Raw genomic sequence first — 82,210 nt, 5'->3', positions numbered from 1 at the left:
CTCCTCCGGTCCCTCCCCCGCCTTCTCCCCTGCCTTCTCCCCCGGGCCGGCGTCGGCGCCGACGGCCGTGGCCGGCGCCGCGGGCGGCGGGGCCCGTCGGCGGGCGGGCGAGCGGGGCGGGGGCTCCGGGTCCGCCGGGGGCGCGCTCGCCGAGCTGTCCCGCCGCCGGCCGCGCAAGACGGCCGCCGTCGCCGGGATCGTCGCCTTCGTCGTCTTCCTCTTCATCGGCATGGCCTGGCTGTCCTGACCGGGCCGCGCCCGCTCAGTACAGCCGGGGCGCCATGACGTGCGCGTCGGGGTCCCCCTCGACGACGAGGAGACAGCGGGGCACGCCCGGTCCCGGGGTGGCGCGCACGGTCGCCGGGGTCGGCGGGTCCGTCGGCAGCTCGATCGGCACGGCCACCGGACGGTCCCCGTCGGCCGGCGTGTGCCCGGTCTCCTTGCCGTCGACCAGCACCTCGACCACGGGCCGCATACCGGTCTCCACGGTCGCCGAGACCGAATGGCCCCGGTAGTCGATGTGAAAGTGGTGGCGTCGCCTCATGGGTCACCTCCGCGGCGGGCTCCGGACGCCGCCACCGGCGCCTGCGGACACCTCCGTCCCTCCAGCGTAGGGAGGGAGGGCCCGGCCCGCCCTCCGGACCGGCCGTCACCGCGTGACCAGGAGCCCCAGGCAGCCGATGCCGACCAGCACGGCGCAGACCGTCAGGTTGACCGCCCGGTACTCCAGGAAGACCGCCGCGAACTCGCGGATCGTGGCGCTCGGCCAGAAGTACGCGGCGGTCGGCGAGCCCACCACCTGACCGTCCACCCCCGCCTTCCGCGCCATGAGCGCGGCCCGGAAGGCATGGAAGTTGTTGGTGACGACCACACAGCCGGCGTCCGGCCGCTCCGCCTCCATCAGCTCTTTACTGAACAGCAGGTTCTCCTCCGTGGTGCGGGAGCGGTCCTCGCGGACGATCCGGTCCTCCGGGAAGCCCCGCTCCACCAGGTAGGCGGCCATGGCGTGCGACTCCGGCAGCTCCTCGTCCGGGCCCCGGCCGCCGGAGGTGACCAGCAGCGGCGGCCGGTCCCCGCCGCGCGCGGCCAGCCGCTCGTACACCTCCCGCCCCCGGTCGAGCCGGCTCGCGAGGAGCGGCGGCACCCGCCGGCCGCCGATCAGTCCGGAGCCCAGCACCACCACGAAGCCGGCGTCCCGGCGCAGCCGCATCCGGCCGTACAGGAACGCGTACCCCACGAAGCAGAGGAAGAGGAAGGAGACGTAGCCGAGGACGAGCAGCAGGGTGACGGAGACGATGCCGAGGACCCGGGAGCGGAGGAGGACCGCGACCGCGGTCAGCCCGAGCACCCCGAAGATGCCGAGGCCGGCGAGGAGCGACAGCAGATTGGCCGGACGTCTGCCCTCCTTGCGGACCATCTCGACGCCGTTGGCGCAGAGCAGCCCCGCGAGGACCACCGGGCCGAGACAGAGCACCAGCAGGAGCAGGACGAGGACCGTCTCCGTCAGACCGTGCGGCAGGTCGTCGACGGCCGAGAGCAGACCGAGGCCGAGGAAGGTGACGGCGAGACCGAGGTACACCGCGTTCCCGAAGCGGCGGCGGTCGCGCAGCACGCCGACCCCGAAGCAGAGGAGGAAGAGGGCGGACACCGCGAAAGCGATCATGGCGTCATCGTAGGCACCGGGCCGGGCGCCGGAGGGGACCCCGGACGAAGCTGTGGACAACTCTCCGGCGGCCGGACCGTCCCCACCCCTGGCGGGTGACAGCGGGCCGTCAGCGCTCCCGGGAGAGGGCGAACAGCCCCTTCCGCGCGCCCTCTTCGTACGCCTCCCGCAGCTCCGGGGCCTCCAGCAGCGCGCTCAGCGCCGCCTCGCTGCGGGACCGGGCCGCCGAGCAGTACCGCGCCGGCCGGTAGGAGGTGTCGAAGGCGGCCGTACGCAACAGGTCGACGGCGCCCAGGAGATGGGCCGCCCGGTCCGGACGGCCGTCCAGGAGGCGTATGCGGGCCAGGAGTTCGGCCGCGCAGGCGGCGCCGACCGCGGAGCCGAGCCGCAGATGCTCGCGCAGCGCCCGGCGGGCGTGCTCGGCGGCCCGGCCCCGTTCCCCGTCCCAGGCGAGGAGTTCGGCCCGGGCGTGGTCCGCCCAGGCGTCGGCGAAGAGGTCACGGCCCGCCCAGGTCCGCCGGCCCGCCCCGTCCAGCTCCAGCTGGTCCAGCGCCTCCTGCGCGGCCTCCGGGTCGGTGCGGCTGAAGCAGAGCGCCAGCGCCGCCCAGCACGCCTCCCGGGTCGGCCCGAAGTCGGGCACGTCCCCGATCTGCGCCAGCGCCTCCCGGAACTCGTCCGCCGCCGCCCGGGCGCGCCCCTGGTAGAGGGCGATGGAGCCGCGCAGATGGGCCAGCAGCCCCAGGCACCGCTCGTCCCCGTCCCGTACCGCGCTCGCCCACGCCTGCACGAGCAGCGGATCGGCGTCCTCGGGGCGGCCCGACTCCAGCTCCAGGAAGGCGGCGAGCCACAGCGCCCGGGCGGGCGGCGGGCCCGGGTGCAGCGCGAGGGCGTGCCGCAGCCGGGTCCGCCCCTCGGCGACCCGCCCGCAGGCCACCCACAGGAACCACAGCGAGACGGCGATCTCCAGGGCCGCGGCGGCCTCGTCGCCGGGCGCGGCCGCCGCCGTCGTCGGGTCCATGGCGGCGGCCAGGTCGGGGAGTTCGCGCAGCACCAGGTCGCGGGCGTCCAGCTGGCGTCCGCGCTGCCACCACTCGGCGGCCCGCCGGGCGACCTTCACGCACCACCTGCGGTGGTGCAGGACCACGATCCAGCGGTCGCCGCGGGCGGTGAGCCGGCGGGCGCCGACCGCCCGCATCGCGTGCGGCATCCAGTGGCGCGGCCCGCCGTCCTCCCCGTCGAACAGGTCGTCCACCGGCAGCAGGGCCCGGGGCGCCAGCCGGTCCAGGACGGTCCCGACGTCGACGGCGGCCAGCGCCCCGTACCCGCAGACCTCCTCCACCGCCCGCCGGTCGAAGGCGCCCTCGAAGACCGACAGCCGCTCCCACAGCAGTCGTTCGGCCGGGCCGGCGGCCGCGTATCCCTCCTCGGCGGCGGCGAGCTGGTCGGCTCCGACCTGCTCGCCCCACAGCACCTCGTACTCGGGCGGCTCTCCCGCCACTCGCCCCATGGTCTTCATCCCCCGTGTCCCCGTTTCCACGGATATGGCCAGGCCCGCCGAGCACCGTCACTGTGACGTTGGCCGAATTCATGGCCATCGAGCGCCGAGGCGGCTTGAATGCATATGCCCTGGTCCACATCCTGGGGTGCTCTCGGGGCCACGACCAAGGTTTTCCGGGGATCGGCCAAGGAGGAAAATGCGTACCGGGGAATCCGTCCTGGGAGAGGCGGATATGGCGCTGATCCACGCGCTCCAGATACTGCCGCGGGCGAGCTGGACCCAGCTGTCCGCCGTCCTCGGGGCCGGACCCGACACCCTCGCCCGCCGCTGGGAGCACCTCACCGCCGGCGGCTACGCCTGGACCTCGATGCTCATCGCCCGGCGCGGCGCGGAGGCCGCCCTGTACGCCTGGGTCGAGCTGGAGTGCACCGCCGGCACCACGGAGGCCACGGCGGTCGAGCTGTGCGGCGACCCCGGCACCCTCGGCGTCCACGCGGTGACCGGCGGCGCCGACCTGGTCCTGCTGCTGATCGCGCCGGACCTGCCCGCGCTCGACGCCTATGTCACCGGCCGGGTGCGCCGGCTGCCCGGGGTGCTCAGGGCCCGCACCCAGGTCGTCACCCGGATGCACAACCGCCCCTACCGTTCGCGGGTCGAGCAGCTCGGTCCCGCGCAGGCCCGGCTGCTCACGGAGGTCACCGCCCTGGAGCGGCGGGACGGGGCACGCGCGCGCGTGGCCCCCCAGGTGACGGAGCTGGACCGGCGGCTCGTCGCGGAGCTGGCCGGGGACGCCCGCCGGAGCGCCGCCGAGCTGGCCCGGCAGTGCGGCACCAGCGAGTCGACGGTACGGCGCAGGCTGGAGGTCCTGTCGGCGGGCGGCGCGCTGCACCACCACTGCCAGCCGGCGCCGCGGTTCTCCGGGCGCCCGGTGTGGGCGATGGTGACGGCGCAGGTGGCGCCGCTGGACGAGGCGTCGACGGTGGCGGCGCTGACCCGGGTGCGGCGCACCCAGGTGATCACCTCGGTGACCGGGCCGCACAACCTGGCGGTGGCGATGTGGCTGGGCTCGGTCGAGGAGCTGCACGAGATCACGGCGGGGCTGGTACGGGCCGCCCCGGCGCTGCGGATCACGGGGACGGCGGTCAGCCTGCGGACGTACAAGATCGGCGCGCAGGTGCTCGGCGCGGACGGGCGCCGGACGCACCACGTCAAGCCGGAGCCGTGACCCGGAGCCGGCCGGGGCTGCCCTGAGACCGGCCGGCGCCGCCCGAGGCCGTGGACCGGGGTGGGCGGGTCCGCCCGTCCCTTCCGGCCGGCCCGGCCGCGTGGTCTGCTGGGCGCATGGAGTTCGCCGTGTTCGTGACGCTGCCCGGGCTGGTCGTCCTGCTGACCGTCGTCGCCTTCGCCGACCAGTTCCTGCGCATGTCGGGGCGCGGGAAGCGCCGGGGCACGGTCTCCTCGACCGGCTTCGAGCAGCTGCACGCCGCCTTCTCGCCGGGGAAGCAGAGCGAGCTGAAGGAACGGCAGAGCGCCCTGCTGCTGCGGGACGACGAGGAGGACGGCGCGCCGCCGCGCCGGACCACGGTGGATCTGGCGGGCGGCCGTGCGGTGATCCGGCTCAGGCCGGACGCGACGCCTTGAGCGAGTACATCAGCGGGGTGCGGGGGCGGCCGGCCGGGAAGCGGTAGTAGCCGTCCTCGTGGCGCTCCAGGGCCGCGTAGCGGGGGAAGAGCGTGACGTCGTGCTCGTGCAGGAACTCGATGCGCAGCCCGGCCTTGGCGAGCGCGGTGACGACCTCGCCGACCGGGTGCACCCACTCGACGCTGAGGTTGTTGACCGTCGGCGCGTCGTAGTCGGTGTACGTACCGGGGGTGGTGTCGACCCACGGGTCGCGGACGAAGTAGTCGTGGACGACCGTGCCGCCCGTCTCGTCGTCGAAGGAGTCCGCGACGGGGTGGAACTCGGCGACGTACAGGAAGCCGCCGGGAGCGACGAGCGAGGCGGCGGTCTCCGCCCAGCGCTCGATGTCGGGCATCCAGCACAGCGCGCCGCCGCCGGTGTAGACGATGTCGTACGCCGGGTCGGGTACGGCCTCGGCGGCGTCGTACACGTCGGCGGTGACGAACGCGGCCCGGTCGGGGCCGAGGCCGAGGTCAGCGGCGAGCGCGCGGGCGGTCTCGACGGCCGGCTCGGAGAAGTCGAGGCCGACGACGTGGGCGGCGCCGTGCCGGGCCCAGGAGAGGGTGTCGAGGCCGAAGTGGCACTGCAGGTGCAGCAGGCTGCGGCCGGTGACGTCGCCGACCTCGGCGAGCTCGAAGTCGCGCAGGGCGTCCTTGCCGGCGCGGAAGGCGTCCAGGTCGTAGAACTCGCTGGCGGCGTGGATCGGCACGCGTTCGTCCCAGCGGGCACGGTTGGCCTCGTGCCAGTCGTCGGGGGTCGGTGAGTACATGCGGCGAGGTTAACGAGCTGGTCATCCGGGCGCGAACGGGTATTCGGTGCCCTCCCGGCGGGGCTCCGGGCCCGTCCCCGTACCGTGGGGGGCGTGTACCGGTTCCTGAGGACCCCCCGCTGGTGGGGGATCAATCTCTTCGTCCTGCTGGCCGTCCCCGTCTGCGTGTTCATGGGGACCTGGCAGCTGGGCAAGTTCGAGGATCGCGTCGACTCCCACCAGGAGGCGGAGCGGAAGCCCGACGCGAGCGCGCAGCGGGCCGCGCCACTGGCGGAGCTGCTGCCGGTGGACAAGGAGACCTCCGGGCGTGCCGCGGAGGCCAGCGGCCGGTACGGGGAGCAGTTCCTGGTGCCGGACCGGGAGCTGGACGGCAGGCCGGGCGCGTATGTGCTGACGCTGCTGCGGACGGACGAGGGGCGGTCGCTGCCGGTCGTCCGGGGCTGGCTCCCGGCGGGCGCGGAGGCGCCGGCGGCGCCGTCCGGCGAGGTCACGGTGGTGGGCGCGCTGCAGGCGTCGGAGAACCAGGGCACGAAGGGCGTGCGGACGGCGGGCGGGCTGCCGGAGGGGCAGCTCGGCATGATCAGCGCGGCTTCGCTGGTGAACGTGGTGCCGGACGACGTGTACGACGCGTGGATCACGCTCACCGACTCGCCGGCCGGTCTGACGCCGGTGCCGGCGGCCGCGGCGGCGGGCACGGGGCTGGACGCGAAGGCGTTCCAGAACCTCGGCTACACGGCGGAGTGGTTCGTCTTCGCCGGGTTCGTGGTCTTCATGTGGTTCCGGCTGCTGCGCCGGGACAGGGAGGCGGCCCGGGACGAGGAGCTGGGGCTGGCCGGGCCCTGACGGGCGCGGGGAAGACATGACGGAAGGGGCCGGGAGGTGTTCTCCCGGCCCCTTCCGCCGCTACTCAGTTCTTGAGCAGGCCCGTCCGGTAGACCGTGCCCGCGCAGGCGTCGGTGAGGACGGTGGTGACGGTCGGGTCGCCGGGTTCCGCGGTGTGGCTGACGGTGACGCTGCCCTTGCCGGGTTCGGCGCGCATGAGCTGGGTGCTGACGCCGGAGTCGGTGCCGGTGTCGGTGCCGGTGCCGGTCTCCGTGCCGCCGGTCTCGGTGCCGCTGCCCTCGGTGGGCGTGGGCGTCGGCTCGGTCGGGGTCGGCGTCGGCTCGGTCGGCGTGGGCGTCGGCTCGGTGGGCGTCGGGGTGGGCTCGGTGGGCGTCGGGGTGGGCGGCGGGATGCTCTCGCCGAGGGTGGGGCAGGTCTCGCTCGGCACCCAGGCGAACTTCACCTGGTATGAGCCGCCGGGCTTGAGCAGCACGGCGGCGGACTCCGCCGAGGGGTCGGGCAGGCCGGTCGCCGGGTCGCCGTTGGTGTGCCGGGTGACGGCGATCCGGTTGGGGTCGGCGGAGCCGATGGTGGCGACGCCGACCAGTCCGTCGCCGTCGACGACGCATGCCTCCGCGGAGGCGTTGACGATGGTGAAGCCGCCGTAGACGACGCCGGTGGCGTCGGGGCCGGTGTTGTACGCGCCCGCCGACTGGAGGGTGCCGCGGCCGCAGCTGGGCGCCGCGCCGGTGCCGGCGGCGGTGCCGGCGGCGGTGGGGGTGCCCTTGGGGCCGGAGTGGTCGCCGTTCTTGCCGGGGGAGTCCTTGGTGGGCTCCGTGGTGGGCGAGACCTTGACGGCGGGCGCCTTGGTGGTGGCCGGGCCCTCGGCCTCGGCGCCGGTGCCGCCCTGTGCCTGCTCGCCGTGGCCGGCGAGGGCCGGATGGGCGGTGGTGACGCCGGGGGATCCGGCGACGTGGACGAGGGCGGGGACGGCGGTGCCGATGAGGACCGCGGCGGCGGCGGCGCCGACGAGGGCCTGGCGCTTGCGGGCGCGGCGGGCGGGGACGGCGTGCCGCAGGTGGTCGAGGGCCTCGGTGGACGGTTCGAGGCCCGCGACGGCGCCGTGGAGCAGGCGCCGCAGCGCGAGCTCGTCCTCCCCGTCGTCCTCGCCGGGTCCGGGCTCGAAGTCCATCATCAGTCGTCCGCTCAGGTCGTCACGTCCGACGCGTCCCTGTTCGAAGGCGCGTCCGCTGCGTTCGTCGGGGTCGTGGCGCTCCTCGCCGGGCTCCTGGGGCTCCCGGCCGTTCTCCCGCTCCCTGCTCATGCCTTCGCCTCCATGACGACGCGGAGGGCGGCGATGCCCCGGGAACCGTACGCCTTCACCGAGCCGAGGGAGATGCCGAGCGTCTCGGCGACCTGGGCCTCCGTCATGTCGGCGAAGTACCGGAGGACGAGGACCTCGCGCTGGCGGCGCTGGAGGCCCTTCATCGCCTTGATGAGGGCGTCGCGCTCCAGCTGGTCGTACGCCCCCTCCTCGGCGCTGGCCATGTCGGGCATCGGCTTGGACAGCAGCTTGAGGCCGAGGATGCGGCGGCGCAGCGCGGACCGGGAGAGGTTGACCACGGTCTGGCGCAGGTAGGCGAGGGTCTTCTCGGGGTCGCGGACGCGCCGGCGGGCCGAGTGGACGCGGATGAACGCCTCCTGGACGACGTCCTCGCAGGAGGCGGTGTCGTCGAGGAGGAGGGCGGCGAGGCCGAGCAGCGACCGGTAGTGGGCGCGGTAGGTCTCGGTGAGGTGGTCGACGGTGGTGCCGGCACCGGTGGCGGCGTCGGCGGCCTTGCGGGGCGCGGGGATGCCGCTGACGCCGCCCGCGCGGGATTCGGTGGGCACGACGGTGGTCACCGGAGGCCCGTCGAGAGGGCGCCGACGTACGGGCGGGCGGGCCGCCGACCCGCGTGCGGGCGCGGGAACGCCACCGGGTCCCCGGAGGGGGAGCACGGCCGTGCGGACCCCGCGGAGCGGGGAGAGCGCGGGAATGTCGAGTACGTCTGCCACGCCTGTTGGACTCGTGTTCCCCCGCGATGGTTGTACGCGTACCCCGTCGTTCTCGGCGACGAGCAGATCGTCCTCATGCGTAACCGTTCTCCCCCTTTGCCCCGTTTCTTCGCATGCTCCGCGTCACGTTCGTGGGTGCACGCGGAGACGCGCCCCGCCCAACTACTAGTTGCAGCAAGGGGGAAGAGCATCGTCCGACACCACATCACCGCAGTTCAAGGGGGTTCCGCCGCCGAATTGCTCACAGGATGTTCACAGAACCCACGAAGTCACCGCAAGATACGACGACCGCGCCCGGCCGCCGGGAGGCGGCCGGGCGCGGTCGGTGGTGCGCCGGGGGCGGCGGGGTCAGCGCCCGGTGCCGCCGTAGACGACGGCCTCGTCCGAGTCGCTGTCCAGGCCGAAGGCGGAGTGGACGGCGGTCACGGCCTCGTTGACGTCGTCGGCGCGGGTGACGACCGAGATGCGGATCTCCGAGGTGGAGATGAGCTCGATGTTGACGCCCGCGTCGGACAGGGCGCGGAAGAAGTCCGCGGTCACGCCCGGGTTGGTCTTCATGCCGGCGCCGACGAGGGAGATCTTGCCGATCTGGTCGTCGTAGCGGAGCGAGTCGAAGCCGATCGCGCCCTTCGCCTTCTCCAGGGCGTCGATGGCCTTGCGGCCCTCGGCCTTGGGGAGGGTGAAGGAGATGTCGGTGAGACCGGTGGAGGCCGCCGACACGTTCTGCACGATCATGTCGATGTTGATCTCGGCGTCCGCGACAGCCCGGAAGATGGCCGCGGCCTCGCCCGGCTTGTCCGGCACGCCGACCACGGTGATCTTCGCCTCGGAGGTGTCGTGGGCGACACCGGAGATGATGGCCTGCTCCACCTTGTCCCCTGTCGGTTCGTTGCTGACCCACGTGCCCTGGAGTCCGGAGAAGGACGAGCGGACGTGGATCGGGATGTTGTAGCGGCGCGCGTACTCGACGCAGCGGTGCAGCAGCACCTTGGAGCCGGAGGCGGCGAGCTCCAGCATGTCCTCGAAGGAGATCCAGTCGATCTTCTTCGCCTTCTTCACCACGCGCGGGTCGGCGGTGAAGACGCCGTCGACGTCGGTGTAGATCTCGCAGACCTCGGCGTCGAGCGCGGCGGCGAGCGCCACGGCCGTGGTGTCCGAGCCGCCGCGGCCCAGCGTGGTGATGTCCTTCTTGTCCTGGGACACACCCTGGAAGCCGGCGACGATGGCGATGTTGCCCTCGTCGAGGGCGGTGCGGATCCGGCCCGGCGTGACATCGATGATGCGCGCTTTGTTGTGGACCGAGTCGGTGATGACACCCGCCTGGCTGCCGGTGAACGACTGGGCCTCGTGGCCCAGGTTTTTGATCGCCATCGCCAGCAGGGCCATGGAGATCCGCTCTCCGGCGGTCAGCAGCATGTCGAACTCGCGTCCGGCAGGCATGGGAGAAACCTGCTCGGCGAGATCGATCAGCTCGTCCGTCGTGTCGCCCATCGCGGAGACCACGACGACCACCTGGTGGCCGTTCTTCTTGGCTTCCACGATCCGCTTGGCGACGCGCTTGATGCCCTCGGCATCGGCAACGGAGGAGCCTCCGTACTTCTGCACGACAAGGCCCACGTGCGCTCCTCGCTCGGTCGGTGCCGCAGCCCGTGCTGCGGTCGGCTCAGTCTAACGAGCGCCCCGAAAACCCCGACCTGCTATCACATCCTGAGACGCGGTGCTCAGAGAATGATCAAAACGGCGAGCGGTCCGCTACTTCGCGGAAGGGCGGGCGCCCAGGCCCAGCGGCCCGGCGATCTCCTGGAGCATCACCCGGCCCGCCTCCTCCGCCAGGTCGTCCTCGGTGAGGTCCTCGTCCGTGTCCAGCCCGTCCAGGGCCGCCAGCGGCTGGTCGAGGCGGACGTGGGCGACCAGGGACTGGAGGGCGCGGAGGGTGGCCGAGGCGGTCGGGCCCCAGTTGGAGAAGTAGGAGAACTGCCACCACCACAGGGCCTCCGAGGTCCGGCCGGCCCGGTAGTGGGCGAGGCCGTGGCGGAGGTCCGCGACGATGTCGGCGAGGTTGTCCGAGATGCGGGCCGGGACCGGCGCCTTGCGGGGCTCGTACGGGTCGAAGACCTCGGAGAAGACGTCCACCGGCTCCAGCATGGCCGCGAACCGCTCCCGCAGCTCGTCCACGTCCGGCTCCGGGCCCGTGTCGGGCTCGTACCGCTCGTCCGGGAGGATGTCCTCGTGCGCGCCCAGCCGGCCGCCGGCCAGCAGCAGCTGGGAGATCTCCAGGAGCAGGAAGGGCACCGCGCTGTCCGGCTCGTCGCCCTTGGCGACCTCGGTCGTGGCGACGATGAAGCTCTCGACGGAGTCCGCGATCTGGACCGCGAAGTCGTCGGGACTCTGCGTGACGGAGTGCAGCGTGGGGTCAGACATCGAGGAGCCTCCCTGAGAGCTCACCGGCACCGGCCCGGTCCTCCCGCGCCCGGTCGTCATACATCTAGCAGCCTCCGCCCCTCGAAGGCACGGCCGAGCGTCACCTCGTCGGCGTACTCCAGGTCGCCGCCGACCGGCAGACCGCTGGCCAGCCGGGTGACCTTCAGCCCCATGGGCTTGATCATCCGGGCCAGGTACGTGGCGGTGGCCTCGCCCTCCAGGTTGGGGTCGGTCGCCAGGATCAGCTCGGTGACCTCCCCGTCCGCGAGACGGGCGAGCAGCTCCCGGATCCGCAGGTCGTCCGGGCCGACGCCCTCGATCGGGCTGATCGCGCCGCCGAGGACGTGGTACCGCCCCCGGAACTCGCGGGTCCGCTCGATCGCGACGACGTCCTTCGGCTCCTCGACCACGCAGATGACGGTCAGGTCCCGGCGCGGATCGCGGCAGATGTTGCACTGCTCCTGCTGTGCGACGTTCCCGCAGACCGCGCAGAACCGGACCTTCTCCTTGACCTCCAGGAGCGCGTGGGCCAGCCGGCGCACGTCCGTCGGCTCGGCCTGGAGGACGTGGAAGGCGATCCGCTGCGCGCTCTTGGGACCGACGCCGGGCAGCCTGCCCAGCTCGTCGATCAGGTCCTGGACCACGCCTTCGTACAACGGAACGCCCTTTCCGGGTGTGCTGCCTTGCCTTCTTACGGTAGTGGCTGGAAGTGCTCCCTAGAAGCCCAGGCCCGGCATTCCGCCGAGACCCTGCGCCAGCGGGCCCAGCTTCGTCTGCTGGAGCTGCTGCGCGTTGTCGTTCGCGGCCTGGACGGCGGCCACGACCAGGTCCGCCAGCGTCTCGGTGTCCTCCGGGTCGACCGCCTTCGGGTCGATGACCAGGGCGCGCAGCTCGCCGGAGCCGGTCACCGTGGCCTTCACCAGACCGCCGCCCGCCTGGCCCTCGACCTCGGTCGCGGCGAGCTCCTGCTGGGCGCGGGCGAGGTCCTGCTGCATCTTCTGCGCCTGCTGGAGGATCTGCTGCATGTTGGGCTGGCCGCCACCGGGGATCACGGTCACTCCTCGTGTCGAAAGGTCGGGTCGGTCCCGTCGGGTACCGGTGTTCCGAGCCTACGCGGTCGTGGACCGGCCTGCCGCGACAACTCTTTCGGGTGAGAAACTGCGGGCTCCTCTACCTGATCAACACCCTCTTGCGGGCGGAAATCCCGGGATTCCGGGCCCATCGCCCACCATTCGGCGGTAGGAAGGGCAGGCACCACGTGCACCGCACGTCACAGAAGGACACGAGCGACACGAACGCTGGGCTGAGCAGAGGAGTCCCCCGGTGAGCCACCAGCCGGAGATGCAGCCGCCGGGGCAGCCCGGGGAAGCCGTCGACAGAGATCTGACGGGGAAGCCCTTCCCCCTGGGCGACTGGGGCGAGCCCGCGGAACGCCTCGACGAGCTCTACCGGTGGGTGGAGTCCAACGCCCTGCGCACCGCCGAGTGGTACCTCTCGGACCGGGTCTGGAAGCGCCGCTGCGCCCGCGCGCTGCGGATCGGCACCGCGCTCGGCGTGATCGCCGGGGCCGCGCTGCCGCTGCTCGATCTGACCGGGGTCGCCCACGGCACGGCGGGCTGGGGCTACCTCTCGCTGCTGCTCGGCGCGGCCTGTCTGGCCTGCGACCGGTACTTCGGGCTGACGTCGGGCTGGATAAGGGACGTGGCGACGGCGCAGGCCGTGCAGCGGCGGCTCCAGGCGCTCCAGTTCGACTGGGCCTCGGAGAGCGTGCGGGAGGTCCTCGGCCCGACCGAGGGGACCGCCAGCGAGGCGGCCGAGCGGTGCCTGGGGGTGCTGCGCCGCTTCTCGGAGGACGTCACGGAGCTGGTGCGGGCGGAGACCGCGGACTGGATGGTCGAGTTCCGCTCGGGCCCGGCGCCGCTGGCGCTCCAGTCGGTCGGGGTCGTACCGGCCCGGCCGGAGACGGCGCACCCGTCGGGGCGGTTCCCGCTGCCGCCGGGCACCCGGCCGAACATGCCGCGCCAGCGGCCCCCGGAGGCCCGCTGAGGACCTCCGGACGGCCGGCGCGCGGCCTGGGCCGTGTCTTCCGGATCATGCCGGGCTCCGGCCCGATCCAGAGGACGCGGCCTAGCTCAGCATGATCATCGAGCCCTGGGCGAGGCTGCGGGTGGCCGCCGCGTGCAGCCCGAGCCAGACGTGCCGCTCCCGGGCGAAGGGTCCGTCGTCGTACGGGACCGGGGCGGCGGGCTCCTCCAGCTCGGTGGGCCGGGCGGGCGGGGCCGGGGCGGCCGGCGGGTTCGCCGGGTCGATGCCGAGGGCCGGGGCGACGAACTCCAGTTCCCGCAGCAGTCCGTACGAGGAGCCGAGCGGGCCGCCGCCCGCGAGCAGCTCGTCGCTGGAGAGCGGGACGGGGAAGTCGACCGGCACGTAGGCGCCCGCGTGGTCGTAGTGCCAGACCAGGTGGGACTGCTGGGCGGTCGCCTCGAACATCTCCAGGAGCTGCTCGTAGTCCCCGCCGAGCTCGCCGACCGGCTCGACCGGCAGCCCGCAGATCGCCAGCAGGTAGGCGCGGCGCAGGTAGTGCAGGGCCTCGTAGTCGAAGCCCGCGACCGGGGCGACGTCGCCGGAGAGGCCGGGCATGTAGGCGTACACGGGCACGGTCGGCAGGCCCGAGGCGCTCAGCACGGCGTCGTAGGCGGCCAGGTCTTCGGCGAAGGGGTTGTCGGGGCTGTGGCACAGCACGTCGACGAGGGGGACCAGCCACAGGTCACAGGCCAAGGGAGGCTCGCTCTCCGTCAGTTCCGGGGAGGGCCAGGGTAGTCGGCGGGGCCGACGACGCCCACCCGAGGAGGAACTGCCCCGGGAACACGGGGCTCAACCCGGCGGCGGGTCACCGGCTGAGCCGGGCCTCCAGGCGGTCGGCCCATTCCAGGGAGTGCGCGTTGTAGGCGCGGACGACGCCGACGGCGGCCTCGGCGTCGCCGCGGGTGACGGCGTCGATCAGCTCCACGTGCCCGGACCAGAGCCAGCCGTGGAGTTCGCGCTCGGCCCGCAGGTAGGGCACGGAGAAGACCCACGCCTGAACGCGGAGGCGGTGCAGGAAGTCGGCGATGGGCTCGTTGCGGGCGACGAGCCGGCCCAGCTCGTGCCAGTAGCGGAGGTCGTAGCCGATGAGGACGTCCAGGTCGCCGGCGCGGGCGGCGCGGGCGGCGGCCTCGCCCCGGCGGCGTATCGACACCAGGACGACGCCGATGCCGGCGTCCGGCTCGGGCAGCGGGGCGCGTTCGCGCGGGGTGTGGCGGCGGAAGATGCCGTCGACGACGAGCATCCGGGCCTCGACCATGGCCCGGTAGTCGGCCACCGAGAAGCGGTGGACGCGGAAGCCGCGGTGCTGGTCGGAGTCGAGCAGGCCCTGGGCGCAGAGCTCGACGAGCGCCTCGCGGACGGGGGTGGCGGAGACGCCGTACTGCTCCGCGATCTGCTTGACGGTGAACTCCTGGCCGGGCTGGAGACGCCCCGCGAGGACCTCGTCACGGAGCGCGTCCGCGATCTGCCGGCTGAGGGTGCTGCGGGTGATGGCGCTGTTCGCGGGCGTGCCGGGCATGCGGGTGGGGCCCCCTCCATGAGGTTCCGGAAGACTCTAGTCCAGACCTGGTCCCCGGGGAGGAGGCCCCTGTCACAGCCGCTGTCACGGCCCTCGCGGGCCCTCGTCACACGGGGTGACGTCAGACGGGTGCTCTCGTCGTCAGACCGTGTGCTCGTCGGCGACGGCGAGGGCCGCGTCCAGGGCCGCCAGGCCCTCCCTGACCTCGTCCTCGGAGACGTTGCAGGCGGGGACGGCGTGGGTGCGGTTCATGTTGACGAACGGCCACAGGCCGTTCTTCTTCGCCGCGGCGCCGAAGGCGGCCATCGGGGCGTTGGCCTCGCCGGCCGCGTTGTACGGGACGAGCGGCTCGCGCGTCTCCTTGTTCTTCACCAGGTCGAGCGCCCAGAAGACGCCCAGGCCGCGGACCTCGCCGACGGACGGGTGGCGCTCGGCGAGCTCGCGCAGGCCGGGGCCGAGGACCTTCTCACCGATCCGGGCGGCGTTCTCGACGACCTTCTCGTCCTCCATCACCTGGATGGTGGCGACGGCGGCGGCGCAGGCCAGCGGGTGTCCGGAGTAGGTGAGGCCGCCCGGGTAGGGGCGGGTCGCGAAGGTGGCGGCGATCTCCTCGCTGATGGCGACGCCGCCGAGCGGCACGTAGCCGGAGTTGACGCCCTTGGCGAAGGTCATCAGGTCGGGGACGACGTCGAAGTGCTCGGCGGCGAACCACTTTCCGGTGCGGCCGAAGCCGGCCATGACCTCGTCGAGGACGAAGACGATGCCGTACCTGTCGCAGATCTCGCGGACGCCGGCGAGGTAGCCGGGCGGCGGGGTCATGATGCCGGCGGTGCCGGGGACGGTCTCCAGGATGATCGCGGCGATGGTGCCGGGACCCTCGAAGGCGATGGTGTCCTCCAGGTGCGCGAGGGCGCGCTCGCACTCCTGCTGCTCCGTCTCGGCGTAGAACGGCGAGCGGTAGAGGAAGGGCGCCCAGAAGCGCACCACGCCGGCGGAGCCGGTGTCGGAGGCCCAGCGGCGCGGGTCGCCGGTGAGGTTGATCGCGGTGGAGGTGGCGCCGTGGTACGAGCGGAAGGCGGAGAGCACCTTGTGACGGCCGGTGTGCAGCCGGGCCATCCGGACGGCGTTCTCGACGGCCTCGGCGCCGCCGTTGGTGAAGAAGATCTTGTTCAGGTCGCCGGGGGTGCGCTCGGCGATGAGGCGTGCGGCCTCGGAGCGGACGTCGACGGCGAAGGCGGGCGCGAAGGTCGCGAGCTTCCCGGCCTGCTCCTGGATGGCGGCGACCACCTTGGGGTGCTGGTAGCCGATGTTCGTGTAGACGAGTCCGCTGGTGAAGTCGAGGTAGCGGTTGCCGTCGTAGTCCCAGAAGTACGACCCCTCCGCGCCGGCCACGGCGAGCGGGTCGATCAGGCCCTGGGCGGACCAGCTGTGGAAGACGTGGGCGCGGTCCGCGGCCTTGACGGCGGCGCCGGCCTGGGGGTCGGGCACGACATGAGGGGTCATGCCCCGAACTGTAAGGAACCGCAGGTGGGGCGGCCATCACCATCTTGTCCACCGAGAGCGCGCCGGACACGACACTGCGTTTATGCTGCGCGCCATGGAGAGGTCGGGGGGGGAGCGCCGCCACCAGGGGTTTCGGGTGGGGGATGGTCGTGAGCGCGGCCGGCGCGGTGGGGTGTTCGCTGGCCGGGGTGTCCGCGTATCCGCCGCTGGTGCCGGAGGTGGCGCTCGCGGGGGCGTCGATTCTCTGCGCGGCCGGGTGGGTGGTGGCCTCGTACCGGGTGCGGGGGAAGGGGCACCTGGACGCGCCGCCGCGCAAGGCCCGGCCGGACAGCAAGGTGCTGCCGTACCTCTTCGCCTTCGGCGTCCCGGTGTCCACCCTGGCCGCGTTCCTCCTGATCTTCACCCCGGGCAGCGCCCGGGGGCAGTGGGAGGAGCGGATGGAGACGGCGGGGTACGGGCAGTACACGGTGCCGGTGGTACGGCTGGCGGGGAAGCCCGAGTACGTGCCGGAGGGCGAGGACAACGACCCGTACTACCTGTCCGACGTCGTGGTGCGCGTGCCGTTCCGGGACGGGGCCCGCGAGGTCACCGTGAAGGGGTACTCCACCGCGCCCGAGCCGCCGGCGCCGGGCACGGAGCTGGAGGTGTACTACGCGCCGGGGGCGTCGGACGGGCCGGTGAGCGAGCACGACCGGGTCGACGGGGATTCGACGTTCCTGACCTGGATGACCGCGATCTTCGTCTGGCCGTGGGTGATCATCGCCGGGTGCTGCATGAAGTCGTACATGGAGGTCTCCGACCTCCGGCGGATACGGCGCTTCCACCCGGTGGTCCATCTGCCCGCCCTCGGCATCCTGCTGGCCGGGGTGGTGCTGCTGCTGCCGATGGCGCTGGAGTTCCCGGTGGCGGGGTACGACCGACTGCCCGCGTTCGTCGCCGCGTTCACGCCCGCGCTCGCCCTGACCTGGGTGGCCAAGGCGAGCTGGGGGCGCTGCTGAGACGGGCCTAGCAGTACAGGTTCGGGCCCGTCGGGACGCCGAGGATCTGGGTGAACTGCTGGTACTTGGTGACGCGGCTCTGGACCTGGGCGGGGTTGCCGCCGTTGCACTCCAGGCTGCCGTTGATGGCCCAGATGGTCTGGCCGAAGCCGGCGCCGTTGACCATGGCGTTGTGGGCGGTCATGGTGCCGGGGCCGTTCTGGGTGTTCCAGTACCAGAGGCCGGTCATCATGGCGACGTCCGGCTCGCGCTCGACCCGCCAGGGGTTGTTCAGGAGGTCGATGCCGAGGGCGTCGCCGGCGGCCTTGTAGTTGAAGTTCCAGGAGAGCTGGATGGGGCCGCGGCCGTAGTAGGCCGCCTGGCCGGCCGGGCAGCCGTAGGGCCGGCCCCAGTCGCAGTAGTGCGGGTAGTTGGCGGTGTTCTGCTCGACGATGTGGACGAGCCCGCCCGTCTCGTGGGAGACGTTGGCGAGGAAGGCCGCGGCCTCCTGCTTCTTGACGGTGTCGCTGCCGGTGCCGGCGAACGCCGGGTACTTCTTGGTGGCGGCGACCAGACCGGCGTACGTGTAGAAGGGGTTCCGGTTCGGGAACATCTGGTTGAACTGGGCCTCGGTGACCACGAATCCGGACGGGTCCGGGGTCCCGCCGCCGCCGTCGGTGCCGCAGACGCCCTCGTCGCGCCAGACGTCGGTGGTGCCGGGGCGCTCGTTCTGCGTCCACCACTTCGCGTACCAGTTGTGGCCGTTGTACGAGGCGGTCATGCCGCCCGTGTAGACCTGGGCCGAGCTCCAGGCGGTGACGCAGGCGGGGGCCGCGCCGGCGGTGGCGGGGAGCAGGACCGCGAGCCCGAACGCCGTACACAGGGCGGCGAGGAGGGCGAGGAGACGTCGTCGCATGCGCTGTCGTCCTTCCGGTGGGGGGAAGGCCAGCGAAGCGGGAATGGTCTGTACCTGTCAAGGTCTAGACCAGAACTCAAGACGGGCGGCGCCGGAAGGGGGAGCGGCCCCGGCCCGGAGAACCGGGTCGGGGCCGCCGTCGCGTGAACTCGCCCGCGACTAGAGGAGGTTGAAGTTCTTCATGTACGCGCCCATGTACGGCACCGGCGCCTTGAACGGCTTCGCCGCGTCGCCGGTGCCCGCGTAGCTGAGCACCTCGCCCGTCGTCTTCCGGGCCAGCAGGTCCACCTTGCCGTCCTGGTTGTCGTCGCCGAGCGACAGCAGACGGTCGTACGCGTTCCACCCGCCGCCGATCCGCGTGCGGGCCGCGAACGGCGCCTTGTAGTCACCCGTGCCCTTGTAGAGCCACAGGACGCCGGTCCTGTCGCGGGCGACGATGTCGGCCCTGCCGTCGCCGGTCAGGTCGCCCTGGCCCGCGAGCTGGTCGTACGCGTTCCACCCGCCGCCGACCCGCGTCCGGGTGGTGAGGCGGCCGTCCGGGTAGCTCAGGTAGCTCCACAGCACGCCGGCCGTGTCGCGGCCGATCAGGTCGGCCTGCCCGGCCCCGCCGAGGTTGCCGGGCGACAGGACCTCGGGGTAGACGTTCCAGCCCTTGCCGACGGTCTTCGCCGAATGCCAGGAGCCGTCGATCATGCCGACGAAGTCCAGACGGCCGTCCTTGTACAGGGTCCACCTGGCCTCGCCGTAACCGTCGTTGTCGTTGTCGACCGTGATGATGTCGGCCAGGTGCGACTGGTCGGCCGGGAGAGCCAGGTCGCTGGTGAGGTGCGGCCCGTCGTGCCGCCACTCCCACAGGTCGCGGGTCTGCTTGTGGACGCCGTACAGATGGAAGACGGGCGCCACCATCGGGTCCGCCTCCGGGGCGGCCACGGCGGAGCCCGCGCCGGTCGTGACCGCCACCGCGGCAACGGTGGCGGCGAGGGCCGCCCTCAGCCCGGGCACGCGTCGTTCGAACATGATCGAATTCCCCCCTGATGTGTTTCGTGTGCACCCTTCCGACCAGCGAAGGCCCCCCAGGGTTGTCCGGAACACGCGCTGTTCTTCTCCCCGGCCGTCAGATCATCAGCACGATCCGGCCCGGCCGGTGGCCCGCCTCCACGCGCCGGTGCGCCTCCGCCGCCTCCTCCAGCGGCAGCACGTCGGCCACCCGGGTCGCCAGACCGCCCGCGCCGAGCAGTTCGAGCAGCTCCTTCAGCCGCGCCGCGTCCGGGCGGCCGACCACCGCGTCCACCCGGATGTCCCGCTCGGCCACCGGCATCCGCTCCCCGGCGGCGGAGACGAAGACCCCGCCGTCCTTCACCACGGGCATCAGCGGATCGGCGATCAGCGCCGCGTCGAAGACGCCGTCCACCCGCTCCGGCGCGAAGCCGAGCACCCCGGTGATCACCTCGTCCGGCGCCCCGCGCCCCACCACCCCGTGGGCCCCGAGGACCCGCAGCTCATGGGCGTCGTCGGCGTCGCCGAGGCCGATCACCCGGAGCCCCGCCCGCGCCGCCAGCTGCACCGCGAGCCGGCCCACCACCCCGCTCGCGCCGGTGACGAGCAGCGTCGCGCCCTCCGGCAGCGCCAGCAGGTCCAGCGCCTGCGCGGCCGTCAGCGCGGGGAGCGGCAGCGAGGCCGCCGCCGTGAAGTCCACCTCGTCCGGCACGGGCGCCAGCCAGGCCGGGTCCGCCAGGATCGTCTCCGCGTACGTGCCCGCGCCGGTCGCCTCCGCCACCCAGGGCACGAAACCGGCCACCCGGGTGCCCACCGGCAGGCCCGGCGCCGGGTCGGCCAGGACCCCGGCGAAGTCGTAGCCGAGCACGAAGGGCGGGGCCAGCTCGCCGAGCGCGGCCGCGAGCCGGCCCGAGCGGATCTTCAGGTCCGCCTGGTTCACTCCGGCGGCCTTCAGCCGCACCCGGACCCGCCCGGGGGCGTCCGCCGGGTCCGGCTCCGGCCGACGGGCCGATGCGAGGACCTCGGGTCCGCCGTAGGCGGTCACTTCGACGACACGCATGGGGTTCCTCCTCCGGAAGGGCCCCCTCACGGCCATTACATCCACGCCTCTCCGACCCGGGCAACCCCTGCCGGGCCACCCGGACGACCCCCGCCGCGGCGGCCCGGGAAACGCCCTCCGGGCCCGCTGCGTGCGCGCCCGCGGACACCTGCCCCGCGCCATCCCCAAGGGGCTGCGGATCTGCGGGGAAGGCTGACACCGGACCGTGACCCGGACCGTCACCGGCCCCTCCGTCCGGTCTGGCATCCTCTTGCCACGTGGAGCCATTGAACGCGGAAGACCCGGTCAGCATCGGCCCGTTCCGGATCGTCGGCCGGCTCGGGGTCGGCGGCATGGGCCGGGTGTTCCTCGCGCGTTCGGCCGGCGGACGGACCGTCGCCGTGAAGGTGGTGCACGCCGAACTGGCCGCCCAGGAGGAGTTCCGGCGCCGCTTCGCCCGCGAGGTCGAGGCGCTGGAGCGGGTCGGCGGCACCGGCACCGCGCCCGTCCTCGGCTCCGACACCACCGCCGCCGCCCCGTGGGTCGCCATCGGCTACGTCCCCGGCCCCTCGCTGCGGACCGTCGTCGGCGACGAGTACGGGCCGCTGCCGCCCGCGACCGTCCGCGCCCTCGGCTCCGGTCTCGGCCGGGCCCTCGACCACATCCACGGCGCCGGGCTCGTCCACCGCGACCTCAAGCCCTCCAACGTGCTGCTCACCGTCGACGGCCCCCGGATCATCGACTTCGGCATCGCCCGGGCCGTCGACACCGTCACCGACGGCGGGCTCACCAGCACCGGCGCCGTCGTCGGCTCCCCCGGCTTCATGTCGCCCGAGCAGGTGCGCGGCGAACGGCTCGGCCCGGCCTCCGACATCTTCTGCCTGGGCTCGGTCCTCGCCTACGCGGCGACCGGCCGCTCCCCCTTCGGCACCTCCGACAGCGGGGTGCACGCGCTGATGTTCCGGATCGCCCACGACGAGCCGGACCTGACCGACGTGGCGCCCGCGCTGACCGGCCTGATCCGGGCCTGTCTCGCCAAGGACCCGGAGGCCCGGCCGACGGCCGCCGAGATCGCCGAGACGCTGCCCTTCGCCGACCCGTGGCTGCCCGCCGGCGTGCTGGCCCGCCTCGGCCGGCACGCGGCGCGGCTCCTGGAGGCGGAGAGCGCGGCGGGCGTCGCCCGGGAGGCGGCCGGGGACGCCACCGGGGAGGCCGCCGACCGGACGCGGGGCGGCGCCGCGCCCGGCGATCCGACGGCCGGCCGGTCCGCCGGGCCCGCGCCCGAGCCGGAGCCGGAGGCGGACCGGCAGGGGTCCCGGACCCGGCGGCGGGTGCTGACGGCCGCGCTGACGGCCGCCGCCGTGGCGGCCGCGGCGGGCGTCGGCTACGCCCTCTGGCCGTTCGGCGGGCCGGACACCACCACCCCCGACGGCAGGGGCGGCGGCTCGGCGTCCTCGGCGTCGTCCTCGGCGCGGCCCGCCGGGGCCGTGCCGGCCGCCTTCCTGGGCGCCTGGGAGGGCGTCCTCCAGGGCAGCCCGGAGATCCCCCGCGAGACCATCCGGATCGAGCTCGTCCAGGGCGCGCCGGGGGCCAAGACCGCCGTCTACACGCACGTCGGCGACAACCGGCTGTGCATGGGCCGCTCGCGGCTGGTCTCCGCCGACGAGGACAAGGTCGTCCTCGGCGAGTCCGACGTGACCACCAGCGTGCCCCCGCAGCGGTGCATGGCGGCCGCCCACCAGACCCTCACCCTGCGCTCCCCCGAGGTCCTGGAATGGTCCTCCGGCACCGCCAAGGCCACCTTCCACAAGGCCCGCACCGGCTCGGCGATCCTGCCCGCGAAGTACCTCGGCCGCTGGCGGATGAAGCCGCTGGTCGACGGCCCGGACGCGGACCGCTACACCGACGAGGTGACGATCACCCAGGGCGCGGTCGGCGCGACCGTCTTCCGCTCGCTGAACGCCTACCCGCGGACCGACGAGGAGGGCAACACGCTGGCCGACGCGGTCAACTGCACCCGGACGGCGATCCTGGCGACCACGACGCCGCCGTACGTCCTCGGCCCGATGGCGCTGGAGCCCGGCGCGGACTCCGAGTGCGTGAGCGACCACCTCGGCAGCTACCTGGTCCTGACGACGTACAAGGGCGAGGAGATCCTGCAGGTCTACCCGATGGTGGACACGGAGCCGGGCGAGTACCACCGCGTGGACTGACGCGGACGCGCGAAGGGCCCGCACCCGGCGAACCGGATGCGGGCCCTTCGGCGTACCGCCTACAGGAAGGAGTTGATCTCGATGGTCTCGGTGCGGCCGGGGCCGACGCCGATGGCGGAGATCGGGGCGCCGGACATCTCCTCCAGCGCCTTCACGTAGTTCTGCGCGTTCTTCGGGAGGTCCGCGAAGGTCTTGGCCTTCGTGATGTCCTCCGACCAGCCGGGCAGGGTCTCGTAGATCGGCTTCGCGTGGTGGAAGTCGGTCTGGGAGTACGGGAGCTCCTCGACGCGCTTGCCGTCGATCTCGTACGCGACGCAGACCGGGATCTCCTCCCAGCCGGTCAGCACGTCCAGCTTGGTGAGGAAGAAGTCGGTCAGGCCGTTGACGCGGGTGGCGTAGCGGGCGATGACCGCGTCGAACCAGCCACAGCGGCGGTCACGGCCGGTGGTGACGCCGCGCTCGCCGCCGATGCGGCGCAGCGCCTCGCCGTCCTCGTCGAAAAGCTCGGTCGGGAACGGGCCGGCGCCGACGCGGGTGGTGTACGCCTTGAGGATGCCGATGACCCGGTTGATCTTCGTCGGGCCGACGCCGGCGCCGGTGCAGGCACCGCCGGCGGTCGGGTTCGAGGAGGTGACGAAGGGGTACGTGCCGTGGTCCACGTCCAGGAGGGTGCCCTGGCCGCCCTCGAAGAGGACGACCTTGCCCTCGTCGATGGCGTTGTTGAGGATCAGGGTGGTGTCCGCGACGTACGGCTTGATCTGGTCCGCGTACTGGAGCATCTCCTCGACGATCCGGCCGGACTCGATCGCGCGGCGGTTGAAGACCTTGGCGAGGAGCTGGTTCTTCTGCTCCAGGGCCGCCTCGACCTTCTGCTCCAGGATCGACTCGTCGTACAGGTCCTGGACCCGGATGCCGACGCGGTTGATCTTGTCGGCGTAGGTGGGGCCGATGCCGCGGCCGGTGGTGCCGATCTTGCGCTTGCCGAGGAACCGTTCCGTCACCTTGTCGAGGGTGACGTTGTACGGGGTGATCAGGTGCGCGTTGCCGCTGATCAGGAGCTTCGACGTGTCGACGCCGCGGTCGTTCAGTCCGCTCAGCTCGGAGAGCAGGACCGCCGGGTCGACGACGACACCGTTTCCGATCACCGGGGTGCACCCCGGGGAGAGGATTCCGGAAGGGAGGAGGTGCAGCGCGTACTTCTGGTCGCCGACGACGACCGTGTGGCCGGCGTTGTTGCCGCCCTGGTAACGCACCACGTAGTCCACGGATCCACCGAGCAGGTCGGTGGCCTTTCCCTTGCCCTCGTCACCCCACTGAGCACCGAGCAGCACAAGTGCGGGCACAGGCGTACACCCCTTCCGGGTGGGGCATGTCCAAGGTCAGGGGGCATACGCCGCCTCACCGGTGTGCCCCGGAATAGACGAAGCCCCTGGCGCAATAGCGCAAGGGGCTCTTGCACAAAGATGCTACCCGAGGAAGGACCGAGGTGTCGGATCACGACCAGCTGCTGGTCATCGTCGACCCGGTCGCCCGCCGAAGTGACGGCGAGTCCGTACGGATCGCGAAAGATGTTCTGTCCGCGGGCGCGGAAGCGAAGATCTGCCTGCCGGACTCTCCCGAGGAATTCTCCCGGGCCCTGTCGCGGCGCGGCTCCCGCCGCCCCGTCGTGCTGGGCGACGACCGGGCGCTGCTGCGCGCGGTGGCCCTGCTGCACCGGGACCGGGCGCCGCTCGCGCTGGTCCCGATCGGCCCGCCGGACGCGCTGGAGGTCGCGTACGGCCTCGGCGTGCCGCGCTCTGCGGTGGTGGCGGCGCGGACGGTCCTGGACGGGGCGGTGCGGAGCCTGGACCTGCTGGTGGACGACAGCGACGGGGTGGTCCTGGGCGATCTGCGGGTGCCGGCGCTGCCCGCGCCCGCCGCCGGCAGCGCGCCCTCCGTCTGGGGGACCTGCCGCTCCCTGGTCCGCACCCTGGTGCGGCCGGCCGCGCCGCCGGTCCCGTCGGTGCCGGTGCACCGGCTGCGGGTGGAGGCGGACGGGGTGCTGCTGGCCGACGTGGACGCGCCGGTGGCGGCGGTGACGGCCCGCCCGGTGGACGGCGGCGGCGGTACGGCGGAGGTGACCGTGCACCCGGCCGGGCCGGCCGGCGCGCCCCGCCTGGCCGTCGTGGGCACCCTCACGGTCTCCGGCCCGGACTTCCGCTACCGCGCGGACGGCCGGGTGACGGGCCCGGTCCGCCGCCGCACCTGGACGGTCCGCGCGGCCGGCTGGGGGCTGACCCTGCCCCGGGACCCGGACCCGCCGGCCTGAGGCTGTTCCCGCCGGGTGCGCGGGGGATACCTTCGCCCCAGAGTGTGACGGGTGTGACCTTGGGGGGTCGAAGTGGCACGTGCTCTGGATCTGCCGGCGACGGCGGAGGCGCTGGCGGCGTACCGGCGGGGCGGCGGCGGACTGCTGGCGGGCGGTGCGGTCCTGGCCGCCCTCGCCGTCGGCGTCGCGTCGTTCACGGACGGCGGCGAACTGGTCGCCTGGATCGTCGCGGGCGCGGTGGCGTCCTTCCTCCTCGGCCTCGGGCGCTTCGCGTACGCCCGGCGCTTCCGCCGGATCCTGTCGGCGGGGCCCTGGTCGGCGCATCCCGCCGCGGCCTTCTCGCGCGCCATGTCCGGCGAGGCCGTCGTCCTGACGGCCCCGGACGGCGAGGGCCGGTGGGTGCTGCGGCCGATCGCGTCGCGGGCCCGCTGGGCGGCGGTCCGGCCGGCCCCGGCGGGCGTGCTGTGGTGGTGCGGCGACCCGGCGAAGGGCGGGGTGCTGGCGGCCCCCGGCGGCGGCGCGCTCTTCCGGGCGAAGCCGGTGCGGGGCGCGGCGGCGCGGCGCAGGGCCGTGGCCCGCGCCGAGCAGGCGGGCCTGGCGGGGCTGCCGCTGCCGGCCCAGCCGCGGACCGCCGCCCCCGCGGAGTCGCCGGCGGCGGCCGGCGCCGCCGGTCCTCCCGCGCTCACGTACGCGCGGCTCGCCGCCCACGCCGAGCAGTGGGCGGCCGCCGGCCGGGACGCCCGGACGCGGCGTCCGGAGGCGGACGTGCGGGTGGTGCCGTGGTGGCGGGTGCGGGGGCTGCGCCGGATCGCGGGGCTGACCCAGGTGGGTGGCGCGGCGGCGGTCACGGCGGTCATGGGCGGCCTGCTCGCGACCGACGTGATCTGGCCCGAGCCGGAGTCCGGCGGGCCGGACGTGCTCCTGAGCTCCGTGCTGCTGCTCCTCGGCGCGTCCTGGCTGGCCTGGGCCTGCTTCGCGACCTGGCACCGGGGCGTGCCGGTCGTCCGGGTGCTGGTGCGGGCCGCGACCGCTCCCGTGCCCGTCGAGCGGCGGTACGCGCTCGTGCCCGAGCCGGTGGGGGACGGCGCCCTCCTGGTGCTGTTCCCCGCGCACGGCGGGCCGGACGACCGGCCCGAGGCGGTGCTGCCGCTGCTGCCGCCGGACCGGTCGGTGGAGCCGACCGGGACGGTGGAGCTGCGGGGCTGGCTCGACCGGGACGGCGAGGACGGCGACGGGGATCCGGTGGTCGTGGCGTGGTGCGGGGAGCGGCCGCTGTGGCCCGCCGCGCCGTACGCGGAGGCGGGTTCCCGCGCGGCCGCCGAGCTGCTCGACGGGCCGGCCCTGGTGATGGAGCCCGAGCGTCAGTCCTGAGCGGCCCGGGCCGCCTTCCGTTCCTTCCAGCGGTCCAGCATCGCGATCATCTCCTCCTGGAGGAAGGCGAAGAAGTCGGCGGTCTCGGCGGTGCGGGCGCCGGCCGCGGTGGTGGGGCCGAGGGTGTCGGAGCCCTCGCGGAGGACCTTCTCCCAGCGGATCAGGATCTGGTCGCGGCGGGTGAAGGTCTCGTACCAGACCTCGTTGTGGAGCACGTACCGCTCGCGCCGGGTGCCCGGTTCGCGTTCGCGGGCGACCATGCCGACCTGGGTGAGGTAGCGGACGGCGCCGGAGACGGCGGCGGGGCTGATCTGCAGCTGCTCGGCGAGCTCCGCCGAGGTCAGTGAGGCCGTCTCGGAGGCGAGCAGGGCGGCGAAGACCCGGGACGCCATCCGCTGCATGCCCGCTTCGGTCAGCTCCGCGGCGAAACGCTCCACGAAACGGGACACGGCTTCGTCGTCGCTCCTGGTCATGGCTCCCTCGTCTTCCTCGCTCACGCCTCGGAACCGAACTTTATACGGTTCCTTAACTTCACAACTTTGTGAAATGAGTGTACGTTCCGAAGCATGACGAACGCCATCAGCGTCGCCGGACTCCACAAGTCCTTCGGCCGCACGCACGCCCTCGACGGACTCGACCTCACCGTCGCCACCGGCGAGGTCCACGGCTTCCTCGGCCCCAACGGCGCCGGGAAGTCCACCGCCATCCGCGTCCTCCTCGGGCTGCTGCGCGCCGACTCCGGCACCGTCCGGCTGCTCGGCGGCGACCCCTGGGCCGACGCCGTCGCCCTCCACCGGCGCCTCGCGTACGTGCCCGGCGACGTCACCCTCTGGCGCAACCTCTCCGGCGGCGAGGTGATCGACCTGTACGGGCGGCTGCGCGGCAACGGCCTCGACCCGGCCCGCCGCGCGGAGCTGATCGAGCGCTTCGAGCTCGACCCCACCAAGAAGGGCCGCACCTACTCCAAGGGCAACCGGCAGAAGGTCGCCCTCGTCGCCGCCTTCGCCTCCGACGCCGAACTCCTCGTCCTCGACGAACCCACCAGCGGCCTCGACCCGCTGATGGAGGAGGTCTTCCAGGACTGCGTCCGCGAGGCCCGCGACCGGGGCCGGACCGTCCTGCTCTCCAGCCACATCCTCAGCGAGGTCGAGACCCTCTGCGACCGGGTCTCCATCATCCGCAAGGGGCACACGGTGGAGTCCGGTTCGCTCGCCGACCTGCGCCACCTCACCCGCACCAGCGTCACCGCCGAACTCGCCGGCGCCCCCGAGGGCCTGGACCGCCTCACCGGCGTCCACGACCTGCGCGTCGAGGGCCGCAAGGTCCGCCTCCAGGTCGACACCGACAAGCTCGACCCGGTCCTCGCCACGCTCCTCGCCGCCGGCGTCCGCTCGCTCACCAGCACCCCGCCCACCCTGGAGGAGCTCTTCCTCCGCCACTACGCGGACGAAGAGGTGGCCTCATGACCGCGCTCGCCGGCACCGGCACCCTCACCCGGCTCGCGCTCCGCCGCGACCGGCTGGCCATCCCGCTGTGGGCCCTGGTCACCGGCGGCCTCGTCGCCTCCGGCCCCGGCTCCCTCGGCGGGCTGTACGACACGGCCGAGGCGCGCGCCGAACTCGCCGCCTCCATGACCGCCAACAGCTCCCTGCGCTCCCTCTACGGGCCGGTCTTCTCCGACTCCCTCGGCGGGCTCGTCGCCTGGCGCTTCGGCACCTTCGCCGCCGTCCTCGCCGCCGTCGCCTCGCTCATCGTCGTCGTCCGGCACACCCGCGAGGAGGAGGAGACGGGCCGTCAGGAACTGCTCTCCGCCGGGGCGGTGGGCCGCCGTGCGCCGCTCACCTCCGCGCTCCTCGCCGCGCTCACGCTCAACGCGGCCGCCGCGCTGCTGATCGTCGCCGGGCTGGCCGGCCAGGGCCTCGCCGGGGCGCTCGCGCTCGGCCTCGCCGTCGGCGGCACCGGCATGGTCTTCGCGACCGTCGCCGCGCTCGCCGCGCAGCTCACCGAGAGCGCCCGGCTCGCCAAGGGCATCGCGGGCGGCGTCCTCGGCCTGGCGTTCGTGCTGCGCGCGGCCGGCGACTCCGGGGACGCCTCCGGCTCCTCCGTCCTCACCTGGCTCTCGCCGGTCGGCTGGGCGGAGAACGTCCGCGCCTACGGCGGGGAGCGCTGGTGGGTGCTGCTGCTGATCGCCGCCGCCGTGCTCGCCCAGACGGTCCTCGCGTACGGGCTCGCCGCCCGCCGCGACGTCGGCGCCTCCTTCCTCGCCACCCGGCCCGGCCCGGCCGCCGGCCGGCTCGCCACGGCCGGGGCGCTCGCCTTCCGGCTCCAGCGCGGCGCGCTGACCGGCTGGGGGCTCGGCTTCCTGCTCGGCGGACTCGTCTTCGGCGGCATGGCCGAAGGGGCGGCGGAGCTGGTCGGTGACAACGAGAAGGCCCGGGAGATCTTCGAGCGGATGGGCGGCCAGGCCGCCCTCACCGACGCCTTCCTCGCCACGATGGTCTCCCTCTTCGGGATGCTCGCCGCGCTGTACGCGGTCGGCGCGGTGCTGCGGGCGCACACCGAGGAGACCTCCGGCCGCGCCGAACCCCTCCTCGCCGGCTCCCTCGGCCGGCTCCGCTGGGCGGCCGGCCACCTCGTCCCCGCGTTCGCCGGCTCGGCGCTGATCCTCCTCGCGGCGGGCCTCGGGCTCTCCCTCGGCTTCGGCGGCGCGTACGGGCCCGTCCTCGGCGCGGCGCTGGCCCAGCTGCCGGCCGTCTGGACCCTGGCGGCCGTGGCGACGCTGCTGTGGGGCGCGGTGCCCCGGGCGGCCGGGGGCGGCTGGGCGGTCGCCGGACTCTGCCTGGCGCTCGGCTGGATCGGCCCGGCGCTGGACCTCCCGCGGGGCGTGCTGAACGTGTCCCCCTTCGCCCATCTGCCCAAGCTGCCGGGCCCCGAGATGACCTGGACCCCGGTCCTCCTCCTCACCGCCCTGGCGGCGGCCCTCACCACGGCCGGCCTGGCGGCCCTGCGCCGCCGCGACCTCCAGGTCTGACGGGCTCACACCTCCACGAGCAGCGACTCGAAGCCGCGGATCACGTAACCGGGTTTCCGGACGGGGTCCGCGGCGAGCCGCATTCCCGGCGCCTGCCGCAGCAACTCGGCGAAGAGCGAGGCGAGTTCGAGGCGGGCCAGGGGCGCGCCCAGGCAGTAGTGGATGCCCGCGCCGAAGGTGACGTGGGGGTTGTCCGCGCGGGTCAGGTCGAGCGCGTCCGCGGTGGGGCCGAAGCGGGCCGGGTCGCGGTTGGCGGAGCCGAAGAGGAGCGCGACCTCCGAACCGCGGGGGATGACGGTCCCGCCGATCTCGATGTCGTCGAGGACCCAGCGCTCGAACATCTGGAGCGGCGTGTCGTACCGCAGGAGTTCGTCCACAGCTGTGGACAACTTCCCGGGATCCGACGACAGGTCCGCCGACAGGGACGGGTCCCACCTCCCGTGCCGCAGCAGCGTCCACACCCCGCCCGTCGCGGTGTTCACGGTCGCCTCGTGCCCCGCGTTCAGCAGCAGCACGCAGGTGGAGATCATCTCCTGCTCGGTCAGCTCCTCGACCCCGATCAGCGCCGAGATCAGGTCGTCGCCCGGGTCGGACCGCCGCCGCGCGATCAGCTCCCGCAGATAGCCGGAGAACTCGATCGACGCCCGGACCGCCCGCCGGGCCGTCTCCTCCGACGGGTTCAGCTCGAACATCCCGCAGATCGCCGCCGACCAGGGCCGCAGCATGGCCCGCTCCTCGTCCTCCTCCGGGACGCCGAGCATCGCGGCGATCACCGCGACCGGCAGGGGTTCCGCGACCGCCGCCTGGAGGTCGCCGCCGCCCGCCGCGACCAGCTCGCCGACCAGGCCGGCGGCCAGCTCCCGTACCGTCGGCGCCAGCTTCTCCACCGTCCTCGGCGTGAACGCCTTCGACACCAGCCGCCGGATCCGGGTGTGGTCGGCGCCCTCCAGGTCGAGCAGCCCGTGGTCGTTGAGGGTGTGGAAGGGCTCGTGCCGCGGGTCGGGGGCCGGGCGCCCGAACTCCTCGTGGCCGAAGCGGTGGGTGTACGTCCGCCCGAGCCGCCGGTCCCGCAGCAGCGCCGACACGTCCGCGTGGTGCGGGACGAGCCACTGCCGGGCGGGCCCGTACCAGTGCGCCCGCCCGCCCTCCCGCAGCGCGGCGTACGCGGGGTACGGGTCGGCGACGAACTCCGGGGACCAGGGGTCGAATGCGGCGACGGCGTCCATGGCACGGACGCTACCCCCGTACCGGCCGCCAGGCCCTGTCGTCGCACTCCCGCCGTTGCCCGAAGGGCGGCCCTGCGGCGTCAGGTGCGTGCTCTCGGCGTGCCGGGCGCGAGCGCTCGTACTGGACGTACGTGGGCTTGTGCCCGGTGCGGCGAGAGCGCGTGCATGGCGTCGCGGGGCAGGCGGGAGTGTGACGACAGGGCCTAGCGCCCGACCTGGACCAGCCGCGCCTCGTACGCGAAGACCGCCGCCTGGGTCCGGTCGCGCAGGCCCAGCTTCACCAGGATCCGGCTGACGTGCGTCTTGATCGTCGACTCGGCGACGACGAGGTGGCCGGCGATCTCCTGGTTGGACAGGCCCTGGGCGATCAGCACCAGGACCTCCGTCTCGCGCTCGGTGAGTTCGCCGACCTGGGAGACGGCGGGCGCCTTCGGCGCGGTGTCGGCGGACTTCGCGAACTCGGTGATGAGCCGCTTCGTCACGGTCGGCGCGAGCAGCGCCTCCCCGGCCGCGACGACCCGGACGCCCTCGGCGAGCTGCCGCGCGGAGGCGTCCTTGAGGAGGAAGCCGGAGGCGCCGGCGCGCAGCGCCTGGTAGACGTACTCGTCGAGGTCGAAGGTGGTCAGGACGAGCACCTTGGCGTCCGCGTCGGCGGCGACGATCTCCCGGGTGGCCTCGATGCCGTTCAGCTCGGGCATCCGGATGTCCATGAGGACCACGTCCGGGCGGAGGGCCGCGACCTGGGCGACGGCCTCCCGGCCGTTGACGGCCTCCCCGACGACCTCGATGTCCGGCATCGCGCCGAGCAGCACGGAGAAGCCCTCACGGACCATGATCTGGTCGTCGACGATCAGCACCCTGATCACTGGTCGGCCCCTTCCCGCTGGACGGGGACGAAGACGGCGACCTCGTAGCCGCTGTCCTCGGTCGGCCCGTCGGTCATCTCGCCGCCGAGCATCGTGACACGCTCCCGCATGCCCGTGATGCCGTGGCCCGCCCCCGGCGAGGGCTTCACCAGGCCGCGCGCCGGGCCGTTGGCGATCCGCAGGCCGAGACCGCCGAGGACATGGCTGACCTCGACCTTCGCCGGGGCGCCGGGCGCGTGCCGCAGCACGTTCGACAGCGCCTCCTGGACGATCCGGTACGCGGACAGCTCCACGCCCTGCGGCAGCTCGCGCACCGCGCCGGTCACCGTCACGGTCACGTCGAGCCCGGCCTCCCGGACGTTGGCGACCAGGCCGTCGAGGTCGGCGAGGGTCGGCTGCGGGGCGTCGGGGGCCTCGTAGTCCTCCGCGCGGACGACACCGAGGATGCGGCGCAGCTCGGTGAGGGCGGCGACCGCGTTCTCCCGGATGGTGCGGAACGCCTGCTCCAGCTCCGGCGGCGGGTTCTCCACCCGGTAGGGCGCGGCCTCGGCCTGGATGGCGACCACCGACATGTGGTGGGCGACGACGTCGTGCAGCTCGCGGGCGATGGTGGTCCGCTCTTCGAGGAGGGTCCGCCGGGACCGCTCGACGGCGGTGACGGTCTGCTGGGCGGTGACCTCGCGGACGGCCTGGCTGCGGATCTGGACGACGGCGATGACCAGCAGGAAGAGGGCGGAGAAGAACAGCATCTCGGCGCCGTTGAAGCCGTATCCCGAGCCCATGCCCAGGAAGAAGGCGGTGAAGGTGGCGTACGCGGCGGTGACCGCCCACATCCAGGCGGCGGTGCGGGGCCGGGTCCGCAGGGCGACGATCACGAGGACGAAGAGGTGGGCGGCGAAGGAGCTCGGCGCCCAGGGCCAGCCGTCGTACCCGGTCAGGTAGGCGACGAAGGGCGTCGAGCAGATCGACAGCCAGAAGGCCGGGGCGGGGCGGATCAGGGTGAGGAGCACGGCGGCCGTCGGCACCACGCAGGTGACGAGGGCGACCGGGCCGACGGTGTCGTTGATCTCGTCGAAGCCCAGGAGGAAGGTCACCAGGGCGAGGAAGGCGATCGCCGCGTGCGGCAGCAGCACGGCGTGCGGGCGCAGCCGCCGGGGCAGGAAGCGCAGCACGGGGCTGTCCGGCGCGAGCCGGGGCAGCGGACGGTAGGAGAGGGCGTCGCCGGAGAGGTCCTCACGCAGACCGCCGATGGCGTCCAACGTCATGCGGAGCTCGGGGCTGCGGCTGCCCGTGTCGGGGGTCTGTGTCGGGTTCACGCCGTCCACGGTACGGAAGGCCCGGGGAGGCCCGCGTCCGGCTGGATGCGGATCCCGGGCCGTCCCCCTTGAGTACTACGAGGCCGTGGCGGGCTCAGAACGCGAGCTGGGCGAGCTCCTCCGCGACCACCGCGCACGCGTCGGCCGCCGGGTCGATCAGCGGGAAGTGGCCGACGTCCTCCAGGAGCGTCAGGCCGACCGTCTCGCCCGCCTTCGCGGCCGCCTCCACGAAGGCGTCGGCGACCTCGGCGAAGACGGTGAGGTCCGCGCGGCCCTGGACGAGGGTGGTGGCGATGCCGGTGGGCAGCAGCCGCGCCGGGTCGGTGGCGGCGGCCCGCTCCTCGTACGCCTCCTCGCCGCCGAGCAGCTGGGTGATCGCCCCGCCGCAGACGTCCAGCTCGCGGGCGCGCTCGAAGTGCCCGATCGGGGCGAGGGCGACGACCCCGCGCAGCGGGGGCGGGGCGGGCAGCCGCCAGGGGGAGCCGGCCGGCAGCACGTGCCGGGCGGCGGCCCAGAGGGCGAGCTGGCCGCCGGCCGAGTGCCCGGTGAGGACCGTACGGTGCGGGTCGGCGTCCGGCAGGTGGACGGCGGCGAGGTCCGGCAGCGCGTCGAGGGCGGCGGCGACGTCGTCGAAGGTCTCCGGCCAGCGGCCGGCGACCGGGGCCGTACCGTCCTGCTGGGGCAGGCCGGGGCCGCGCCGGTACTCGACGCTGGCGACGGCGAAGCCGCGGCGGGCGAGGAAGTCCGCGAAGGGCCCGAGGTGGTGGCGGTCGTAGGGCGCCCGCCAGGCGCCGCCGTGCAGGGCGACGACGAGCGGGGCGCGCCCCGTACCGGTCCTGGGGGCGTAGAAGTCGATGACCTGGTCGGGGTGTTCGCCGTACGCGGCGGTGGCGTCGGGCGGGACGGCCGGGTGCGAGAAGGCCGATGCCTCTTCGGCGGCGTCGCGCGCGGCGGGGTCCGGCATGGCGTGTTCCAACCTCTCGGTGACGGGGCCGAATCGGCCTGACCTGCGGGGACCGTATCAGGGTCCGGGCCCCGCAGATCAGGTGAAGATCCCATCTGACGACCGGTCACCGGCCGTCCACCGACGGTGATTCGGCCGCTACGACGCCGGCGTCTCCGCCAGCACGTCGGCGAGGACCCGGGCCGCCCGCTCGGTGTCCGCGAAGCCGACGTACAGCGGGGTGAAGCCGAACCGCAGGAGGCCGGGGCGCAGGTCGCCGACGACGCCGCGGCGGATCAGCTCCGGCATGACGGCGGCCGCGTCCGCGCAGGCCAGTCCGACCTGGCTGCCGCGCTCGGCGTGCCGCTCGGGGGTGATCGGCGTGACCCGGCCCTCGGGGACGTACGCCCGCACGCACTCCAGGAAGAGGTCCGTGAGGGCGAGGGACTTGGCGCGGACGGCGTCGACGGTGACCCCGTCCCACACGTCGAGCGCCGCCTCCAGGGCCAGCATGGACAGGATGTCGGGGGTGCCGACGCGGCCCCGCACGGCGCCGCCCGCCGGCCGGTAGCCGGAGTCCATGCCGAAGGGGTCGGCGTGCGAGGTCCAGCCCGGCAGCGGCGAGTCGAAGCGGTCCTGGTGGCGCTCGGCGACGTACAGGAACGCGGGCGAACCGGGGCCGCCGTTCAGGTACTTGTAGGTGCAGCCGACGGCCAGGTCCACGCCGTGCTCGTCGAGGCCGACGGGCAGCGCGCCGACGCTGTGGCACAGGTCCCAGACGGCGAGGGCGCCCGCCGCGTGGAGGGCGGCGGTGGTGCCGGGCAGGTCGTGGAGGCGGCCGGTGCGATAGTCGACGTGGTTGACGAGCGCGAGCGCCGTCCGTTCGTTCGCCGCGGCGGGGATGTCGGCCGGGTCGAGGGCCACGATCCGGTGACCGGTCATCCGGGCGGCGGACTCCGCGATGTACCCGTCCGTGGGAAAGGTCGAGGCGTCCACGAGGATCTCGTCGCGTCCCTCCCCGGCGAGCCGGGTGGCCGCGACGACCGCCTTGAAGACGTTCACGCTGGTCGAGTCGCCGACCACGATCTGGCCGGCGGCGGCGCCGGCCAGCGGGGCGATCCGGTCGCCGATCCGCTCGGGGGCGGTCCACCAGCCCGACTCGTCCCAGGAGCGGATCCGCAGCTGGCCCCACTCGCGGCCGATGACGTCGGCCATCCGGGCGGGGACGTGCGCGGGGAGCGCACCGAGCGAGTTGCCGTCGAGGTAGACGGTCTCCTCGTCGAGGGCGAATGCGGCGCGGTGGCCGGCCAGCGGGTCGGCGGCGTCGAGCTCGAGGGCTCGCTCGTACAGGTCAGACATGGCTACGGGCCGTCCAGAGCTCGGGGAACACGTTCTTCTGTGCACGCTTCTCCAGCCAGGCCACCCCCGCGGAGCCGCCGGTGCCGGTTTTGGCGCCCATCGCGCGGCGGGTCGCCACCAGGTGGTCGTTGCGCCATCGCCAGACCAGTTCGGCGACGTCGCTGAGCGCCTCGCCGAGGCGGACCAGCTCGGCGTTGCCGTCGGCCTCGGGCTCCGCGTAGAGCCCCGCCCACACGGCTTCGACCTGCGGCGACGGCTCGTACCGCCGGGTGAGGTCGCGGCTGAGGACGGACGGCGGGACGGGCAGGCCGCGCCGGGCGAGCAGGCCGAGCACCTCGTCGTAGAGGCTCGGCTCGTGGAGCGCCTTCTCCAGCTCGGCGTGGACGCGGGGCGCGCCCCGGTGCGGGACGAGCATGGACGCCGACTTCTCGCCGAGCAGGAACTCCATGCGGCGGTACATCGCCGACTGGAAGCCGGAGCCCTCGCCGAGGGCGCCGCGGTAGGAGTTGAACTGGGCGGGGGTGAGCTGGGCGAGCGGGCGCCAGGAGTGGTTGAGCGCCTCCAGCTCGCGCACCGAGCGCTTCAGCGCGTCGACGGCGACCGGCAGCCGGTCCTCGCGCAGCGCGCGGCTCGCGGTCTCCCACTCGTGGACGATGACGGTGAACCACAGCTCCATGACCTGGGTGGTGACCAGGAAGACCATCTCGCCGGGGTCGTCGGAGCGGAGGTGCTGGAGGTGGGTGAGGACGTCCGCCTGGACGTAGTCCTCGTACGGTGTGGTGCCCGCGAAGTCGAGGTTGGGCGTCGCCTCGGACGCCTCGTCCGCCGCGGTGGAATCCGGAGAACCCGGGAAGAGTGACATCGCTGTCTCCTCGGTACGCACTACCGGGTAGCGGTCTGCTCCACCGCGCACGGCCTCCGCTCGCTGCGGAAGGCGCCACGGGAGCCCCGGTCCCCTCAGGAGGCGTGCTGCCTCGCGCGCCGTCCCATGCGCATCATGACACGATCGGACCGGTGATGTAGACCCCGTCTTCGTCATACGGAAAAGCGTTCGAACGGCAGCCGTTGAGTCCCTTGATCTGCTGCATCATCGCGGGTGCGAGCTTGCCCGGACCGCCGCAGCCCATGTGCTGCCGGATGCCGATCTCGTGCCCGACCTCGTGGTTGATGATCAGGTGCCGGTACTCCTCCGGCGGCCCCGCGAAGGTCGGCGAGCCCAGCATCCACCGCTTGAGGTTCACCACGACCCCGTCGGTGGTCTCGCAGTTCAGCTCGCCGTGGGTGTTGAGGCCCTGCCGGGCGCAGAGCGCGTCCGCCGTGTCGGGGGTGGCGATCCGGATCACGAAGTCGGCGTTCGACTCGACCAGCTGGAAACGGCCCCGGCCGTGCGCGGCCCAGCTGCGCGGATGGGCCAGGATCGCCTCGATCTCGGCGGCGGTCTCCCGGGCCGACAGCTCCAGCCCCTCCTCGACCTGCACCCGGTAGCGGCGCAGTGTGCCGCTCTCCCCGGTGACGCCGCCGGAGGCGGAGGCGGTGGTGAAGGTGCCCCGGCCGGACTGCGGCACGGTCACGGACTTCTTCCCGGTCGCCGTCGGCGTCGGCTTGGCGGTGGCCTTGGGTTTCGGTTTCGGCTTGGGTTTCGGCTTCGGCTTCGGCGAGGCCGTGCGGGTCGGCGTCGGGGCGGCGGTCGTCGTGGGCGCCGGCGCCCCGGCCGCCGGGGCCTTGGCCGCGCCGGCGCGCAGCTCCACCTCGCTCTGGAAGTGCGCGAGCGCCACGCCCGCGCCGAGCGAGACGCCCATCAGGACCAGGGTCGACAGGACGAGCCGGCCGCGGCGCGTGACACGCGTCCCCCCGCGGCGGCTCCTCCCGCTATGTCGGTTCTGTCGGCGCCGGTCAGGCGCTCCCCGCTTGCCCACGACAGTTTCCCCCCTGCTTCCGGCCGGTCCGGGGGATCGTACCGGCCGGGGGGAGACGATCAGCCGAGGGTGTCGGCCGCGGTCTCCGACGAGTCCCGCAGGAAGGTGGTGCAGCGCTCGTACTCGGCCTGCTCGCCGATCTCCCCCGCGGCCCGCGCCAGCGCGTGCAGGGCCCGCAGGAAGCCGCGGTTCGGCTCGTGCTCCCACGGCACCGGGCCGTGGCCCTTCCAGCCGTTGCGCCGCAGCGCGTCCAGCGCCCGGTGGTAGCCGGTCCGGGCGTAGGCGTACGACTCCACCACGCGGCCGGCCTCGAACGCGTCGTCCGCGAGCTGCGCCCACGCCAGCGAGGAGGTCGGGTACTTCGCGGCGACGTCCGCCGGGGCGGTGCCCTGCGCGAGGAGCTCGCGCGGCTCGGGCTCGTCGGGGAGCAGGGTGGGCGCGGGCCCGCCCAGCAGGTTCTCATGGATAGCCATCCCCCCAGTCTGCCGCACGCCACCGCGCGGGGCGCCCGCGTTCAGGGGGCGCCCGGGTCGAGCGGCGGGGAGGTCACCCCGCAGTGCGTCCGGCACTCGGGGTGGCAGCCCGGGGCCTCGGGGGTCCGCATGGTCGTCCAGGCGAGCACCGCGCCCGCCACCAGCACCCCGGCGCAGATCGCCATCGCCCGGTCGAACGTCGCGTCGAACTCGGTCGCCGAGCGGTACGCCTCCGGCCCCATCCCCGTCAGCAGCGGCAGCGCCGCCACCGCGACGAGCCCGGCCGCCCGGGCCGCCGCGTTGTTGATGCCGCTGGCCAGACCGGCGCGGGAGACGTCCACCGAGGCGAGGACGGTCGCGGTCAGCGGCGCGACCAGGGCCGTCATGCCCAGCCCCAGCACGAGGAGGGCCGGCAGCACGTCCCGTACGTACGAGGCGTCCTCCCCGGCCCGGGTCATCAGCAGCATCCCGGCGGCGCACAGCAGCGGGCCGACGGTCAGCGGGACGCGCGGTCCGATCCGCTCCCCCAGCTCGCCCGAGCGCGCGGAGAGCAGCAGCATCAGGACGGTGGTGGGCAGCAGGGCCGTTCCGGCGGCGAGGGCGGAGTAGCCGGAGACCACCTGGAGCTGGATCACGGCGAGGAAGAAGAAGCCGCCGAAGGCCGCGTACACACAGAGCGTCACGAGGTTGACGGCGGTGAAGAGCCGGGACCGGAAGATCGACGGCGGCATCATCGCGGACTCGCCCCGCCGCCGCTCCACCACCACGAACCCGGCCCCGACCAGCGCCCCCACCACGCCCGGCCACCACACCCCGTCGATCAGCGCGTAGGTGACGAGGCCGAGCGCCGCCGCGCCGAGCACCGCGCCGAGCACGTCGAAGCGGCCGCGCGCGGTCTCGTCGCGGGACTCGGGGACGTGCCGCAGCGCGACCGGCACGCAGAGCGCGGCGAGCGGCACGTTGAGCAGGAAGACCCACCGCCAGCCGGGCCCGTCGACGAGCCACCCGCCGACGAACGGCCCCACCGCCGCCCCGACCCCGCCGAAGCCGGACCACAGGCCGACCGCCCGGGCCCGGTCGTCCGGGTGGAAGCTCGCCTGGATCAGCGCGAGCGACCCCGGCGTGAGCAGCGCCCCGCCGACGCCCTGGAGGGCGCGGGCGGCGATGAGGACGCCGGCGTTCGGGGCGAGCCCGCAGAGCAGCGAGGCGAGGGCGAACCAGACGACGCCGACGACGAAGACCCGCCGCCGCCCGTACCGGTCGCCGAGCGACCCGCCGAGCAGGATGAGCCCGGCCAGCGTCAGCATGTAGGCGTTGACGGTCCACTGGAGGACGGCGAGGTCGGCACCGAGGTCCTCGCCGATGTGCGGCAGCGCCACGTTGACGACCGTCGAGTCGAGCAGCGCCATCCCGGACCCGAGGACGGTGGTGAAGACGATCCACCGCCCGGACCCGGACGCCATCCGCACCTCGGCACCGGCCGCGCTCATGCCTGCATCGTCCCGCGTTCCGGCGGCGCCTGCCTCCTCAGCCCCGGTCGGTGCGCAGCCGTGCCGCCGCCCTGACCAGGGCGTCCACGCCCCGTTCGGCCTTGGCGCGCGGGCAGCCGACGTTGAGCCGGACGAAGCCGGGGGTCCCGTAGGTGCCGCCCGGCATGATCGCGACCCTCTCGGTCCCGACCAGTTCCTCCTGGAGGCGGTCCTCGTCGACGCCGAGCGGCCGGAGGTCGATCCAGGCGAGGTAGCCGGCCTGCGGCGGCCGCCACTCCACGCCGGGCAGGCCCGCCGCGAGCCGGTCGGCGACCATCGCCATCGTGCCGGCGACATAGCCGCGCAGCGCGTCCAGCCACGGTGCGCCGTGCCGGTAGGCGGCGACGTGGGCGGTGAGCGAGAGGACCGCCGGGGAGGCGAGGCCCTCGCCGGTCTCCATCCGGCGGACGAAGGCGGCCCGCTCCTCCGGGTCGCCGACGAAGCCGTACGAGCCGGAGAGCGCCGGGAAGTTGAACGCCTTGGTGCCGGAGGTGACGAGCGCCCAGCGCCGGTCGCCGCCGGCCTCCGCGATCCGGGTCCACGGGAGGTGCCGGTGCCCGTCGGCGGTGAGGTCGGCGTGGATCTCGTCGCTGACGACGGGCACGCCGTACCGCCGGGCGAGCCGCGCGAACTCGGTGAGCTCCGCCTCCGTCCACACCCGCCCGGTGGGGTTGTGCGGGGAGCAGAGCAGCAGCATCGTGCTGTCCGGCCGGGCCAGCTCCCGCTCCAGCGCCGCCGTGTCCCCGATCGGGACCCCGCGCAGTTCGCGGCCGAGCCCGGTGACGGCCTTGCGGAAGCCGTCGTAGGTGGGGGTGTGGGTGACGACGCCGTCGCCCGGGCGGGTCCACATCCGCAGCAGCTGGGAGACCTGGTTGAGCACGGAGGGCGCGTAGACCAGCGCCTCGGTGTCGACGGCGGTGTCGTACCGGCTCGCGTACCAGTGGCGTATCGCCTCCCGGAAGCCGTCGTCGCCGCCGAGCCGCCAGTCGGTGTAGCCGAAGACGCCGTGGTCGACGCGGGCGCGCAGCGCGTCCAGGACCTCGGGCGGGGAGGCGAAGTCCATGTCGGAGATGGTGAAGGGGAGCAGGTCGGGGACGCCGAAGCGGTCCGCGATCCCGTCCCACTGGACCGACCAGGTGCCCCGCCGGTCCCGTATCGCGTCGAAGTCGTACATCGGCGTCCTCTCCTGGGGACGCGAAGGGCCCGGCACCCTCACGCGGGGGGTGCCGGGCCCTTCGGTCACGGCGGTTACTTCAGCTTCTTGCCGGCCGAGCGCAGCGCCTCGCACGCCTCGGTGACACGCGCGGCCATGCCCGCCTCGGCGAGCTTGCCCCAGGTGCGCGGGTCGTAGGTGGACTTCTTGCCGACCTCGCCGTCGACCTTCAGGACACCGTCGTAGTTGCGGAACATGTGGTCCACGACCGGACGGGTGAAGGCGTACTGGGTGTCGGTGTCGAGGTTCATCTTGACCACGCCGTTCTCGATGGCGGTGGCGATCTCCTCGGCGGTCGAGCCGGAGCCGCCGTGGAAGACGAAGTCGAACGGGGACGCCTGGCCGAACTTCTCGGCGACGCCGGCCTGGAGGTCCTTGAGGAGCTCGGGGCGCAGCACGACGTTGCCCGGCTTGTAGACGCCGTGCACGTTGCCGAAGGAGGCGGCGAGCAGGTAGCGGCCCTTCTCGCCCAGGCCCAGGGCCTCGGCGGTGCGGATCGCGTCGTCGACGGAGGTGTACAGCTCGTCGTTGATCTCGTGGCTGACGCCGTCCTCCTCGCCGCCGGTCGGGGTGATCTCGACCTCGAGGATGATCTTGGCGGCGGCGGCCTTGGCGAGCAGCTCCTGGCCGATGGCCAGGTTGTCGGCGAGGGTCTCGGCGGAGCCGTCCCACATGTGCGACTGGAACAGCGGGTTCCGGCCGGCCTGGACGCGCTCGGCGGAGATGTCGAGCAGCGGGCGGACGTAGCCGTCCAGCTTGTCCTTCGGGCAGTGGTCCGTGTGCAGCGCGACGGTGATGTCGTACTTCGCGGCGACGATGTGGGCGAACTCGGCCAGGGCGACGGCGCCCGTGACCATGTCCTTGCTGTACTGGCCGCCCAGGAACTCGGCGCCACCGGTCGAGATCTGGATGATGCCGTCGCTCTGGGCCTCGGCGAACCCGCGCAGCGCCGCGTGGAGGGTCTGGGACGAGGTCACGTTGATGGCCGGGTAGGCGAACTTGCCAGCCTTCGCCCGGTCGAGCATCTCGGCGTAGACCTCGGGGGTTGCGATGGGCATTCGTCCGCTCCTTGTGATGTGCGGGTGTGGGCGTTGCTTTGTCCCTGACCTAGGGGCGACGTCATCGTCGGGGCCATCTTTCCAGACTCTTGTGCGGGCTCCCACGGGCGGCGCATGCCGAAGGGCGGGGTGTTTCACGTGAAACACCCCGCCCTTCGGGAAAAGCGCAGGTCAGAACCGGGTGGGCCGGGGTCCGGGACCTAAGTCACGACTTCGCGGCGGTTCGTCCGGTGCGCTTACGCGAGACCGAGCTCGTCGAGCGCGTAGGCGTAGAGGTACGGGACGCCCGCCGTGCCGCTGATCTTCTCGCCGGCGCCGGTGGCGCGGTCCACGATCGTGGCGACGGCGACGACCTCGGCGCCGGCCGCGCGGGCCGCCTCGACGGCGGTCAGCGGGGAGCCGCCGGTGGTGGAGGTGTCCTCGACGATCAGGACCCGGCGGCCCTTGATGTCCGGGCCCTCGACCTGGCGCTGCATGCCGTGGGCCTTGGCGGCCTTGCGGACGACGAAGGCGTCCAGGCGCTCGCCGCGCGCGGCGGAGGCGTGCAGCATCGAGGTGGCGACGGGGTCGGCGCCCAGGGTGAGGCCGCCGACCGCGTCGAAGTCGAGGTCCTTGACCAGGTCGAGCATGACCTGGCCGACCAGCGGCGACGCCGCCCCGTCCAGCGTGATCCGGCGCAGGTCCACGTAGTAGTCGGCTTCCAGACCCGAGGAGAGGGTCACCTTGCCGTGCACCACGGCCTTGTCCTTGATCTGCTGGAGCAGTTCAGCGCGTACGTCAGTCATGCTCAGCAGCTTAGAGCCGCTGCCAGGCCCAGACGCTCTCGACCTCCAGCGGGTCGATGGGGGTGACCAGGCGCGGGTGGGTGTTGAGGCCGTTCGGCGGGCCGGACTGCGGCTCGACGCAGACCGCGTCCGCGGGCTCGTCGTAGATCACCACCCACTCGGCGCGGCTGGTCACCTTCAGCTCCAGCTCGCCCGGCCAGGTGAGGGTGACGTCGACGCCGTCGGGCATGCCGAAGCAGTCGTCCCAGGGGCCGGGGAGGGGGGCGACGCGCCGGCCGGTGGGCAGGTGGTCGTCGCCGCGCTCCTCCTGCCAGCCCGGCGTGAAGCCGATCGCCACGTCCTCGCCGCCCCGTCCGAGGTTCCGCAGGAACCAGGGGTGCCAGCCGGCCTGCGCCGGGAAGGAGTCGTCGTACGCCTCCACCCCGAACCGCAGCGTCAGCCGGTCCTCGGCCAGTTCGAGGACCTGGGTGACCCGGCCCTTGTACGGCCACGGGTCGTCGAGCTCGCAGGTGAGGACGGCCTCCGTGGCGGAGGTCCGGGCCACCGTCCAGGCCCGGTCGCGGACGGTGCCGTGGATGGCGTGCGGGGCCGCGTTGACGGGCAGCGTGTGGGTGGTGGCGCCGTCGCGGAACCGGCCCTCACGGGTCCGGCCGCACCAGGGCACCATCGGGAAGCTGCCGTAGCGCTCGCCCTGCTTGAGGACCTCGGTGCCGGCGATGCGCAGGCTCTCGATCCGGCCGCCGTGCTCGGGGTTGATGGTCAGCTCGGCGTCGCCCGCCGACAGTCGCGTCAGGTTGCTCACGCCCCGACCCTAAGTCCTGCGCCCCGGTGGATTGGACCGTTTCAACGCGGACGTTCAGCGGCGGCGGCGCAGGGCCCGCCCGACGATGACCGCGGAGGCGAGGGCGAGCGCGGCGGCGGGGGCGACCCAGCGGAGGGTGGCGCCCGCGCCGCTCGGCTCGGGGGCGGGCACGGGGGCGTACCGGCCGCGCGGCGGCGCGTGGTCGACCTCCTCGGCGCTGCGGCCGATCATCGTGCGGCGGGCGTGGGCGGCCTCGGCGGCGGGTGCGGCGGGGAGGTCGACGGGCGGGGCCGGCTCGGGGAACACGTCGTCGTCGAGGCCGGGGCCGCCGGCGAAGGCCCCGGTGCCGGTGCCGAAGGCGGTGTCCCCCTCGGGGGAGGCGTCGGGGGACCGGTCGGGGGCGTCCGCGGCGGCGAGCGCCGCGGCGGCCTCCACGAAGGCGTCCAGGAGCCGGGCGCGGGCGGCGTCCCGGGCCTCCTCGGGCTCCTCGGCGAGCCGGCCCGTGGCGCTGAGGGCGCCGGTGAAGCCGAGTCCGGTGCCTTCGGCCGCCGGGGTGAGGACGACGGTGAGGGAGACCTCGGCGACGCCCTTGCCGCGGGCCTCGGCGCCCTCGCCCTCGTAGGTGATCGCGCCGTCCCGTTCGACGATCCGCAGCCCGCCCCGGTAGGTGATGGTGTGGCCGCCGACCCGGAGCCGGAACCGCCCCACGAGGTCCTCGCCGGAGTCCTCGCCGGAGGCGGCCCCGGAGGCGTCGCGCTCGAAGCCGGGCAGGCAGCGCGCCACCCGGCCGGGGTCGGTGAGCGTGGCCCGCAGGGCCTCGGCCGGGACCGGGACGAACACCTCATGCTCCATGGGAGCCGAGCCTACTCAGCGGGGCGCCCGGCGTCGCCCGTTCGTCCCGGGCGCCGCGCCCCGGGGTCCCCCGCTCAGTGGCCGTACCGGGGGTGCACCAGCGTGGACGGCGGCAGTCCGGCGATCCGGGTCCGCTCGGCCCGCTGGGCGGCCGCGGCCAGGTCGCGCCGGGCGAGGGAGCGGAGCGGGGGCGCGTCGGGGGCGAGCCCGAGGGCGGGCGGCCGGGTGCCGCGGACGGCGAGCAGGAAGCCCCAGTCGTCGGGCTCGTGGCGGGTGCCGCTGGCCCGGTCGGCGCGGTCGGGGCCGGCGGCGAAGCCGGGGGTGCCGCCCTCGGTGCTGTACGGCCGGGTGGCGTAGCCGGCGGCGCGGAGGGTGGCGTCTGCGGTCCAGTAGGTGCGCGGCCGGTCGGTGGCGGGTCCGGCGTGCACGACGAGCCGGCCGCCGTCGGCGAGGGCGCGGGCGGCGAGGCCGTAGAACTCCTGGGCGTACAGCTTGGTGCTGGGGGTGATCCCGGGGTCGGGCAGATCGGAGATCACCACGTCGTACCGTTCCTGCACACGCTCGACGGCGCCCCTGAGCCAGTGGAAGGCGTCGGCGTGGACCACCCGCACCCGCGGGTCGCGGAACGCCTGCCCGTTGAGCGCGGCGAGCGCGGGGTCGGTGCGGGCGAGCCGGACGACCCCGGGGTCGAGTTCGACCACGGTGACGGCGCGGACGCCGGGGTAGCGGAGCACCTCGCGGGCGGCGAGGCCGTCGCCGCCGCCGACGATGAGGACGCGGGCGTGCGGCCCGTTCATCGCGGGGTGGACCAGCGCCTCGTGGTAGCGGTACTCGTCGGCGCCGGAGACCCGCAGCCGGCCGTCGAGGTAGAGGTCGGGCGGGCCCTCGGGGCCCCCGGTGACCACCACCTCCTGGAGCTCGGTGTGGACGGCGACCCGGACCCGCTCCCCGTACACGGCCCGGCGGGCGGCCTCCTCGAAGTCGTCGACGAGGACGGTCGCGGTGGCGAGCACGCCGAGGACGGTGAGGTTGACGCCGACGACGAGCGCGCGGCCACGGGCGGTGAGGTCGCGGCGGAAGAGCCAGAGCACCAGAACGGCACCCGCGACCGCGTTCACCGCGCCGGTGACGAGTGCGCCGCTCAACTGGCCCAGCCAGGGCAGCAGCAGGAACGGGAAGGCGAGACCGCCGACGAGCGCGCCCACGTAGTCGGCGGCGAAGAGGTCGGCGACGGTGCCGGCCGCGTCGTCGTGGTCGCCGGCCCGCCCGGCCCGGCCGGTGCCGACGGACCGGTCCGCCCGGCCGGTGCCGACGGACCGTTCCGGCACGCGCTGTATGAGCGACATCAGCAGCGGGATCTCCGCGCCGATCAGGATCCCGATGGCGAGCGAGAAGGCCACCAGGACCCAGCGGGACTCGCCGAACCAGGCGAAGCAGGCGTACAGCACCAGGGCCGAGGTGCCGCCGATGAGCGCGAGCGCGCCCTCGACCAGGCCGAAGCCGACGGCGGCCCGGCAGCGGAGCCGCTTGGCGAGCAGCGAGCCGAGACCCATCGCGAAGACCATCACGGAGAGCACCACGGACGCCTGGGTGACCGAGTCGCCGATCAGGTACGAGGCGAGCGCGACGAGTTCGAGCTCGTAGACGAGACCGCAGGCGGCGCAGACGAAGACCACGGCGAGGACCGGCCACCGCACCGTCTCGCGCGGCCGCGGTGGCGGTCGGCGCCGCACCCTCGTGGGTGGCAGGGTCACGGTCGGCTCGATCATGCCGTAACGCTACGTCACGACCAACTCGCCCCTTGTCACCCACACGAGTGCACCTGGGGCTCCGGTGGGGCGCATCAGAGCGTCGCGGGCATACGGGCGCCGATCCTGGTGCGGGTGACCACGAGCTGGCCTTCCTGCGGGTAGGCGTGCCAGGTCCGCCAGCGCACCTGACCCTCGTGACGCTGCGCCAGCATCGCGGTGAAGGCGTGCGGCGAGCCGGGGAACGTGCCGGCCAGGCCGTGGGGATGGTCGGCGACCAGCGCGAGCAGCTCCTGCGCCCGGCCCGCGAAGGAGCCCTGGGTGAGCGTCTCGACGCGGGCCGCGAATTCGTACTCCCATTCGCCGATCCGCTTGGAGACGCCGAGCGGCAGCGGGGTGCTGCTGCCCGGCATGCAGGCCACGGTCTCGGAGCAGCTGCGGCCCTCCTCCTCCAGGAGGACCTGGTGGGAGGCGCCGAGCAGCCTCAACTGGAGCTTGGCGCCGGAGAGTTCGAGGTCGAGCACGGCGAGGGCGGGCAGCGGCTCGCGGCCCAGCGCCCAGGCCAGGTCGGCCGCGCGCGTGTCGGTGTAGGAGGTCTTCAGGGTGGTGAGCATGGGTCGGCTCCGCAAACACGGTTGGCGGGTGGGCCGGGGGCGCCCCGGAGAGGGTTTCAACGGGAAGGGGGGAATCGCCGGCTCGGGTCCACACACGGTCCGAGGGCTGTCTCTGACAGGAGCGAGAGAACCACGGTCTCCGGACGACTCGCAGCGTTTTTACCCAACTTGCCGTGGTTTCCATCCCCTTCGGGGACCCCACAGTTCAATTGTTCAAACGGAATCGATCGCCGAGCGATCGACGGCGGCCCTCACCGAGCCGATCCCGCCCCGCCCCCAGCCCGTCACCCCTCACGCCCCGTCAGTCACCCCCGCCACCACCGCCGCATCCGCCACCGCCACAGCTGGAACCGCACGAGCTGGACCCGCAGCCGCCTCCCCCGTCGGACCAGCCGCCGCGCCGCTTCCGCCGCCCGCCGCCGGACGACCCCGTGCCCGCCACGATCAGGCCGATCACCATGACGACCACGAACACCGTGACCACGAACTCCATCGTCGTCTCCCCCGTTTCCGGCGGCTGTCTGCCGCCTCTGCCCGGGGGATTCCCGTCCCGCTCGCAGCCCAAAGCGCACTTGAGCAAGTCCAGAGCTTCGGCCCAGGATGACCGCCATGACGCGACTCAACCGACTGGCCGAGTTCGGCACCACGATCTTCGCCGAGATGTCCGCGCTCGCCGCCAGGACAGGGGCGATCAACCTCGGACAGGGCTTCCCCGACACCGACGGCCCCGAGGAGGTGCGCGAGGCGGCGGTACGGGCCCTGCGCGACGGCCACGGCAACCAGTACCCGCCCGGCCCCGGCGTCCCCGAGCTGCGCACCGCGATCGCCGACCACCAGCGCGACCGCTACGGCCTGGAGTACGACCCCGACACCGAGGTCCTGGTCACGGCCGGCGCCACCGAGGCCATCGCGGCGGCCCTGCTGGCCCTGGTCGAGCCCGGCGACGAGGTCATCGCCCTGGAGCCGTACTACGACTCGTACGCGGCCTGCGTGGCGATGGCCGGCGGCACCCGGGTGCCCGTCACCCTCCGCCCCCGGCAGGACCCCCGCGGCGGAGCCGCTGATCGACGCTTCGTGCTCGACCTCGACGAGCTGCGGGCCGCCGTCACCCCCCGCACCCGGCTGATCCTCCTCAACACCCCGCACAACCCCACCGGCACGGTCCTCACCCGCGCCGAGCTCACCGCCGTCGCCGAACTGGCCGTCGAGCGGGACCTCCTGGTCGTCACCGACGAGGTCTACGAGCACCTGGTCTTCGACGGCGCCGAGCACCAGCCGATCGCGGCCCTCCCCGGCATGCGGGACCGGACCGTCACCATCGGCTCGGCCGGCAAGACGTACTCCTTCACCGGCTGGAAGGTCGGCTGGACCACCGCGAGCCCCGAGCTGACCGCCACCGTCCGCGCGGCCAAGCAGTTCCTCACCTACGTCTCCTCCGGCCCGTTCCAGTACGCCGTCGCCGAGGCCCTCCGCCTGCCCGCCGCCTACTACGACGGGCTGCGCGCCGACCTCCAGGCCAAGCGGGACCTGCTGAGCGACGGGCTCGCCGAGGCCGGGTTCGAGGTCTACCGGCCGCAGGGCACGTACTTCGTCACCACCGACATCCGGCCGCTGGGCGAGGGCGACGGCTTCGCGTTCTGCCGCTCGCTGCCCGAGCGGGCCGGCGTCGTCGCCATCCCGAACGCCGTCTTCTACGACCACCGCGAGGCCGGCGCCCCCTTCGTCCGCTTCGCCTTCTGCAAGCGGACCGAGGTCCTCCAGGAGGCGGTGGACCGGCTCAAGCGGCTGGCCTGAGACGCCGGAGGCCGGGTCCCCCGCGGGGGACCCGGCCTCTGTGCGGTGGCGGCGGGGCGGTCAGCCCTCCTCGCCGCCCTCGGCCTTCTCCTCCGGGGAGGCCAGGCCGAACTGCTCGACGATCCACTTGTCGAACTCGATGGAGGCGCGGACCCAGCTCACCGTGGAGGACACGAAGTGCTCCAGGGCGACGCCGGTGCCGATCAGCATCTGCGCCTCACCGATGAGACGGAGGGTGGCGGAGCCGTCCTCCTCCTCGTGCAGGTGGGTGTAGACCTTGGGCCACAGGGTGCGGCGGTTCCAGTCGTCGATCGCGTCGAGGACCTTGGCCCGGTCGTCGGCGGAGTGCGGACGGTCGTAGAACGTACGCACCGAGAACACCTGCTGCTCCGCCTCGCCGCGGAACATGAAGTACGTGCGGAAGTCCTCCCACGGCGCCGCGAGGTCACCCTCGTCGTCGACGACGTACTTCAGCTCCATCTGCTCCAGGAGCTGCTTGACGAGGTCCTGGTCGGGGACGACGGGGCCCGCCGGTCCTGCCTGCGGCTGGGGCTGTCCCCCGAAATTCGGAATCGAGGACGGGTCGATGCTCACCGTGTATTTCCCTTCGTACGGATGTTGCCATCCTCCCCCATCCCGGCCCGTCCGTGGCAAGCCCCGCCGGGGCGGATCCGCTGCGGGCTGACATGATCTCCGCCCATGGGGGACGAGAAGAAGCCATATCGCCGGTGGGTCTGGGTCCTGGCGCTGATCGCGACGGTCTGCGCGGTGCCGCTCGGTCTGCTCGTGTGGGGCGCGTACTCGTTCGGCCAGGCGGGGCGGGAGCAGACGGTCGACTGCGCGGAGGCGATGGAGTTCGCCCGGGCCGGGCTGCCGGAGACCGCCCGGGACGCCCGCTGCACGGGGCGGCACTGGCAGGACACGATCGTCGAGGTGGACTTCCGGATGCCGACGGCGGAGGTGGGCGCCTGGCTGGAGACCTCCTACCCGGAGGGCGTGCGGCCGCACTCCTGCGAGGGCGACCTGTGCCGGGACACCGCCTTCGACCAGCAGCTCTACGTCGACGTGACGGTGGTGTACGAGGACGGCGCCACCGCCCTCGTACACCTCCGCGCCTTCGACACCTGAGCCGGAGCCCGAGCCCCTACCCGGCCCGGCCGACGATCAGGCCGTCCTCGAAGCGGTCCACCCGGACGGTGTCGCCGTCGCGGACCTCACCGGCCAGGATCTCCCTGGCGAGCCGGTCGCCGATGGCCGTCTGGATGAGGCGGCGCAGCGGCCGGGCGCCGTACGCCGGGTCGTTGCCCTCCTCGGCCAGCCACTCCAGGGCCTCCGGGGTGACGTCCAGGGTGAGCCGGCGGTCGGCGAGCCGCTTGGCGAGCCGGTCGATCTGGAGGCGCGCGATACGGCCCAGCTCGGCCCGGTCGAGGGCGGAGAAGACCACCAGGTCGTCGAGGCGGTTCAGGAACTCGGGCTTGAAGCTGGCCCGGACGACCTCCAGGACCTGCTGCTTCTTCTCCTCGTCGCCGGTCAGCGGATCGACCAGGTACTGGCTGCCCAGGTTCGAGGTCAGGATCAGGAGGGTGTTGCGGAAGTCGACCGTGCGGCCCTGGCCGTCGGTGAGCCGGCCGTCGTCGAGGACCTGGAGCAGGATGTCGAAGACCTCCGGGTGCGCCTTCTCCACCTCGTCGAGGAGCACCACGCTGTACGGGCGGCGGCGGACGGCCTCGGTGAGCTGGCCGCCCTCCTCGTAGCCGACGTAGCCGGGGGGCGCGCCGACCAGGCGGGCGACGCTGTGCTTCTCGCCGTACTCCGACATGTCGATGCGGACCATGGCCCGCTCGTCGTCGAACAGGAAGTCGGCGAGCGCCTTCGCCAGCTCGGTCTTGCCGACGCCGGTGGGGCCCAGGAAGAGGAAGGAGCCGGTGGGCCGGTCGGGGTCGGCGATCCCGGCGCGGGTGCGGCGCACCGCGTCGGAGACGGCCCGGACGGCCTCGGTCTGGCCGATGAGCCGGCGGCCCAGCTCGTCCTCCATGCGGAGCAGCTTCTGCGTCTCGCCCTCCAGGAGGCGGCCGGCCGGGATGCCGGTCCAGGCGCCGACGACGTCGGCGATGTCGTCGGGTCCGACCTCCTCCTTGACCATGGTGTCCTTCTGGACCTCGCGCTCGGCCTCGGTGGCCTCCGCGAGCTCGCGCTCCAGGGTCGGGATCTCGCCGTAGAGCAGCTTGGAGGCGGTGTCGAAGTCGCCGTCGCGCTGGGCGCGCTCGGCCCGGCCGCGGGTCTCGTCGAGGCGTTCCTTCAGCTCGCCGACCCGGTTGAGGGACTGCTTCTCCTTCTCCCAGCGGGCGGTGAGGCCGCGCAGCTCCTCCTCGCGGTCGGCGAGGTCGCGGCGGAGCTTCTCCAGGCGCTGGACGCTGGCCGGGTCGGTCTCCTTGGCGAGGGCCAGCTCCTCCATGCGGAGCCGGTCGACGGAGCGCTGGAGCTCGTCGATCTCGACCGGGGAGGAGTCGATCTCCATGCGGAGCCGGGAGGCGGCCTCGTCGACGAGGTCGATGGCCTTGTCGGGGAGGAAGCGGGAGGTGATGTACCGGTCGGAGAGCGTCGCGGCGGCCACCAGGGCGGAGTCGTTGATCTGCACCTTGTGGTGGGCCTCGTACCGGCCCTTGAGGCCGCGGAGGATGGCGACGGTGTCCTCGACGGACGGCTCGGCGACCAGGACCTGCTGGAAGCGGCGCTCCAGGGCGGGGTCCTTCTCGATCCGCTCGCGGTACTCGTCGAGGGTGGTCGCGCCGACCATGCGGAGCTCGCCGCGGGCCAGCATCGGCTTCAGCATGTTGCCGGCGTCCATGGCGGAGTCGCCGCCGGCGCCCGCGCCGACGACGGTGTGCAGCTCGTCGATGAAGGTGATGATCTGGCCGTCGCTCTCCTTGATCTCGGAGAGGACGGTCTTCAGCCGCTCCTCGAACTCGCCGCGGTACTTGGCGCCGGCGACCATCGCGCCCAGGTCGAGGGAGACCAGCCGCTTGTTCCGCAGCGACTCGGGGACGTCGCCCTTCACGATCCGCTGGGCGAGGCCCTCGACGACGGCGGTCTTGCCGACGCCGGGCTCGCCGATGAGGACGGGGTTGTTCTTGGTGCGCCGGGAGAGCACCTGGACGACCCGCCGGATCTCGTGGTCGCGGCCGATCACCGGGTCGAGCCTGCCCTCGCGGGCGGCGGCGGTGAAGTCGGTGCCGAACTTCTCCAGGGCCTTGTAGGAGCCCTCCGGGTCGGCGGTGGTCACGCGTCGGCTCCCTCGGGTCTTCTCGAAGGCGTCCTGGAGCCGGCGGGCGGTCGCGCCCTGCCGGTCGAGGACCTGGCCGGCCTGCCCGCCCTGGGCGGCGAGGCCGATGAGCAGGTGCTCCGTGGACAGGAACTCGTCGCCGAGCTTCTTGGCGCGGTCGGCGGCGTCGGCGATGACGGCGAGCAGCTCGCGGTTGGGCTGCGGCGGCGCGACGGTCGCGCCGGTCACGCTGGGCAGGGCGGCGAGCAGCCGCTCCGCGCCGGACCGGACGGCGGCCTGGTCGGCCTCGACGGCGGCGAGCAGGTCGGTGATGTTCTCGTTGTCCTGACCGGCCAGCAGCGCGAGAAGAAGATGGGCCGGGGTCAGGTCGGCGTGTCCCTGGGACACGGCGCGGCTGCTCGCCGCGTTCAGCGCGTCCCGGCTCCTGTTGGTCAGTTCGGCGTCCACGTGCGGGGTCTCCTCCTGGGTGTGGTCCTCTGGGTCCTCGTCTGTACTGACTCATACAGCGTACATAAAGTTGAGTCTATTCCGCTCAAGGTATCGGGGTCGGTCCGCACGGGGGTAGTTTCCGGGCATGGCGACTGACCCGAGGAACCCCACGGACTCGTACCTGTCCTTCTGGCGCGAGTACCACATGTGCACGCTGACCACCCCGCGCCCGGACGGCACCCCGCACGTGGTGGCCGTCGGCGTCACGTACGACCCCGAGAACGGGCTGGCGCGGGTCATCACCAACAAGCACAGCCGGAAGGTCGCGAACGTGCTCGCGGCCGGCGCGGACGGGGCGCGGGTCGCGGTCTGCCAGGTCGACAAGGGGCGCTGGGCCACCCTGGAGGGCGTCGCGCGCATCCGCACCGACGCGGAGACGGTCGCCGACGCGGTGGCCCGCTACGCGGACCGCTACGGCCGCGTGCCGACGCCCAACCCGGACCGGGTCGTCATCGAGATCGCCCTCACCCGGGCGATGGGCCGCGCCTGAGCGCGGAACCGGAGAAGACCGGAGAAGAACCGGAGAAGAACCGGAAAAGCACAACGGCGCCATCGCGTTTCAGGTCCGCGATGGCGCCGTTGTGTGGGGGAAGCACCTGAGCGATCTACAACGACGGGGGCATCGCTCAGGCACTGCGGGGGGTGGCGGTGATGGTCTCTGGCTCGATCAGCTGGTGGTCCCGCTGGTCGAGGTTGACGAAGATCATGCCGTACCTGACGGCACAGCGGATGGGCTGCGGGGCACCCCGCGGGCGGCGGAGGCACCGGTAGGCCCTGACGTCCTCGTCCTGTTCCCGTGCGACGACCACAGGTTCTCCGAACAGGGTGACCTTCAGCGAGTCGCCACGGTGGGGGATGGCCGTGACGAGATCGACGAAGTGCCAACCGGACCGGTAGGCCGAAGCCATCTCCCTGCGGAAGACCCGGTCGTCCGGAGGGACGGTCATGCCCCGGAGTCCAGCGGAGCCGAGTCCCAGGTGGGCTCCGACTCGCCGGCCGGCGCGACGTCCCACGTGGGCTCGCCGAGGGCGAAGTCCCATGTGGGCTCCCGCTCACCGACCGGGACGAGGTCCCACGTCGGCTCGCCCGGAGCCGCGACGACGTGCGCGGGCGGAGCGTCCCACGTCGGTTCGCCGTTGAGGGCGAAGACACCGACAGCAGCCGCGGCAGCGAAAGCTATGGCGCCAAGTGCACGAACCATCCTGGTCATGGCCGATCTCCACCTCTTTTAATCACTACCTCCCCCGCGTTTAAGACGATGACTCACACCGATCCCTTCTGCCACCACTGCCAGGCATCATGTTCCTGTAATTCAAGACCCTGAGGGGGGTTCATATAGTGCCAATACGGGAGGGAATGGACACCGACCATCTCCCGGGGGAGCCATGCGATGCCGGAAAAGCCCGGTACGCCGCTGCTCTCCGGGCGGGCCGGATAGCCCGCGACGACCTCGACGGCGATCCGTGCCTCATCGAACTGGCCCTCGTCCGCACCGATCCCGACGATGTGCGCTGGCTCCGTCCGGTGCCTCCGTCGGTCGCCCTGAACAAGCTGGTCCACCCGATCGAGCAGGAGATCCAGCAGCAGCGGCAGCGGGCGCTGGACCTGGCCGACGCCTTCGAGCCGTTCATGTCGATCAGCACGCCCGACCCCTCCGCCGTCCAGGCCATCACCGTCCTGGAGGGGCTGGACGTCATCAACGACACCCTGGACCGGGTCCTCGACGAGTGCACGGAGGAGCTCCTCACCATCCAGCCCGGCAGCGGCCGCAAGCCCGAGGTCGTCCAGGACGGCCTGCGCCGGGTGGAGCCCCTGCTCGAACGGGGCATCCGGATGCGCACCCTCTACCAGCACACCGCGCGCCACCACTCGGCGACGATGGGGTACGTCGAGCGGATCGGCCCCTACGGCCTGGAGGTCCGCACGCTGGAGGAGATCGTCGACCGGCTGATCGTCGTCGACCGCAAGGTCGCCTTCGTGCCCGCCCGCACCGACCGGAGGGTCGCCCTGGAGCTCCGCCACGAGGGGCTCGTGCGGTATCTCGTCGGCGTCTTCGACCAGTTCTGGCTCTACGGCGTGCCCTGGGAGGAGGAGGTCCCGTACACCCACTCCGTCGAGGGCGTCAGCGGCATCCAGCTCTCCATCGCCAAGCTCCTCGTCGAGGGCCACGTCGACGAGGCCATCGCCCGCCGGCTGGGGATGAACGTGCGGACCTGCCGGGCGCACATCGCCAAGCTCGCGGCCACGCTGGGGAGCGGGAGCCGGGCGCAGCTCGGCTATCTGATCGCCCGGTCCGGCATCCTCGAGCGGGACGACTGACCGCCGTGCGCGCACAGATCGCACTCGACGGCCCCGCCGGCACCCTGCGGGTCTCCGGGGCGGGGCTGCCCGTCGTGGAGCTCGTCCGGGCGGCCGGGACGCCGCCCGACGCCCACACGCCCATCGGCACCCGCAGGGCCGCCCTGCTGACGCTCACCGTCGACGGCGCGGCCGCCACGATCCGCCCGGCCCGCGGGCGGCTGCTGGTGCGGCGCTCGTACCGGGTGGACGTCCGGGCCGGCGGCGTCCGGTACCGGCTGGTGCCCTGCTCGTACGAGGAGAGCCGGCTCAGCCGGGACGGGCGGCGGATCGGCACCCTGGCCTCCAGCGGCGACGGGCGGGTCGTCGACACGTGGGAGACCGCCCCGGCCCCGCTGGACCTCGCCGTCGGCACCGCGCTGGCCGCCGCGTTCGGCACCGGCGCGGCGCCCTGGTGGGAGACGCTCGGCGACCTCGTGGGCGAGCTGCTGGGATGACGGACCCGTGACGGACAGCGCGAAGGCCCCACCACGCTGCCGTGGTGGGGCCTTCGCGTCGGAGTAGCCCTAGTGGTCGCGCTTGGGACGCCAGACCACCAGCGCGCTCGCCTGCTGGACGTCCTGGTAGGGGACCAGGTCGCGCCGGTAGGAGGCGTGCACCTGGGCCTCGCGCTGCCGCATCGCCGCGGCCGCGCCCTCGACGGCCGTGGAGAGCTCGGCGACCCTGGCCTGGAGCGCCGCGACCTGGTTCTCCAGCTCGATGATGCGCTTGATTCCGGCCAGGTTGATGCCCTCGTCCTGCGACAACTGCTGCACCTGGCGGAGCAGTTCGATGTCGCGGGCCGAGTAGCGGCGGCCCCGGCCGGCCGTACGGTCCGGGGAGACCAGACCCAGGCGGTCGTACTGCCGCAGGGTCTGCGGGTGCAGACCGGACAGCTGGGCCGCCACCGAGATGACGTACACCGGGGTCTCGTCGGTCAGTTCGTACGGATTGCGCCGTCTTCCTTCCACCGCGTCACGCTCCCTTCGCCGCCTGGAACAGCTCCGCCCTGGGGTCCGTGTCGGCGGTGGCCGTACGGTACTGCTCCAGGGCCTCGCGGGCCTTGTCGTCGAGCTCGCTGGGCACCGCGACCTCCACCGTCACCAGCAGATCGCCGCGCGTGCCGTCCTTGCGGACCGCGCCCTTGCCGCGGGCGCGCATGGTCCGGCCGTTCGGGGTGCCGGCGGGCAGCTTCAGCGTGACCGCCGGGCCGCCCAGGGTCGGCACCTTGATCTCGCCGCCGAGCGCCGCCTCCGTGTAGGAGATCGGCACCGTGACGGTGAGGTTGTCGTCCTTGCGGCCGAAGACCGGGTGGGCGTCGACGTGCACGACGACGAACAGGTCGCCGTTGGGCCCGCCGCGCTCGCCCGGGGCGCCCTTGCCGCGCAGCCGGATCTTCTGCCCGTCGGAGACGCCCGCCGGGATCCTGACCTGCATGGTCCGCGAGGACTTGGCCCGGCCGGAGCCCTTGCAGACCTCGCAGGGGTTCTCGGCGATCAGACCGCGGCCCTTGCAGTCCACGCACGGGTCGGTGAGCGAGAAGCCGCCGCCGCTGCCGCGCGAGACCTGGCCGGTGCCGACGCAGGTCGGGCACACCCGGGGGGTGCCGTTCTTGTCGCCGGTGCCGGAACAGGCCGTGCACGGCTGCTGGCTGGACATCCGGAGCGGCACGGTGGCGCCCTCGATGGCCTCGGTGAAGCTGAGCGTCACCTCGGACTCGATGTCCTGGCCGCGGCGGGGCTGGGTGCGGGCACCCGCGCCGCCGCCGCGGTTGAACAGGCCGCCGAAGACGTCCCCGAGGCCGCCTCCGCCGAAGCCGCCGGCTCCGCCCTGGGCGCCGCCTCCGAAGAGGTCGCCCAGGTCGAAGTTGAACGAGCCGCCGCCGGGACCGCCGGCCCGGAAGCCGCCGTTCCCGAAGAGCGCGCGCGCCTCGTCGTACTCCTTGCGCTTCTTGGGGTCACCCAGGACGTCGTTCGCCTCGGAGATCTCCTTGAAGCGCTCCTCCGCCCTGGTGTCGCCCTTGTTGGCGTCCGGATGGTTCTCGCGGGCGAGCTTCCGGTACGCCTTCTTGATCTCGGCCTCGGTGGCGTCCTTGGGGACGCCGAGGACCTTGTAGTAGTCCTTCTCGACGAAGTCCTTCGTGCTCATCGACGTCCCTCCTCCCGCACGCGGGTACGGCTGTTACTCGCTGTCCTGCTCGGACGTGCCGGAGTCCTCCGACTCCTCGGCCTTGCCCTGCGCCCCCGGCTGGGGCTCGGCGACGGCCACGCGGGCGGGCCGGATGGTCCGCTCGCCGATCCGGTACCCCGGCTGCAGGATCGCGACGCAGGTCGTCTCGGTGACGTCCGGCGCGTACGAGTGCATCAGGGCCTCGTGGATGGTCGGGTCGAAGGGCTCGCCCTCCTTGCCGAACTGCTGCAGACCCATCTTGGCGACGACGGTCTCCAGCGATTCGGCCACCGACTTGAAGCCGCCCACGAGCTCGCCGTGGTCCCGGGCCCGGCCGACGTCGTCGAGGACGGGCAGGAGCTCGGACAGGAGGCTCGCGACGGCGATCTCCTTGACCGTGACCCGGTCCCGCTCCACGCGGCGGCGGTAGTTCTGGTACTCGGCCTGGAGCCGCTGGAGGTCCGCGGTGCGCTCGGTGAGCGCGGCACGGGCCTGGTCCAGCTGGGCGGTGAGGCCGGCGTCGGCCGCCGGCGCGCTGTTCGCGTCCCCGGCCGGGGCCGCCGTGTCCTCGGGGGACTCGGCGGCCTCGGCGGCGTCGCCGGAGGGGACGTCGGGCTTCTCCTCGAAGCCCGGGGTCTCCTCGCTCACGCCTGGCCGTCCTTCTTGGGCTCGTCGTCGACGATCTCGGCGTCGACGACGTCGTCGTCGGCCTTCGCCTGGCCGGCGTCGGCGCCACCCGCGGCCTGGGCCGCCTGGGCGTCGGCGTACATCGCCTGGCCGAGCTTCTGGGAGACGGCCGCGACCTTCTCGGTGGCGGTGCGGATCTCCGCGGCGTCCTCGCCCTTGAGCTTCTCGCGGAGCTCGACGAGAGCGGCCTCGACCTCGGACTTCACGTCGCCCGGGACCTTGTCCTCGTTGTCCTTGAGGAACTTCTCGGTCTGGTAGAGGAGGTTCTCGCCCTGGTTGCGGGACTCGGCGGCCTCGCGGCGGCGGTGGTCCTCGTCCGCGTACTGCTCGGCCTCCTGGCGCATCCGGTCGACCTCGTCCTTCGGCAGCGAGGAGCCGCCGGTGACGGTCATCTTCTGCTCCTTGCCCGTGCCCAGGTCCTTCGCGGTCACGTGCATGATGCCGTTGGCGTCGATGTCGAAGGCGACCTCGATCTGCGGGACGCCGCGCGGGGCCGGCGGGAGGCCGGTCAGCTCGAACATGCCGAGCTTCTTGTTGTACGCCGCGATCTCGCGCTCGCCCTGGTAGACCTGGATCTGCACGGACGGCTGGTTGTCCTCGGCCGTCGTGAAGATCTCGGACCGCTTGGTCGGGATCGTGGTGTTGCGCTCGATGAGCTTGGTCATGATGCCGCCCTTGGTCTCGATGCCGAGGGACAGCGGGGTGACGTCGAGGAGCAGGACGTCCTTGACCTCGCCCTTGAGGACACCGGCCTGGAGCGCGGCGCCGATGGCGACGACCTCGTCCGGGTTCACGCCCTTGTTGGCCTCGTTGCCACCGGTCAGCTCCTTGACGAGCTCGGCGACGGCCGGCATACGGGTCGAGCCGCCGACCAGGACCACGTGGTCGATCTCGGAGAGGGCGATGCCCGCGTCCTTGATGACGTTGTGGAACGGGACCTTGCAGCGCTCCAGCAGGTCCGCGGTCAGCTGCTGGAACTGGGCCCGGGTGAGCTTCTCGTCCAGGTGCAGCGGGCCCTCGGCGGAGGCCGTGATGTAGGGCAGGTTGATGGAGGTCTCGGTCGAGGAGGAGAGCTCGATCTTCGCCTTCTCGGCCGCCTCGCGCAGACGCTGGAGCGCCATCTTGTCGGCGGACAGGTCGACGCCGTGACCGTTCTTGAACTGGGTCACCAGGTAGTCGACGACGCGCTGGTCCCAGTCGTCACCACCGAGGTGGTTGTCACCGTTGGTGGCCTTCACCTCGACGACGCCGTCGCCGATCTCCAGGAGGGACACGTCGAAGGTGCCGCCACCGAGGTCGAAGACGAGGATCGTCTGGTCGTCCTTGTCGAGGCCGTAGGCCAGGGCGGCCGCGGTCGGCTCGTTGACGATGCGCAGGACGTTGAGGCCCGCGATCTCGCCGGCCTCCTTGGTGGCCTGGCGCTCGGAGTCGTTGAAGTACGCCGGGACGGTGATGACCGCGTCGACGACCTTCTCGCCCAGGTACGCCTCGGCGTCGCGCTTCAGCTTCTGCAGGATGAAGGCGCTCATCTGCTGCGGGTTGAAGCTCTTGCCGTCGATCTCGATCTTCCAGTCGGTGCCCATGTGGCGCTTGACCGACCGGATGGTCCTGTCGACGTTGGTGACGGCCTGGCGCTTGGCCACCTCGCCGACGAGCACCTCGCCGTTCTTCGCGAAGGCGACGACGGACGGCGTGGTCCTGGCGCCCTCCGCGTTCGTGATGACGGTGGGCTCGCCGCCTTCCAGAACGCTGACGACGGAGTTAGTCGTGCCCAGGTCGATGCCGACCGCACGTGCCATTTCGATTCCTCCAGCTGACTGACTTGAGTGGAACTGACTCAAGGATGCATGACGGAACGCGGGGCGTCAACAGACTTGAGTCGAGGCCGCTCAACTCTTCGCCGGTTCTGTCGCTCAAAGAGACGCACGGGGCGCGTCGATGCCTGACGCGGGGCGCGAGAAGTGGCAGAGTCCTGATGCCCTTTGCCGGGCAAAGCAGGCATATCCCACGAACATCCCATGATCTCAGCCGGAGGGGTCCGGGGCATGACGGCGAACCACCGCAGTGTCGACCTCAAGCACGACTCCACCCCGGCCCCCGGCACACCCCCCGGGCCGGGCACCGCCCCCGAGCGCGGCACGGCACGCGGGCGGGGCGGGGTGCCCGGGCAGGGCGGGGCATCCTGGCAGGGCGGGGCACCCGGGCGGGGCTTTCCCGGCGACGGGCGCAGGCGCGGTCCCGAGGTCAAGCGGGTGTTCGACCTCGTGGCGGGTACGGCGCTGCTGCTCCTGGTCTCGCCCGTCCTCGCCGGGGCCGCGCTGCTGCTCACGCTCGCCCAGGAGGGTCCCGCCCTGCGCCGCCGCACGGTGGCGGGGCTGCGCGGGCGCCCCTTCACGATGCTGACCCTCCGCACCCGGAGCCCGCTGGCCGCGCTGCCGCTGCTGCTGCACGTCGTCCGGGGCCAGATGTCGCTCGTCGGGCCCTGCCCGCTCTCCCCCACCCACCGGGAGTGCTCCGGCGAGACCCGGCGCCGGCTCTCCGTACGCCCGGGGATGACCGGGCCGTGGCAGATCAGCGACCGCTCCGACCTGCCGTGGGAGGAGCGTGAGCTGCTGGATCTCCACTATGTGGACCACCACTGGCTCGGCATGGATCTGGCCGTTCTGGCGCGTACGCTTCCAGCAGTCCGCCGACGTCGTCTCCGGCGCGCCTCCGCCCGTCCGGCAAGGCTTGCCTGAGCGACACAGATCACCGCGAGGGCCGCTACAAGTGGGGCGCTCCGACCGGTAATCTCAGCACGGACTAGATAAGTTACCGCTTAGTAGGCTCAGGGCGAGAGAAGAGGCGAGCTCCGGCCCGCCCCCGCCGCGCCCCAGGCCCGCCCGAGGAGCCCGTCATGCAACTCGCCGCGATCATCGTGTCGCTGACGCTGACCGTGGTCGGCGTTGCCCTGCTCGCTCGCGCCATCGGCCAGTTCGTCAAGTACTTCAAGCTGGGCCAGCCGGTCCCGGCCGGCACCCGCACGGACAACCCCTACCAGCGCAGCGTCACCCTGGTCCGGGAGTTCCTGGGCCACACCCGGATGAACCGCTGGGGCATCGTCGGCTTCGCCCACTGGTTCGTCGCGGTCGGCTTCCTGACCCTGCCGCCGACCCTCGCGCAGGCGTTCGGCCAGCTCTTCCAGGCCGACTGGACCCTGCCGATCATCGGCGGCTTCCTGCCCTTCGAGCTCTACATCGAGTTCATCGGCGTCATGACGATCCTGGGCATCGCCGTCCTGATCGTGATCCGCCTGCTGAGCCTCCCGGGCCGGGCCGGCCGCAAGTCCCGCTTCGCCGGCTCCAAGGCCGGCCAGGCGTACTTCGTCGAGTACGTGATCCTCACCATCGGCCTCGCGATCTACGTGCTGCGCGGCCTGGAGGGCGCGATCCACCACGTCGAGCACTACGAGGCCGCGTACTTCGCCTCGTACCCGCTCGTCCTGGCCTTCAAGGGCCTGTCGGTCACCACGCTCCAGACGCTCATCTACTTCACCGCCATGGTGAAGATCAGCACCTCGTTCATCTGGATGATCGTGGTCTCGCTGAACACCAACATGGGCGTCGCCTGGCACCGCTTCCTCGGCTTCCCGAACATCTGGTTCAAGCGCAACGCCACCGGCGAGACCGCCCTCGGCGCGCTCCAGCCGATGACGACCGGCGGCAAGCCGATCGACTTCGAGGACCCGGGCGAGGACGACGTCTACGGCGTCTCCCAGGTCGAGCAGTTCTCCTGGAAGGGCCTCCTCGACTTCTCCACCTGCACCGAGTGCGGCCGCTGCCAGTCGCAGTGCCCCGCCTGGAACACCGGCAAGCCCCTCTCCCCCAAGCTCCTCATCATGTCGCTGCGCGACCACGCGCACGCCAAGGCGCCGTACCTGCTCGCGGGCGGCGGCAAGACCATGGAGGGCGAGGAGAAGGCGTCCGAGGAGCAGCTGAAGGACGTCCCCGCCGCGGCCCTCGCCGAGGCCGAGCGCCCGCTGATCGGCACCGTCGAGGAGAACGGCGTCATCGACCCGGACGTCCTGTGGTCCTGCACCACCTGCGGCGCCTGCGTCGAGCAGTGCCCGGTCGACATCGAGCACATCGACCACATCGTCGACATGCGCCGCTACCAGGTGATGATCGAGTCCGCGTTCCCGTCCGAGGCGGGCACGATGCTCAAGAACCTGGAGAAGAAGGGCAACCCCTGGGGTCTGGCCAAGAAGCAGCGCGTCGAGTGGACCAAGGAGGTCGACTTCGAGGTCCCGATCGTCGGCAAGGACATCGAGGACCTGTCCGAGGTCGACTACCTCTACTGGGTCGGCTGCGCCGGCGCCCTGGAGGACCGCGCCAAGAAGACCACCAAGGCGTTCGCCGAGCTGCTGCACATCGCGGGCGTCAAGTTCGCGATCATGGGCGGCGAGGAGAAGTGCACGGGTGACTCCCCGCGCCGTCTGGGCAACGAGCCGCTCTTCCAGCAGCTCGGCCAGGAGAACGTCGCCATGCTGAACATGGCCTTCGGCGAGGACGACGACGACCCGGAGACCAGGAAGCCGAAGTCGGCGAAGAAGATCGTCTCCACCTGCCCGCACTGCTTCAACACCATCGCCAACGAGTACCCGCAGCTCGGCGGCGAGTACGAGGTCATCCACCACACCCAGCTGCTCCAGCACCTCATCGACGAGGGCAAGCTGATCCCGGTGACCCCGGTCGACGGTCTGATCACCTACCACGACCCGTGCTACCTGGGCCGGCACAACAAGGTCTACACGCCGCCGCGCGAGATCATGTCCGCCGTCCCGGGCCTGCGCCAGCAGGAGATGCACCGCCACAAGGAGCGCGGCTTCTGCTGCGGCGCCGGTGGTGCGCGGATGTGGATGGAGGAGCGGATCGGCAAGCGCATCAACACCGAGCGCGTCGACGAGGCGCTGTCCCTCAACCCGGACATCGTCTCCACCGCCTGCCCGTTCTGCCTCGTCATGCTCACGGACTCCGTGAACGGCAAGAAGAACGACGGCAAGGCGAAGGAGAGCCTCCAGGTCGTCGACGTGGCCCAGCTGCTGCTGGACTCGGTGAAGACCCCGGTCGACCCCGAGCCGGCGCCGTCCGAGGAGCCGGAGCCCGAGCCGGCCGCGTAACGGCGTCGACGACGAAGGGCCGTCCCGCGCGAGCGGGACGGCCCTTCGTCGTTCCCGGGTCACCGCTTCTGGGCGTGGTACTTCGCGACGAGCCTGCCGTTCAGGTCGTAGACCCAGCTGTTGCCGCCCTGCTTCGGGGTGTCGACGACGACGAGGCGGTACTGGTGCTTGCCGGGCTGCGGGACGAGCTTGTACGTCCAGCCGCGGTGCTGGGCGGTGAGGTGGCGGGCGTCGACGGTGGCGAGGCGCTTGCCGTTGACGGCGGAGACCTGCACGCGGGGCCCGTTCTTGACGTGCTTGGCGAAGGTGGCGACGGTCCCGTCGGCGAGCTTCGTCCTCGGCAGCGCCTCGGCCCTGTGGTGCGGCGCGGGCTTGGGCTCGGGGGCCGGCTTCGGCGTGGGGACGGGCTTCGGCGTGGGCCTGGGGGCCGGGACGGTGTCGAGCCACGAGCCGACGGTGCCGTCGGGCCGCAGGACGATGTGGAGCCCGTTGTTCTCCCCGTACGCGGGCTTCCCGTCGGCGCTCTCGAGCGTGCCGATCAGCTGCCCGCCCCCGTAGACGTACGCCGTGAAGCGCCCCGGACCGTCCTGGTACACCTTGGCCAGCGAGCCGTCCGCGAGGTCGACGTTCCGCCAGAACACGGACTGGTCGCCCGCGTCCGGCGCGGTGCCGTCCTGGTCGCCCGGAGCCGGCGCGGTGCCGTCCTGGTCGCTCGCGGCCGGCGTGGTGGTGTCCTGGTCGCTCGCGACGGCGGCGGGGCCCGCGGGGGCCTCGGCCGCGGGAGCCTCGGCCGCGAAGGCGGCGGCCGCGGGGAGGAGGAGGGCGGCGGAGGTACCGGTGGCGACGGCGGCGGTACGGAGGACACGGGCACGGCGGTTGAGGCGCATGGAGAGCTCCTGGGGGTTTCGCTGCTGACCCCACCGAAGCTACGGACCGAACATTGAGGCGATACGTCCGTTTTGTAACAGCCGCCCGGCACCCGCCCGACGGCCCCGTCACGAGCCTGCCGCCCCCTGGCGGATGTCACAGGTCAGCCGCAAAGGAGCGGGCCCGCCGCGGAAGCGGGTACGTTCAATGACGTGGCTGGATTCAGGAACGGACGCGGCCGGGACAACCGCCCCCCGCAGCAACAGCATCGACCGCAGCAGGCGCCGTACGGGTACGACGCGCCCCCGCAGGGCTACCCGCCGCAGCAGCAGTGGCAGCAACAGCCACCGCGGCCGCAGCCGCAGCCGTACGGGGAGCCCGAGTACTTCGGCGACCCGCACGCGCAGCACCACCACGCGGCGACGGCGAACAACCCGGGCCACACCCAGATGTTCAGCGTCGACGACCCCTACGGCCAGCAAGGCGCCTACCAGGCACCCCCGGTCCCCGTCGGCCCCCGCCTGCCCTGGAAGGCCCTCCTGAGCGGCATCGTGCTGCGCCCGGCGGACACCTTCCTCCGGATGCGCGACCACGCGGTCTGGGGCCCGGCGCTGATCGTCACCTTCCTCTACGGCCTGCTGGCGATCTTCGGCTTCGACCAGGCCCGCGACGAGGTGCTGAACGCGACGATCTCCAGCACGATCCCGTACGTCCTGATGACCGGCGTCGGCTTCGTCGTCGCCGGCCTGATCCTGGGCGCCGTCACCCACACCCTCGCCCGCCAGCTGGGCGGCGACGGCGCCTGGCAGCCCACGGTCGGCCTCTCCATGCTGATCATGTCGCTCACCGACGCGCCCCGCCTCCTCTTCGCCCTCTTCCTGGGCGGCGACAACGGGCTGGTGCAGATCATCGGCTGGCTGACCTGGGGCGCGGCCGGCGCCCTCTTCACCCTCATGGTGAGCCGCTCCCACGACCTCCCGTGGCCCAAGGCCCTCGGCGCCTCGGCGATCCAGCTGGTGGCCCTCCTGAGCCTGATCAAGCTGGGCACGCTGTAAGGCTCCGCGCGACGGACGTGAGAGAGCCCCCGCCGGGTGTCCGGCGGGGGCTCTCTCACGTCTCGTGGGCCCTCAGGCGTCGAGGACCTGGCCCTCGCGCTTCACGACGGGCGGCTCGACCGACCAGGGGAAGTTGATCCACTCGTCCGTCTTCTTCCACACGTACTCGCACTTCACGAGGGAGTGGGACTTCTCGTAGATGACGGCGGAGCGGACCTCGGCGACGTGGTCGACGCAGAAGTCGTGGACCAGCTTCAGCGTCTTGCCGGTGTCGGCGACGTCGTCGGTGATCAGGACCTTCTTGTCGGAGAAGTCGATCGCGTCCGGGACGGGCGCGAGCATGACCGGCATCTCCAGCGTGGTCCCCACGCCGGTGTAGAACTCCACGTTCACCAGGTGGATGTTCTTGCAGTCCAGGGCGTAGGCCAGCCCGCCGGCGACGAAGACGCCGCCGCGCGCGATCGAGAGGACGATGTCGGGCTCGTACCCGTCGTCGGCGATGGTCTGGGCGAGCTCGCGGACGGCCGTCCCGAAGCCCTCGTACGTCAGGTTCTCGCGTACTTCAGTCATGTCCGGCTACCGCCTCACACCTGGGTCCGATGGAAGTTCATGTACGAGCGGGAGGCCGTCGGTCCCCGCTGGCCCTGGTACCGGGAGCCGTACCGCTCGCTGCCGTACGGGAACTCGGCGGGCGAGCTCAGCCGGAACATGCACAGCTGCCCGATCTTCATCCCCGGCCAGAGCTTGATCGGGAGGGTCGCGAGGTTCGACAGCTCCAGGGTGACGTGCCCCGAGAAGCCGGGGTCGATGAACCCGGCCGTCGAGTGGGTCACGAGCCCGAGCCGCCCGAGGGAACTCTTCCCCTCCAGTCGCGACGCGATGTCGTCCGGCAGGGTGATGACCTCGTAGGTCGAGGCGAGCACGAACTCGCCCGGGTGCAGGATGAACGCCTCGTCGCCCTCCGGCTCCACCTCGCGCGTCAGATCGAGCTGCTCGATCGCGGGGTCGATGTGCGGGTAGCGGTGGTTCTCGAACACCCGGAAGAAGCGGTCGAGACGCACGTCGATGCTGGACGGCTGCACCATGGATTCGTCGTACGGGTCGATGCGCACCCGCCCGGCGTCGATCTCGGCCCGGATGTCCTTGTCTGAGAGAAGCACGCCCCCACGATACGCAGAGGGCGCGGACCTCCCCAATCGGGACCGCCCGCGCCCGCCCAGGTCAGCGCTGCTGAACCTCCACCGGCACCGCGTGCCTCAACCGCGCACACCGCGGACACCGGATGAGCCGCCCGGGCCCGATCCGCCCGGCCCCGAGCTGCTGAAGCGGAAACGAGGCGGTACTGAACACGTGCCCTTCGGCACAGCGGACGACGGTGCGCTCCACGGAACCCATCAAGTCCCTTCCCCTACACACATGCTGGACGAGAAGGCCACATTAGGGGATCAACGGGACACCCTCCACGCGGCACTCCGACCCGCCGGGGACCCACCGAGGAGACAGGACCTACGCCACCCGTGGCACATGGGGTACAGTGTGCAACGATGCGACCGGCTCATCCGGCCGCTGCGCGGATGTAGTTTAATGGTAGAACATGAGCTTCCCAAGCTTATAGCGCGGGTTCGATTCCCGTCATCCGCTCTTGAACGAAGCCCCAGGTCGGAGACCTGGGGCTTCGTCGTTGTTCAGACCTGCTCACAATGCGGGCAGCGGTGCGCGGCCCGACTGGGAGGGTCGGCTCAATATCCGACGGTGAAACGACGCTGGACGAAACGAGGCAGTTCCGCCTCGTCCACCAGCGCGACCGCGGCATCCTCCGCCGAGATCCGGCTCACGCCGTCGGCGTCCCGCACTGGCTGGTCCGTGCCGATACGGAAGCGGCCGGTGCGCTCGCCGGGGGCGATCTGCTCCGCGGGACTGAAGTAGGTCCAGAGCCGGTTCGAAACGCGCAGAACGTTCAGCGCCTCCCGGTGGCCGCGCACGGCGGCGGCGTACTGGCGGGGCAGGCCGAGTTCGTCGAGCGACGCATGAACGAGTTCCCCGTGGTCCGCGCGGACGACACCCGGCGCGATCTCCAGGCTGCCGGCTCCGCCGACGACGATCAGCCGGGTGCGAGGGTGGGCCTCCAGGGCCTTGAGCAGATTCTGAGCGGCGGTCGCGTAGGCAGTCGGGTCGGCGATGGAACGCCGGACGGTGTCGTCGAAGTCCTTGGCCGCGTTCCCGGGCTGGAAGCAGCTGATCAGGACGTCCAGGCCGGGCAGGACCGCGGTGATGCTCGTGGCGTCCAGAACGTCGACGCTCGCCCAGCGGAGGCTCTCTCGCCGGTCGGTGACTCCGGAGGCGTCCCGGCTGAACGCCTGGACGCGATGGCCGCGCTGAAGGGCCTCGTCGACGACGCGGCTACCGATGGTGCCGGTGGCTCCGATGACGCCGATGTGCATGGTTCCCCCTTGGTTCACGCCGTGGCCTTGCCTTGGTCGGCAAGAGACGTGATTCCTCACGCCGTTTCGAAACTATACAGCGTGAAGTTTATGCACGGGGGGCGGCATCGTGACGCTGTAGAGTGCGCCTGTGGCAGCTACCCGAAGCACCGGACGACGCGAGCGACTGCGGGCCGAGACGACCGCCGACATCAAGCGCACAGCCCTGGAGCTGATGAGAGCGGGCGGCCCCGACGCGATCACCCTGCGGGCGATCGCCCGCGAGATGGGCATGACGGCCAATGCCATCTACGGCTACTTCGCCACCCGCGACGACCTGGTCACCGCCCTCATCGCGGACGTCTACACCGTGCTCGCCGACGCCGTCGACGCCGCCTGGGCAGCCTCGGCGGAGGACGCCCCCGCACAGCGCGTACAGGCATGGGCACACGCCTTTCGCGACTGGGCGCTGGCCAACCCCGAGGGCTTCCGGCTGGTCTACGGCGACCCCGTCCCCGGCTACCGGGCCCCGGAGGGCGGTGCCGCGCCGGACGCCGCCCGGCGGGTCTGCGTAGGCATCGCCGGCCTGGCCGACGCGGCCTGGGGCGCCGCCGGACAGGTGTACGGAGAGGACGACTTCGGCTGGGGCGACTTCGACCCGGGCCTCCTCGACAAGGTCCGTCCGGCGTTTCCCGGGCTGCCTCCGGCAGGGGTGGCCCTGGCACTGAGGATCTGGGGGCACCTGCACGGTTTGGTCGCGCTGGAGGTCTACGGCCATCTGCGCGCCCAGACGCTCTCACCGAACAAGATCTTCCATGCCGAACTCACCTCGCTGGTGAGGTCGTTGGGCCTCGTCGCCTAACTCGCCGACGGGTCCCCGACCGAACCGGCCCGCGTGCGGGTCGTGGGCCGTGGACCCTCGCCCGCCTCCCGCCTCACAGCGACATCGTCCCGAGTTCGCGGGCGGTGCGGACGAACGCCCGGACCATCGCGCTGTCGTCGTCAGACCGCCAGACCAGGCCCCAGCTCAGCGGCGGGGCGTCGTGGAGGTGCAGATAGGCGATGTCGGGGCGCACATGGAAACGGGTGGCATGGGCAGCCATGGCATGGACGGCGTCGCCGGAGGAGATGATGGCGAACAGCTCCTCCAGATTCGCGGCATTGTGACTTCGTTCGATCTTCCGCCCACTGGGCGCGTAGAAGGGCATGAAGGCGTCGTCCCAGTATTCGGGGAGCGGCGACTCGTCGCCGATCACCCCGCAGTCGGCGAACACCTCCACCGACGCCGACTTCCGGTCCGCGAGTCTGTGGTCGGACGAGACCGCCGCGACGCGGGACTCCCGGAACAGCACCGGCCCCACGGAGAGATCCGGTTCCTCGACGGGAAGCCAGGCGAGCAGCAGGTCGATCTCGCCTCTGCGCAAGGGCGTCGACGGTCGGATCCGCCGAGAGCCGTGGGGCGAGCGGCTGTTCCGGCTCACCGATCCCAATGGCGTCGTGGTCGAGCTCACCGAGTGGACACCGCCGGCCGGCACCACACCGCCCCGGCCTTAGCCTTCACCTCCACTCCGGTGCAACGACACCTAGGCAGGCGTTGCATTGAATCTTCGATCCATTGCAACGAATTGTCGACCTCCACCTGCATGTATGCCAGTTGTCGACCTTATATGCGTTGACGATTTTCTGAACGCAACGTAGCTTTCTCGCATCGGAAACGACTGGCACAAGGAGAGCGTCATGCAGAAGTTCGACACCCCCGACACCATCGCCGCCATCCTCGACGTCCCTTCGGGGCACATCCGACTCGTCGCCACCGACCGAGTCGACACCGTGGTCGAGGTCCTGCCCGCGGATGCCTCGAAGCCCCGCGACGCGCGGGCGGCGGAGCAGACCACGGTCGCGTACGGCGACGGCGTCCTGCGCATCGCGGCCCCGGCCGGGAGGAACCAGCTCCTCGGCAGCTCCGGATCCATCGCGGTGACCGTGCACCTCCCCGCCGGTTCCCGTGTCGAGGCGAAGACGGCAGACGTCGATCTCCGGAGCGCCGGCAGGCTCGGCGACATCGCCTTCGAGGGTGCGCGGGGCAGGGTCGAGCTCGACGAGACCGCCAGCGCCCACCTCACGCTTCACTCCGGCGACGTCTCGGTCGGCCGCCTGGGCGGTCCCGCGCGGATCAGCACCCAGGAGGGCGCCATCCACGTCGCCGAGGCCGTGACCGGCTCGGTCGTCCTGAGCACCGAGCACGGCGGGATCTCGGTAGGCGCCGCCCGGGGGGTCTCCGCCTCCCTGGACGCCGGCACCGCCTACGGCCGTATCCACAACTCGCTCGACAACGCCGAAGGGGACGCCGCGGGCCTGACCATCCACGCGACCACGTCCTACGGCGACATCACCGCCCGCAGCATCTGACCGCCGACCTCCGCAGTCCCAAGGAGCACCACCGTGACGAGCACGACCCGCATCACCACTCAGGACTACCAGGCCGCGGAGCGGCTCCTCCGCCGGCCCGCCCGCCCCGGGGAGCTCGTCGTCGGGGACAAGGTCCGACCGCAGTGGACCGATGGAGGCACCCGCTTCTGGTACGCGGTGGGCAACGGCGCCGGCAGACGCTTCGTACGGGTCGACCCGGCGGCGGGCACCCGTGAGCCGGCCTTCGACCACGCCCGGCTCGCCGCCTCGCTCGCCGCCGCCTCCGGGCAGCAGGTCGACACCGAGTACCTGCCGATCACCGCGATAGCACCGGCTGGGGACGCCGTCGCGTTCGACGCGTTCGGCGCGTACTGGCGCTGCCGTCTGACCGACTACACCTGCGAGCCCGCCGAGTTCACTCCGCCCGGCAGCCCCCTCGACGTGCCGTCACCCGACGGGAAGACCGTGGTCGCGCGGCGAGGACACGACCTGTGGGCGCGTTCGCTCTCCGACGGCCGCGAGTGGGCGCTGACCACGGACGGCGCGCCGGGCCACGCGTACGGCACCGGCCCGGACTGCACGGCGAACGGCACCCTGCTGCGCAAGATCGGACTGCCGTACCTGCCGCCCGCCGTGGCCTGGTCGCCCGACTCGACGAAGGTTCTGGCCCACCGCACCGACGAGCGCGGCGTCCGGCAGACCCACCTGGTGGAGGCCAGGCCCGCCGACGGTGGTGCCCCGGCCCTGCACACCCAGCGGTACGCCTACCCGGGGGACGAGCACGTACCGCTGGCCGAGCTCGTCGTGCTGGACGTCGCCGCGGGAACGGTGGTCCGCGCGCAGGCCGAGCCGCTGCTCATGCCGCAGCTGTCACCGATCACGCTCCAGTGGGCGTGGTGGGCCGAGGACGGCTCGGCGGTGTACTACCTCGGCCGGCCTCGTGACCTGCGCACGCTCACCCTGTACCGGCTGGACCCGGTCACCGGCGAGGTCACCACCGTGCTCACCGAGACGGGACCCACCCGTGTGGAGCCGAACCAGTGGCAGTACGAGCCGCCGATCGTGCGCGTGCTGGCCGACGAGGTCCTCTGGTACTCCCAGCGGGACGGCTGGGGCCACCTGTACCGCTACGACCTGCGGACCGGCGGGCTGCTGGGGCAGGTCACCTCCGGGCCGTGGGCCGTGCGGCGGATCCTGCGCGTCGACGAAGCGGCGCGGGTGGTGTACTTCACCGCCTCCGGACTGGTCGAGGAGGACCCGTACCGGCGTACGGTGTGCCGGGTCGGCCTGGACGGCTCGGGCTTCGCCGTGCTCACGGACGACGCACTGGACCACGAGGTCACCGTCTCCGCCGACCAGGAGTACTTCGTCGACTCCGCGTCCACCGTCGACACCCCGCCGGTGACCAGCGTCCGCGACTGGACCGGCCGCGTCCTGGTCGAGCTGGAGCGCGCCGACGTCGGCAGGCTCACCGCCACCGGCTGGGCGGCACCGGAACGGTTCCGCGTCAAGGCGGCCGACGGGGTGACGGACATCTACGGCGTGCTGTACCGGCCGCGGGCGTTCGACCCCGCCCAGCGCTACCCCGTCGTGGACCACGTCTACCCGGGCCCCCAGGTGAACCGGGTCGCCCCGTCCTTCGACCCCGGTGGGATGGGCCTCGACGCCGAACCCCTCGCGGCGCTGGGCTTCGTCGTGGTGGCGCTCGACGGACGCGGCACCCCTGGCCGGGACAAGGCGTTCCACGACGCCTCCTACGGCCGCCTGGGGGACGCGGGCGGCCTCGCCGACCACGTCGCGGCGCTGAGGCAGCTGGCCGAGACGCGGCCGTGGATGGACCTGGACCGGCTGGGCGTGTTCGGCCACTCCGGAGGCGGCTTCGCCGCGGCCCGCGCGATGCTGGACTTCCCCGAGGTGTTCAAGGCGGGAGTCGCCCTCTCGGGCTCGCACGACGCCCCCCACTTCAACCTGGGCTTCGTGGAGACGTACGACGGCGCCGACGCCTCCGAGGCGTGGGCCCGCACCTCGAACCTGCACCTCGCGGACCGGCTGGCGGGCAAGCTGCTGCTCGTCCACGGCGAGATGGACGACCAGGTCCACCCGGACCAGACGCTGCGGCTCGCGGACCGGCTGATCGCCGCGGACAAGGACTTCGAGCTGTTCGTCGTGCCCGGGGCCGAGCACACCTTCATCGACCACCTGGCCCACGTCCGCAAGCGCTGCTGGGACTTCCTGGTCCGCGAACTGACGGGCACGCAGCCCCCCGCCTACCGACCCGCTCCCATCGCCGTCAGCCCCGAGATGCTCGCCGAACTGTTCTCCTGACCGCGACGCGCGCCGGACGGCCGACGGCCGTCCTTCCGACCCGGACCGCCGCGCCCGGACCGATGAGTTCGGGCACCTCCCGCGGTCATGACAGGCAACGAGATTCCCGTGCCGCGCCCCCGGACCCCGGGCGCGCGGCGGACCAGGAAGGCACGCCATGACCGACACGATCAGCACCTCCCGCACCGCCGCCTCCTCCGTGCCTGCGACCCGGTCGGCGCGGCGGGCTCTGCTGGCCGGCGCCGCGGCGGGCCCCCTGTTCCTGGCCATGGGGCTCGTCCAGGGCCTCACACGGGAGGGATTCGACTTCAGGCGCAACGCCATCAGCCAGCTCAGCCTCGGCGACCTGGGCTGGATCCAGGTGACCGGTTTCCTCGTCGCGGGCAGCCTCCTGATCGCCGGGGCGGTCGGACTGCGGAATGCGCTGGGCGAGGGCCGCGGCCGTCGTGCTGCGCCCTGGCTGGTCGGCGTGTTCGGTACCTCGTTCCTGGTCAGCGGGGTGTTCGCCGCCGACCCCGGGGCCGGCTTCCCCGTCGGCACACCGGACTCCGCGACCCCCACGCTGAGCACGCACGGCGCGGTGCACATGGCCGCCGGCATGGTCGGCTACCTCGCCCTGTGCGCCGCGTTCCTCGTCCTGGCCCGCCACTTCGCAGGTCGCGGGCAGCGGGGCTGGGCGATCGCCTGCCGCCTCGCCCCGGTGGGCGTCCTGGCCGGGTTCGCCGGCTCGGCGGCCTCGGTACTCGCCTTCACCGCGGGGGCGGCGTTCGGCCTCGTCGCACTCACCGCGGTACTCGTCCGGCTGGCGCGTGTCTAGCCGGACCGCCGGAGGGGACGGTGAACTCGGCGGCGTCGCGGCCGAGGCGCTTCGGCAGCGCTCGCCGACTGTTCTCGGTCTTGCTCCGAGGGCCGTGTAATGCGAGCCCCTGGCCGCCTGCAGGGGCCCAGTCCAGAGTGATCGTGCATTCGAATCAACGAGGGGGACCATGATCGACGTCGACAGGTATCTGGCCGTGCTGGGAGTCGACCGTCCGGCGGCTCCGACCGCCGAGGCACTGTGGGCGCTGCACCGGGCGCACGTGGAGCGAGTCCCCTACGAGACCCTCGACAACCAGCTCGAACGCCCGACGGGAATCGGCGCCGAGGAGTCCGTGGCCAGGATCCTGCGTGGGCGCGGCGGCTACTGCTTCCACCTCAACGGGGCCTTCGCCGCCTTGCTGGCGGCCCTCGGATACGACGTGGAGCTGCACCGGGCCGGAGTACAGGACGACGAGGTCGAGGACCCCGCGGGACCAGGCGGTGATCATCTCGCGCTCACCGTGAGGCTCGACGGGGAGCGGTGGCTGGTCGACACGGGGCTCGCCGGCGGCATGTACGAGCCGCTGCCGCTACGTGAAGGCACTTACACCCAGGGGCCGTTCACCTATGCCATGACCCCGTCGGCGGTCGTTCCCGGCGGCTGGCGGTTCGTCCACGACCCCCGTGGCGCCTTCGCGGCGATGGTCTTCGCGCCCGAGCCCGTGGAGCTCTCCTCCTTCGCCGCGGAGCACCACCGGCTGTCGTCCTCCCCCGAGTCCGGATTCGTCAGGGTGCTCCAGGTCCAGCTCCGCGACGCCAAGGGCGTGGACATGCTCCGTGGCTGCGTGCTGCGCCGGATCGACGCCGAGGGCACGCACGAGCGGATCATCGACGCGGCCGCCGAGTGGTACGCCGTACTGACGGATGTGTTCCATCTGGACCTGGGCGATGTCGACGCCTCCGCGCGGGCCCGGCTGTGGCATCGGGTCCGCGCCGAACACCGGGAGTGGGAGGCTTCGAGGCAGCGTGCGACCACGCTCTGACGGCAGGCGCGGGAGGAGGGGGACGAACTCGCCGTCCGGCTGAGCATCGGCCATCCGGGCGGGGAGCCGGCCCGCCCGGACGCGGCCCTCTCGGGACCGCCTGGGCTTCGGTTCTGGGCATTCGGGTTCGGTTCCCGTCATCCGCTCTTCGACGAAGCCCCAGGTCACTGACCTGGGGCTGCGTCGTCGTCCTGGGCGGTGCCGGCCTGTGGGCCTGTGGGGTGGGGGAGTTCGGCGAGGAGGATCTCGGCGGCCTGGGTGACGTTGTCGGCGTGGACGGCGCGGGCCATGGCCGTGCGGGCGGCCTCGGGCGTCGTGTCGGGCGGGACGACCATGAGGGAGAAGTGGTCGTTGTCGCCGCGGGTGATCAGGACGGTGTCGTCGCCGACGGGGAAGGAGTCGAGGTGCACGACCCGGTCGTCGACGACGAGGCGGGTCGGGATGCCGTTCCAGGCAGAGGCGTCCAGGCCGACCCGGGTGACGGGCCCGAGGTGCTCGGTCAGGGCCGTGATCAGCGGCGGGATCTCCCGCTCGACGTCACGCGAGCGCGGCCACCACGCGCCGTCGAGGAGGCTCTGCCGGGAACCCGTCGTCTCCAGCCGGAGCAGCGCGGTGCCCGGTCCGACGGCCCGGTGGACCTCGTCCGGCAGGAGGCGCGGAGGCGTGGGGACGTGGGGTGTGAAGCCTGCGTCGGTCATGACCGATCCGCCCGTCCACAGGGTGCTTCCGCTGCCGTCCTCGGTGGCGCGGCTGGTGCGGGGCGGCCCCGTCCTTTCACCGTACTCCGGACGGGCAGCGGGGAGGCGCCGCTCCCCGCTGCGGGAGCCGCCCGGCACCGGCCTCGCCGGACGTACGGTGGACGTACCGGGGCGTGCCCACCCCCCGGTGCGGAAAGGACGGTGCCGCCTTGGACCGCAACGAACCAGAAGCCCTGCCGCCACCGGGATACGCGGAGGTCCGCGTCGTCGCCGCCTCGCCGGACGCCGCCCGTATGGTGGCCGACGTCCTCCGCCACTGCTTCGCCGGCGGCGAGCAGCGCAGCTACCCCGCCCCCGGCGGAGGCACCCGCCTCCACCTCACCGTCGACACCGCGCACGCCGCCGAACCGGCCCGGTCCTGGCTTGCGACCAGCAGGCCCCCGAGCGGCACCGGGCCCCACGCCGAGGAACCCTGACCGCCGCCCCTGTCGGGCCCCGGCGCGGAGTACGTTGGAGGTACCGGGAGCACCTCGTACGCCCGCTTCGAGCGGACGTCGTTCCCGGCGATCACTAGGCCGGGGCGCCCATGGGGCACCCCGGGGACAGGTCGCGGTCTCATGACCAGCACCGCCGCTCCCATCCGCCAGGCGCGCCTGGCGCTGACACCGCACACCTCCCTGGCCGGCCTGCTGGACGGTGCCTGGTGGCCGTACTCACGCGATCTCGCCACCGAGTTGCCGGCCCTGGTGGACGCGCTGCGCGAGCGCTTCGGGCGCGTCACCCGCATCACCGCGAACCCCGCACCCTGGCCGGTCTCCCCGTACAAGGTCTCCGTCGGCGAATACGCCGTGCACGTCGGCTGGATCACCGGTCAGGACACCGACGCGATGATCCTGCTGTCGTACGGCCTCGACCGCTGCGACCTGCTCGTGGTTCCCCCGGAGACCGAACCCGCCGCCGCCGCGAGGCTGATGGCCGCCGCGTCCGCCCCGGGCAACGTCCACACCACGGACACCCTGATGTCCGAGGAGAACGCGACCGGCCGTGCCCTGCGGGAGGCAGGGGCCGGTGAGGACGCCTGGGAGGCGGAAGGCGGCGCCTCCCGGCAGCCCCGGCCCCACCCCCGCCCCGTCGTCGGGGGACGCATGATCTACCTGCCCCAGGGCATGCGGAGATGAGACCTGCTGTCCCCGCGACCGCTGATCCCGTGCCTGGTCCAGGAGTGGCCGGCGCCGCCGCGTCCGCCCTCCGGTGGTCAGCTCTGCGCGGTGTCGTCGTCCGTCTGCCCGGCGCCCTCGGCCGTGTGGGTCTTCTCGCGCATCTTGCGCACCAGCTCCGCCTTCCGGTCGGCGGCACCCTGGCGGTCGAGGTTGCGGTGCGGACCGTTGGCCTGCCGCTCGGCACGGGACAGCTTCTTGCGCTGGCCGCCGCCCTGACCCACGGGGTTGTTGATGTTCTTGCTGTCGGGCACGGGTTCTCCCTGCGTCGGTGTGAGGTGATCTACGGATTCGTCGGTGGGGACAGGCGCGGCGACGCGGAGGGGCGTCAGCAGGGGCCCGTCACGCCTTCACCCGTGAATCGGCGGCTGGAAGAACATGACGAAGACGTTACCCGGTTGATCGTCGTGGCGCTCCTGGGCGAAGCCCCGGGTCACGTGCCACGACGACGCAGGCCCTGGTCGGGGACCAGGGCCTGCGTCGTCGTCCGGGGCTGCCGGGGAGCGGTCAGAACTGCAGCACCTCGCGGTCGAGGGGGTAGCGCGCGTGGTGGGGGCCGTCGTGCGGCGAGGGGGTGATCGGCAGGACGCCGGTCGGCTGGGTGCCCAGGTTGTCGTCCCAGAGGCGGGGTTCGACCTGGCCGACGACGCGGAACTTCCGGAAGGTGAACGGCGGGCTGTCGGTCGGGAAGAACTCGGGCGTGGTCATCACCTGGAAGTGCAGGTGCGGCGTGGTCGAGTTGCCGCTGTTGCCGATCAGCCCGAGGACCCGGCCGGGTTCGACGTGGTCGCCTTCCCGGACCCTGAGCGAGCCGGGCGTCAGGTGGGCGTAGAGCAGGTAGCGGCCGGGCGCGACCTCCACGGTGACGTGGTTGCCGACGGTCTCCTCGATGGGCGGGACCGGCGGCGTGACGGGCGGCGTGTTGTCCGGGATCCCGTCCTGGACCTCCACCACCCTGCCGCCGGCCGCCGCCACGACGGGCTGCCGGTAGCTCAGGTAGCTGGTGAGCCGGGCGGGGTCGCCCTCCCAGGTCTGTCCCCGGTCGCCGACCTTGTACCAGTCGATCGCGAAGCGCTGCGGCACGTAGAAGCGGCCGTTGATCGGGCCGAGGCCGCGCCGGTGGTGGGTGTTGCCGCAGCAGGACTCGCTGGAGTACCAGGTGCCGGGGCGGACCGGCGCGTCCAGGTTCAGCGGCGCGGTGCGGTCGGTCGGGGTGATCTGCACGGTCTCCTCGAACGGGGAGGAGCCGGAGGCGGTGAGGACGGCGCCCGTGAGGTGGTGTTCGAGGACCTTGGGCACCCGCCGGTCGCGGTCGAGGACCAGGTCGAGCCAGACGACCCACTGCTGGGAGCCCGGGATCACGGTCGGCGTCGGCCCCGGCGGCGCCGGCGTGTACCCGTCCGCGCCCGGCAGGGGGTCGCCCACCGGGTTGGCGGCGTCGGCCAGCGCCTGACCGCTCAGCGAGCCCACCACCCGGTGGGTGCGGGCGTCCCGGACCTCGACCCGGTCCAGCCGCACCCGCGCGCTGCTGGGCAGCGCGTTCGTGGTGAGCAGTTCGTACGAGAGGTGCGTCTTGCCGTCCGTGGCGCGGAACGGCGCCGGTTCGGTCATCACGGCCGCCGTCAGCGGCGTGAACTGGGGGCCGGGCGCGGGCGGGGTGGCGCCGGTGCCGTGTCCGGGTGTCGTCGCAGCCGTCAGCATGCCGACCGCGAGCACGGCGGCGGCGAGCCCGCGGCGTAGCGTGCCGCGGCCGGTGCGGTTGCGAGGGTGGCGCTCTGCCATGGTGCTCTTCCAGTCGTCGGGTCCGGGACCGAGAGGGCACCGGCACGCCCCGCGCCGAGGCGCAGGCCCATGTAATCCGGCCGAGCGGCGCTCCCGGCGGACGGCGCCGGAGTCAGGTGCCGAACTCCACCCGTCCAGCCCCACCGGCCCGCCGGGCGGGGCCGGCCCGTGGCCGGTGCCCTCTCAGCGTGTCCCGGAACACCTTCGCGGCCGGAACGCTGCGCTCGGGGTGGGCGAATACCTGTGCCCGCGACCGGAGGATTTGGCGGTCCTCGCGGGGAGGGTTTTTGTCGGCAACACGCAGAGAAATTCCGGAAACGCACCGGAAGCGATGGCATGCTACTGTCGAAACCAGTTGCAGTTTTGGTACCCAAGAACATCAGGCACTTCTCGTCCGGCCCCTGCCGAACGGAAGCGCTTTGTATTTCCGGTCATTTTCCGGGCAGGGCATCATCGCGGCGACACGGCGTCCGTACGGTACGGATTCCGGCGTACTGCCCCAAAGGAGATATGACATGGCTACTGGCACCGTGAAGTGGTTCAACGCGGAAAAGGGCTTCGGCTTCATCGAGCAGGAGGGCGGCGGCCCCGACGTCTTCGCCCACTACTCGAACATCGCCTCCCAGGGCTTCCGTGAGCTGCAGGAGGGCCAGAAGGTCACCTTCGACATCGCGCAGGGCCAGAAGGGCCCGACGGCCGAGAACATCGTCTCCGCCTGACGCCTGCGCATCATTCGTGGCTGGGGCCCGCATCCCTCGGGGTGCGGGCCCCAGCCGCGTACATTCCCCCAGGGCTTTCGACCGCATCTGCGCCTCTCGCACTTCTTCCGGTCCCCCTCCTGCGCGTCGACAATTCCCTGTCGCGAGCCAAGCCGATCGCTTTCGCATTCCGTTCGGCCCGTTCCTGTGATTCCCAGCGCCGTCCATCCGCTGCCGGAGATCCTCGATACGCGCCGTATCAAGGAAGGTTCTCCATGAACCCCGCACGCACGAACAGCCGATCGTCCCGCGCCCGCCGCAACGGCGGTGGCCACGCGTACGGCACCGCCGCCGGTTCGGGCCGGAGCGGTCACATCGGTTCGTCCGCGCCGAGCCGTTCGGCAGCGCCGAGGCGCTCCGGCGGCCAGGGCCGGCGCTCCGCCCCTCAGGGGGAGTTCGCCCTGCCGAGGACGATCACCCCGGCGCTGCCCGCCGTCGAGACGTTCGCCGCCCTCGACCTGCCGAAGCCCCTGCTGGCCGCGCTCACCGCGCAGGGGGTGTCCGTGCCGTTCCCGATCCAGGGTGCGACGCTGCCGAACTCCCTGGCGGGCCGTGACGTCCTGGGCCGCGGCCGGACCGGTTCGGGCAAGACCCTCGCCTTCGGCCTGGCGCTGCTGGCCCGTACGGCCGGACGGCTCGCGGCGCCACACCAGCCGCTGGCGCTGATCCTGGTCCCCACCCGGGAACTCGCCCAGCAGGTCACCGACGCCCTCACCCCCTACGCCCGCGCCGTGAGGCTGCGGATGGCCACGGTCGTCGGCGGGATGCCGATCAGGCGGCAGGCGCACGTGCTGCGCGGGGGTGCCGAAGTCGTGGTGGCCACCCCCGGGCGGCTCAAGGACCTCATCGACCGTGGTGACTGCCGGCTGGACCAGGTCGCGATCACCGTGCTGGACGAGGCCGACCAGATGGCCGACATGGGCTTCATGCCCCAGGTCACCGCGCTCCTGGACCAGGTCCGCCCCGAGGGCCAGCGCATGCTGTTCTCCGCGACCCTGGACCGCAACGTCGACCTCCTGGTCCGCCGCTACCTCGCCGACCCGGTCGTCCACTCCGTGGACCCCTCCCAGGGCGCGGTCACCACGATGGAGCACCACGTCCTGCACGTGCACGGCGCCGACAAGCACCGGCTGACGACGGAGATCGCGGCCCGCGACGGGCGGGTGATCATGTTCCTGGACACCAAGCACGCGGTGGACCGCCTCACCGCGGACCTCCTCGGCTGCGGCGTCCGGGCCGCCGCCCTGCACGGCGGGAAGTCGCAGCCCCAGCGCACCCGCACCCTCGCCTGGTTCAAGACCGGGCACGTCACCGTCCTGGTCGCGACGAACGTCGCGGCGCGCGGCATCCACGTCGACGATCTCGACCTCGTCGTCAACGTGGACCCGCCGACCGACCACAAGGACTACCTCCACCGCGGCGGCCGTACCGCCCGGGCCGGCGAGTCCGGGAGCGTCGTCACCCTGGTCACGCCCCAGCAGCGCCGCTCCATGACCCGCCTCATGACGGCCGCCGGCATCGTGCCCCGCACCACCCAGGCCCGTTCCGGCGAGGAGGAGTTCCGCCGGATCACGGGTGCCCAGGCCCCGTCCGGCATCCCCGTGACGATCACCGCGCCGCCCGCCGAGCGCCGCACCCGCGGCGCGGCCTCCCGCGGTCGGCGCAGCCCCGCCGCGGCCGTCCGGCGCGCCGGCGGGCGACGGCCCGCCTTCGACGCGGCGCCCTGAGCACCCCGTGATCCGGACCGGCGTCACAGCCGAGCGGGCGCCCGTCGCGCCCGTCCTCGCCCGCCGTCCTCGCCCGCCGTCCTCGCCCCGACCGCCTCACCACGGCGGAAACCCGTCCCTCCCTCTCCCTGTGAGGCATCGTGCGCTGTGTCATCGCCCGCTTCCCCTTCGAACTCACCAAGAGCGGAGTCCTGGCCTCCATGAAGGGCGTCAAGCCCGAGGAGATCAGCGGCGAGTCCGTGATCATCGGCCGCCGCGCCTACCCGGTCAAGCAGGTCGGCCAGGTCATCACCGGTCAGGACCGCCGCGACTTCAGCGCGGGTGAGGTCGTCCGGGCCATGACCAAGCTCGGCTTCACCTGTCGCGGCCTCCCCCAGGCACCCGAGCCGCCCCGCGACTCCGACCCGCTCCAGCGCGCCTCGGCACTGCTCGGCACTCCCGAGGCGGCCTGCGCGCGCACGTGAACGGACACCCGGACAGCCGGGAGGGCCCGGTCGGCACATGCCGGCCGGGCCCTCCCGCGTATCGGTGGTTCCCTCTCCGTGTCGCGAGGCCGACGGGCGGTCAGTCCTCGGAGTAGCTGAAGTCGCCCATGGTCCAGGCGCTGACATCCGCGATCGCGACGCGGTACATCCCTCCCGTCTCCGGGATCCCCACCGTGCCCTGAAGGATCCGGGCCATATGGAAGTGCAGATGTGCGGGAGGCCCTTCCCGCCTCGTCGCGGCGGTGAAGACGGCGGCGAACTCGCCCAGCCGGGCCGAGTCCGCCAGGACCTCCGACACCCGTTGCCGCCACACGGCTTCGGGAGCCAGGCGACCGGTGATGACAGCGCCACCGGTGACCACGGTCAGGGACATCTGATTGCTGCGCCCGGACTCCACCAGCGCGGCGACGTCAACGAGCAGCTCGTCAGGCTTCGACATGAAAGCCGATCCTATGCACGACGCTCCGTCCCTCTCGACGGGTCGTGCCGCCGAGGGGGGCGGGTGGTCGGTGACGTGTCGGGGGGAGCCGGGCCGCCCCCGGTGGTCGACGCCGATTACCTCGCCGATTACCTCACGACCGGACATACGAAAATCTATGTTCGCCGGAGTAGACATCGGGCTCTGACGCACTTAAAGTTTCTCTTGTAACCCAGAGAGACAATGGGGCCTGGCAGAGACGGACTGCCGGCCGTAGGACATGCAGTACGCAGGACGGTACGGCGGTGGAGCTTCGAAGCCAGGCTTGTCGCAGGACGGCGACGGGGCTGACCGCCGGACCGGGTGGCCCGCAGTGATCAGGGGCCGCCGACACGGGGCCGCGGTCATGGCAGAGGCGGCACCCGTGAACGCAGTTCGCAACACCAGCAGTACGCAGTACCCCGTGTAAGAGATCGATCACTGAGGAAGAACGGAGGAACCTTCGCCATCTGGATCGCCCGGGCAGAACGCGTGGGCCCGGGTACCGCAGGACATCGACAGTGAGGTGGTCTCCGGTCAAGCAACCGCGATCCCCGCACCCCCGACAGCAGCCAGGTCGGGGCCGCGGACACAGAAGGCCGGCGCAGTATCAGGGCCGGCAGGTGGTGTAGTAGTTCCTTCGGGGCCCTGGTGCCGTACGGCACCAGGGCCCCTCGACGCGTTCCGCAGAGAGGTGCCAATGACAGCAGACGACTCGTACGACCGTCTCGACGACGACGACTACCCCGCCTACACCATGGGCCGGGCCGCCGAAATGATCGGCACCACCCAGAGCTTCCTCCGCGCCATCGGTGAAGCCCGCCTGATCACGCCGCTGCGCTCCGAGGGCGGCCACCGCCGCTACTCCCGCTACCAGCTGCGCATCGCGGCCCGTGCCCGGGAACTCGTCGACCAGGGAACCCCGATCGAGGCCGCCTGCCGGATCATCGTCCTGGAAGACCAGCTCGAAGAGGCCCAGCGCATCAACGCCGAGTACCGCCGCGCGGCGACTCAGGAGTCCGATCACCCCGCAGCCGGCTGAAGCGACTCCCGGCAGACCCGCGAGACCTCGCTCAGGCCGGCCCCTCGGCGGTGAAGAAGTCCACCAGGACGGGGGCGAGGGCGGCGGGGGCGATGGTGTGCTCCTCGCCGGGGAAGACCCTGAGGGTGAAGTTGTCGGCCAGGGCGGCGCACGCACGGGCGCCGGTGAGCAGGTGCGGCGCTCCGGCGTCGCCACTGCCGACGAGGACGGGAACCGTCACGGACGCCCAGCGGTCGGCGGGCAGGGGACGACCGGACATGGTGTCGCCCATGACACGGCCGTCGTAGGGCAGGGTCCGGGCGACGGCCTCCATGCCCGCCCAGAAGGGGGCCTGCCGCATGCCGGCGACGGCCTCGGCGGGCATGCCCACGGCAGCGGTCATGAAGTACGCCACCGCGTCGCCGTATGCCCCCCGCCCCACCAGTTCCTCCAGGTGGGCGACGTAGTCGGCGGGGAGCGGCGGTCGGCTGTCGTCGGTGACGAAGGGCGGCTCGTACAGGGCCAGCCGGGTCACGGCGCTGCCCCGCGCCGTGGCCTCCAGCGCCAGGACGGCGCCGGAGGACATGCCGAAGAGCATGGCCTCGCCGCCGGCGTGCCCGATCAGGGCGTCCAGGTCCTCGACCTCGCGCTGCACGTCGTACGCCGGGCTGTCACCGCTGTCGCCGCGTCCGCGGCGGTCGTACGTGATCACGGTGTGGCGCTCGGCCAGCAGACCCGCGAGCTCCGCCGACTCGTGCCGCGTCATGAACGCTCCCCCGACGAGCACCACCGCGGGGCCGGACCCCCGCTGTTCGAAGGCGATGGCCGTGCCGTCGGCCGAGAAGACCTTGTCCATGTGAACCCCCATCGGTGCGCGGCCCGGCCGTGGGGGCCCTGCCGCTTCGGAACTGGACGGTACAGTACTACTACGGGTACTGGTCGGTCCAGTACTCTTCGCCAGGCGGGGCGACGACGGGCAAGAGGAGTCGAAGATGGACAGCCGTTCGGCACGTAAGCACCAGGCGATCCTGGATGCCGCGACCACCGTGTTCCTGGACAAGGGGTACGCGGGGACGAGCATGGACGACATCGCGAAGCTGGCGGCGGTCTCCAAGCAGACCGTCTACAAGCACTTCGCGGACAAGGAGAAACTGTTCGCCGAGATCGTCCTGGCCACCACCGACCGCATCGACGGCATGCTCGACCTCGTGGCCGACGTGCCCGCCGACGCGGACGCCCTGGACGAGAACCTGACCCGTCTCGCCCGCCGCTTCCTGGCGGCTCTCACCCAGCCCCAGGTCATCCAGCTGCGTCGGCTGATCATCGCCAACGCCGACGCCTTCCCCGCCCTGGGAGCCGCCTGGTACGAGCACGGTTTCGAACGGGTCCTGGCCACCCTGGCGGCCACCTTCGAGCGACTGACCGACCAGGGAGTGCTCAAGACCGACGACCCCGCGCTGGCCGCCCACCACTTCGCCGGACTGCTGCTGTGGATCCCCGTGAACCGGGCCATGTTCCACGGCGGCGTCCAGCACACGGAGGCCGACCTCGACCTCTACGCGACGGCCGGCATCCGCGCCTTCCTCGCCGCGTACCGGGCACCGGGCACCCCGTGAGGGGAGGGGCCCGGCGGGGGAAAGTAAAGCGTCCCGCCCCCCGGCGGGC

The 82,210-nt window shown here is 72.7% G+C and carries 82 protein-coding genes, 1 tRNA gene and 1 pseudogene; 32 read left to right on the top strand and 52 right to left on the bottom strand.

The window, feature by feature from the left end:
• Positions 1-247: pseudogene (locus tag IF73_RS0117450) on the top strand (serine/threonine protein kinase); the annotation flags it as partial.
• A gap of 15 nt (positions 248-262) precedes the next feature.
• Here IF73_RS0117450 and IF73_RS0117445 read toward each other — a convergent pair.
• The 3 genes from IF73_RS0117445 to IF73_RS0117435 form a co-directional block, all read right to left on the bottom strand.
• A complete protein-coding gene (locus IF73_RS0117445) occupies positions 263-544 on the bottom strand; it encodes a hypothetical protein (RefSeq protein ID WP_031008815.1) in 282 nt (93 codons plus the stop codon).
• 105 nt (positions 545-649) lie between these two features.
• On the bottom strand, positions 650-1,663 hold the full coding sequence (locus tag IF73_RS0117440) for a YdcF family protein (RefSeq protein WP_031008813.1): 1,014 nt from the start codon (positions 1,661-1,663) through the stop codon (positions 650-652).
• Positions 1,664-1,772: 109 nt separating this feature from the next.
• A complete protein-coding gene (locus tag IF73_RS0117435) occupies positions 1,773-3,161 on the bottom strand; it encodes a tetratricopeptide repeat protein (RefSeq protein WP_234338259.1) in 1,389 nt (462 codons plus the stop codon).
• Between the two features lie 232 nt (positions 3,162-3,393).
• Here IF73_RS0117435 and IF73_RS0117430 point away from each other — a divergent pair, with 232 nt between their 5' ends.
• Together IF73_RS0117430 and IF73_RS0117425 are read left to right on the top strand one after the other, a co-directional pair.
• Complete coding sequence (locus tag IF73_RS0117430) at positions 3,394-4,386, top strand: Lrp/AsnC family transcriptional regulator (protein ID WP_234338258.1); 993 nt, start codon at positions 3,394-3,396, stop codon at positions 4,384-4,386.
• A 116-nt stretch (positions 4,387-4,502) separates the two neighbouring features.
• Positions 4,503-4,802 (top strand): DUF6191 domain-containing protein, encoded by a 300-nt coding sequence (locus tag IF73_RS0117425; RefSeq protein ID WP_031008807.1) that lies wholly within the window; start codon positions 4,503-4,505, stop codon positions 4,800-4,802.
• On the opposite strand, the gene IF73_RS0117420 is transcribed toward IF73_RS0117425, so the two are convergent.
• Positions 4,780-5,610: a class I SAM-dependent methyltransferase gene (locus IF73_RS0117420; protein ID WP_031008805.1), complete on the bottom strand. Its 831-nt coding sequence runs from the start codon at positions 5,608-5,610 to the stop codon at positions 4,780-4,782. The two genes, IF73_RS0117425 and IF73_RS0117420, sit on opposite strands and share 23 nt — an antisense overlap.
• Positions 5,611-5,703: 93 nt before the next feature.
• Between IF73_RS0117420 and IF73_RS0117415 the strand changes: the two genes are divergently transcribed.
• Positions 5,704-6,453, top strand: a complete 750-nt coding sequence (locus IF73_RS0117415) for an SURF1 family protein (RefSeq protein WP_031008803.1) — start codon at positions 5,704-5,706, stop codon at positions 6,451-6,453.
• A gap of 64 nt (positions 6,454-6,517) precedes the next feature.
• On the opposite strand, the gene IF73_RS42585 is transcribed toward IF73_RS0117415, so the two are convergent.
• The 6 genes from IF73_RS42585 to IF73_RS0117385 form a co-directional block, all read right to left on the bottom strand.
• Positions 6,518-7,756, bottom strand: a complete 1,239-nt coding sequence (locus tag IF73_RS42585) for a hypothetical protein (protein WP_031008800.1) — start codon at positions 7,754-7,756, stop codon at positions 6,518-6,520.
• Complete coding sequence (locus IF73_RS0117405) at positions 7,753-8,487, bottom strand: SigE family RNA polymerase sigma factor (protein ID WP_078868104.1); 735 nt, start codon at positions 8,485-8,487, stop codon at positions 7,753-7,755. The genes IF73_RS42585 and IF73_RS0117405 overlap by 4 nt, the downstream gene beginning before the upstream one ends.
• A gap of 348 nt (positions 8,488-8,835) precedes the next feature.
• The gene (locus IF73_RS0117400) at positions 8,836-10,104 is read right to left on the bottom strand and encodes an aspartate kinase (RefSeq protein WP_031008796.1); all 1,269 of its coding nucleotides are present in this window, start codon (positions 10,102-10,104) and stop codon (positions 8,836-8,838) included.
• 135 nt (positions 10,105-10,239) lie between these two features.
• Entirely contained in the window at positions 10,240-10,908 is a 669-nt protein-coding gene (locus IF73_RS0117395; RefSeq protein WP_031008793.1) for a DUF5063 domain-containing protein, read from the bottom strand.
• A gap of 56 nt (positions 10,909-10,964) precedes the next feature.
• Positions 10,965-11,564, bottom strand: coding sequence for a recombination mediator RecR (recR, locus tag IF73_RS0117390; RefSeq protein WP_031008792.1), 600 nt, complete (start codon positions 11,562-11,564; stop codon positions 10,965-10,967).
• Between the two features lie 60 nt (positions 11,565-11,624).
• Positions 11,625-11,960: a YbaB/EbfC family nucleoid-associated protein gene (locus IF73_RS0117385; protein WP_031008790.1), complete on the bottom strand. Its 336-nt coding sequence runs from the start codon at positions 11,958-11,960 to the stop codon at positions 11,625-11,627.
• Between the two features lie 289 nt (positions 11,961-12,249).
• Between IF73_RS0117385 and IF73_RS0117380 the strand changes: the two genes are divergently transcribed.
• A complete protein-coding gene (locus IF73_RS0117380; RefSeq protein WP_234338260.1) occupies positions 12,250-12,954 on the top strand; it encodes an SLATT domain-containing protein in 705 nt (234 codons plus the stop codon).
• Between the two features lie 81 nt (positions 12,955-13,035).
• On the opposite strand, the gene IF73_RS0117375 is transcribed toward IF73_RS0117380, so the two are convergent.
• The 3 genes from IF73_RS0117375 to IF73_RS0117365 all read right to left on the bottom strand — a co-directional run bounded on the left by IF73_RS0117375 (position 13,036) and on the right by IF73_RS0117365 (position 16,015).
• Positions 13,036-13,686: a hypothetical protein gene (locus tag IF73_RS0117375; RefSeq protein WP_031008788.1), complete on the bottom strand. Its 651-nt coding sequence runs from the start codon at positions 13,684-13,686 to the stop codon at positions 13,036-13,038.
• Between the two features lie 112 nt (positions 13,687-13,798).
• On the bottom strand, positions 13,799-14,512 hold the full coding sequence (locus tag IF73_RS0117370; protein ID WP_031008786.1) for a GntR family transcriptional regulator: 714 nt from the start codon (positions 14,510-14,512) through the stop codon (positions 13,799-13,801).
• A 141-nt stretch (positions 14,513-14,653) separates the two neighbouring features.
• Complete coding sequence (locus IF73_RS0117365; RefSeq protein ID WP_031008784.1) at positions 14,654-16,015, bottom strand: aspartate aminotransferase family protein; 1,362 nt, start codon at positions 16,013-16,015, stop codon at positions 14,654-14,656.
• 149 nt (positions 16,016-16,164) lie between these two features.
• On the opposite strand from IF73_RS0117365, the gene IF73_RS0117360 reads away from it, so the two are divergent.
• Positions 16,165-17,013 carry a hypothetical protein gene (locus IF73_RS0117360; RefSeq protein WP_158822021.1) on the top strand — a complete coding sequence of 283 codons (849 nt, stop codon included), beginning with the start codon at positions 16,165-16,167 and terminating at the stop codon, positions 17,011-17,013.
• Between the two features lie 7 nt (positions 17,014-17,020).
• Here the strand turns inward: IF73_RS0117360 and IF73_RS0117355 are convergent, their stop codons facing one another.
• The 3 genes from IF73_RS0117355 to IF73_RS0117345 all read right to left on the bottom strand — a co-directional run bounded on the left by IF73_RS0117355 (position 17,021) and on the right by IF73_RS0117345 (position 19,964).
• On the bottom strand, positions 17,021-17,908 hold the full coding sequence (locus tag IF73_RS0117355) for a glycoside hydrolase family 19 protein (protein ID WP_031008780.1): 888 nt from the start codon (positions 17,906-17,908) through the stop codon (positions 17,021-17,023).
• A gap of 159 nt (positions 17,909-18,067) precedes the next feature.
• A complete protein-coding gene (locus tag IF73_RS0117350) occupies positions 18,068-18,925 on the bottom strand; it encodes an FG-GAP repeat domain-containing protein (RefSeq protein ID WP_031008778.1) in 858 nt (285 codons plus the stop codon).
• Between the two features lie 97 nt (positions 18,926-19,022).
• Positions 19,023-19,964, bottom strand: coding sequence for an NADP-dependent oxidoreductase (locus IF73_RS0117345; RefSeq protein ID WP_031008776.1), 942 nt, complete (start codon positions 19,962-19,964; stop codon positions 19,023-19,025).
• A 257-nt stretch (positions 19,965-20,221) separates the two neighbouring features.
• Between IF73_RS0117345 and IF73_RS0117340 the strand changes: the two genes are divergently transcribed.
• On the top strand, positions 20,222-22,156 hold the full coding sequence (locus IF73_RS0117340) for a serine/threonine-protein kinase (RefSeq protein WP_031008774.1): 1,935 nt from the start codon (positions 20,222-20,224) through the stop codon (positions 22,154-22,156).
• A 59-nt stretch (positions 22,157-22,215) separates the two neighbouring features.
• Here the strand turns inward: IF73_RS0117340 and IF73_RS0117335 are convergent, their stop codons facing one another.
• Positions 22,216-23,499, bottom strand: a complete 1,284-nt coding sequence (locus tag IF73_RS0117335) for an adenylosuccinate synthase (RefSeq protein WP_031008772.1) — start codon at positions 23,497-23,499, stop codon at positions 22,216-22,218.
• A 143-nt stretch (positions 23,500-23,642) separates the two neighbouring features.
• Between IF73_RS0117335 and IF73_RS0117330 the strand changes: the two genes are divergently transcribed.
• Both IF73_RS0117330 and IF73_RS0117325 read left to right on the top strand, forming a co-directional pair.
• Complete coding sequence (locus IF73_RS0117330) at positions 23,643-24,464, top strand: hypothetical protein (RefSeq protein WP_031008770.1); 822 nt, start codon at positions 23,643-23,645, stop codon at positions 24,462-24,464.
• A 72-nt stretch (positions 24,465-24,536) separates the two neighbouring features.
• Positions 24,537-25,835 carry a hypothetical protein gene (locus IF73_RS0117325; RefSeq protein WP_031008768.1) on the top strand — a complete coding sequence of 433 codons (1,299 nt, stop codon included), beginning with the start codon at positions 24,537-24,539 and terminating at the stop codon, positions 25,833-25,835.
• Here the strand turns inward: IF73_RS0117325 and IF73_RS0117320 are convergent.
• On the bottom strand, positions 25,826-26,308 hold the full coding sequence (locus IF73_RS0117320; RefSeq protein ID WP_031008766.1) for a GbsR/MarR family transcriptional regulator: 483 nt from the start codon (positions 26,306-26,308) through the stop codon (positions 25,826-25,828). The two genes, IF73_RS0117325 and IF73_RS0117320, sit on opposite strands and share 10 nt — an antisense overlap.
• A 93-nt stretch (positions 26,309-26,401) precedes the next feature.
• On the opposite strand from IF73_RS0117320, the gene IF73_RS0117315 reads away from it, so the two are divergent.
• Both IF73_RS0117315 and IF73_RS0117310 read left to right on the top strand, forming a co-directional pair.
• Positions 26,402-27,301 (top strand): ABC transporter ATP-binding protein, encoded by a 900-nt coding sequence (locus tag IF73_RS0117315; RefSeq protein WP_031008764.1) that lies wholly within the window; start codon positions 26,402-26,404, stop codon positions 27,299-27,301.
• A complete protein-coding gene (locus IF73_RS0117310) occupies positions 27,298-28,866 on the top strand; it encodes an ABC transporter permease (protein ID WP_031008762.1) in 1,569 nt (522 codons plus the stop codon). The genes IF73_RS0117315 and IF73_RS0117310 overlap by 4 nt, the downstream gene beginning before the upstream one ends.
• A gap of 5 nt (positions 28,867-28,871) precedes the next feature.
• Here the strand turns inward: IF73_RS0117310 and IF73_RS0117305 are convergent, their stop codons facing one another.
• From IF73_RS0117305 to IF73_RS0117230, 16 genes are all read right to left on the bottom strand, one after another.
• On the bottom strand, positions 28,872-30,092 hold the full coding sequence (locus IF73_RS0117305; RefSeq protein ID WP_031008757.1) for a cytochrome P450: 1,221 nt from the start codon (positions 30,090-30,092) through the stop codon (positions 28,872-28,874).
• A 203-nt stretch (positions 30,093-30,295) separates the two neighbouring features.
• The gene (locus IF73_RS0117300; protein ID WP_031008756.1) at positions 30,296-30,958 is read right to left on the bottom strand and encodes a response regulator; all 663 of its coding nucleotides are present in this window, start codon (positions 30,956-30,958) and stop codon (positions 30,296-30,298) included.
• Positions 30,955-32,223, bottom strand: coding sequence for a sensor histidine kinase (locus IF73_RS0117295; RefSeq protein WP_051716887.1), 1,269 nt, complete (start codon positions 32,221-32,223; stop codon positions 30,955-30,957). The genes IF73_RS0117300 and IF73_RS0117295 overlap by 4 nt, the downstream gene beginning before the upstream one ends.
• Before the next feature lie 145 nt (positions 32,224-32,368).
• Positions 32,369-33,238, bottom strand: coding sequence for an alpha/beta hydrolase (locus IF73_RS0117290; protein ID WP_031008753.1), 870 nt, complete (start codon positions 33,236-33,238; stop codon positions 32,369-32,371).
• 138 nt (positions 33,239-33,376) lie between these two features.
• Positions 33,377-34,576: a kynureninase gene (gene kynU, locus IF73_RS0117285; protein WP_031008752.1), complete on the bottom strand. Its 1,200-nt coding sequence runs from the start codon at positions 34,574-34,576 to the stop codon at positions 33,377-33,379.
• Positions 34,569-35,438, bottom strand: coding sequence for a tryptophan 2,3-dioxygenase family protein (locus tag IF73_RS0117280; RefSeq protein ID WP_031008751.1), 870 nt, complete (start codon positions 35,436-35,438; stop codon positions 34,569-34,571). Before IF73_RS0117280 ends, kynU begins: the two co-directional genes overlap by 8 nt.
• 133 nt (positions 35,439-35,571) lie before the next feature.
• Complete coding sequence (locus tag IF73_RS0117275; RefSeq protein ID WP_107049271.1) at positions 35,572-36,375, bottom strand: DUF3152 domain-containing protein; 804 nt, start codon at positions 36,373-36,375, stop codon at positions 35,572-35,574.
• A gap of 176 nt (positions 36,376-36,551) precedes the next feature.
• Entirely contained in the window at positions 36,552-36,965 is a 414-nt protein-coding gene (locus IF73_RS0117270; RefSeq protein WP_030497339.1) for a DUF3151 domain-containing protein, read from the bottom strand.
• A 41-nt stretch (positions 36,966-37,006) separates the two neighbouring features.
• Positions 37,007-38,455, bottom strand: a complete 1,449-nt coding sequence (locus IF73_RS0117265; RefSeq protein ID WP_031008747.1) for an MFS transporter — start codon at positions 38,453-38,455, stop codon at positions 37,007-37,009.
• 37 nt (positions 38,456-38,492) lie between these two features.
• Positions 38,493-39,668 (bottom strand): MalY/PatB family protein, encoded by a 1,176-nt coding sequence (locus tag IF73_RS0117260; RefSeq protein WP_031008744.1) that lies wholly within the window; start codon positions 39,666-39,668, stop codon positions 38,493-38,495.
• A 74-nt stretch (positions 39,669-39,742) separates the two neighbouring features.
• A complete protein-coding gene (gene fbaA, locus IF73_RS0117255) occupies positions 39,743-40,765 on the bottom strand; it encodes a class II fructose-bisphosphate aldolase (RefSeq protein WP_031008743.1) in 1,023 nt (340 codons plus the stop codon).
• 236 nt (positions 40,766-41,001) lie between these two features.
• Positions 41,002-41,550 (bottom strand): orotate phosphoribosyltransferase, encoded by a 549-nt coding sequence (gene pyrE, locus IF73_RS0117250; protein WP_031008740.1) that lies wholly within the window; start codon positions 41,548-41,550, stop codon positions 41,002-41,004.
• 10 nt (positions 41,551-41,560) lie between these two features.
• The gene (locus IF73_RS0117245; RefSeq protein ID WP_031008738.1) at positions 41,561-42,352 is read right to left on the bottom strand and encodes an aldose epimerase; all 792 of its coding nucleotides are present in this window, start codon (positions 42,350-42,352) and stop codon (positions 41,561-41,563) included.
• A gap of 54 nt (positions 42,353-42,406) precedes the next feature.
• The gene (locus tag IF73_RS0117240) at positions 42,407-43,204 is read right to left on the bottom strand and encodes an SRPBCC family protein (RefSeq protein WP_031008736.1); all 798 of its coding nucleotides are present in this window, start codon (positions 43,202-43,204) and stop codon (positions 42,407-42,409) included.
• Between the two features lie 74 nt (positions 43,205-43,278).
• A complete protein-coding gene (locus tag IF73_RS0117235) occupies positions 43,279-44,973 on the bottom strand; it encodes a polyamine aminopropyltransferase (protein WP_031008734.1) in 1,695 nt (564 codons plus the stop codon).
• Positions 44,974-45,047: 74 nt separating this feature from the next.
• Entirely contained in the window at positions 45,048-45,566 is a 519-nt protein-coding gene (locus tag IF73_RS0117230) for a DUF2617 family protein (RefSeq protein WP_031008732.1), read from the bottom strand.
• A gap of 600 nt (positions 45,567-46,166) precedes the next feature.
• Here IF73_RS0117230 and IF73_RS0117225 point away from each other — a divergent pair.
• Positions 46,167-47,360, top strand: a complete 1,194-nt coding sequence (locus IF73_RS0117225; protein ID WP_031008729.1) for a pyridoxal phosphate-dependent aminotransferase — start codon at positions 46,167-46,169, stop codon at positions 47,358-47,360.
• A 60-nt stretch (positions 47,361-47,420) separates the two neighbouring features.
• On the opposite strand, the gene IF73_RS0117220 is transcribed toward IF73_RS0117225, so the two are convergent.
• Positions 47,421-47,954, bottom strand: a complete 534-nt coding sequence (locus tag IF73_RS0117220; RefSeq protein ID WP_031008727.1) for a YbjN domain-containing protein — start codon at positions 47,952-47,954, stop codon at positions 47,421-47,423.
• A gap of 105 nt (positions 47,955-48,059) precedes the next feature.
• Between IF73_RS0117220 and IF73_RS38660 the strand changes: the two genes are divergently transcribed.
• On the top strand, positions 48,060-48,488 hold the full coding sequence (locus IF73_RS38660; protein ID WP_051716886.1) for a hypothetical protein: 429 nt from the start codon (positions 48,060-48,062) through the stop codon (positions 48,486-48,488).
• A 16-nt stretch (positions 48,489-48,504) separates the two neighbouring features.
• Here the strand turns inward: IF73_RS38660 and clpB are convergent, their stop codons facing one another.
• The gene (gene clpB, locus IF73_RS0117210) at positions 48,505-51,090 is read right to left on the bottom strand and encodes an ATP-dependent chaperone ClpB (protein WP_031008723.1); all 2,586 of its coding nucleotides are present in this window, start codon (positions 51,088-51,090) and stop codon (positions 48,505-48,507) included.
• Positions 51,091-51,217: 127 nt separating this feature from the next.
• Here clpB and IF73_RS0117205 point away from each other — a divergent pair, with 127 nt between their 5' ends.
• Positions 51,218-51,622: a pyridoxamine 5'-phosphate oxidase family protein gene (locus tag IF73_RS0117205; RefSeq protein WP_031008720.1), complete on the top strand. Its 405-nt coding sequence runs from the start codon at positions 51,218-51,220 to the stop codon at positions 51,620-51,622.
• A gap of 136 nt (positions 51,623-51,758) precedes the next feature.
• Here IF73_RS0117205 and IF73_RS0117200 read toward each other — a convergent pair whose 3' ends face one another.
• Both IF73_RS0117200 and IF73_RS0117195 read right to left on the bottom strand, forming a co-directional pair.
• Positions 51,759-52,079 (bottom strand): hypothetical protein, encoded by a 321-nt coding sequence (locus tag IF73_RS0117200; RefSeq protein WP_031008718.1) that lies wholly within the window; start codon positions 52,077-52,079, stop codon positions 51,759-51,761.
• A complete protein-coding gene (locus tag IF73_RS0117195; RefSeq protein WP_051716884.1) occupies positions 52,076-52,342 on the bottom strand; it encodes a hypothetical protein in 267 nt (88 codons plus the stop codon). Before IF73_RS0117195 ends, IF73_RS0117200 begins: the two co-directional genes overlap by 4 nt.
• 146 nt (positions 52,343-52,488) lie before the next feature.
• On the opposite strand from IF73_RS0117195, the gene IF73_RS0117190 reads away from it, so the two are divergent.
• Positions 52,489-53,451: a hypothetical protein gene (locus IF73_RS0117190; protein WP_031008712.1), complete on the top strand. Its 963-nt coding sequence runs from the start codon at positions 52,489-52,491 to the stop codon at positions 53,449-53,451.
• A gap of 5 nt (positions 53,452-53,456) precedes the next feature.
• The gene (locus tag IF73_RS0117185; protein WP_107049269.1) at positions 53,457-53,927 is read left to right on the top strand and encodes a hypothetical protein; all 471 of its coding nucleotides are present in this window, start codon (positions 53,457-53,459) and stop codon (positions 53,925-53,927) included.
• A gap of 69 nt (positions 53,928-53,996) precedes the next feature.
• On the opposite strand, the gene IF73_RS0117180 is transcribed toward IF73_RS0117185, so the two are convergent.
• The 4 genes from IF73_RS0117180 to dnaK are packed head-to-tail and all read right to left on the bottom strand — an operon-like array spanning position 53,997 to position 58,124.
• Positions 53,997-54,440: a heat shock protein transcriptional repressor HspR gene (locus tag IF73_RS0117180; protein WP_031008710.1), complete on the bottom strand. Its 444-nt coding sequence runs from the start codon at positions 54,438-54,440 to the stop codon at positions 53,997-53,999.
• 4 nt (positions 54,441-54,444) lie between these two features.
• On the bottom strand, positions 54,445-55,617 hold the full coding sequence (gene dnaJ / locus IF73_RS0117175; protein WP_031008707.1) for a molecular chaperone DnaJ: 1,173 nt from the start codon (positions 55,615-55,617) through the stop codon (positions 54,445-54,447).
• Between the two features lie 33 nt (positions 55,618-55,650).
• Positions 55,651-56,286 (bottom strand): nucleotide exchange factor GrpE, encoded by a 636-nt coding sequence (grpE, locus tag IF73_RS0117170; protein ID WP_031008705.1) that lies wholly within the window; start codon positions 56,284-56,286, stop codon positions 55,651-55,653.
• Complete coding sequence (dnaK, locus tag IF73_RS0117165; RefSeq protein WP_031008702.1) at positions 56,283-58,124, bottom strand: molecular chaperone DnaK; 1,842 nt, start codon at positions 58,122-58,124, stop codon at positions 56,283-56,285. The genes grpE and dnaK overlap by 4 nt, the downstream gene beginning before the upstream one ends.
• Positions 58,125-58,370: 246 nt before the next feature.
• Between dnaK and IF73_RS0117160 the strand changes: the two genes are divergently transcribed.
• Positions 58,371-59,063: a sugar transferase gene (locus IF73_RS0117160; RefSeq protein WP_078868102.1), complete on the top strand. Its 693-nt coding sequence runs from the start codon at positions 58,371-58,373 to the stop codon at positions 59,061-59,063.
• Positions 59,064-59,221: 158 nt separating this feature from the next.
• A complete protein-coding gene (locus IF73_RS0117155) occupies positions 59,222-61,483 on the top strand; it encodes a (Fe-S)-binding protein (RefSeq protein WP_031008697.1) in 2,262 nt (753 codons plus the stop codon).
• A 59-nt stretch (positions 61,484-61,542) separates the two neighbouring features.
• On the opposite strand, the gene IF73_RS0117150 is transcribed toward IF73_RS0117155, so the two are convergent.
• A complete protein-coding gene (locus tag IF73_RS0117150; protein WP_031008695.1) occupies positions 61,543-62,370 on the bottom strand; it encodes a hypothetical protein in 828 nt (275 codons plus the stop codon).
• A 192-nt stretch (positions 62,371-62,562) separates the two neighbouring features.
• Between IF73_RS0117150 and IF73_RS0117145 the strand changes: the two genes are divergently transcribed.
• Positions 62,563-63,405: a Yip1 family protein gene (locus IF73_RS0117145; RefSeq protein ID WP_031008693.1), complete on the top strand. Its 843-nt coding sequence runs from the start codon at positions 62,563-62,565 to the stop codon at positions 63,403-63,405.
• 72 nt (positions 63,406-63,477) lie between these two features.
• Here IF73_RS0117145 and IF73_RS0117140 read toward each other — a convergent pair whose 3' ends face one another.
• Together IF73_RS0117140 and dcd are read right to left on the bottom strand one after the other, a co-directional pair.
• Positions 63,478-63,975: a phosphoribosyltransferase gene (locus tag IF73_RS0117140; RefSeq protein ID WP_031008691.1), complete on the bottom strand. Its 498-nt coding sequence runs from the start codon at positions 63,973-63,975 to the stop codon at positions 63,478-63,480.
• 14 nt (positions 63,976-63,989) lie between these two features.
• Entirely contained in the window at positions 63,990-64,565 is a 576-nt protein-coding gene (dcd, locus tag IF73_RS0117135) for a dCTP deaminase (protein ID WP_030495892.1), read from the bottom strand.
• Between the two features lie 410 nt (positions 64,566-64,975).
• Between dcd and IF73_RS0117125 the strand changes: the two genes are divergently transcribed.
• Positions 64,976-65,046, top strand: a tRNA-Gly gene (locus IF73_RS0117125).
• A 98-nt stretch (positions 65,047-65,144) separates the two neighbouring features.
• On the opposite strand, the gene IF73_RS0117120 is transcribed toward IF73_RS0117125, so the two are convergent.
• The gene (locus IF73_RS0117120; RefSeq protein WP_031008688.1) at positions 65,145-65,846 is read right to left on the bottom strand and encodes an NAD(P)-dependent oxidoreductase; all 702 of its coding nucleotides are present in this window, start codon (positions 65,844-65,846) and stop codon (positions 65,145-65,147) included.
• 130 nt (positions 65,847-65,976) lie between these two features.
• On the opposite strand from IF73_RS0117120, the gene IF73_RS0117115 reads away from it, so the two are divergent.
• Entirely contained in the window at positions 65,977-66,687 is a 711-nt protein-coding gene (locus tag IF73_RS0117115) for a TetR/AcrR family transcriptional regulator (protein ID WP_031008686.1), read from the top strand.
• A gap of 73 nt (positions 66,688-66,760) precedes the next feature.
• Here the strand turns inward: IF73_RS0117115 and IF73_RS0117110 are convergent, their stop codons facing one another.
• On the bottom strand, positions 66,761-67,249 hold the full coding sequence (locus IF73_RS0117110) for a LysR substrate-binding domain-containing protein (RefSeq protein WP_051716880.1): 489 nt from the start codon (positions 67,247-67,249) through the stop codon (positions 66,761-66,763).
• A gap of 313 nt (positions 67,250-67,562) precedes the next feature.
• Here IF73_RS0117110 and IF73_RS0117105 point away from each other — a divergent pair, with 313 nt between their 5' ends.
• The 4 genes from IF73_RS0117105 (at position 67,563) to IF73_RS0117090 (ending at position 72,400) form a co-directional block, all read left to right on the top strand.
• Positions 67,563-68,234, top strand: coding sequence for a DUF4097 family beta strand repeat-containing protein (locus IF73_RS0117105; protein ID WP_031008682.1), 672 nt, complete (start codon positions 67,563-67,565; stop codon positions 68,232-68,234).
• Between the two features lie 33 nt (positions 68,235-68,267).
• The gene (locus tag IF73_RS0117100) at positions 68,268-70,559 is read left to right on the top strand and encodes a S9 family peptidase (protein WP_031008680.1); all 2,292 of its coding nucleotides are present in this window, start codon (positions 68,268-68,270) and stop codon (positions 70,557-70,559) included.
• A gap of 157 nt (positions 70,560-70,716) precedes the next feature.
• Positions 70,717-71,376, top strand: coding sequence for a DUF998 domain-containing protein (locus IF73_RS0117095; RefSeq protein ID WP_031008678.1), 660 nt, complete (start codon positions 70,717-70,719; stop codon positions 71,374-71,376).
• 169 nt (positions 71,377-71,545) lie between these two features.
• The gene (locus IF73_RS0117090; RefSeq protein WP_037879478.1) at positions 71,546-72,400 is read left to right on the top strand and encodes an arylamine N-acetyltransferase family protein; all 855 of its coding nucleotides are present in this window, start codon (positions 71,546-71,548) and stop codon (positions 72,398-72,400) included.
• A gap of 164 nt (positions 72,401-72,564) precedes the next feature.
• Here IF73_RS0117090 and IF73_RS0117085 read toward each other — a convergent pair whose 3' ends face one another.
• Positions 72,565-73,098 (bottom strand): DUF5994 family protein, encoded by a 534-nt coding sequence (locus tag IF73_RS0117085; RefSeq protein WP_051716877.1) that lies wholly within the window; start codon positions 73,096-73,098, stop codon positions 72,565-72,567.
• Positions 73,099-73,307: 209 nt separating this feature from the next.
• Here IF73_RS0117085 and IF73_RS0117080 point away from each other — a divergent pair, with 209 nt between their 5' ends.
• Positions 73,308-73,574, top strand: coding sequence for a hypothetical protein (locus IF73_RS0117080; protein ID WP_031008672.1), 267 nt, complete (start codon positions 73,308-73,310; stop codon positions 73,572-73,574).
• Positions 73,575-73,715: 141 nt separating this feature from the next.
• Positions 73,716-74,276 (top strand): DUF5994 family protein, encoded by a 561-nt coding sequence (locus IF73_RS0117075; RefSeq protein ID WP_037879475.1) that lies wholly within the window; start codon positions 73,716-73,718, stop codon positions 74,274-74,276.
• A gap of 77 nt (positions 74,277-74,353) precedes the next feature.
• On the opposite strand, the gene IF73_RS0117070 is transcribed toward IF73_RS0117075, so the two are convergent.
• Positions 74,354-74,569 carry a DUF6243 family protein gene (locus tag IF73_RS0117070; RefSeq protein WP_031008664.1) on the bottom strand — a complete coding sequence of 72 codons (216 nt, stop codon included), beginning with the start codon at positions 74,567-74,569 and terminating at the stop codon, positions 74,354-74,356.
• 253 nt (positions 74,570-74,822) lie between these two features.
• Entirely contained in the window at positions 74,823-76,097 is a 1,275-nt protein-coding gene (locus IF73_RS0117065; RefSeq protein ID WP_031008662.1) for a M23 family metallopeptidase, read from the bottom strand.
• Positions 76,098-76,612: 515 nt separating this feature from the next.
• Between IF73_RS0117065 and IF73_RS0117060 the strand changes: the two genes are divergently transcribed.
• From IF73_RS0117060 to IF73_RS0117050, 3 genes are all read left to right on the top strand, one after another.
• Positions 76,613-76,816, top strand: coding sequence for a cold-shock protein (locus IF73_RS0117060; protein WP_031008659.1), 204 nt, complete (start codon positions 76,613-76,615; stop codon positions 76,814-76,816).
• A gap of 254 nt (positions 76,817-77,070) precedes the next feature.
• Entirely contained in the window at positions 77,071-78,582 is a 1,512-nt protein-coding gene (locus tag IF73_RS0117055) for a DEAD/DEAH box helicase (protein WP_031008656.1), read from the top strand.
• 140 nt (positions 78,583-78,722) lie between these two features.
• Positions 78,723-79,046 carry an SCO5918 family protein gene (locus IF73_RS0117050; RefSeq protein WP_031008654.1) on the top strand — a complete coding sequence of 108 codons (324 nt, stop codon included), beginning with the start codon at positions 78,723-78,725 and terminating at the stop codon, positions 79,044-79,046.
• 100 nt (positions 79,047-79,146) lie between these two features.
• Here the strand turns inward: IF73_RS0117050 and IF73_RS0117045 are convergent, their stop codons facing one another.
• Positions 79,147-79,506 carry a hypothetical protein gene (locus IF73_RS0117045; RefSeq protein ID WP_031008652.1) on the bottom strand — a complete coding sequence of 120 codons (360 nt, stop codon included), beginning with the start codon at positions 79,504-79,506 and terminating at the stop codon, positions 79,147-79,149.
• 718 nt (positions 79,507-80,224) lie between these two features.
• Here IF73_RS0117045 and IF73_RS0117040 point away from each other — a divergent pair.
• Positions 80,225-80,566, top strand: a complete 342-nt coding sequence (locus IF73_RS0117040) for a MerR family transcriptional regulator (RefSeq protein ID WP_031008650.1) — start codon at positions 80,225-80,227, stop codon at positions 80,564-80,566.
• A gap of 31 nt (positions 80,567-80,597) precedes the next feature.
• On the opposite strand, the gene IF73_RS0117035 is transcribed toward IF73_RS0117040, so the two are convergent.
• Complete coding sequence (locus tag IF73_RS0117035; RefSeq protein ID WP_031008649.1) at positions 80,598-81,401, bottom strand: alpha/beta fold hydrolase; 804 nt, start codon at positions 81,399-81,401, stop codon at positions 80,598-80,600.
• A gap of 136 nt (positions 81,402-81,537) precedes the next feature.
• On the opposite strand from IF73_RS0117035, the gene IF73_RS0117030 reads away from it, so the two are divergent.
• Positions 81,538-82,161 carry a TetR/AcrR family transcriptional regulator gene (locus IF73_RS0117030; RefSeq protein ID WP_031008647.1) on the top strand — a complete coding sequence of 208 codons (624 nt, stop codon included), beginning with the start codon at positions 81,538-81,540 and terminating at the stop codon, positions 82,159-82,161.
• Positions 82,162-82,210: the final 49 nt, after the last annotated feature.

The organism is Streptomyces sp. NRRL F-5727 (assembly GCF_000719555.1).
GTDB lineage: Bacteria > Actinomycetota > Actinomycetes > Streptomycetales > Streptomycetaceae > Streptomyces.
The sequence above is the reverse complement of the archived record's forward strand: the minus strand, read 5'-3'. Positions and strand labels throughout refer to the sequence as shown.

Excerpts from the sequence above, each read along its gene's own strand:
- IF73_RS0117035 (WP_031008649.1), bottom strand. The coding sequence starts at position 81,401 with ATGGACAAGGTCTTCTCGGCCGACGGCACGGCCATCGCCTTCGAACAG.
- IF73_RS0117265 (WP_031008747.1), bottom strand. The coding sequence starts at position 38,455 with ATGAGCGCGGCCGGTGCCGAGGTGCGGATGGCGTCCGGGTCCGGGCGG.
- IF73_RS0117225 (WP_031008729.1), top strand. The coding sequence starts at position 46,167 with ATGACCGCCATGACGCGACTCAACCGACTGGCCGAGTTCGGCACCACG.
- IF73_RS0117310 (WP_031008762.1), top strand. The coding sequence starts at position 27,298 with ATGACCGCGCTCGCCGGCACCGGCACCCTCACCCGGCTCGCGCTCCGC.
- IF73_RS0117420 (WP_031008805.1), bottom strand. The coding sequence starts at position 5,610 with ATGTACTCACCGACCCCCGACGACTGGCACGAGGCCAACCGTGCCCGC.
- IF73_RS0117190 (WP_031008712.1), top strand. The coding sequence starts at position 52,489 with ATGGACACCGACCATCTCCCGGGGGAGCCATGCGATGCCGGAAAAGCC.
- dnaK (WP_031008702.1), bottom strand. The coding sequence starts at position 58,124 with ATGGCACGTGCGGTCGGCATCGACCTGGGCACGACTAACTCCGTCGTC.
- IF73_RS0117395 (WP_031008793.1), bottom strand. The coding sequence starts at position 10,908 with ATGTCTGACCCCACGCTGCACTCCGTCACGCAGAGTCCCGACGACTTC.
- IF73_RS0117090 (WP_037879478.1), top strand. The coding sequence starts at position 71,546 with ATGATCGACGTCGACAGGTATCTGGCCGTGCTGGGAGTCGACCGTCCG.
- pyrE (WP_031008740.1), bottom strand. The coding sequence starts at position 41,550 with ATGACTGACGTACGCGCTGAACTGCTCCAGCAGATCAAGGACAAGGCC.
- IF73_RS0117095 (WP_031008678.1), top strand. The coding sequence starts at position 70,717 with ATGACCGACACGATCAGCACCTCCCGCACCGCCGCCTCCTCCGTGCCT.
- IF73_RS0117205 (WP_031008720.1), top strand. The coding sequence starts at position 51,218 with ATGGCGACTGACCCGAGGAACCCCACGGACTCGTACCTGTCCTTCTGG.
- IF73_RS0117235 (WP_031008734.1), bottom strand. The coding sequence starts at position 44,973 with ATGATCGAGCCGACCGTGACCCTGCCACCCACGAGGGTGCGGCGCCGA.
- IF73_RS0117305 (WP_031008757.1), bottom strand. The coding sequence starts at position 30,092 with ATGGACGCCGTCGCCGCATTCGACCCCTGGTCCCCGGAGTTCGTCGCC.
- kynU (WP_031008752.1), bottom strand. The coding sequence starts at position 34,576 with ATGTCTGACCTGTACGAGCGAGCCCTCGAGCTCGACGCCGCCGACCCG.
- IF73_RS0117045 (WP_031008652.1), bottom strand. The coding sequence starts at position 79,506 with ATGTCGAAGCCTGACGAGCTGCTCGTTGACGTCGCCGCGCTGGTGGAG.
- IF73_RS38660 (WP_051716886.1), top strand. The coding sequence starts at position 48,060 with ATGGGGGACGAGAAGAAGCCATATCGCCGGTGGGTCTGGGTCCTGGCG.
- IF73_RS0117350 (WP_031008778.1), bottom strand. The coding sequence starts at position 18,925 with ATGTTCGAACGACGCGTGCCCGGGCTGAGGGCGGCCCTCGCCGCCACC.
- IF73_RS0117060 (WP_031008659.1), top strand. The coding sequence starts at position 76,613 with ATGGCTACTGGCACCGTGAAGTGGTTCAACGCGGAAAAGGGCTTCGGC.
- IF73_RS0117030 (WP_031008647.1), top strand. The coding sequence starts at position 81,538 with ATGGACAGCCGTTCGGCACGTAAGCACCAGGCGATCCTGGATGCCGCG.
- IF73_RS0117280 (WP_031008751.1), bottom strand. The coding sequence starts at position 35,438 with ATGTCACTCTTCCCGGGTTCTCCGGATTCCACCGCGGCGGACGAGGCG.
- IF73_RS0117355 (WP_031008780.1), bottom strand. The coding sequence starts at position 17,908 with ATGCGACGACGTCTCCTCGCCCTCCTCGCCGCCCTGTGTACGGCGTTC.
- IF73_RS0117440 (WP_031008813.1), bottom strand. The coding sequence starts at position 1,663 with ATGATCGCTTTCGCGGTGTCCGCCCTCTTCCTCCTCTGCTTCGGGGTC.
- IF73_RS0117105 (WP_031008682.1), top strand. The coding sequence starts at position 67,563 with ATGCAGAAGTTCGACACCCCCGACACCATCGCCGCCATCCTCGACGTC.
- IF73_RS0117365 (WP_031008784.1), bottom strand. The coding sequence starts at position 16,015 with ATGACCCCTCATGTCGTGCCCGACCCCCAGGCCGGCGCCGCCGTCAAG.
- IF73_RS0117040 (WP_031008650.1), top strand. The coding sequence starts at position 80,225 with ATGACAGCAGACGACTCGTACGACCGTCTCGACGACGACGACTACCCC.
- fbaA (WP_031008743.1), bottom strand. The coding sequence starts at position 40,765 with ATGCCCATCGCAACCCCCGAGGTCTACGCCGAGATGCTCGACCGGGCG.
- IF73_RS0117275 (WP_107049271.1), bottom strand. The coding sequence starts at position 36,375 with ATGGGCGTCTCGCTCGGCGCGGGCGTGGCGCTCGCGCACTTCCAGAGC.
- dnaJ (WP_031008707.1), bottom strand. The coding sequence starts at position 55,617 with ATGAGCACGAAGGACTTCGTCGAGAAGGACTACTACAAGGTCCTCGGC.
- IF73_RS0117430 (WP_234338258.1), top strand. The coding sequence starts at position 3,394 with ATGGCGCTGATCCACGCGCTCCAGATACTGCCGCGGGCGAGCTGGACC.
- IF73_RS0117200 (WP_031008718.1), bottom strand. The coding sequence starts at position 52,079 with ATGACCGTCCCTCCGGACGACCGGGTCTTCCGCAGGGAGATGGCTTCG.
- IF73_RS0117055 (WP_031008656.1), top strand. The coding sequence starts at position 77,071 with ATGAACCCCGCACGCACGAACAGCCGATCGTCCCGCGCCCGCCGCAAC.
- IF73_RS0117270 (WP_030497339.1), bottom strand. The coding sequence starts at position 36,965 with ATGGCTATCCATGAGAACCTGCTGGGCGGGCCCGCGCCCACCCTGCTC.
- IF73_RS0117260 (WP_031008744.1), bottom strand. The coding sequence starts at position 39,668 with ATGTACGACTTCGACGCGATACGGGACCGGCGGGGCACCTGGTCGGTC.
- IF73_RS0117345 (WP_031008776.1), bottom strand. The coding sequence starts at position 19,964 with ATGCGTGTCGTCGAAGTGACCGCCTACGGCGGACCCGAGGTCCTCGCA.
- IF73_RS42585 (WP_031008800.1), bottom strand. The coding sequence starts at position 7,756 with ATGAGCAGGGAGCGGGAGAACGGCCGGGAGCCCCAGGAGCCCGGCGAG.
- IF73_RS0117230 (WP_031008732.1), bottom strand. The coding sequence starts at position 45,566 with ATGCTCACCACCCTGAAGACCTCCTACACCGACACGCGCGCGGCCGAC.
- IF73_RS0117425 (WP_031008807.1), top strand. The coding sequence starts at position 4,503 with ATGGAGTTCGCCGTGTTCGTGACGCTGCCCGGGCTGGTCGTCCTGCTG.
- IF73_RS0117140 (WP_031008691.1), bottom strand. The coding sequence starts at position 63,975 with ATGACTGAAGTACGCGAGAACCTGACGTACGAGGGCTTCGGGACGGCC.
- IF73_RS0117150 (WP_031008695.1), bottom strand. The coding sequence starts at position 62,370 with ATGCGCCTCAACCGCCGTGCCCGTGTCCTCCGTACCGCCGCCGTCGCC.
- IF73_RS0117295 (WP_051716887.1), bottom strand. The coding sequence starts at position 32,223 with ATGACGTTGGACGCCATCGGCGGTCTGCGTGAGGACCTCTCCGGCGAC.
- IF73_RS0117445 (WP_031008815.1), bottom strand. The coding sequence starts at position 544 with ATGAGGCGACGCCACCACTTTCACATCGACTACCGGGGCCATTCGGTC.
- IF73_RS0117370 (WP_031008786.1), bottom strand. The coding sequence starts at position 14,512 with ATGCCCGGCACGCCCGCGAACAGCGCCATCACCCGCAGCACCCTCAGC.
- IF73_RS0117290 (WP_031008753.1), bottom strand. The coding sequence starts at position 33,238 with ATGCCGGACCCCGCCGCGCGCGACGCCGCCGAAGAGGCATCGGCCTTC.
- IF73_RS0117315 (WP_031008764.1), top strand. The coding sequence starts at position 26,402 with ATGACGAACGCCATCAGCGTCGCCGGACTCCACAAGTCCTTCGGCCGC.
- IF73_RS0117120 (WP_031008688.1), bottom strand. The coding sequence starts at position 65,846 with ATGCACATCGGCGTCATCGGAGCCACCGGCACCATCGGTAGCCGCGTC.
- IF73_RS0117195 (WP_051716884.1), bottom strand. The coding sequence starts at position 52,342 with ATGACCAGGATGGTTCGTGCACTTGGCGCCATAGCTTTCGCTGCCGCG.
- IF73_RS0117380 (WP_234338260.1), top strand. The coding sequence starts at position 12,250 with ATGCAGCCGCCGGGGCAGCCCGGGGAAGCCGTCGACAGAGATCTGACG.
- IF73_RS0117320 (WP_031008766.1), bottom strand. The coding sequence starts at position 26,308 with ATGACCAGGAGCGACGACGAAGCCGTGTCCCGTTTCGTGGAGCGTTTC.
- IF73_RS0117065 (WP_031008662.1), bottom strand. The coding sequence starts at position 76,097 with ATGGCAGAGCGCCACCCTCGCAACCGCACCGGCCGCGGCACGCTACGC.
- IF73_RS0117075 (WP_037879475.1), top strand. The coding sequence starts at position 73,716 with ATGACCAGCACCGCCGCTCCCATCCGCCAGGCGCGCCTGGCGCTGACA.
- IF73_RS0117160 (WP_078868102.1), top strand. The coding sequence starts at position 58,371 with ATGACGGCGAACCACCGCAGTGTCGACCTCAAGCACGACTCCACCCCG.
- IF73_RS0117240 (WP_031008736.1), bottom strand. The coding sequence starts at position 43,204 with ATGGAGCATGAGGTGTTCGTCCCGGTCCCGGCCGAGGCCCTGCGGGCC.
- IF73_RS0117085 (WP_051716877.1), bottom strand. The coding sequence starts at position 73,098 with ATGACCGACGCAGGCTTCACACCCCACGTCCCCACGCCTCCGCGCCTC.
- IF73_RS0117155 (WP_031008697.1), top strand. The coding sequence starts at position 59,222 with ATGCAACTCGCCGCGATCATCGTGTCGCTGACGCTGACCGTGGTCGGC.